Genomic DNA, 113,839 nt, shown 5'->3' on the forward strand with positions numbered 1-113,839 from the left:
CCTTCTAAACGAGCAACCTTATTTTCAAGCAGATGAAAGTTGCGAATGTTAACAGGTTTTCGTTTGTTGTTTTCTTGCTCTTCTCGATATGTTTTTAGCCAACTATAAAAAGTACTTTTTGGGACGCCGGTACTAGCAATGATACTGGCCGCTGTTTCGCCATCTGATATGTACCGCTCGATAATCTTTTGCCTTTCTTCGATGCTATATTTATAATTCATGCTATCAACTCCTTTGGCAATAAGGATAACATATATTTATTCAAGTAGCTTCCGTCATGAACAAGATATGCTGCGTATCTTCGCAGAAGATCTCGACCTTATGGAGTTTTCCGACACCTTGGTATATCGAGTGGTTGAACGAGTCACCGTACGCTCCGAAGAAAAGATCCGTATCCGCTTCGTCGGCGGATTTGAAATTTACCCAGCTCCTTCATTAAGAAGCAGGCACAAAGAAATGCTGGCAGATTGGGCGCTGCCTAGGTCTCTCTGTACCAGCTTTTCTCGTTGAGAAATAGGGAAATTTGTTGTATAATTTTTAAAAACAAGTTGCAAAAATACTTTTTAATTTTATTCGTGCCTCAAAATATAGGGGGTAGAAGATATGAATTTTGAATGTTTAGCACCGTTTCCTGCACCAGAAAAGGTTATCATTAAGGATGCAGAGGGTGACACTCGAGTCCCATATGAACGAGTAAAAAGTTATGACGATAAGGAATTTGAATTGTTTATACGGGAATGGGTTGTATCATTAAAAAACAAATATCAAGTTCGCGGCTTCGGAGGTGCAGGTGATAAGGGTCGCGATGTTGTGGCCAAAGATGAAAATAATCACTACTCATATTATCAATGCAAGCACTATGATCATCCTTTAACTCCTAGTGATATGTTACCGGAGTTTGGCAAGTTGGTTTACTATACATACAATGGTGAAATTCCTCTTCCACACGAATACTACATTTTAGCTCCAATGGATATTGGACCTAAACTAAATGACTTAATTGATAACCCATCTGAGATAAATAGGATAGTCATAGAAAAATGGGATAGTAATTGTCGGACTAGAATTACAAAAGAGCCAATAGCTCTCGATTCTGGGATCAAATCGTATATCGAAAAATTTGACTTTAGTATTATAAAGACAAAGTCTATGCTGGAAGTAATTGAAGAACATAAATCCACCGCATTTTATGCGTTTCGTTTTGGTGGGGGATTAACGATAAAACGAGATAGACATATTATCGTACCTGATGTAGTTCAAAAATACGAAACAGTATATATCCAGAAATACCTTGCCGCAATCTCTGAAAAAGAAAAAGTTTCAATTGATACTATATCAGAGTTGGAACAAAGATTTCCCCAATATATGAAAAATCTGAAGGTTCATCGAGAGCGTTTTTATTCAGCTGAAAACTTAAAGGCCTTTGCATCTAAGCATTTATTAACTAGCGATTATTTCGAAGATTTGGCTGAGGATATTTATTATGGCATATATGATTTTCTTGGGAAATTCTATAGTGATGGATATGAGCGTCTAAATGATGTTATGGCACAAGTCGTTCGAATAGATTTAAATCATAATCTTTTGTCAAAGTATGATTTAGTTCACCCACAAGATAGACAGGGAATATGCCATCAGTTGGCTAACGAAAGAAGAGATATCGTATGGACGAATACAAACTAGAGCATATTTCAGATATTCTTTTTGAGCATATGGTAGTTGGAATGATTTTTTATACTCATCCAAGTGCGCTGTCACTTGATACTATTGAGCAAATTTGTAGACGGGCGAAAATTTCAAAATTGTCGCCACTTGTAGCAATTGCAGATCTAGTATCTCATGGTATTATTTCTGCTGATTTTGATGACAAACAAAAAGTGTGCTACAAGATTACAGAATTCGGACAATACTTTTTCTCAACAGTTTGTCGGACAAATATCAACGCAAAAGAACTGTGTGAGAAAGTACGAGGGTATATACTATGAAAAGAATGATGCTTAAAAAACTTACTCTTTCTGGACATGGAAAAGAAGATGCAGTTTTGACCTTTGAAAGAGGGTTAAATGTAGTTACTGGTGATTCCGACACGGGTAAAACATTTGCATTTCAATGCATCAATTATATACTAGGTGGTGAAAATCCCCCCAAGAGTATCGTTGAAGCCAAAGGTTATAACGAGATTACATTGGAATTCAGCGTCAATGATGATGTATATAGAATTGAGAGAACCATTGGGTCAAGCAAGGTTTGCATCGTGCATAATGATGAACATTTAACTATGCCTTATAAGCATGACCCAGAAAACGCAAAAAATCTTTCTAGATACTTACTGCAATTATTGCAAGGCCACTCTGAGAATGCTTACTTAAAAAAGAATCAAAAAAACCAAAAGCGTACACTTTCGTTTCGTGACTTAGTACATTTAATAACAGTTGACGAAACAGATATTATTGCAGAGGGATCGTCTTTTCAGTCTATTCAGTATACGGAAAAGACTGTTAGAAAATCTGTTCTCAAATATATAATAAGTGGATCAGATGATCAAAACATTGAAGAAATTGATGATATAGAAAATGAAAACATTCGTCGGGCAGGAATCGTGCAGTTTCTTTTAAAGAAAAAAGATATATTAAAAGGAAAAATTACAGCAATTAAAGAAAATCCGAATTATCAACTATATACAAAATCAGAAACCACACAGCTAATGATGGAAGAAATAAGCCAACTGCGAGACTATATATCTTACTTAAATGCACAGATAACTCAAAATCAAGCTAAGATTGATGAATTAAAAAAACTTTGCTTTGAAGATGATGCCAAAATTTCTGAATTTGAAATTTTACATCAGCATTATGCAGAAGAACTAAAACGAAATGGTATGGTCTCAACATATGCTGATTTTCTTGAGCAACTTCCGCATCTGGATTGTCCTGTCTGTCGCCAGCCGATTACATCAAGTGTAATCGATTCAGATAGTAGTGAAACTCTATTTGAGTATTTTAAAAGTCACACCGTTCAACTAAAAAGTAAAATCCAAGATTTGACATATTCAATTAATGATATCAAAGAGCGATTTAACGGTAATAAAGAAGCCATTGGATGTTTATTAAATGAGAACTCTCAACTGTCAGAAATTATTGCAGAAAAACAAGCTTCGTTGTTCACGCTCAGTAAAAATATTGCAATAATTAGGCAATTAGATGCAATGAAAAAATCTCTTGAAATTTACCAGCAAGATTTAGCCTCCGTTGAAATGGATATTATTGCGTACAGTGAAAAAGTTAGAAAATCAAAGCAATCCAAGAGTAAGTCTGTTTCATCTCTTTATAATGATTATTGTAGCGAAATTGCAAGCGTACTAAAGAAGTGGGGATTTCAAGAAAATGTGGATGTGACTTTTGATGATGAAACGCTGGATCTATCCATTGATGGGAAAGCCCGCTCTGACTGGGGAAAAGGCTATAGGGCATTTATTCTATCTGCCATGGTCATAGGATTAATGCGCTATTGCTTTAAAAATAATCGTCTACATCCCGGATTTGTTATACTTGATTCACCGCTTGTCTCTCTAAAAGAACGTAAAAAAGATAAAGATGGTGAGTGGGTTGACGACTATATGGAAAAGAAAATGATTGAAGACATTTTGGAAGAAGATTGTCTTCATCAAGTTATCATCTTTGAGAATAAAGATATTAAATATGGCTATCAGTATAACTATGTCCAATTTAATCACGAAGGCAATGCTCGCAGAGGATTTATTCCTTCATAAGGAGTAAGGCTATGTTTATGTGAATGGTGTCCGTTATTCGAACATTTTATCAAAAGCGGAATTTTTATTTAATGATTAGATAGTAACTGGTCTGGTAAGTGAGCAATATGAAAAAATTTAAAATATTTTACTCTTAGCAATCAGACTTGCCAAGTAGCAAGACTAGAAATTTTATACGGAAATGCATTGATGAAGCAATCGATCTTGCATTAGAATTAGAAATCATAGAAGCAGAAAGAGATCTTTTTGTCAACGCTTCCTAGCAGACAGTGTCAATCCCCTAATATCGCAATTCACTTTGGTGGGCTGCGATTTTTTGCCTGAAGGGAAATATCCATTCCGGCAATATCTGCCACGTCGCATCAAGCGACTTTGACATGACCCCATCGCGAAAGCGATGGGGTCATTATCTTATGCCGCTGGTGCTCCTTTTCCAAGAAAAGTCACGTTTGCTGCGGCTATGCCCTTGTAAACACGGGCATAACGCCTAAACTGTGCCGCCATCTTTTCTCGGCTTTGAAATCGATAGTTTAAATCATATTTTTTTCAAAAACTTATATTTGCCTTATAGTTAGCGGCAGTGGATTTAATTACCCTTTCCTATGTACTGAATTTTCCATCGATCGATAATTATATATTTTCAGAAAGATATGGAAAGCAATTATTGATGAATTTCGGCTGGAAAAAATGTCAAGTATTTGATAAAAAACTGTTGACTTTTTTCACTACTAAATATAATATAATAGTAAATGATATGCGCATATCATTTTGAAAGGAGGCTGCATATGGGCATACAATACAAAAAGGGTGTGCTGGAGCTGTGTGTATTGGCATTGCTGAAAAAGCGGGATTGCTATGGCTATGAAATTTCCGAGTCCCTTTCCCGGCAGATCGACATCGCCGACGGTACGGTATACCCTATCTTACGAAAACTGAAAGCAGATGGTTTATTGACCACTTATTTGCAGGAAGAAAGCGGCGGGCCGCCGCGCAAATATTACTCTTTGACAGAGTTGGGAAAAGAGACCTATGAAAAGGACCGCAACACATATCTGCAGTTTGCCGGAGCCGTAAAGAAAATGTTGGAGGATGATAGCGATGACGAAACAACAATTTATCGAAACTCTTGAAATAGAATTAAAGCGCAGGAATATATCGGAAATCTCCGATATAATCGAAGAATATGAACAGCATTTCGCCTTTAAGCTGGCCGATGGTTATGCAGAAGAGGAAATCGCTGCAAAGCTCGGGGATCCCAAAGGCATTGCGGCACAATACGATGCTTCTCCCGCGGAGGGCAAAGGCGGCAAAAAAGTCATAACACGGATGGGACTGGGTGTGGCCGATTTCTTCTTTGGCATATTTTATATCCTTATGTTCGCTTGGGAAATCGTCATGGCGGCGCTTGCCGCTGCATTTGGAGCCGTATCCATCGGGTTACTTGCAAATATGAGAATTTCTGTATTTGCCTTGCTTCCGGCGATGCCGTATCACTGCGCCTTTCTATTCGGCGTTGCTTTTGCGGCCTTAACCATTCTTTCGGTTGTTGGGAGCATATATTTCTTTGGCTTTATCCGCCAGCTTATGCGCTCCTTCTGCCGCTTCCATAGAAACACACTTGCTTCTGTCTCAGGAGGCGCCGCATTGCCGTCTGTGGCGCCATATCCGCAGTTTTCTGCCAAAATGAAGCGTAATCTGAAAAAGCTCTCTCTGCTGGCAGTGGCCGTGTTTGCCGTGTGCTTTATTGCGGGCTTTATTATCTGCGGCATTTCGGCGGGGAGCGTGCAGTTTTGGCACACTTGGAGGTGGTTTGGCTATGTCGGATAAAACGGTTGTAATTACCGGAGCGACATCGGGCATCGGGTTGGAAACCGCGGCGCTGCTTGCCAAAGAAGGGTTTCGGGTGATCGGCATAGGCCGAAGCGGGGAAAGATGCCATGCGGCCCGCAAATATATTCTGGAAGCCGCACCCGAAGCTGATGTTGCCTATCTCACGGCGGATCTGTATCATCAGCGCGAGGTTCTCCGCGTGGCTCTGGAGATCCATGATATTCTGGCAGAGAAAGGCAATGGGGAGCTGTTTGCGCTGATTAACAACGCCGGCTGCGCCCAGAGCTATTACACCACATCCGAGGATGGAATAGAACGGCAGTTTGCGCTGAATTATCTGGCCGCATTCCTGTTGACGCATAAGCTGCTGCCCGACCTGATAAAGGGCAGGGGCAGAGTGATTATGACCGGGAGCGAATCCCACAAAGGAATCCGGGTTCACTGGGACGATATTATGCTTACCCATAGATATCATCCGCTGACGGCATATAAACAATCCAAGCTCTGCGGCATGCTTCTGGCGAAGGGATTGAATGACCGTTATGCAGGAATGGGGATCCGCGCTTTTGTGGTTGATCCCGGCCTTGTAAAGACGGACATAGGAGACAAAGCGGGGGGCATTGTAAAAATTGTATGGCATTTCCGCAAGCCTTTTGGCATATCTCCCGCAGTGTCGGCCCAAACCTATGGCTGGATATGCCGGCAGGAAACGCATCCTGCGGGACTATACTACTGCAAATGCCAGCCGTGCAAATATAGCCGCGAGGTGACCGGGCAGAATGCAGACCGTTTATTTCAGCTGAGCCACTGCCTCTGCGGGACAGAACAGAACAGCGAGGTAGCGCAATGAATGTAATGATAACGGGCGCCGCCGGAGGACTGGGGCGGGTTATGGCAATCGAATGTGCCAAACGGGGATATAACCTGTTTTTGACGGATAGAAACAAAGCCGGTTTGGAGGCCATCAAAATCGGCCTGGAACGGCAGTATGGCATTATAGCAGCAGCAAAAAAATGCGATTTGACGGACTGCGGGGATGTGGACGCGCTATTCCGCGAGATAGACCGCCACAACATTCGCTTTGATATGTTGCTCAATGTGGCGGGGATTGATTTTGAAGGGGGATTCCAGGACAGGGAGCGGGAAAAAGTGGTAAAAATCGTAAGCCTGAACGACGCGGCTACCCTGCGGATCACGCATGGCGTTTTGCAGCGTCGGAGAGAAAAGAAACCTTTCTATACAGTATTTGTATCCAGCCTTGCTTCGATGTTTCCCATGCCGCTGAAGGCCACTTATGCTGCTTCCAAGCGATTTCTATATGACTTTGCATTGGCGCTCGGGCAGGAGCTGAAGCACGAAAACGCCAATGTGCTGGCGCTCTGCCCGGGAGGTATGGTTACCAATGAAGAGGTGACCGCCGCCATTGAAGCGCAGGGCTTTTTCGGCAGGGTGACAACGGTTCCCATGGAAAAGGTCGCCCGGAAGACGATAGACCGGATGCTTAGAGGAAGCGGCACATATATTCCCGGGGGATTCAACCGATTTCTCTCCGTGCTCGGCAGGATCATACCGCGCCGGACGGTAGCGGCGGCCGTATATTGGCGGTGGAACCATACGCAAAAGAAGTGGATGCAGCTTTGATATCCGCCTGGCTTTTCTTTCCAAAGGCCGGCCTGGATGGATCGTTTTCCTCATTGGGGTGACGGCGCTGGTAAAAAAGCGATTCTTTTGGGAGAGCGGCTCACTTTGCTGGGAGCATTCTATGGAAATAAACCCATTTAGTGCCACCAAACGGAAAAAGGCGGAACCGGGGAGCCAGCGCCGGGGCGCAGAGAATCGGAAGATACGCCGCTTTGGAGATAAAACAGAAAATGTAAAAGGCCTCGCAATTTGCGAGGCCTTTTATGCAGCCCAATCTGCTGCGATATGGTAGCGGTGATGTGACTCGAACACATGACACTCCGGGTATGAACCGAATGCTCTAGCCAACTGAGCTACACCGCCATATTTCTCCTTGGAGCCTGTCCTGCCGCCAACGAAAATCCTTATTCATTATACCATTCCTCCAGGGAAAGTCAATAGGGAAAACGGCAGTTTTTTATTTGGCGGGAGGATTTTTATTTTTGTTTCTGCACTTGTGCAATTCCGGGGTTTATATAAAGGATCGGCCCCCGGTTTTGGCGATATATGCCTGCTATTCCCCAGGCCCCTTGAATAAAGAGGACGGACATGGTATCATTAAAAAATCAATACATGCTTTGTCATGGTTCCATCTTTTCCTTACTGCCGGTGCCCCTGGGCCTGTTTGCCTGCGGGAAAGCGGGACAGTCTGGGCAAAAATATATTCGGAGTGTTGAGCTTTATGGAAAAACGCAGTTCATTTTCGAGCCGCATTGGCTTTGTTTTGGCCGCGGCAGGTTCGGCCGTCGGGTTGGGCAATATCTGGCGGTTTCCCTATCTTGCGGCAAAATATGGCGGTGGGATCTTTCTTCTGGTCTATGTCCTGCTCGTAGTTACTTTTGGTTTTTCTCTGATGGTGGCGGAAATCGCCCTGGGGAGAAAGACCGGGCTTTCGGTGATCGGCGCCTATCGTTCCCTCAACCGCAAATGGGCATTTCTGGGCGTCCTGTCTGCCATCGTTCCCATTATCATTGTTCCTTACTACAGCGTCATTGGCGGGTGGGTGACCAAATACTTTGCCGATTTCGTCACGGGAATGGGCGCGGCCACGGCGGGCGACGCTTATTTTAGTTCCTTCATCAGCAACGACTGGATGCCGCTGATCTGGCTGGCAGTCTTTATCGGCCTCACGTTTGTTACGGTTTTGACCGGCGTGCAGAAGGGCATTGAAAAGGTCAGCAAATTTCTGATGCCCGTGCTGGTTCTTCTGACCATCGCTGTCACGATCTACTCCATTACACTGCCCGGCGCGATGGAGGGCGTCGCCTATTATTTTAAACCCGATTTTTCAAAATTCTCCATCGAAACCGTGCTGGCGGCCATGGGGCAGATGTTCTATTCCATGTCGCTTGCCATGGGAATTATGGTGACGTATGGTTCCTATATGGGAAAAAAGGAAAATCTGGAAAAGTCCGTCAAACAGATCGAGTATTTTGATACCGGCATTGCGCTGCTGGCAGGGCTGATGATTGTTCCGGCGGTATTTGTGTTCTCCGGCGGCGATCAGGCGGCGCTTTCCCAGGGCCCCTCCCTGATGTTCAACACGATGCCCAAGGTCTTTCACAGCATGGGGCCGGCGGGCAATGTCATCGGCGCTCTCTTCTTCCTGCTGGTGCTTTTTGCAGCCCTGACATCGGCGATTTCGCTGATGGAAACGGTAGTTTCGATCTTCTGCGACAAATTTCATATCTCCCGGAAGAAATCCTGTTTTATCACATTGGCGATTATTATTCTTCTGGCCCTGCCATCTTCCTTTGGGTTTGGGATGTGGAGCCATATCCAATGGGATGGAAAGACAATCCTGGATATTTTTGACTTTATCAGCAATTCCGTTTTGATGCCGATTGTGGCGCTGCTGACGTGTATCTTCATTGGATATGTCATCAAGCCCAAAGCTATCACGGACGAGGTGGAGCTTAGCGCAAAGTTCCGGCGGAAAAAGCTCTTTGAGGTGTTTATTAAGTATATCGCCCCTGTGATTGTGGCGGCCATTTTGATCTGTTCTGTATTGCAGGGTGTTGGGCTGTTGGCGGCCTTCTAGGCAATATAACAATACAGATTTGGCAGAAACAGAAAGAGACTGCATAACGCATATCGTTGTGCAGTCTCTTTTTTGCAGGCTGGTGCTGCGGCGATTTGGATACATACAGGAAAGAAAAGATAAACGAAGAAACGGGAATTTTATTTGGAAGTGCCGTGATTTTTTAAAGACGGATTCCCCTGCGTTCCTGTTTTTTGGATCAGAAAAAAGCATGCCTGCCGGGATATTTTTGCTGGCAGGAACCGAAGATTGCGCCGCTGGAGAGGGGCTGAAAAATAGGATATCCTAAGCATCTTTGCCGGAAGCCGCAGGGAAGAAACAAAATTTTATCCGGGCGATACTTCTTATATACGGGTGCTGATACCCTGCAACGGAGGGGGATGCTGCAGATCAGATCTGTTTGTATCTCTGCCGGTCAGCATCTGTGATTTCCCGCAGCACACGGCAGGGATTGCCGGCGGCAATCACATTTTCCGGAACGTCGCGGGTCACGACGCTTCCCGCTCCAATGACAGCGCCGTTGCCGATGGTTATTCCGGGAAGGACCGTAACATTGGCGCCGATCCAGACATGGCTGCCAATGGAAATGGGATGGGCAAATTCCAATCCCTCATCCCGCAGACCTGCATCCAGAGGATGTCCGGCTGTGGAAAAACAACAATTTGGCCCAATAAAAACAAAATCCCCGAAGGTCACCGGCGCACCATCCAGAATGATGCAGTTGTGGTTGGCATAAAAATCGTGGCCTATGAAGATATTTTTTCCATAATCGCACCAGAAAGGAGGGGTGATGACGACACGGTCGCCCATTTCGCCCAGGAGCTTTTTCAGAAGCCTGCGCTGCTCGCCGTCAGCAGAGGGGCGGCATCGGTTATATTGGAAGCACAAATCTTTGCATATAGCCCGTTCTTCCAGCAGCAATGCATCATGGTTGGCGTTATACAAAAGTCCGGCCCTGGCTTTTTCCCATTCTGTCATAGAAAATTCTTCCTTTCTCTTTTTTTGTTTCTCATCTTCTTGCAGTATACCCTAAAAAACACATAAAAGCGAGTGATGGGAAAGAAAAATGCCCTGACGGCACAGGGCCCAGGGCAGGCGAAATAAAATGAATGATAAAACAAGAATTAGGAACGGCCGTTTGCCTCCGCTTCGTTTTGAGATACCGGGTTATCGTCATAGAAATGATCTTTTGCAATATGGCGCAGCTCATGGAGATATGCTGCGCGCTGGGCCGCAGTATTTAAGGCGGAGTTAATATAAATGTTGAAAAAACCATCCTCGCTGGGAATTGTCACGGCGCGCACGGTGACCGGGAGGCGGATATAGCGCACCACTGTATTTTCTATCATTCGCTTTGACGAAGCGCCTCAATGATGCGAACAGCTTTTTCCACATCCTCTTTGGTGGCTCCCTTGGCCAGCTGGAAAAGCATGCGCATCTCCGAGCGGTTTTTCAGTTCCTCGAGATATTCTCCCAGTTCGCTGTCCACTGCCGGGGCAGGGATGGGAGTATCCATGGGGACATCCTTGCCCAAAAGCCAGGCTTCATTGACGCTGAGAACCTGGGCCAAAGAGGCGACATTGGCCTGCTTGGGTTCGTATTTTCCCGATAGATAGGAGCTGATCGCTCCCTTATTGATCCCGGTTTTTTCCGATAATTCAATCTGTTTCATCCCCCGGACGCTTAGGGCTTCCCGGAGACGGCTTGCAATGGTGGCCATGGGCAATCCTCCTTTTATATAAATATAAGGATATCATAGAAATTGGGAAAACGCAACCATAAACTAAAAAAATTTAGAAAACTAAAAAAATATCTTGCATTCTTGCGGAAAACGTGATAAGATACAATTGAATTTAGAAAACTAAACATTACTCTGAATAAGGGAATGTTTTGCAAATAAAGTTTAGAAAACAAAACAAATGAGGAGAAAAAAGATATGTTGGAAATCTGCATCGGAGTTACTGTAATCAGCGCCATTCTCGCTTTGGCTCATATAGCCGCACGTTTCCTGCCGGACAGCCTGATGGATCGGCTGATGAAAATTCTTCGCTAATACAGCGGTGCGCTTCAAACGCGCAGTATCCGCCCATAACTCTGGATTGGCTGTTGGGAAAATGGGAGACATGCATAGTCGTTTTGGTTTGCGGCCGCTGCCAATCCCGGCCGCTTTTTGCTTCCCGGCGGGCAGGAAACGGAGAAGAGCTGCGGCATAGGATTTTTCCATAGAAAAATTGGGAAAAACACTTGACAATGGGCAGGGGATTGTGTATTATATAGCATGTCCGTTATTTGCGGCCCCTTGGTCAAGCGGTCTAAGACACCGCCCTTTCACGGCGGTAACAGGAGTTCGAGTCTCCTAGGGGTCACCATTTTGGGAGCATAGCTCAGCTGGGAGAGCACCTGCCTTACAAGCAGGGGGTCACAGGTTCGAGCCCTGTTGCTCCCACCACGGGCGACGGCCCGGGCGAATATCGCAATTCACAAAAGTGGGTTGCGGTATTTTTATGCCCAAAAGAAATGCCCCATACGGCTGTCTCTGCCATATGGACGCAGGATTTTTATCGTTTGCGGTGTTTTTTTCATAAAAGATGCGGCTGCTCCTCTTCCAAAGAAAATTCCAGATATGCCCGCGGGAAAAATTTTTGTTTGCGCCATATGCGGCCCTTGGCCATTCGTTTTTTTCCATTTCTTGCGGGGCGGGGCCTGCTGCACCGGAGTGGGGGAGCTGTTTCCTGGAGGGTGCGGGCAATTTTGCCGGCAGTTTCTGCTGCGCTATAATAGGGATAAAGAGGATCTTTCTTGCTGCCAGGGCTTCTGTTCTGCAAGGGGCATGCCATCGGGGCGGCCGGGCGGTCTCATTTTTCAGGGGGCGCCTTAGCGTATTTGGGTTATCCGGGATTCCCCATTCCGTGAACAATACGGAAAAATTTTTTCAAACGAGTCTGCGGAAAAGGGGCATAAAGCAGAATCTGCACGGGAAAGCGGGTATTTTGTCCTTTCTTAGAAAAATTTGCAATTTGTTATGACTTTAGGTAAAATGTGTTAGAATACTAGAATATATGTTTTTTCAAAAACGGAGGTGGGATCCAGGTTTTGGAAAGATCAAGGAATTCCATGCGAAATATTGCGTTCGCCCTGGGCGGACAGATTCTGAATATCCTCATGAGTTTTGCCATGCGGACGGTGTTTGTCAACACCCTGGGGGAGGTATACCTGGGCGTAAACGGACTGTTTACCAACATCCTCATGGTGTTCTCTCTGGCGGACCTGGGCGTGGGGACGGCGATTATCTACGCCATGTACAAGCCGGTGGCCGAGCACGACACCCACAAAATCCAGGCGCTGATGAACATGTATGGGCGGGCGTACCGCACCATCGGTATGGTCATCATCGGCATGGGTCTGGCGATGACGCCGTTTATACGGTATCTGGTGAAGACCGACCAGGATATTCCGGATCTGCAGGTGATCTTCCTGCTCTTTGTGGCCAATACGGCATCGACTTACTTCTTTGCCTATAAAGGGACGCTGATCACGGCTCACCAGAAAAATTATATCGTGACTAATGTGGTGTATTCCACCTCCATTCTCTGCTATGGCGTGCAGATTGTGGTCATGTTGCTGACGCATAACTATATCCTGACGCTTTCCATCCAGGTGGGGACGAATATTCTGCAGAATATCATCACCATGCTCATCGCCAACAAGATGTATCCCTATATCAAAAAGCGCAATAACGAATCGCTGCGCCGGCGGGAAAAACGGGGAATTTACCGCAATATGGGGGCACTGGTGTTCTATCGTACCGGGCAGGTGATTATCAACGGGACGGATAATATCGTCATTTCCGCTATGGTTGGCATTGTGGAGAGCGGCATTTACTCTAACTATCTGCTTTTGACGACAACGATTAAAAATCTGCTGCAGCAGGTGTTCCATGCGATTACAGCCAGTGTCGGCAATCTGAATGTGGAAGAGTCGAACGAGACGAAATATAATGTGTATAACGCGATTTATTTCGGGAATTTCTGGCTCTTTGGATTCAGCACGGTCTGCTTCTGGGTGCTGTTTAACCCATTCATTGAGCTGTGGATTGGCTCGGAATGGCTTTTGAGCCTGCCGGTCGTCTTTTGGATCGTGCTGAATTTCTATATGACAGGCATGCGGCAGGTGAATATCACTTTCCGGGATACCATGGGTGTGTTCCGGGAAGGAAAATATGTCCCCATGATGGCGGCAATTATCAATGTGGTCGTCTCCATTTGGCTGGCGCCGACGCTGGGCCTGGAGGGCGTATTCATTGGAACCGCAGTTTCCACGGTCTCCACGCTGCTCTGGCTGGAGCCGCTTATTCTGCACCGCTATGGATTTAAACGCGGCTGCGCCGAATATTTCGTCAAATATGCGGCCTATTTCCTGACGACCGCCCTCTCCTGCTGGGTAACCAAGTTGGCCTGCGACGCGGTGTTCCCGGTGAATACGATTCTCACCTTCATCGGCCGGCTGTTTTTCTGCCTGGTCATTCCCAACGCCATCATGCTGGGAATCTTTTGGAAAACAAAGGACTGCCATATGCTCCGCAACATGGTCATGGGTGTGCTGAAACGGCGGTCCCACAGAAAGAAGAGGAGAGTGACAGCATCGTGATACGGTTTGGTCCGGCAGGAAATTCGGATGCTTTTTATGAAGAGGGCCATAAACATACAGTAGAAGCCATGGAATGGGTGGCCCGGATGGGGCTCAATGCCTATGAGGTTTCCTTTGGCCGCGGTGTGCGTTTAAAAGAGGAGACGGCAGGAAAAATCGGGGAAGAGGCCCGCAGATACGGCGTGGCCCTCAGCGTCCATGCGCCGTATTTTATCAATCTGGCGACAGACGATCCGGAGAAGATCGCCAAGAATACGTCGTATTTTCTGGAGAGCGCCCGGGCGGCCCGATGGCTGGGAGCGGATCGGGTGGTTTTTCATCCGGGATCCTGCGCAAAAATGGACAGAAATCTTGCATTTAACATGACAATCCGCAACTTTTCTGCTATTATGAATAATATGGATGAACAGGGCTTTGGAGACCTGACGTTCTGCCCGGAAACCATGGGAAAGATCAATCAGCTGGGGGATCTTTTTGAGATTATCCAGCTGGCAAAAGTGGATGAGCGGGTGCTGCCCACCATCGATTTTGGGCATCTGCATACCCGGGGCCGGGGAGCCATCCAGACGCAGGAGGATTTTCGCAAAATTCTCGATGCCCTGGAGGACGGCATTGGCCATGAGCGGACAGCGCGCATGCACGTCCATTTTTCCAAAATTGAGTATACGGCTATGGGCGAAAAGCAGCACCGCACCTTCGCAGAGGAGGGCTATGGACCGCACTTTGAGCAGCTGGCGCCGCTCCTTTGGGAAAAAAGGCTGGAGCCGCGGATTATCTGCGAAAGCAAAGGGACAATGGCAATGGACGCCCTGGCCATGAAAAGGATGTTTGAGCAAGCAAAGGCAGGAAGACAGCAATGAACAAATTGGAACAGATCAGAGAATATATGAACAGAAACGATATCGACGGAGTGCTGTTAATCAGCCCGGAGAATGTCCGGTGGCTGTCGGGTTTCAGCGGCGACAGTGCCCAGATTCTGGTGACGCAGAACCACCAGTATTTTATCACGGACTGCCGCTATATTGAGCAGGCGGAACGGGAAATGGGCGATACCTTCCGCTATATCAAGGCGGCCCATGCCGAGCGTCTGCGCCGGATCGACAAGCTCTTAGACAAGCATGGCACCAAATGCCTGGGCATTGAAAAAGAGGTTGTGACCATCAGCCTGATGCAGAAATACCAGGAATCCTGGTTTATGAAATATGCGTATATTGATGAAGAGCTTAAGCGGCTTCGGAGCATCAAGACGCCCGAGGAGCTGGCGCGCATGCGCGAGGGGGCAAAGATCACCCAGGCGGCGTTTGAGCACATTTTAGACTATGTGAAGGAAGGCGTCAGCGAATTTGATCTGCTGGCGGAGCTGCAGTATTTCCTGAATAAGCAGGGAACTGTGCCCTCTTTCCCGCCCATTATTGCCAGCGGGGAGAACGCCGCGCTGCCCCATGCGACGGTGTCTCACCGGAAGCTGCAGGCCGGCGATCTGCTGACTATGGATTTCGGCTGCATCTATCAGGGAATCTGCACGGATTTTACCCGTACAATCGGCATTTCAGGGGTTGAAGAAGAACTGGAAATGATATATAATATTGTTAAATCTGCGAATTTGGCGGGTCTGGAGGCCGTGCGGGCCGGGATCGGCGCCAATGAGGTGGATCAGGTGGTGCGTTCAGTGATCCAAGAAGCCGGTTACGGCGCGTATTTTGAACACGGAACCGGCCATGGCGTAGGGGTCGAGATTCACGAAGCCCCTGCCATCACTGCCTATTCCACGGACGTCCTTAAGGAAAACATGGTGATTACCATTGAGCCGGGGATCTATCTGCCGGGGAAGGGCGGCGTTCGCATTGAAGATATGATCGCTGTTACCGAAGAAGGGTACGAAAACTTCTATACGGCGGCGAAGGATTTAATTATTAAATAATCGGAGGTTTATGCATGGTATCTGCAGGTGAATTTAGAAAAGGAATGACTGTTGAAATTGACGGACAGGTTTGGATGATCGTCGATTTTCAGCATGTAAAACCGGGGAAGGGCGCTGCTTTTGTCCGCACGAAAATTAAAAACGTCATGACGGGGAACGTATTGGAACGCACCTTCAACCCCACGGAGAAATTCCCGCGGGCCATGGTGGAGAAGAAAGAGATGCAGTATCTCTATTCGGATGGGGAACTGTATTATTTCATGGATACGGAAACGTATGACCAGCTGCCGCTGAACCTGGATAAGGTGGAGGAGGCGCTGCCCTATATCAAGGAGAATATGAATGTGACCATCAAGTTCTTCAAGGGCGAGGCGTTTTCCGTGGATCCGCCGAACTTTGTGGAACTTCAGATCACGGAGACCGAGCCGGGCTTCAAAGGCGACACGGCGACGGCGGGCAACAAGCCGGCAATCCTGGAAACCGGGGCCAAGGTTATGGTTCCGCTGTTCATCAATACCGGCGACATGATCCGCATCGATACGCGCACCGGCGAATATATGGAGCGCGTCTAAGAGAAAATGGGAATGCGGGGTTTTGCAGAAAAACCCCGCATTTTTTTGAAAAAAGTGTTGAAAAATTCATGGAAAGGATGTATAATAACATCCGTAGCCAAAATGGGGGTATAGCTCAGCTGGTAGAGCGCTTGCTTCGCATGTAAGAGGCCAGGAGTTCGAATCTCCTTATCTCCACCACGGGCAACTGCCCGAGCGGATATCGCAATTCACTTTAGTGGGTTGCGATATTTTTGTTGCCCGAAAGAAAATATCCATTTCGGCAATATCTGCCACGTCGCGGTGGACTTCGCGATTCATAACCCGCTCGGAAAACCGAGCAGGTTTTTAAATCGCTCCGTCACTGCTCCTTTTCCCCACAAAGACACGTTTTCTTCGGTCACTACCAGCCCCATTTTCCGAGCCGCAAGACTTGCATCTAAAAGGTCAATATTAGGCACAGGCAACGGCCCGGGCGAATATCGTAATTCACATGAGTGGGTTGCGATATTTTTATACTCGAGCCAAAGATTTTGTCAATAATAAACAAAACACGGCAAAAACCCACTGTTAAGCGGGTTTTTGTTTTGCCTTACACGATTTATTTGCGAAAAAGCATTTGTAGGCGATCTTAGGCCGTACTTTAGCGAGCGGCCCTTTATCAAATGGAGAAAAGAGGAAATGCCATGTGTTGAAGAAGAGGATGCATGGCAGCGGGTTAGCATTTATGCAATGGGCAATAAGGAAATAGGGTATTCCCCGGATGGGTTTTTAGTTGGGGAAAACTAAATGCGGCGAAAAGAGCGGGATTGGTTGGGGAGGATAAACTGCTGACGGCGCATATCGCGAATGGAAGAGGCCGGAGGAAAACCCTTTGGGAAATTGTGTGTTCCAATAAAATGCGACTTTATTGGGAATATACGGGGAAAGAATGGAGCGGATATATTCTTCTCGTCCTAGAATACGACGGATTCTGGGGGAGATTTAGAGGCAATACAATAATAAAAAGAACCGGAAAGAGAGCTCTCTTTCCGGTTCTTTGACAGAATAGTAAATCTGATTTTTTATGCCTGGGCCGCTTCGCGTTTTTCGATTTTCCGGTTGCGGAAATAGAGGCAGATATCTGTACAAACCATGATGATATTGGGAATATAGAACCAGAAAGCCAGGTTATACGTCTGGGTCATGATTTTGGAGATGATGCCGCAGACATAGCCAAAAGCGATAAAGCAGCTGAACATCAGGCTCTTGCCCTTGGTGGAGCGGGAGCGATAGGAGCGCACGATGGACATCGGCCAGGAAATTCCGAAGCAGATAATCATCATTGTTTCAAAGATACTTGCAAGTTCCATGGGATAAAATCTCCTTTAAAATAAAATTATTTCATTACATAGGGATGCAGATGCCCGCAGGCGCAGACATCTGCATATAAGCCCTATTTGCATCAATGATTATTTTTTACGGCGATAGTCGGGGAGCAGCTTGGGCGAAACAATATCGCTTTCGATGCCCGCATCCGCCATCTCCTTGGCGAAATTGCTGACGTGCTCCAGGCTCAGCTTGCCGACCTTTACATCTTTGGCCTTGGCCGAAGCATTGCGGCCGGCGTTGCGGCCAAAGACGATGATATCCAGCAGCGAATTGCCCATGAGGCGGTTGCGGCCATGAATTCCTCCCACGGCTTCGCCGGCCACGAACAGGTTCTCGATGTTCGTCGTCTGGCCGTCATCCGTGATATCCAGGCCGCCATTTTGATAGTGCAGCGTGGGATAGACAAGGATGGGTTCCTTGCGGATATCGATATCGTATTTCGCAAACATGCGCATCATGGCGGGGATCCGCTTTTCAATGGTGCCTTCGCCGCCCTTCAGCTCGATCATGGGCGTATCCAGCCAAACGCCCTGGCCCTGGGCTGTATGCACGCCTTTGCCGCGGTCCGAGCATTCCCGGATGATGGAAGCTGCGGCAACGTCACGGGTTTCCAGAGGATGCATGAAAGCAACGCCGTCGACGTTGATGAGCTTTGCGCCGAGGGAGCGGACCTTTTCCGTAACCAACGCGCCGAAGATCTGTTCGGGATATGCGGCGCCGGTGGGATGGTATTGCAAGGTATCGGCATAGAGAAGCTTAGCCCCGGCACGGTATCCCAGAATCAAGCCGTCCGCCGTTGCGCCATAGTGATTGGAGGTGGGGAAGCCCTGATAATGCAGCCGTCCGGCGCCGCCCGTGGCGATGATGACCGTCTTGGCCCGGGCCACGAGGATTTCCTCTGTTTCCATGTTCATGAGAACTGCGCCGGCCGCATGGCCGTTTTCGTCCAAAATCAGCTCAATAGCCGCTGTATAGTCGACGACAGGGATTTCTCTGTTAAGGACTTCATCACGCAGTGTGCGCATGATTTCGGCTCCAGAATAGTCCTTAGCTGCGTGCATCCGCTTGCGGGAGGTGCCGCCGCCGTGGGTAGTGATCATGGTGCCATCCTTATCCTTATCGAATTCCACACCCAGATTGTTGAGCCACTGGATGGCCTCCGGCGCTTCGTTAACCAGCTTATAGAGCAGCTCGGGTTTGGCGGCAAAGTGCCCGCCGCCGAAAGCGTCCAGATAGTGGATGGCGGGGGAATCGTTGGGCTTATCCGCCGCCTGGATGCCGCCCTCTGCCATCATGGTGTTGGCGTCGCCCATACGCAGCTTGGTGGCGATCATAACCTTTGCGCCGTTGTTGTCTGCCTCGATGGCCGCAGACGCGCCCGCGCCGCCGCCGCCGATAATCAAAACATCCACGTCATAATCCGGGGAAGAAAGATCAATTTCTGCCGGATTTACACGGCTGTTCGCCTGCAGAAGGGCGGCCAGCTCGGTGGGCACTTTTTCTCCCTTATTGGGGCCGATCTGCAAAACGGCAAATTCGCCCTTTTTATAGTCCGGGTGATAGGTGGCAAGGAGAGTTTCCTTTTCCTCCGCGGTCATCCGGCGGGGTTCCAGGGCGGCGTTTTCCTTCCGGGCCGCCTCGACTTTTTTCATGGATTCAAGCATTTCGTTGGTATACATATCCATTTTCTCCTTACTGTTCGATTTCCCGGTGGTTATAGAGCTCTTTCATCTCTTCGATGGGCTTCTGCATGAGTCCTTCCAGCAGTTCCTTGAAGTCGCCGTTCTGGATTTCCTTGACCCGGTCCTCGAGATGCTGGGACTTGGGCGCAAGATACTTGCCGTTCAAGCGGCGGGCCAGAAGGGCCACCTGGGGATGCGAGATCCCCGCCGGACAGCGGGACGAGCAGACGCCGCACATGACGCAGTCAAAGGATTCCTCGGCACACTTTTCGTATTCGCCACGCTGGGCATAGGCGATATACTGCATGACGTTCAGGCCCTGGGTGCAGCTCTTGGTGCAGGCGTTGCAGCCAATGCAGCTATAGATTTCGGGATAGAGCTGCATCATAATCTGTTCGGTAGGCTTGATTTTTTCGATATCATAGACTTCTTTGACGATGGGGAAGAAGGGCAGCATGGCGATATACATGTTGTCCTGCACCTGGGTCTGGCAGGCCAGGCAGGCCTTCAGCTCCCGGTCTCCCTTGATGCGGTAAACCGTGGCGCAGGCGCCGCAGAAACCGTTGCGGCAGCCGCATCCGCGGATGAGCTGATAGCCGGCATATTCAATGGCGCCCATGATCGTCAGGCTTGCGGGCACTTCATATTGCTTGCCCATAATATACACATGAACCATATTTTCCATTTTGAAAACCTCTCCTTATCAATATTCGCTGGGAAGCTCATCCAGCTGGTCAAAGCGGAACACGGGGCCGTCTTTGCAGACATATTTATTGCCGATGTTGCAGCGGCCGCATTTGCCGACGCCGCACTTCATGCGAAGCTCCATGGTGGTATATACCTGGGTTTCCTTGAAGCCCAGCTCCTTTAAGCCGGCCAGAGTGAACTTGATCATGATGGGCGGGCCGCACATGAGGACCGTGAGCCCCAGATCCGGATTCAGCTCCTTGACATAGTTGGGAACAAAGCCGACATGGCCATCCCAGCCCTCCTGTTCCCGGTCGATGGTCAGGAACACTTCCACGCCATCGTCCTTCATCCATTCATTGATGATCTCCTGGTAATCCACCAGATCCTCCTTGGAGCGGGAACCATAGACGATCTGCACCTTGCCGTAGTTTTCCCGCTTATCCCGGACATAGTTGATGACCGAGCGCAGAGGCGCCAGCCCGATGCCGCCGGCGATGAACAGGAGGTCTTTGCCCTTCAGCGCGGATTCCACCGGGAAGCCGTTGCCATAGGGCCCGCGGACCGTGACCTGCTGGTCGGGTTCGATCATATGCAGCCAGGAGGTCAGGCAGCCGCATTTTTTGATGCTGAACTCCATATAGGCCTCGTTGGTGGGGGAAGATGTGATGGAGAACATGCCCTCGCCCACGCCCGGCACCGAAACCATGGCGCATTGGCCGGGAATATGCTCGAAGAGTTTTTTTCCATCCAGACCCACCACGCGGAAGGTTTTTACGTCGGGGGTATCCTGCCGGATATCCGTCACAACCCCAACTTGCGGAATTAACGTTTCTCTATCCATTATTTATCCTCCCCCAGCGTTTTGATGACTTTGACAATATTCATGGAAATCGGGCATTTGCTAAGGCAGCGCCCGCATCCCACGCAGCCATATTCGCCGTCGTTATTGGACGGGAAGTAGACCAGCTTATGCATGAACCGCTGGCGGAACCGCTCCAGCTGCGTCAGCCGGGGGTTGCCATGGGCCATGCGCGTGAAATCCGAATACATGCAGCTGTCCCAGCAGCGGAACCGCTGGATGCCGTGCCCGGTGTTGAAATCGCGGATATCATAGCACTGGCAGGTGGGGCACACAAAGGTGCAGGTGCCGCATCCCAGACAGGCTTCGGAAAGCCCGGCCCATTTGGGAGAATCAAACAGCTTTAACAGGTTATCGCCGTTAAATTCCTCCATATCCAGCTTGGAGAAGGGGAGCTTTTCCAGAATCTTTTTGGTGTTCTCTTTTTGTTCTTCCACAGGCGCGGCGTCCGCATCCTCCAGAAGATCCCCCAGCGCCTGGGCCAGAGCTGTGCCCTTTTCGGTAACCGGCTCGAGATAGAGGGCGTCCTCAGTCATCCAGCCGCGCATATCGCCCTCGGGCTCGGTAGCATCGATGCCGAACAGGGGACAGAAGCAGGTTTCCTCCGGCCGTGTGCAGGCCAGGGAAATGATGGTTCCATGCTCCCGGCGGGTCTTATAGTAGGTGTCCACCGGGTCCACTAGGAATACTTTATCCAGAATGGTGAAGCTCCGGGCATCGCAGGCGCGCACGCCGAAAATTACGAAATCTTCGGATTCTTTGCGGGAATCGATGACTTCGATGGCTTTGCCCTGGGTCTTGAACTCCATCAGGTTTTCCGTCTGCGGGAAGAAGAAATCCTTCGCACTGCGCACGGTGTTGAGGGCGCGGGAGAGAGAAACTCCTTCCTTCCATTCCTTATACTGGGCCTGGCCCCCTTCGTTATCTACGGGGAGGTACAGCGTTTCCTTTGCCGCGATGGCGGCGAAGAATTCGTCGAGCTTTGCAATGGGAAGTTTCAGCATCACTTGTTCCCTCCTCTTTCATAGATAACGCTGGGCTCCGCATCCTCCTGGGTGAAGGTGTTGAGCGGCGGCTTGGTATCCGGATCGGCGCCGGCCTGGTACTCTCCATACAGCTCATCGATATCCTTGATGAACTTGCGGTTCAGGAGGTGCAGCGGGATGTTCTGGGGGCAGACCCGGGAACATTCGCCGCAGTCCGTGCAGCGGCCGGCCACATGGAAGGCGCGGATGATATGGAACATGTTTTCCTCAAAGGAATCCACCGCCGCCTTCTGGGCAATGCCGGAAGCGTCGTTATCGAATACGCACTTTTCGCAGGTACATGCCGGGCAGACATTGCGGCAGGCGTTGCAGCGGATGCAGCGGGAAAGCTCGCCCCGCCAGAAAGCAAACCGCTCGTCCGGCGTCATGTTTTCCAGCTTTTCCACCATATCGAAGCGGTGGCTGTCCAGCACGTCGCCCTCTTCGCCCATCAGCTCGTCATAGACCACATGCTTTTTGCTCTTGCAGTTCAGGCAGCGGTCGGCCATGGCCTCGTCTTTTTTGATGGATTCTTCGCCATAGAGGGTTTCCACGCGGACGGTTTCGCCGTCGCAGCGCATGGAGCAGATGCCCGTGATGCCCTTGGACTTCACGGTATCCACATCCACCTTGCCCTCGCAGGGGACGCCGATCACATAGACGTGATCCCGCCAGATGCGGTGTTCCTTCAAAAGCTGACTGAAGCTATAAGTATCGCAGGGCTTCAGAAACGCCAGAATCTTGCCCTCCTTGCGGGACTCTTTGATGAGATATTTGGAGAGGTTTGCCGCGCAGAGGTCGTTATAGAGGAAGCCTGCATCCAGTTCCTCCGCCGTGGTGAAAACGGCGGGCGTGATGTCATAGTCAAACTCGCCGGCCTTCCATCCGATGACACGGTTGACGGTCCCATCGGCCAGAAGCGCCTTGGCGCGCTCGATCATTTCTCTTTGCATCGTAAATCCTCCAATCTCTTATTCTCGCCGAGTTTGGTTACGGTTTCCACAAAGTCGTTCATGGTGGCGGCGAATTTCGCGCCCTCAGCGGCGGAAACCCATTCCACCCGCGTCCGCTCCTTCTCAATGCCCAGATAGTCGAGCATGGAGAACAGCAGCGTCATGCGGCGGCGGGTATAGTAGTTTCCGGTGGTATAGTGGCAGTCGCCCGGATGGCATCCGCAGAGGATCACGCCGTCCGCGCCCCGCTGGAAGGCCCGCAGGATGAACATGGGGTTCACGCGGCAGGAGCAGGGGACGCGGATGATCTTCACATCCGCCGGATAGTTTAAACGGTTGGTGCCCGCCAGGTCGGCCCCGGCATAGGAACACCAGTTGCAGCAAAACGCCACGATTTTCGGTTTAAATTCACTGTTGTTTACTTGCATATCGCGTCTACCTCCGCCATAATCTGGCTGTTGGAGAAGCCCTTCAAATCCATCGCGCCCGAGGGGCAGGCCACCGTGCAGGCGCCGCAGCCCTGGCAGACCGCTTCGTTGACGATTGCCACGCGGCGGATCGCCGTCGTCCGGTCGGGCATGCGGAATTCCTTATCCTCATAGGTGATGGCGCCATAGGGGCAGACCTTTTCGCAGGCCGAGCAGCCGTTGCACATCCACTCATCCGAATGGGCGACGCAGGGGTTGCAGGTCAGCTTATCCTTGCAGAGCAGGCCGATGACCTTGGAGGCCGCCGCGCCCGCCTGGGATACGGTTTCGGGGATATCCTTGGGGCCCTGGCAGGTTCCCGAGAGGAACACGCCGGCCGTCGGGCTTTCCACCGGCCGCAGCTTGGGATGGGCCTCGGTGAAGAAATCGTTGGTATCCATGCTGGCCGTGAGCATGGTGGCCAGAGGCCGCGCGCTCTTATCCGGCTCGATGGCCGCCGCCAGAACGACCAGATCGGCATTGATATGCAGCTGCTTGTTGTCTAAAAGATCCGAAGCCTGCACGGCCAGTGTGCCGTCCGCCTGGGGAACAATCTTGCCCACCATACCCTTGATATAGTGGACGCCGTATTGCTCGACAGCCCGGCGATAGAACTCGTCGAAGCTCTTGCCGGGGGTACGGACGTCGATATAGAAAACGTAAACGTCGGTATCCGGATATTTTTCCCGGGTCAGCATGGCGTGCTTGGCGGTATACATGCAGCAGATCTTGGAGCAGTATTCCTTGCCGCAGCCGGAGGTATCCCGGCTCCCCACGCACTGGACGAACACGATGGTGTGGGGATGCTTGCCGTCCGAGGGACGCAGCAGCGTGCCGCTGGTGGGGCCGGCGGCGTTGGTCAGCCGCTCAAACTCCAGAGAGGTGATGACGTCCTTAGACTGGGAATAGGCAAATTCATCGAATTTATCCAGGTTGATGGGATTATAGCCCGTGGCTACGACGATGGCGCCGTACTGTTCCTCGATGAATTCGTCCTTTTGCTTATAGTCAATGGCTCCCGCCGTGCAGACTTTGGCGCAGAGACCGCATTTGCCCTTTTTGAGCATGTTGCAGTGCTCGGGGTCGATGGTAGCGACCTTGGGAACGGCCTGGGCAAAGGGAATATAGACCGCGGAACGGTTGTTCATGCCCAGGTTGAACTCGTTGGGGACCTTCTTCATGGGACACTTTTCCGTGCAGATGCCGCAGCCTGTGCACTTGGTTTCATCCACATAGCGCGCCTTGCGCTTGATGGTCACCGTGAAGTTGCCCACGAAGCCCTTTACGTCCGTGACTTCGCTGTAGGAATAAATTTTGATATTTTCGTTCTGCGCGCAGTCCACCATTTTGGGCGTCAGAATACATGCGGCGCAGTCCAGCGTCGGGAAAGTTTTGTCCAGCTGGGTCATTTTCCCGCCGATGGTGGGCTTGGTTTCCACGATATCCACCGGGAAGCCCGCGTCCGCGATATCCAAGGCGGTCTGAATGCCGGCGATGCCGCCGCCGATGACCAGCGCCCGCTTGACAACCGGGCTTTCGCCGGCATAGAGGGGAGCGTTCAGATGCACCTTGGCAATGGCGGCTTTCCCGAGGGTAATGGCCTTTTCGGTGGCCTGGGGGATATCCTTATGAATCCAGGAACACTGTTCCCGAATGTTGGCGATCTCCACCATATAGGGGTTGAGGCCGGCCACTGCCGCCGCCTTGCGGAAGGTGGCCTCGTGCATGCGGGGCGAACAGGAACAGATCACGACGCCCGAAAGATGATAATCCCGGATGGCGTCTTTGACGATGTTCTGGCCCGCTTCCGAGCACATATATGGATAATCTGTGGAGAAAACTACGCCCGGCTCATGTTTCAGAGCTTCCGCAACGGCTTTGACATCCACGGTTGCCGCGATGTTCGTGCCGCAATGGCATATAAAAACGCCGATTCTTTGCATTGCTTTTTCTCCTCCTTATTTGCTGTATTTCCGAAATGCGCTGACGATGGCCTGCTGCGGCAGATCCGCATTCAAAACCTCGGGAATGGTCTCGGGCTTCAAATGGTTTTCGCCCTGCTGGCGGATGACAGCCAGGCGGATGGCCTCCACCAGCTTGGCCGGCTCCACATCCCGCGGGCAGCGTTCCACGCAGGCAAAGCACGAAAGGCATTTATAGATGGATTTGGATTTCAGAAGCGGTTCAATCTCGCCGTTTTCCACCATATAGACGAACTGATGGGGATGGTATTCCATCTCGTCATAGGAGGGGCAGGTGCCCGAACATTTGCCACAGCGCATGCATTTGCGGGGATTGACACCACTGATGCGGAGGATGGTTTCCTTGGTCACTTTGTTTTCCATTTCAGTTTCCTCCTTCTTTCAATCCGAGAGCCTCGGCCAGAAGCTCGGTGAAATAAACCACCGGGATATCATAGCCGTCGGGGTTCTGGTTCAGGTTATACAGGCAGAGGGGACATGCCGTCGCGAGCATTTCCACGCCGCTGTCCTTGGCGTTATGCAGGACGGCGCCGCTCTTCTTCCGGGAGATTTCGGGGTCCTCCAGCGTCACATAGCCGCCGCAGCACTCGTTGCGCATGGCATATTTGACGGGGGTCGCGCCGATGGCGCGGATGAAATCCTCGAGAATCGCCGGATTTTCCGGATTGTCCATCTGCATCACCTTGCCGGGGCGCAGGAGCAGGCAGCCATAGTAGGCGCCGATTTTGCGTCCCTTCAAGGGGTTGGTCACTTTTTTGGCAATTTCATCAAAGCCAACCACGTCCCGCAGGACCTCCAGATAGTGAAGAACTCTGGTTTCGCCGTGGTATTCCTCCTCCAGCTGGAGATAGTTGTTGGCCTTGAGGGCGATGTTTTCGTCGTTCTGCATGTCGCTGTTGACCTGCTTAATGACGTTATGGCAGGCCGAGCAGAGCGTCACCAGATCCTGCCCTGCGTCCCTCGCCGAAGCCAGGGCACGGACGGAGGAGAGCTTGGTTGCGATCTCGTCCTTTGCCATGGGATATGTGCCGCCGCAGCACTGCCATTCCGGGAGCTCCTCCAAAGTGAACCCCAGAGCCTCGGCCGAGAGGCGGGCATATCTGTCCAGCTCCTTGGCCTTGGTTTTGAGTGTGCAGCCGGGATAATAACTAAATTTCATAGATGTTTCCCTTTCTTCTTCCCCGGGCAGTGTCAGACCATCTGTTCCGGATGGAAGACCTCGTCGAATTTTTCCTCCGTCAGGAACCCGAGAGCAACGCAGGCTTCCTTTAAGGAGATATTTTCCTTGAATGCCTTCTTGGCGGTCTTGGCGGCGTTTTCATAGCCGATATAGGGATTGAGCGCCGTCACCAGCATGAGGGAGTTATGCAGGTTATGGTGCATTTTCTCTTTATTGGCCGTGATGCCCACCGCGCAGTTGTCGTTGAAGGACACGATGGATTCCGCCAGCAGCCGGGCCGACTGGAGGAAATTATAGATGCACACGGGCATGAATACGTTCAGCTCGAAATTGCCCTGGCTTGCCGCCATGCCCACGGCCACGTCGTTGCCCATGACCTGCACGGCCACCATGGTGACCTGCTCGCATTGGGTGGGGTTGACCTTGCCGGGCATGATGGAGCTTCCGGGCTCGTTTTCGGGGATGTGGATTTCCCCGAGACCGTCCCGGGGGCCGCTGGCCAGCCAGCGGACGTCGTTGGCAATCTTCATCATATCCGCCGCCAGGGCCTTCAGGGCGCCATGGGCGAATACCAGCTCATCCTTGCTTGTGAGGGCATGGAATTTGTTGGGCGCCGTGACGAACTGCTTGCCGGTGATCTGGGAAACGGCCTTGGCCACCTCCACATCAAATCCCTTGGGCGTATTCAGCCCCGTGCCCACGGCGGTTCCGCCAAGGGCCAGCTCCTTTAACTCGGGCAGGGCAATTTCCAGCATCCGTTTGTCCTTTTCCAGGGAAGAACGCCAACCGCTGATCTCCTGGGAGAATTTGATGGGCGTGGCATCCTGGAGATGGGTGCGGCCGCTCTTTACGATGCCTTCGTTTTCGGCTTCCAGCCGCTTGAAGGTGGCGATCAGCAGATCCAGGGCGGGGAAGAGCTTATCCTCGATAGCCAGCACTGCGCAGATATGCATGGCGGTGGGGAAGGTATCGTTGGAGGACTGGCTCATATTGATATCGTCGTTGGGATGCAGCAGCTTCTTGCCGGCGATCTCATTGCCGCGGTTGGCAATGACCTCGTTGGCGTTCATGTTGGACTGGGTGCCGCTGCCCGTCTGCCAGACAACGAGGGGGAAATGCTCGTTGAGCGTTCCGGCCATAACTTCATCGCAGGCCGCCGAAATGGCTTTGAGCTTTTCATCCGTCATTTTTTCCGGCTTGAGCGCATGGTTAGCGATCGCCGCCGCCTTTTTCAAAATGCCGAAGGCATGGGTGATCTCCCGGGGCATGGTTTCGATGCCCACGCCGATTTTGAAGTTTTCGTGGCTGCGCTCGGTCTGCGCGGCCCAATACTTATCGGCAGGCACCTTGACTTCGCCCATCGAATCGTGTTCAATGCGATATTCCATCGAATTGGTTCTCCTTTATCTAAAAAGATTATATATCGAGGTTTTTGATAACGTCCTTCAGGCTGTCGGCACTCTTCTTCAAAAGGGCCTGTTCCTGTTCGTTCAGAGGAGCGACCAGCTTGCCCTTGATGCCTTCCCGGCCGACAACCGTGAGGGTGCTCAGGCAGACGTCCTCAATGCCGTATTCCCCGTGCATCATGGAAGAGACGGTGAGAGTGGTGTCGGTGGCGGAGAAGATGCACTTGCAGATATGCACGACCGAAGCGGCCACGGCATAGAAAGTAGCGCCCTTTCTCTGAATGATTTTGCCGCCGGACTTGCGGATATAGGTTTCCACTTCTTCGTAGACCAGCTCGGGGCTCAAAACTTCCTTATCCTCTTTGAGACATGCACGGTACTGGGTAATCGGAATGTTGGAAATATTGGCCAGGGACCAAGGAACGAAGGAGGTATCTCCATGTTCGCCAAACACATAGGCATGGACGTTCTGCTGGTTGATGTTATAGTATTCCGAAAGACGCGAACGCAGGCGGGCGGTATCCAGAATCGTGCCCGAACCGATGATGTGGTGTTCCGGCAGACCCGAGGTCTTGCAGAACTGATAGGTCAGGATATCCACCGGGTTGGCCACGACGATATAGATGGCGTCCGGCGCATATTTCACCAGCTGGGGGATGATGGTCTTTGTGATATTGACGTTGGTCTGGGCAAGATCCAGACGGGTTTGGCCGGGTTTTCTCGCAACGCCGGAGGTCAGGATGACGATATCCGAATCCTTGGCGTCCTCATAGCTTCCCGCATAGATGGAAACCGGCGCGCAGAAGGGCGTTCCCTGGCGGATATCCAGCGCCTCGCCCAGAGATTTTTCCCCGTTGATATCGATCATGACGATCTCCGAGGCCGTTCCGTTGACAACCATTGTGTAGGCGATGGTGGCGCCGACACTACCTGCTCCGATAATTGTAATCTTGCTCATAAACTCTCTCCCTCTTGTGTATTTTTTATAGAATCCTTATGCATCTGCTCAAACAGATGATTGGACAGCACAGCCAGCGACGCCGCCAGGTTCTCGTTCTGCACGAGAATGCCCTCGGGAACCGTCAGATGTGTGGGGGCGAAATTCAAAATTGCGGAAATCCCGCTTTCCACCATCTGGTCGCAGACCTTCTGCGCCTGATCCGCCGGAACCGTCAGAATGCCGATCCGGATGTTCATCCGCTTGCACAAATCTTCCATTTTAGACAGCCCGAAAATGGGCTTTCCGCCCGCCGTGGTTTCCTCCGAGGCGACCCGGATATCCAGCCCGGCGACGATATGCAGGCCATATTCCGAAAACCCTTCATAGTCGAGAAGCGCCTTTCCCAGCTTTCCCGCACCGACGATGACGGCATTGCTCACGTCGTTGCAGCCCAAAAAGGCCTCCAGATCCTCCACCAGCTCGGAAACGATATAGCCGATGCGGGGCCGCCCCGCCTTGCTCACCGAGGCCAGATCCTTGCGGACCTGAACTTCACCCATATGCAGCGCCGCGGCGATAGCCGTGGCTGAGATATGGACCGGCCCCTGGGGCGGAAGCGATTTGAGATAGGTCAGGTAAATGGGGAGCCGCCGGAGAATGGCCTGCGATATTCCTTTTACTTCCATCTGCACTCACTCCTTTCCCCGAAAAAACGCATGAATACGCCAAATTCCGCATTTTTCTATATACTATCATAAATATATACGGATGACAAATACAAAAAATTATATCGATATAAAAATATCGATATAATTTTTCTTAATTAATAAGGTTTTTAGGCCTGGGGATAGATTTTGAATTCGTTGATTTCCGTCCAGGGGATTTCCGGGGGTGTTCCGTGATTTTCCACCAGCTCAAACCGCACATATTTGGCCTGAACCGGAGCGTCGAGAATGACTTCCTGCCACCCTTCGGCCTTTTCGGTTTCCACAGTCTTGACGAGGGTCCAGGGCACAGAATCGACGGCGTCCTCCGCCGTCCGCAAAGCCTCTGGTTCATCGGTATTGCTCACATAGATGCGGATAGTTTTGGCCAGTTCCTCCAGAACGCTGATATCTACGCCCACATTGCGGAAGATCCGGACTTTGGCGACCGTCTGTTCCTCGCCAAAAAAGCTCAGAACGACGTTGGCAGGCCCCATGGTATTGGCGCCCCATGTGCCGCCGTTGCGCCGGTTATCGTCCCGGATTACGTTTACGACCCAGAGCTTCGGGTCGCTCTCGGTATGGCTGGCCCATTCGATGCGGGTATAGAGAGAACCATCCCGGCGAAGGCCCACGGGCAATAAGGTCTGTTCCATTATATTTCCTCCCTTTTATGATATTGTATACATTATAATATATATTTTACAGCAGACCCCTCCGTTCTGACAAGGAGGGGTCTGCAAAAAAACAGAAATTCTGTCATTTTTTTGACGCATTCTCTTTTCTTGTCTTTAGTATTCCGTAATCCGGTTGATGATGCTGCCGTCCAGAGCGTTGACGGTAAGCTGGCTGTGGCCAAGATATTCCTCTTTTTCTGTTTCTCCGGTATGTGTGTTTTCCACGATGTTGTATCCATAAAAATCCCAAACCGGAATAAGCCGCAGGACATCCTGCCTGTCCTGCCGGGGAACCATCATCCAGCCAAGGCGGACATCGTTGATATGTACCTGCGTAACTCTGGCATCGATAATCTCCATGTTTGCCGCCATAAGAAAATCCCGGCACCTTTGCTTGATTTCCTTAAAATCCAGCAGAGAGGGCTGAAAGGGAAAACTTTTTCTTCAACAGAAGGATATGACGGATAATATTCTGAAAAAACGTTTCTGGCTTTTTTTCATGGCAAAGCCGGGAGAGATATGCTATAGTAAAATGGGGATTTAGGGAAAGGAAGAAGCAATGGATATTCGGCTGATTGTTGTGGATTTGGATGGGACGCTGATGCAGAAGGACGAGACGGTTTCGCCCCGGGCGCAGGCAGCCTTTGCCCGGGCACGGGAGAAGGGAATCCGCGCGGTGGTGGCGACGGGGCGCTCGATGGCGGAGGGACAGCACGGCGCGGAGGCCGTCGGGGCTGACGGATATATGATCACCCTGGCCGGCGCCCAGATTATGGATCGGCAGACCGGGCGGGAAATCTATGTCCGGCATTTGCCGCTGGAGCAGTCCCTGGCTGTGGCGGATATCGTGGATGCCAGCGAACAGACCTATTTTCAGCTGTATTCGGGAACGGATCTGGTCAGTACGCATAAGGCTGTGAAATTGATTCATGACTGCGAACTGCCGGCAGGCTATGCGGAAGCAGCAGTGAAAAAGATGGTTCTTGTGCCCAATCTGCGGGAATATCTGGAAAAGACGGGCAAGCCCGGGGAAAAGTATTTTATTTTGTCCAAAGAGCCGGGAAGAATCGAGGCAATCCGTCAAGAGATGGAAAAAATACCGGATATGTTCGTAGTTAGAGCACATCCCTATGGCATTGAAACTATGCAAAAAAATGTAAATAAAGGGACGGCGCTGCGGATTCTCCGGGAGCATCTGGGATTAAAAAAGGAACAGGTGCTGGTGATGGGCGACAGCGAGAACGACCTGGCCCTGTTTGCCGAGGGAGGTTTCCGAGTGGCCATGGGGAACGCCTATCCCTGCCTGAAGGAACGGGCGGACTATATTGCGCCCCGCTTTGACGAGGATGGGGTGGCCCGGGCTATTGAGGAGCTTTTGCTGCGGGACTGACGGGAGGAAGAAAGAGATGCCGGTTTGGGGATGGATTTGCCTGGGGCTGCTGGGCGGCGGGCTATTAGTGCTGTTCTGCTGGTGGCAGAACAAGGGCCTCACGAAAACATGGATCTGCCTGGATTTTTCCCGGGTGGAAACCCCCTTCCGCCTGATTCACCTTTCGGATCTGCATGCCCGGAGTTTCGGGCGGGGCAATGCCCGGCTGCTGGCCATGATCCGGGAAGAGGCCCCGGACGGGATTGTCATTACGGGGGATCTGGTGGGGCGGTTTTCCCGGCGGACGGATCCCATGTTCTCCCTTTTGGAAAAGCTCTGCCGGATAGCGCCGATATACTATGTGAGCGGCAACCATGAGTATGGGCGGCGGGATCGGGAGGAGATCTTCGCCCGGGCCGCCCAGGCAGGGGCCGTCGTGCTCCGGCATGCGATGCGAAGGGATACAATCGGAGGGCAGGAGCTTTGGATCCTGGGGTTGGACGAGATGGGGTATCACCGGAAAAGCCGCCGGCTTTTGGAGGAATTTTCGCAAAAAGAGGGATTCAAGCTGCTTCTCTCGCACTTTACCGAGCGGTTTGCCGGAGAATACCGAGAGTATGATATTGATCTGATATTGACAGGGCATGCCCATGGCGGGCAGTTCATCCTTCCCTGGATCGGGGGCGTTTATTCCCCGGGACAGGGGCTTTTTCCCAAGTATTACCGCGGTGTATACCGGGAACAGGGAAGCGTCCTGGTGGTGAGCCGGGGGATGGGAAACAGCCGGTTTCCCCTGCGGCTGTTTAACCGGCCGGAGGTCGTGGTTATCGATATCATACCCAAAAGAGCCGAGGAAAAATAAAAAAAGCCCGGGGCATACGCCCGGGCTTTTTGTTAGGTAAAGATATTTTATTCGGAGGCGTCATCCTCAGAGGCAGTATCTTCTCCGGAAACGATGGAGTCATATTCCTCCTGCGTCATGTCGATAAGATCGAGATGAAGCTCGATATTGATATCCTTCTTCCATTCCTCAATCATCTGAATAAATGTGGTTTCCTGCTTGGAAGCCAAAAGCTCTTCGGTGAGCTCAGCCTTGACGGAATCCAGGGGAATTGCGCCGGCGGGAATGATCTCCTCCAGACGGAGAATATGATAGCCATAATCCGTTGGCACCAGGCCGCTGACGTCGCCTACATTTTTTAAATCGAAGGCCGCATCCTTGAAATTGCTTTCATACATGGAATCCTCAGAATCCACGACATAGTAGCCGGCGGTATACTGCTCATAGGAGGTGTCGTCGGAATGCTCCTTCATGAGATCTTCAAAATTCGAGCCGTCGTCGCTGATCTGGCCCAAAACGCTCTCGGCATCTCCCTTGATCTTGGCGAGAGCTTCCTGCAAAAGGGCGTCGGCCTCTTCGGTTTTCCCGTCTGCCGTCAGTTCATCGATTTGGGCCTGATCCTCGTCGGAAATGCCGATGAGGATCTGTTGGACTCGGCGGGCCTCCTGGGGAACGTAATAGATGGTGGAATAGGCCTCGGTTGCCTCGTTTTCATAAGACGCCGGATCGGCATCATATGTCTCTTTGGCAGAGGCTACCTTTTCGTCATATCCCTTTTGCAGCTCGTCATCCGAAATCGAGACCCCCTCGGTTGCGGAAGCATAGATCTTGTTGAGCAGGGCACTCTCCGTCTGGGACTGCCGGATGCTCTCTTCAATATAGCCGTTTTCCGTCATCATGGTAGTAACCAGCAGGTCGATTTCGGACTCCGTGGCATCGGGATTTTCCTCTTTTGCCTGGCTTTCAAAGGTCGTGCGGCCCTCTTCCATGGTCTGCTCCACGTATTCTTCCACTTCCGCCTTTTCTTCGTCCGAAAGGGTGAGGCCCTCTTTTTCCGCCTGTACAATGGCAACCTCATTGTTGATGAGGGAATAGAGCAGGCTGGCCTGAATAAATTTCAGTGTGCTCTGGGTGTCTTCGCTGGTATCGGAAGTATCAATGCCATAGAGGCTCAGATAAAAATCCGAAAACATATTGAAGTCCGAAAGGGAGATCTCTCGGTCGCCGACCTTTGCCAGAATATCGTCATCTCCAGTTGTGGCGCTGCAGGCGCCGAACAGCATGGCGACAGCCAGCAGCAGGGCAATGATGCCCGCGTATTTTTTCATGAATGTTCCTGCCTTTCCAGTTCTAACAAATATTTTTTCCATCATAACATAAAATTATGATAGATTTGTGAACAACATGTGGAGAGGGAAAGAAACATGGCGCTCTCCATGGATCACATATTTATCAGTATACCAGAGTTTATGGAAAAGGCAAAGAGCCGGGATTTACAGAAAGAGGAAAGTGGGGTACAATAAAAACAGGTTAGATAAGCAGCAGTTAGCGGAATCTGGCACACCGCAGTGTGCAAAAAAGGAGAAGCAAAATTTATGAATGAAAAACGTGCGACATATGGAAAAGGCGCTCTGGGGGCGTTTGTAGGTGCGCTGGCCGGATTTGCGGCATGGTGCATTGTGGCCTATTTTGTTGGAGGGAACCTGCATCTGAGCTTTGGTTTTGTGCTGGCGCTTCTCGTCTATTTGGGCTACACGGGAATGAACGGAAAAAACGGCCGGGGAGCCTACCTTATCTATATCGCGTTTGTTTTGGCGGTTGGCTTTGCCGCCTATCTGGTTGCCTCGGGTATGATAGCCGTGAACGAGACGGTTGGCGCAGAAACGATGGCCGCTTATGCAGAGGGGCAGTTTGGAGGAAATGCTTTTGCCGCTTATTTCTCCCTTCTGGGGGATGGAATCCAGGTGGCATGGGAGGGACTGGCTACCGGATGGACGAATTTGGCCATCGCTGTCATCTTTGAGGCGGCAGGCGGCGCTTATTTCCTTTTGAAGCTGCATGATGCCGTGAAGGAACAGGCTGCGGACGCCGGAAAAAAGACGGAGTCGGCGGAGAATCGTGGTTCTGTCCAAGAAGAGGAACCGGAGGAAAACGCCGGAGCAGAGGGCGAACCCGCCCAAGAGGAAGAAGAGGCGGCCGAAGAAGCCGGCGGACAGCCCGAAGAGGGAGAAATATAGGATAGAAAAGAACCCGGCGGCTATAGAAAGCAGACGGGAAAGGACGCGGGGACGGCGGAGCTGTCCCCCGTTTTTTTGTTTTTTTGCGGACAGGTGTTTGAAAATGGGGGGAACTATGGTAAAATAAGAAAAATGGCTGCGGGGGCCTCTTTTAAAAAGAAACCGACGCTTGCGGCAAATCACGAAAGGATAGCAGAAAATGAACAATCGAAAATCCAGTTTGGGAATGAGCTTGAATCTTGTCTATGTGCTGATCTACCTGCTGCCGCTGGCCGGGAGCCTGCTGTTTTTAATTTTTGACTATAAGGACCGGGAGATCCGCCTGCATGCTTTGCAGACGCTCTATGTGGCCATTGCTGTTGTTCTGGTGCATATCATTCTGGGGCTGCTGGCCTCCATACCTTTCATCGGGGCATTTTTCAGCGTGATTATCTGGGTGATGTATATCCTCTATGTGTTCGTCATGCTGGTGGGACTGATCAAGGCCCTGAACGGTTCGATCCTGACCATCCCGTTCTTTTATGAAATGGCCTACAAAGGAAGCTACTAATTATTTTTGCAATAGAAGAGGAAAAGGAATATGGAAAAAATTCAAATGCCCGTGCCTCTCGTGGAGATGGACGGAGACGAAATGACGCGCATTATCTGGCAGGAAATCAAAAAAGAGCTGCTGGAACCCTTTGTCGCGCTGAACACGGAATACTATGACCTGGGCCTGCCCCATCGGGACGCTACCGGCGACCAGGTGACGGTGGACGCAGCCAACGCCATTAAAAAATACGGTGTCGGCGTAAAGTGCGCCACCATCACGCCCAATGCCGACCGGGTGAAGGAATATAACCTGAAAGAAATGTATAAAAGTCCCAACGGCACCATCCGCGCCATGCTGGATGGAACGGTGTTCCGGGCGCCGATTCTGGTCAAGGGAATTCATCCTTCGGTCCGGACCTGGGAAGCCCCCATTACCATTGCCCGTCATGCCTTTGGCGATGTGTATAAGGATACCGAGGCAAAGGTGCCCGGCGGCGCGAAGGTGGAACTGGTGGTGACAGATGAAAACGGCGAGACCCGCCTGCCTGTGTATTCCTATAACGAAAACGGCGGCATTGCCCTTTCCATGTATAACACGGTGGATTCCATTTCCAGCTTTGCCCGCAGCTGCTTCAGCTTTGCCGTGGATACAAAGCAGGATCTGTGGTTCTCCACAAAAGACACGATATCCAAAAAATATGACCATACCTTCAAGGATATCTTTGCGGAGATCTATGAAAACGAGTTTAAGGCCAAATTTGAGGAGCTGGGGATTGAATATTTCTATACCCTCATCGACGACGCTGTGGCGCGGGTCATCCGCTCCAAGGGCGGGTTTATCTGGGCCCTCAAAAACTATGACGGCGACGTTATGAGCGACATGGTGGCGACGGCTTTCGGCAGCCTGGCCATGATGACCTCTGTGCTGGTTTCGCCCTATGGTTATTATGAATATGAAGCCGCCCACGGCACGGTGACCCGGCACTATTACCGGCACCAGAAGGGCGAGGAAACGTCCACCAATTCCATGGCCACCATCTTTGCCTGGAGCGGCGCCCTCCGCAAGCGGGGCGAGATGGACAAAAATGCGGCGCTCATGCAGTTTGCCGACGATTTGGAGGCGGCCAGCATCGCTACCATCGAAGAGGGCGTTATGACCAAAGACCTGGCGCTGCTCACCGAGCTTGACAATGTCAAAGCCGTCAATACAGTGGACTTTATCCGGGAGATCCGGAAGAGATTAGAGAAAAAATATAACTGAAGAGGACAAGAAAAATGAGCTTATATGAACAATGGAAAGATCTCGCCAATATGCAGCAGACCCAGCAGGCGCAGGCCGCTTTCTGGAGCGAATATTTCAATGCGGAAACCGAGAACTATAAAAAGATTCTGGCCAACAAGGACACGGTGTTTTCCGGAAAGCTCTCCGAGCTGGCAAAGGAATTCGGCATGACGGACGTGGTTTTTGCGGGCTTTATGGACGGGATCAACGAGAGCCTCAAAGAGGGCTATGAGCTGGATTCTCTCACCGAGGAGAGCGAGATCTCCCTCAATGTAGATTTTGAAAAGCTGTTCTATAACATGCTGGACGCCAAAGCAAAATGGCTCTATACGCTCCCGGAATGGGCAGATATCCTTTCGGAGGAGACGCGCCGTGAGCTGACCAAAAAATGGCGGCTTTCCGGCCAGGCGGTCAGTGAAAAGACTGTGGGCCGCAACGATCCATGTCCCTGCGGCAGCGGGAAAAAATATAAGAAGTGCTGCGGAGCAAACGCATAAGAGCTTTTTTTGCAGCGCAAGGACAGAGAATGAGATAAAAACAGCGGATGGCAAAGATCCGCTGTTTTTTATAAGGGGAAATGCCGATGGAAGAAACAGGAGGGCGTCTGGCAGATTTCTTGCCATTTATGCGGGATTTTGTTATAATCGCCCGTGGAAAGGATGCCGGCGGGGATGCGGCAGGGTGGCATATGAAAAAACGGATTTTTTTATCGGATATTGATGGAACACTGCTGAAGGGACGCGGAAGCATTCCGGAGGCGGTTGCGGAGGCGGCCCGGAAGTTTGCGGAGACGGGATGGCTCTGCCTGTGCACCGGGCGCTCTCTGGCGTCGGCGGAGGGTATTGCCGGGCTTTTGGGCGTCAATGCGCCTTCCATTCTTTTAACAGGAGCAGAGCTTTACGATTTTCAAAAGAAGCGGGCGGTTTGGACCCAGCCCATGGAGGGGGATATCCGGGAGCGGATTGCCTGGGTCCTGGAGAGATACCCGGGAGCCGGCATGCAGGTCTGCACGGAAACCGAGATCTATCACCTGCGCCTGAATGAGCGGCAGCGGCAGTACGGTGTTGTGGAGGAGGCTATAGGGCGGCCGGAATACCGCCTGGAGGATGTAAAAGGCGAGATATTGAAGCTGGTGATTGCCGGGGACGATATCCGGGAGCTGGAGGCTTTGGGCCGGGAGGTATTTTCCGGCGAGGAATATAAATTTGCCTTTGCCAGCCGCCATTTTACCGAAGTGGTCAGCAGCCGGGCCGGGAAGGATGCCGCCATGAAAAAGCTGGCGGAGATTATGAAAATTCCGGTGGGAGAGTTTTTTGCCGCGGGAGATTCCATGACCGATCTGCCTATGCTGAAGCTGGCGGGAACCTCCTTTGCACCCGAGGACGCCATGGAGGCTGTCAAAGCCTGCTGCGGGCATATTGTCCCTTCGCCGGTTCATGGAGGAATGCAGAGAGCATTTGCCATGGCCATGGGAGAGGAATAAAACAAAAAGAGGCCCCCACGGGCCTTTTATATTGGAAATTAAATGGGCGCGGTTCCTTGTCGTATAGCGGGAGCCGAAGAGAAAATACACGCAGCAAAAATAATCCGGCGGCTGAAAAACGAGAATGCAGCGGCCTGGCCCGATATCTATAGTATCTGCCGGCGATAGACAAGCAGATGGATCAATCCGGCCAGCAGATTTCCCGGCATGGCGTCCGCAGATACTTCCATAAGCCGCATTATTTTGTTTTTCAGAAGAGCCCCCCGTGTTTCTGCGAAATGCACGTTTGCCATGGATTGGCGGAAAATACGCGGGAGAATACAAGAAGTCCTGTGCTGCAAAGATGCGCCCATGGAACTCAGCAGGGCCGAATGATTCTTTCCTTTATTCTGAAAAAAGAAGAGGCAGAAACAATTTCTGCATAGAAACAGTTTATGTGCTTTGGTTATTCTGCGCAAGAAGGGCGTCGTAATAAGCGACCTTTTTTTTGATAGTTTCCAACTGCTGCTGCAGAGCGTCGATTTGGCGGAGAGTGACCTCCTCCTGGCGCTTGATGATCTCGCGGCGGACGGAGAGAGTGGCGTCGCCTTCCTGGCAGAGCGCAAGGTAGTCGTGGATCTGGGCGATGCTCATGCCCGTGCCGCGCAGGCAGACGATGAGCTGGATGTTTTTGATGTCCTCCTCACTATAGGCGCGCACGCCCCGGGAATCCCGGGAAATATGGGAGATCAGTCCCTCCTTTTCATAATACCGCAGGGAATAGGGGGATAAGCCCACCAATTTTGCTGCCTGATGAATGGTATACACGAAAATAAATTCTCCTTTATGGTCTGCAAATTTTATTTTTAATAGTATACCATATTTATGCCGTGATTTATAGAGACAAAATTGCCTCAAAACGATGGAGATGCGCCCATGGCTGTGTGCAGCAAAAAGCTGGCTCCCGCGGGCGGCATTTGTCCTCCGCCCTGGGCCGACCGGAGCGACGAAGCAGGTTAATAAGTATTTTTTACTTGACTTATAGTGACTCGAATGCGTATAGTTATAATTGTCCAAAGAGATTTGAAAAAAAGAAGGAAAGGATGAAGGAAATATGTATAATTTTACGTATGACATCGGGACAAAGGTGCATTTTGGCAAGGGGCAGATTGAGAAGCTGCCGGAGGCGGTGAAGGAATACGGAAACAAGGTTCTGCTGGTCTATGGCCACGGGAGCATCCGGAAAAACGGTCTCTATGACACGATTACAAAGGGTTTCCGCGAAAATGGCATCGAATGGGTGGAGCTTTCGGGTGTGGATCCGAATCCGCGGCATACCAGCGTGGACGAAGGGGCGAAGCTCTGCCGGGAAAACGGCGTGGATGTGATCGTCGCGGTGGGCGGCGGAAGCACCATCGACTGCTCCAAGGTGATTTCCTGTGCGACGTTCTATGACGGCCCCTCCTGGGACCTTCTCATCAAAAAGGCAAAACCTGAAAAATTTTTGCCGGTGATGACAGTTCTGACACTGGCGGCCACGGGATCGGAAATGGACTGCGGCGCGGTGATCTCCAACATGGAGACAAACGACAAGCTGTTCCTGGCCGCTCCCGAGATGCGGCCCAAGGTTTCCATCCTGGACCCCACCTATACTTTCAGCGTGAACAAATACCAGACGGCTTCGGGGACGGCAGATATCATGTCCCATGTGCTGGAGACCTATTTCTCCCCGGAAAAGGATTTCTATATGCTGGACCGCTTCTGCGAAGGGCTTTTGAAAACCTGCATCCATTATGGGACGATTGCCCTGGAACAGCCGGAAAACTATGAGGCCCGGGCCAACCTCATGTGGGCTTCATCCTGGGGAATCAACGATATGATCGGCTATGGCAAGCGCGGCCCGTGGACCGTGCATCCCATGGAACATGAGCTGAGCGCCTTTTTCGATATCACCCATGGCGTGGGCCTGGCGATTCTGACACCCGCCTGGATGGAATATGTTTTGTCTGACAATACGGTGGACAAATTTGCAGAATACGGCGTAAATGTCTTTGGAATCGATGCGGGACTGGAAAAATATGAGATTGCCCGCGCGGCGATCCGGAAGACCCGGGAGGTTTTCCGGAGCTGGGGCATTCCGGAGACGCTGCGGGAAGTGGGGATCACGGAGGATAAGCTGGAGATCATGGCGCAGAAAGCGGCAAAGAGCCTGGGAGGAGATACCGTATATGTGCCCTTGAACGCCGGCGATGTTTTGAAAATTTATAAGGCCTGCTTTTAAAAGAAAGAAACCCGGCACTGTTGTGCCGGGTTTCCTTTTCTAGAAAAAGTGAAAAAGAATTTTGGGAGGCTGAGTTTTTTGCATTCAGCAGTCAGAATGTGCAACAAGCAGGACCCAGCCACCGCATGCGAAAAAAGGGGATGCTGTTATTCAGAATAAAAAAGTAAATCCAGTGGTCCGTGGGAAAAATAAGCACCGCCTGCCGAATGGACCAGAAAAAAGAGACATTCTTTCGGATCAAAGGGGGGGAGCATACATAAAAAAACAGGTATTTAGAGAAAAAATTTCCTGTGCGTCATTTATCTGCTGAAGAACCAGCGACTCGTATATCCGGTATTCTCGGAACACTAACGCAATCCCTTGTTTTTACGCAATTTTAGCTGATACGAAAGAAATGCAAAAAAAGCAGAGTTCCTCTCGCCCCCTGCATATTCGAATCATTCGGAAGCGAAGGAACTCTGTATAAAATTTTTCTGCCTGCTTTTTTAACGGCAGTTTAAAACCCCAGATCCTCATCCACCAGGACGATATGCACTTCCCGGTCGGGCAAGGCATATTCCATACGGGAAGTAATCTTGCACATCCGCGCGGGGAGATCGCAGTTGCCGCATTTTCCGGTCTGGGCGCAGGGAAGCTCGGGATGCTTGTTGCGGACGGCATTTTTGGGACATGCCTCCCGCTTGATCCGGGCGATGGCCTCGCCATAGTTCTTGCAGATCTTGTTGCGGCCAACAACGAGAATGGATTTTTTCGGCCCATAGATGAGCGCCCCCACCCGGTTGCCCACACCATCAATGTTAACGATATCGCCCTGCAGGGTAATAGCGTTGGCCGAGCAGATATAGCAGTCGGCAAACATGGCCTTTTGCAGAGCATCTTCCTTGCTTTCGCCCCGCATGGCGGCCAGCGTCGTGGAATAGAGGGTGATTTCATCCTGGTTCAAAAGGGCGTCCCAGATGCCGGTTTCCTGCAAAGTGACGCTGCCGCCCTTGCCCAGGGTTTTGACGCCCTTCAAAAGCTCATTCATGACAAGATCCCTGGCTTCTGCCGAGGTTTTGACGAAATAGGGGGTATAGCCCTTTTTTCGCAAAGTTTCCATAAAAGCGGTATAATCCATCTTTCCTTCCTCCTGTGCTTGTTGCTGATGCCAACAGTATACAATATTTTACAAAAAAAGAATAGAGCCATCCTTTAAAAATTTAATTAAAAAAACCGAGGGCGGCGCAGAAATTTTTTGCAGAATCATGGAGCGCCTTGCCGGGCCTGGATGAAAAGCAATAGAAAAATGAAAAAGAAAACAAAGGAGAGGGGAGATTGCCGCATATGCGGCAAATCCGGCAGGTCCAAAGAAATGGATTGCTTTTTTATCCGGTTTTGGCTAAACTAATAGACGAAAGATAAGGGAAGAACGGGCGGATTTCCGCCTTTGGAGGAATGGATGGACAGAAAAGAACAAATCCGGAATTTTTGCATCATCGCGCATATCGACCATGGGAAATCCACGCTGGCCGACCGTCTCATCGAGATGACGGGCACGGTTTCCAAGCGGGATATGACCGAGCAGCTTTTAGACCAGATGGATCTGGAACGGGAGCGGGGCATTACCATCAAATCCCAGGCTGTGCGCATGTTTTATGAAAAGGACGGGGAGGAATACACGCTGAACCTGATCGATACTCCCGGGCATGTGGACTTTACCTATGAGGTTTCCCGGTCGCTGGCGGCCTGCGAGGGAGCGATTCTGGTGGTAGACGCCAGCCAGGGCATCGAGGCCCAGACGCTGGCCAATGTATACCTGGCCATGGACAACGATCTGGAGATCCTCCCGGTGATCAACAAGATTGACCTGCCCTCCGCCCGGCCGGACGAGGTCTGTCAGGAAATTGAGGATGTTCTCGGACTGGACTGCAGCATAGCCCCGCGCATCAGCGCCAAGGCCGGGATCGGCATTGAGGCAGTGCTGGATGCGGTGGTGGACTATCTGCCCGCGCCCCAAGGGGACGAATCTGCACCTTTGCGGGCCCTGGTCTTTGACTCATATTATGATAATTATAAGGGTGCTATCAGTTATGTCCGGGTAAAGGAGGGGACCGTAAGGCCCGGGGATACCATCCGGTTTATGGCGACGGGCAAGAACTACGAGGTGACGGAAACCGGCGTGTTTTTGCCGTCCTTCTGCCCGGTGAAGGAACTGAAAGCGGGAGATGTGGGCTATATTGCCGCCAGCATTAAAAACGTGGCGGACACGCGGGTGGGCGATACGGTAACCCTGGCAGGCCGTCCGGCGGCAGAGCCGCTGCCCGGCTATAAAAAGGTCACGCCCATGGTGTTCTGCGGCATCTATCCGGCAGACGGGGCGCAGTATGACGATTTGAAGGATGCGCTGGAAAAGCTCTCCCTGAACGACGCCTCCCTGCTCTTTGAGGCCGAAACATCCGTAGCCCTGGGCTTTGGGTTCCGCTGCGGCTTTTTGGGACTTCTCCATATGGAGATCATTCAGGAGCGGCTGGAGCGGGAATTTGACCTGGATCTGGTGACCACGGCGCCTAGCGTGAGCTATAAGGTGGTTAAGACAAACGGGGAAATGCTGATGGTGGATAATCCCTCCAACCTGCCCGAAGCGGCTCTCATCGAATATATGGAAGAGCCGGTGGCGGACGTTTCGGTTATGACGCCCAACGACTATGTGGGGGCGGTCATGGAAATCTGCCAGGAAAAGCGGGGGAATTTCCGCAACATGGAATATATGGAGGCAAATCGGGTGGTATTGCACTATGACATTCCGCTCAATGAGATCATCTATGATTTCTTCGATCTTCTGAAATCCAAAACCCGGGGCTATGCTTCCATGGACTATGAACTAAAGGGCTATCAGCGAAGCGAACTGGTCAAGCTGGATATCATGCTCAACGGCGATATCTGCGACGCCCTCGCCCTCATAGTCCATAAGGACCGGGCCTATGCCCGGGGCCGCAGCATTGCCGAGAAGCTCAAGGAGGTCATCCCGCGGCAGATGTTTGAGGTGCCCATTCAGGCAGCCATCGGCGGAAAGATCATCGCCCGGGAAACCGTCAAAGCCATGCGCAAGGACGTTCTGGCCAAATGCTATGGCGGCGATATCTCCCGGAAGAAAAAGCTGCTGGAAAAGCAGAAGGAAGGAAAGAAGCGGATGCGCCAGGTGGGGAGCGTAGAGGTGCCCTCCGAAGCCTTTATGAGCGTGCTGAAGCTGGACTAAACCATGATTGGACTCTATATTCACATTCCGTTCTGCGAGAAAAAGTGCGGGTACTGCGATTTTGTATCCTATCCAAACCGGCAGGAACGGATGGGGGATTACATTGACGCGGTCATCCGCGAGGCGGAAAACTATGCGGGCGAGACGGCGGACAGCGTGTTCATCGGCGGCGGAACCCCTTCCTTTCTTCCGGAAGGGGAGATGCGCCGGCTGGTGGAGGGAGTGGCCCGCTCGATTGGGATTGCGCCGGGAGCGGAATTCACCATCGAAGCCAACCCCAATTCCCTGACGCCGCAGAAGGCGCGGGAATATGCCGCCCTGGGCGCAAACCGCCTGAGCCTAGGGCTTCAGGCCGTGCAGCCGGAGCTGCTGGAGCGCATTGGGCGGATTCATACCTATGCCGATTTTCTGAGGGCTCTGGAAGCGGCCCAGGCTGCGGGATTTTCCAATATCAGCGCGGATATCATGTATGCCCTGCCGGGGCAGACGCTCGCCCAGGCGGAGGAAACAGCGCGGACGGTGGCAGCGCTGCCGCTTTCGCATATTTCGGCCTATGCCCTGAAGCTGGAAAAGGGAACCCCGATGTATGGCATGAAGCAGCCGGACGAGGAGCTGGATCGGGCCATGTTCCATGGCATCCGGGCCATTTTGGAGAGGGCCGGCTTTGCCCGCTATGAAATTTCGAATTTTGCCAAACCTGGGCGGGAGTGCGCCCATAACATCAAATACTGGACGCTTAAGGACTATGTCGGCCTGGGTGCAGCGGCCCATTCCTGCTATCAGGGAGCGCGGTTTTCCAATGAGGACCGGCTGGACAGCTATATTGAGGGGATGACCAAAAGGGGAACCGGGCGGATCACCTATGTGAAGCGGAGCGAATACGACCGGATCTTTGAAAAGATCATGCTGGAAACCCGCCTCACCCGAGGAATGGAGCTGGCAGGGCTGCCCCAGGGCAGGAAGTTTATGGACTGCGTCAGCCGGTTGGAGCTAGGCGGCCTGCTCACGCGGCAAGAGGGCCGGATCGTTTTGACAAACCGGGGCTTGGATTTGCAGGACGGCGTGGTTTTGGACCTGGTCGGCAGTATATAATGGCAAAGAAACAGCGCGCCCTTTTGAGGAGGGTCGGGAAACCGGCATTGCTTTCTCGGGGGGGGGGCGCTATTTTTTTGTGGATGCTTTAAAGGAAACGGCGAATAAAAGAGCGGGATATGCACGATGATGAGCAGTATCCGGAAAAATTGCCGGAAACCTGAAGGAAGATTTGGGCGGCTCGTGCTTTGGCCATGAATCATGGCCTTGAACGCTTTGCCGGGAGTGTCTGCATGAAGCGGGAAAGAAATGCGAAGCGGCTGGGGAAGGAATGTGATATCGGGCTGAACGGCGTAATGGCGCATCCCCATCCCAAGGAAAGCTATGATATGGCGAGAGCCCTATTTTGGACAGACGCTTAAACCCGGCGGCAGATACAAAGGCCTCTCGATCTTATATGACAGCACAGATTCAAAAAATGATGGAAAAGACTGCATATAGCGCGGGTAAAACGGAAAATCGCATTTGATGAATTTGCCTGAGGATGAAAAAGCGGGGAAGCCATAGCCATTTTTTGTTTTTCAGCGGTTTTAAACAGCTGTAACCGGGTATAATTAGGATGAGAAAAAGCGAAGGCGCAGCCGCCGAAAAGATATGATAAAGAAAGCGGGAATTCATGCTTTCGTAACAAATAGCCTATTGACTTCCATGGGAAATAGTGCTATTTTTAAGACATGGTGTTAGCACTCAATAAGAAAGAGTGCTAACAAATTTGCGGAAGGAGTTGGGAGAATGAACGTGACGCCGCGGCAGTTATTGATTCTGCATGCGATTATCGACGACTATATTTTGACCGGAATCCCCGTCGGATCGCGGACGCTGGCAAAACGGCCGGACCTCCCCTATAGCTCTGCCACCATCCGCAACGAGATGGCGGACCTGGAGGAAGAGGGATATCTGGAGCAGCCCCATACCTCCGCCGGGCGGCTTCCCTCGGATAAAGCATACCGGCTGTATGTGGATACGCTGATGCGGGTGAGCAGCCTGCAGGATGAGGAGATCCAGCTGATCCGCCAATATTTCAGCTCTCGGATGGGAGAGATCGAGAGCGTCATTGAAACGACCGCCAAGGTACTTTCGGATGTGACGCATATGACGTCCTTAGTGCTGGCGCCGCAGCTTTCCAAAATTGAGCTCAAGCGGATCCAGATCGTCCGTATTTCTGACCAGAAGGCCATCATGCTGTTTGTGTTCAGCACGGGCATGGTGAAGGATGTGATGATCGATATTGCGGAGGATATGGATAACGCCTATCTGGAGATGATCTCCAACCTGCTGACAGATAAAGTGAGCAACCTGCGGCTGTCGGAGGCTGTGGAGGCTGTGCGCAGCACAATTCCGGGAGACATCGAGGGGCACCGCCTCTTTTTGAACAGCATGTTGGATGCCGTCCGCAAAAATATTGCGCCCCGGGCGGGAAAAGAGGTCGTCCTGGGGGGGACCAAGAACATTTTCAATCATCCGGAATACCGGGATGTGAGCAAGGCTCAGAACTTTTTGCAGCTTCTGGAAACCAAGGATCAGTTGTATGACATGCTCACCCGAGCGACGGATATGGAGTTTACCATCAAGATTGGCAAGGAAAACGAAATTGACGAGCTGAAAGATATGAGCGTGGTGACGGCGACATATAAAGTCGGAGATAAAAAGATCGGGTCTTTCGGCGTTATTGGGCCGACCCGCATGAACTATGGCAAAGTGCTCTCCATCATGAGCTGCGTAGGCGCCAGTATGAATGAGATACTGCAATATTGTTTAAATATGGATACAAACAGAAAATAGAGGAGAAGTGAGATGGCAAAAAAGAAAAAGGAAGCAGCAGAAAAAGCAGAGACGATAAAGGAAGAAACCCAGGCAGAGGCGGCACAGGATGCGGAGGCAGAGGCCGGAGCGGGAGAAGAAACGAAGGAAGCGGTTCCACAGGAAGCTGGAAAAGCGGCTGCCGAGAGGGATGAATATTTGAATGCCCTCATCCGGGAGCGGGCGGATTTTGAGAACTATAAGAAGCGCAACGCTGCCGCGGTATCCCGGGCATTTGCGGATGGGCAGATGGAAACCGCCCTGCTGATTCTGCCGGTGCTGGATAACCTGGAGCGCGCATTGCAGGTGGAAGTGAACGAAGAGAGCGCAAAGGCCATTAAAACCGGCGTGGAAATGGTGGAAAAACAGCTGCGCGAGGTTTTAGAGAAGCTGGGAGTGGAGGAAATCGAAGCTCTGGGCAAGGAGTTTGACCCAAACCTGCATAACGCAGTGATGCAGGAGGAGGCCGAGGAAGGCCAGGAAAGCGGCATCGTAAAAGAAGTGCTGATGAAGGGCTATAAGACAAAAGACCGGGTTCTGCGCCACAGCATGGTGAAAGTAACCAACTGAAATTTTAATATTTAAGGATAGAAAACAGGAGGAACAGAGCATGAGCAAAGTAATTGGTATTGACCTTGGAACGACAAACAGCTGCGTAGCCGTTATGGAAGGCGGCGAGCCGGTAGTAATTCCCAACGCAGAGGGCGCCCGGACGACGGCATCGGTCGTGGCATTCTCCAAAAACGGCGAGCGTCTGGTGGGCCAGATCGCAAAACGGCAGCTGGTGACAAACCACGAGCGCACCATCGCTTCCATCAAGCGGGATATGGGCACCGACCGCAAAGTGAAGATCGACGATAAGGAATATACGCCCCAGGAAATTTCCGCCATGATCCTGGCAAAATTGAAGGCAGATGCCGAGAGCTATCTGGGCGAGCCTGTGACCCAGGCGGTCATTACGGTTCCGGCCTACTTCTCGGATTCCCAGCGGCAGGCCACTAAGGATGCCGGCAAGATCGCGGGTCTGGAGGTGCTGCGGATCGTCAACGAGCCGACGGCAGCGGCCCTTTCCTATGGGCTGGATAAGGAAAACAGCCAGAAGATTCTGGTATATGACCTGGGCGGCGGCACCTTCGACGTTTCGCTTCTGGAAATCGGCGACGGCGTCATCGAAGTGCTGGCGACCAACGGCAATAACCGTCTGGGCGGCGACGATTTCGACGACCGCATTGTCAACTGGCTGGTAAGCGAATACAAAAAATCCGACGGTATTGACCTTTCCCAGGATAAGGCGGCGATGCAGCGGCTGAAGGAAGCGGCGGAAAAGGCCAAGATTGAGCTTTCCGGCGTAATGCAGGCCAACATCAATCTGCCCTTCATCACCATGGACGCCTCGGGTCCCAAGCATCTGGATATGAACCTGACCCGGGCGCAGTTTGATCACCTGACCGAAGATCTGGTGAAGATGACCGAAGGCCCGACGACTAAGGCGCTGCAGGATGCGGGCCTGAAGGCCAGCGATATCGACAAGGTAATCCTGGTGGGCGGTTCCTCCCGGATTCCCGCCGTGCAGGAGATGGTAAAGCGCATCACGGGCAAGGAACCCTATAAGGGCATCAACCCGGATGAATGCGTGGCTCTGGGCGCGGCCATTCAGGCAGGCGTTCTGGGCGGTGAAGTCAAGGATGTGCTGCTGTTGGATGTTACGCCTCTGTCTCTTGGCATTGAGACGCTGGGCGGCGTATGCACGCGGCTGATTGAGCGCAATACTACCATCCCCGCGAAAAAGAGCCAGGTATTCTCGACGGCGGCGGATGGGCAGACCAGTGTGGAAATTCATGTGCTCCAGGGCGAACGGGAAATGGCGGCGGACAACAAGACGCTGGGCCGTTTCACGCTGACAGGCATTCCGGCGGCTCCCCGCGGTGTGCCGCAGATTGAAGTTACTTTTGATATCGACGCCAACGGCATCGTGCATGTTTCCGCCAAGGATCTGGGCACGGGCAACGAACAGAATATCACCATTACGGCTTCCACCAACCTTTCGGATGCAGATATCGACAAGGCCGTGAAGGATGCGGAGCGGTATGCAGAAGAGGATAAGAAGCGCAAGGAAGGCATTGAAATTCGCAATAACGCCGACTCCCTGGTATATCAGACTGAAAAGACGGTCAAGGATCTAGGCGACAAGATTTCCGAGGCTGACAAGAAGGCCATCGAGGAAAAGGTGGAGGATCTGAAAAAAGCCCTGGCCGGAGACGATAACGATATGATCAAGAAGGCCACTGAGTCTCTGACTTCGGTTTCCTATGAAGTGTTCGGCAAGGCTTATCAGCAGACGGCAGGCCAGCAGGCCGGCGCGCAGGGTGCACCCGGAGCGGACGCGGGCCAGCAGGCGCCCCATGACGACAACGTGGTGGATGCCGATTATGAAGTCGTGGACGACGATAAGGATAAGAAATAAGGCGAAAATAAAAAGCATAGCACTCGCAGCAAAGAAGGCGGATTTTCTGCCTTCTTTGTTCGGGGTTATGGAGCTTTTTGGGCAGGGGAAAAAAGAAAAAGGCGGTAGAGGCATTTGGCAGAAAAAGACTATTACGCGACGCTGGGCGTAGACAAAAGCGCCAGTAGCGACGAAATAAAAAAAGCATACCGGCAGCTGGCGAAAAAATATCATCCGGATATGAACAAGGATGATGAGAGCGCCGCGCAGAAATTCAAAGAGGTAAACGAAGCATACCAGGTGCTTTCAGACGATAAAAAACGGGCGCAGTATGACCAGTTCGGCTCGGCGGCCTTTGACGGCAGCGCCGGAGGCGCGGGATATGGCGGCGGCTTTGGCGGTTTCGAGGGCTTTGGCGGCTTTGGAGATATTTTCGACAGCTTTTTCGGCGGCGGCCGGACAGCCCAGAGAAACGGCCCCATGCGGGGCGGCGACGTGGATGTGAGCGTCAAGATCTCCTTTGAGGAGGCGGCCTTTGGCGTCAAGCGGGATATCAGCATTTCCCGGCAGGAAAACTGCGAAACCTGCGGCGGCAGCGGCGCAAAGCCGGGAAGCAGCACGAAAACCTGCCCCACCTGCGGCGGCAGCGGCCAGATCCGGCGGCAGCAGCAAAGTCTGTTTGGAAGCGTGATGAACGTCACCACATGTCCCACCTGCCATGGGGAAGGGCATATTGTGGAGGATCCCTGCGATCATTGCCGGGGCACGGGGCGTGTACTGCGAACCCGGACCATCAGCGTCAATATTCCGGCCGGCATCGACGACGGCCAGATCATCACCCTCACCGGCCAGGGCGACGCCGGGCAGAAGGGCGGCCCCAGCGGGGATGTGCATGTATATATTACCGTGAAGCCCCACAAGACATTTAAGCGCGACGGCGTCAATCTCTATATGGATATGCCCATCAGCTTTGGCCAGGCGGCGCTGGGCTGCGAGCTGGAGGTGCCGACACTGGACGGCAAGGTGAAATATACCATTCCCAGCGGAACGCAGCCGGGAACTGTGTTCCGCCTGCGGGACAAGGGCATCAAATACCTGCGGCAGGATCGGCATGGCGATCTCTATGTGAAGATGAACGTGGTGGTGCCGCGCAAGCTCACAGAACGGCAGAAGGAGCTGATTTTGGAGATGGAGGGCATGCCCAACACCCGGGAGCACAAAAAGGGCCGGGGGATTTTCAAAAAATGAGGGAGAAAAGCGGGATAGTATCCCGCTTTTTTTATGAGGGCTGTAAAAAGGAGAAAAAAGCCGTATTAAAAAGCAATAAAAGGAAATATGGCGCATTTTCATTGACACAAGTTCCTGGGAAAATTATAATAAACATGATAGAGTAAGAACGTTGGCCAGGAGGCCTGTCCGTTTTAGAAAGAAAAAAGAGTAGAGGGGAAACAACATGCTATTTGATACCAGTGTGCAGGAACTGAAATATAAGGTCTTAAAAGAGGTTGCAACCTTGGCTTATGAAGACAGGCTGCAGGATGAGATCTATGAGATCCCGGAGCGCATCATGCCGGGGCCGAACGCCACGCTGCGTTGCTGCATCTATAAGGAGCGGGCCATCATCAGCGAGCGGGTGCGCCTGGCGATGGGCGGCGACCGCCGGATCAAAAACGTCATTGAGGTGCTGAAAACCGCCTGCGACGAATGCCCCATTACGCAGATCAGCGTGACCGAGGCATGCCGCGGCTGCGTGGCACACCACTGCATGAACAACTGCCCCAAGGGGGCGATCTCCATCGTCAATCACCGGGCTGTGATCGACCATGATAAATGTGTGCTCTGCGAAAAATGTGTCAAATCCTGCCCATATTCCGCCATCCGCAAATCCCTGCGTCCGTGCGAAAACGCATGTAAGGTCAAGGCGATCTCCATGGATGCGGATAAAAAGGCGAAAATCAACGATGAAAAATGTATCGCCTGCGGGGCGTGCGTATACCAATGCCCCTTTGGCGCGATGATGGATAAATCCTTTATTCTGGATACCATCAAAATCCTCCGGGGTTCGGAAAATAACACAAAATACCAGGTATTTGCCGTAGTAGCCCCCTCGATTTCCGGCCAGTTTAACGTCCCCATGGGGCAGGTGGTTTCGGGCATCAAGAAGCTGGGGTTCTACAGCGTCGTGGAAGCCGCGCTGGGCGCGGATATGGTGGCCTATAAAGAAGCGGCGGAGCTGGCGGAAAAGGGATTTTTGACGAGTTCCTGCTGCCCGGCGTTTGTGCGCTATATTGAAACGCAGTTCCCCAAGCTGGTGGATAAGATCTCCCATAACCTTTCGCCGATGGCGACCATCGGGAAATATATCAAGGAGATGCACCCGGGCTGCAAGATCGTGTTCATTGGGCCCTGCACGGCGAAAAAGGCCGAAATTCAAAAGGACAGCGTGAAGGATTATATCGATAACGTCATTACTTTTGAGGAATTGCAGGCGCTGTTCGACAGCCGGGAAATCCCTCTGGGCGAGCTGCCGGAGGAGGTTTTGGACAACGCGTCGTATTATGGCCGGATCTTTGCCCGGAGCGGCGGCCTGACAGACGCGGTGGCCCAGGCGCTCAAAGAACAGGGCATCACGGAGGAACAGTTCAAGCTGAACGCCGTGTCCTGCAGCGGGATTCAGGAATGCCGCACGGCTCTTTTGAAGGCCAACAAAGGTGTGCTGAAGGAGAATTTCATTGAAGGCATGGCCTGCGTTGACGGCTGCATCGGCGGGGCGGCCTGCCTGACTCACGGCCCCAAGGACCGGGCGGCTGTCGATAAATACGGAAAAGAGGCTATGGAGAAGAACATTACAGACGCAGTGAGCGTCTTGGAAATCTGAAAGGGATAAAAGAAAGAGACGGCCCGGAGGCCGTCTCTTTTTCGTTGAAAAAAGCCCTTTCCGAAAAGGAAAAGGCAAGAAATAAAAAACTGCGTCGTAAACGGGCCAAAGTCATATTTTCTTCTATTTTTCCGTGAGGCCATACCAGAGGGCTTCCCGGCTGGTGGAAATGGCGACGGCGCCGCTTTTCAGGGCCGCCAGGGCCTGGGCGCTTTCCTCAATCATGCCGCCGGCGACGATGGGAACCAAAACACGCTGCCGCAGTTTGGCGATGATGCCGGGCAGCAGACCGGGCATGACTTCAACCAACGCCGGATGACAGGCGGAAATCCCCTGCACGCCAGTGTGAAAGGCACTGGCGTCAATCATAAAGATGCGAAGCACACCCTGCAGGCCGCAGTCGGCCGCCAGCTTGATGGTGGCGGGGCGGGTGGAGATGATGCCATGGGGGCGCACGGTTCTGGACATATAGAGGATCCCCTGTTTATCCGGCTTTAGTCCATCCACGAGATCCACATGGACAAATACCCGCTTGCCGGCCCGCTTGATCTGCTGCACCTTATCCGGCAGATCGATAATGCTGCCGGAGAGCAAGAAAACCACCTTCGCCGGGGAGAGACAGGCCGCCTCTAAGCTGCGGGTGTCCTTTACTGCGGCGATGACCGGGCTGGATTGCAAAATTTCCTTCAAAAAAACCACCTCAAGGGTATTATACCGACTTTGTTGCCTTTACGCAAACCCCGGTTCCGCAGATATTTTCCGCCACGATCGTACCGATGGCGATGGGTGCATGGAGGCAGAGAGCTTTGATGGCCGCGACGCACTCGAAAACCATATCCTTGGGAACGCCGCTCTCGGTTTTGACAGACAAAGGCTCGCTGGCTCCCTGGACTTTCACCGAGCAGGTGACAATGCGCCTGGGGCAGGTTAGTTCCTCCCGGGCATATTCCTCGCCGCGCCGGCAGGTATTGCCGGTGACGAACAGCGTGTCGTCTATCAGCTCTGCCTGCAATTTGCATCCCATGGGGCAGCGGATACATATGAGTTCCTGCATAATCTATTCCTCCACATGAAGGGAGAGGCTTTCTCCCAGACTGTTCAAAAGTTCGGGCTTCAATACCAGCGTCTGCATCTCTCCCGGCGCCATGACCGGGCGTTTGAAGGAGGCGATGGTTTTTCCGCCGCTGGAAAGCACCAGGCGGGCCTGTTTATATACCCGGCGGGTGCGGAAGCGAAGGGTGATATTTTCGCGGAAGGATTCGCCCGTAAGGCGCTGGGGAACCGTGTAGGTAATTCCCTCTCCCGGCTGAATGGGAATTTCCCTGCCGTCTGCCGGGCGCGCCCCCTTGGCATAGGCCGCCGCAAACTGCCCGGCCACCGTGCTTTCCTCCGTGACATAGTCCACCAGGTCATGGACATGCAGCGTATTGCCGCAGATGAACAGGCCGGGGTGGGAGGTGGAGAAATGCTGATCTACCCGAACCTGGCTGCCCGCCAGTTCTGCTCCGGCCTTGGTGGCCAGCTCGACGGTGGGGATCAGGCCCACGGAGAGAAGCAGCGTGTCGCAGGGGATGATCTCCTCGGTTCCTGGAATGGGGGACAGATTATCATCTACTTTTGCGATGGTGACGGCATCCACACGGTTCTTCCCGTGAATTTCCACGACCGTATGGGAGAGCAGCAGGGGGATGCCGAAATCGTCCAGGCATTGCTTGATGTTCCGGGCCAGGCCGCTGCTATAGGGCATAAGCTCGACGACCGCTTTCACTTTGGCCCCCTCTAGCGTCATGCGCCGGGCCATGATGAGGCCGATATCCCCCGAGCCCAGGATAACGCACTCCCGGCCGGGCAGATAGCCGTCGATATTCACATATTTTTGGGCGGCGCCCGCCGTAATGACGCCGGCCGGACGGGTGCCCGGAATGCCGATGGCCCCGCGGGGGCGCTCCCGGCAGCCCGTGGAAAAGACGACAGCGCCGGCTTGAATCTCCAAAAGCCCCCGCTCTTTGCTGACGGCAAGCACCTGGCGGCCGGGGGATACATCCAAAACCAGCGTGTTCAGCAGCACTTCCACCGGGGAATCTTGGATCTGGCGGATGAACCGATGCGCATATTCCGGGCCGGTCAGTTCCTCTTTGAAAATATGCAGCCCAAACCCGTTATGGATACACTGGTTCAAAATGCCCCCCAGCCGGGGCTCGGTTTCCAAAAGCAGGACGGAGGCGCCTTCTTTAGAGGCGGCAAGGGCCGCCGCCATTCCCGAAGGACCGCCGCCAATGACGGCAACATCATAATGCAGCATAGCGTTCTCCTTATCGAATGGGCCCAACGAGAATGTTGGAGCCCGGAGCATCTTTGAGAATTTCCGTGGGATCGCATCCCAGCTCCCGGGCCAGGATTTCTAGAATGACCGGGCCGCAGAAACCGCCCTGGCATTTCCCCATACCGGCACGGGTGCGGCGTTTCACGCCGTCCACCGTTCGCGCTCCCCGGCGGATGGCTTCTAATACTTCGGCCTCGGAAACCTGCTCGCAGCGGCAGATAATATGGCCATAGAGAGGATTCTCCGCAATGGCCTGGCGGCGCTGTTCATTCGTCATGGTGCGGAAGGAACGGATCGCCGGGCGATGAGGCTGAAAATTGTCCTTTTTTTTCGCTCCGCAGTAAGCCGCGATCTGCCGGGAAAGGTCTTCCGCAATGGCGGGCGCGGAGGTCAGGCCGGGGGACTCAATGCCCACGGCGTCAAACAGCCCGGGAACATCCGGCGCCGAGCCGACGATAAAATCGTCTCCTCCCTCAATCAGATGGGCGCGCAGCCCGGTGAAGCCGGTGATAAAGCGGTTTTTGGGGAAATTATCCCAGCTCTCCGCCGCCTTTTTCAAGATAAAAGCCCGGCCTTCGGCAGTGGTAGAGGTATCCTCCTTGTCAGTGCTGTCCAGGGAAGTGGGGCCGAGATAGAGGTTTCCATCCACAGTGGGACTGATGAGCACTCCCTTGCCCATGGGGGTGGGGAGGGTGAAAATTGTCCGGGTGAAAAAAGCCCCGGCGGCATTGTCCATCAGCTGATATTCACCCCGGCGGGGCTGGATGCGGTAAGGAACCCGGCTCAGCAGATTATGAATGGCGTCGGAATACAGTCCGGCGGCGTTAAGGATTGTCCGGGCATGGTATATCTTTTCGCCTGCCGTTATGGCAAAGCCGCCGTCCTCCCGGCGGATCTGGGTGACGGGTGCGTTAAAGATAAATTCCGCGCCGTTTTCCCGGGCATTTTCGCCGCAGGCAATGCAGAACTCATAGGGACAGGTAATGCCGCCGGTTTTGGCATAGAGCGCGCCCCTGCAGGCCGGTGAAAGATTTGGTTCCAGAGAATGAAGAGCATTTTCATCCAAAAGCTCCATGTCCGGGACGCCGTTCTGCACTCCCCGGTCATAGAGAGCCTGAAGGCCGGGAAGATCCCCGTCATCATGGCAGACGATAAGAGAGCCATTTTGGATAAAGGGAAATTCCAGCTCCCTTGCCCAAAGGGGATAGAGGGCATTGCCGCGGACGTTGTATTTTGCTTTGTTTGTTCCCGGCTTCGCGTCATAGCCGGCATGCACAATGCCACTGTTGGCGCGGGTGGCACCGGCGGCAAAGTCGTTTTGCGCTTCCAGGCCCAAAACGCGCAGATGATAGCGGGACAGCTCCCGGGCGCAGGCGGCCCCGGTGATCCCGAGTCCGATGATGGCGACGTCAACCATAAAAACGGCTCCTTTCCTCGCTGGCCCGTCCCGCTGGCCGGACAAACAAAAAACATACATCAACAAAAGCGATGTATGTTTCTCTTTTTCTCTGCCAACATCAGCGGGGACGGATTATGATTGGGATATTTCGTCGAAAATATCCGTATTTTTCTATTATTTATTATGCCCGCAGAAAAAAACTTTGTCAATACTGGATTTTCCCCAAAAAAAGGATATAATAGAGAAGTGTATAGGAAGAATGCCTGGGAATGGAGTGAAGAGAGATATGAAAATGAAGCAAAGAGAGATTTTAAACGCTCTGCCGCTGGATTTCCGGCGGGATTGCCAGACTCAGGAGGAATACCTGGACAAGAAGATAGAGGAAATCAAGGCGGCGATCCGGGAATACCTGAAAAATACAGGGCTTCGGGGATATATGCTGGGATTGTCCGGCGGGATCGACAGCTTCGCTGCGGCGGCCCTGGCGGCGGATGCGGTGAAGGAGATCAGTGGTGTTCTCTATCTGCTGCTGCTTCCCAACGGCGAGCAGGCGGATATGGCGGATTCCATCCAGTGCCGGGATGCGCTTCTGGCCCGGTTTGACAATATCGAGGCGGCCACCGTCTCCATCGAAAACGCCTATGCCGGCGTGCTCGCGGATATCTCCTCCTGCCCCTTTTATGATCCGGAGAACCGCTATGCGCTGGGCAACACCCAGGCACGGCTGCGGATGGTGGAGCAATATGCCCTGGCGAAAAATCTGCTGGTGATAGGCACCGACCATGCCACCGAAAATGTGACGGGGTATTTCACAAAATATGGCGACGGCGGCAGCGATTTCAACCCGCTGGATGGCCTCATCAAGCCGGATATCTATGCCATCGCCGCGCGGTATGGCGCGCCGGAATGCGTCATGAAAAAAGCACCGGCGGCGGGGCTCGGCATTTCCTCTTCGGACGAGGAGGAACTGGGCATCCGCTATGAGGAACTGGCTCTCTATCTGCAGGGTAACCTGATCGATAAGGAGAAGATGCAGCGCATCGTGTCCCTTTATGAGCGCGCGGAGCACAAGCGGCATATGCCCGCCTCCCCCATGAACACCTGGTGGAAGGGTAAAGCCGAGGACACTACCCATGTGGTGGTGGATATGATTCACGCCTTTGTGGACGGAAGCATGGCCTGCCAGGGTGCGGAGGAGGCCGTGGCCTATACCTGCGGCTATATGGACGCCCACCCGGAAATGCGGGTGCTCTATGTGGGCGACTGCCATCCGGCGGAGCACTGCTCTTTCAAGGAAAACGGCGGCGAGTGGTCGGCCCATGCTGTTCAGGGGACAGAGGACAGCACATGGCCGGAGGCGTTTTATCAGATCCATAAAACCATCAACACGCCTCTTGTGCGCTATAATGTCTTTTGCAAGGGAACCGACCCCATGCGGGAGGAATATTCCGGCTTCAACGCCCAAAACGAATTCTATGGCGCGCTGAAATATAACCTGACCCGCCGGGTCGTCGTGAGCGGGATTGCCACGGAATACTGCGTGAAAAATACCGTGATAGATTTATTGAAGAATGGATTTGAAGTGATTTTACTCGAAAAGGGTTTGGCCTATATTGACCGCGATGCCCATGAAAAGACGCTCCTGGAACTTAAAGAGATGGGAGCGAAACTGGTTTAGCCCATGCGGCAAAGAGGGAAAGGGAAGATGGATTCGACGACACAATGCAGGAAAAAAAGGAATCGGAGGAGCCATTGATTTGAGCAGAGGAAATGAGGAAAGCGTATTCGCGGAGGAACGCAAGCATCTGATTGTGGAGCTGGTCAACAAGCAGGTAAAGACCACAGTGGCGCAGCTCTGCGATGAATTTAAAGTATCCCCGGCGACCGTCCGCAACGATTTGCGGGAGCTGGAATTTGCCGGGCTTTTGAAGCGGACCCATGGCGGGGCCATCAGCAACCGAAAGACCAATTATGAACCGACGTTCTATGAAAAGCTGGTGGAGCGCATCGATGAAAAGCGGGCGATTGCCGAGGCGGCGGCGGCCATGGTGCAGGATGGGGACACGGTTGCCATCGACAGCGGCACCACCACCCTGGAGCTGGCCAAGCACCTGACCCATGTGCAGAACCTGACGGTTGTCACCTATGATTTGCAGGTGGCGACTTTTCTGGAACGGAACTCCCAGGCGACCATCATTCTCATGGGCGGCATTCTGCGCCGGGACCTGTTCTATACCTCCGGCCCCATGACCATCACGGCCCTTCAGGGCTTGAACGTAGACCGGGTGTTTCTCTCCACCAACGGTGTCGCAGCGGGAAAGGGAGTCACCTCTCCCAATATGGACCAGGCCAAGCTCAAGGAGGAAATGGTGCATATCGGGGACGACGTGATCCTTCTGGCCGATCATACAAAGCTGGGAAAAGCCGCGTTTATCAAATTTGCGGACTTATCGGAGGTGGACGTTCTGTATACGGACGACCGGGCCGACGAGCGCATTGTGGAGGAGCTGCGGAGCGAGGGATTGGAAATTGAGGTCGTAAGTGTGGAAAAATAGGCAGATAAAAAACAGGAGCTATATAGCTCCTGTTTTTTGCTTGCCCCGAGATCAGGAAAGAGGGGTTATGCCGGAAACCAGGGCCTCAATATCTGCGCTGTTCCCGGGAGTATAGGAGGCCGTCAGACAGGCCATATATGTATCCTTGCTCAGCAGATAGGTTTTCTGTTCAACCGTGTTTCCCTGGGAGACTGCCGTCATGGAATGGCAGAGCCACTCCTGCCCGCCGATGGAAACGCTGGTTTCTTCGCCAAAGGTGACCTGGATGTTTTCCATCTTTTCCAGCTGGAGCTTTACGGCGGAGAGATACTCTTCCTCCGACAGGGAGGAGGAGAGTTTCTCTACATTGAAAGAAATATTGGAGAGCGTTTTTTCGTTATAGACGAAAAATTCATAGGAAACCCGCTGTTTCAGGCTGCTGGCATCTGCGCCTATGCCCTGGGCCACCGTATCCATCGCGACTCCCATGCGTTCCGCCAGCTCCTCATCCGTATCCGCTTTCCAATCCTCCGGCAGCGTCAGCTGGATGCCAAAAAACGTATTTTTATAGACGCCGTTGTTCCAGGTTCCCCGCTCATAAGCAGGGGAAGCGTCATTGGACGGCGCGCATCCCGCCAAAAGGGCGAAGAGCAGGAAGAGAGAGGCCAAACAAGCGATTCTTTTGCAATTTTTTTTCATAGAAAGACTCCTTATACATGCCATCGAGGCAGCGGTTTATACATCATCCTCATGGTATCCGCCCGGATGGCGGCTGTCAAGGATTTATTATAAAATGAATCCGTAGGCTAAAAGAATTCAGATTCCCGCAAAAACCGCGGCAGAGGGAGGAATACAATGGAATCAGGGAAAATGTTTCTTTCTCTATGTGCGGGGCAAAAGTGGCATTTGTTGCAAAATTTTTAGGCGAAATTTATATTTATTTCACACAACACATATTGCATTTTTGCCATATGCTTGTTATAATAAGTCATAAGATTACTAACAACAGATCCATGATATAAAAAAGCAGACGGCAGGAGGGGAAACTGGAATGGCAATGGAAGGCATGGTGCGGACGGTTCTTGGCGATATTGCACCCGCAGATCTGGGATGGTGCCAGTGCCATGAGCATGTGTTTTTGGAAAAGGGAAGATCTTTTGAGCTTCATAAAGCCCTTTTAATGGACGATTATGAAAAATCCCAAGCCGAGCTGTTTCTCTATAAAAACGCCGGGGGAAGTGCCTTGGTGGACGCCCAGCCGGGCGGCGGCGGGCGCATGGCGGAGCGGATGGTTCGTGCGGCAAAGGCGACCGGCCTTCATCTGATTGCCAGCGCCGGTTTTCATAAGACAGTGTTTTATTACGACGACAGCTTTCTGTTCCGGGAAAGTGAGGAGCAGCTGGCGGACCGTTTCATCCGGGAGATCGAAGAGGGAATGCTGAGCTCGCAGATGGATGGTGAGCGACGCCTGCCGGAAAAAGCGGGGATTTTGAAGGTGGCCGTGGATGAGGGCGGCCTGCACAGAGACGCTACCTATGAAAAGTTGTTTCATGCGGCAGCAGCCACGGTCAAGGCCACAGGTGTCAGCATTTTAGCCCATTTTGAAAAAAATTCGGATGCTTTTGAAGTACTTCGATTTTTTGAGGACGCGGGGATTCCCGCCAACCGGCTGCTGGCCTGCCATCTGGATCGGACGCGCCATGACCTGGGATATCATAGGGAACTGGCGGCGGCGGGAGCCTATCTGGAATATGATACGATCAACCGACTGAAATATGTGAGCAATGAGCAGGAAATTGCGCTCATTCAGGGGATGCTGGAGGCTGGGTATCAAGATCAGCTGTTGTTTTCTCTGGACACGACCAACGAGCGCCTGGCCAGCTATGGCGCGCCCATGGGGCTGGATTTTATTTTGAAGCATTTTTCCGGGATGCTGGAGCAGGCCGGTGTTGGAAAAGAAATTTTGCGGCATGTGATGGTGGAAAACGCCGCCCGTGCCATTGCGATACAAGCGGTTTAAAAATAGAAAGTAAAGGAGAAAAGGACTATGTTCAATTTTGAAAAGGCAACACAGCCGACGATCTATTTTATCGGCGTTACCACGGGAAGTTCCTCCATCATGAAGGTGTTCCCCGAATGGGCAAAGGCAATGGGAATTCCGGATGCCGTGATCAAGGGCATCGATATTGAGATCCACGCGGAGCCGGAAGTTTACCGCAAGGTCGTCGACTTTATCAAGCATGACGAGCTTTCCTATGGCGCTCTTGTCACCACCCATAAGCTCGACCTCTATAAGGCATGCAGCGATATGTTCGAGTATCTCGATCCCTATGCCCTGATGTTTGGCGAGCTGTCCTCGATTTCCAAAAAGGACGGCAAGCTCTGCGGCCATGCCAAGGACCCGATTTCCAGCGGCTATGCCTTAAACGACTTTGTCCCCAAGAACTGGTGGAAGGATCACGGCGGCGATTTCTATGTGATCGGCGCGGGCGGCAGCGCCATTTCCATGGGCGCGTTCCTCATGCGCGAGGAATTTGCGGGCAACTATCCGGGGCGGATCATCTGTTCCAACCGTTCCCAGCCGCGGCTCACGGAGATGGAGAAAATCTTTTCCAAGCTGAAGCCGGAGGGCGTGGAGCTGCAATACCACCTCTGCCCGGAATATGAGCAGAACGACGCGGTTTTGAAAACTATCAAGCCCTATTCGGTCATCGTCAACGCTACTGGTCTGGGCAAGGACCGCCCGGGTTCCCCGCTGACGGACGCCTGCGAGTTCCCGGAAAACAGCCTGGTCTGGGAAATTAACTACCGCGGAGAGCGGCGGTTCATGTATCAGGCGCTGGAACAGAAGGAAGCAAAGAACCTGCATGTGGAGGATGGCTGGCGCTACTTCATCTATGGCTGGACTCAGGTTATCAGCGAGGTGTTCCATATTCCGATCGAAGGGGAGCTTCTCGACAAGCTGGATGATATCGCCTCGGGATTCCGCAAATAAAGCCTGAAAAGAGGGGCGGCATCCCGCCGCTCTCTCATGCAGATAGAAATGAAAAAAGGAGAAAAAAGAAATGGGCAATAAAAATTCGGAAATTTTTGATTATGTACGGGGATTTACCTGCGATTTTGACTCGGTGACCGGCGTTTCCAAGACGGCGGTTCCCACGTCCCGCAAGCTTTCCCAGATGAAGGGCATGTTCGCAGACGACGCGGCTTATGCGGCGGCGCTGGAGAAAGAGGACACGGTGGTCTATGATTTCTATGAAATGGGCGCTCCCGAGAGCGAGGGCGAAATCGCCATGGGTACTTCCATCCTGCATCCCGGAAAGATAGGCGACGAATATTATTTCACCAAGGGCCATTATCACAGCAAGCTGGATACCGCCGAAGCATACTACTGCATGAGCGGCGAGGGCTTCATGCTCATCGAGAATCCGGAAGGCGACTGGCGCGCGATCCCCATGAAGGGCGGCGAGGCGGTCTATGTTCCCAAACGCTATGCCCACCGCACGGTCAACACCGGCAAAACCGACCTGGTGACCTTCTTTGCTTTCGGCGGCGAAGCCGGCCATGACTATGGCACCATTGAAACAAAGGGATACCGCAAGCTGATCGTGGAGCGGGACGGCAAGCCGGAGATCATCGACAATCCCAAGTGGAAATAAGGGGAGGATGCGGCAATGAAAATTTTAGTGACGCCGACTTCCTTTGGAAAGCCGGAAAATGCGAAATCCCGGGAGCTTCTGGAGAGCTTTGCGGACGAAGTTGTCTATAACGATCTGGGGCGTCCGCTCCAGCCCGAAGAGATCCTCGAGCGCCTGGACGGCGTGGACGGATACCTGGCGGGCGTAGATTATATCACGGCGGAGGTCATTGAGAAGGCCCCGGCTTCCCTGAAGGTGATTTCCCGCTATGGCGCGGGGGTAGACCGGGTGGATATCCCGGCAGCTACCAAGAAGGGAATCAAGGTGACCTTCACGCCCGGAACCAACTCGATTGCCGTCTGCGAGCTGGCCTTTTCCCTCATGCTGGCTTCGGCCCGGAGCATTCCGCGCCTGAATGATGCCGTGCATAAGGGCGAATGGCCCCGCAACCAGGGCATTGAGCTTTATGGAAAAACGCTGGGCATTGTGGGACTGGGCCATATTGGCAAAAACCTGGCGCTGCGCGCCCAGGCCTTTGGCATGAAGGTTGTGGCCTATGACCCATATCTGGATGAAAGCTTTGTGAAGGAAAACGGAATGGAAGCGGGCGATCTGGAATTTGTCGTGAAGCAGGCCAATTTCCTCTCCCTGCATGTTCCCTTCACGCCCGAAACCAAGCATATGATCGATGCGGAGATGATCGCAAAAATGCCCGACCGCGCCGTTATTATCAACACGGCCCGGGGCGGCATCATCGATGAAGAAGCTCTGGCGGCGGCGCTGGAATCCGGGAAGATCGCTGCGGCGGCTCTCGATGCCTTTGAGCAGGAGCCGGTGGTGGATTCCCCGCTTCTCAAATTTGATAATGTCATCATGACGCCTCACACCGGCGCGCATACCAGCGAAGCTGTGAAGGCCATGGGCGCTCTGGCAGCGCAGAACGTCATCGATGTGCTGACGGGAAAAGAATGCAAATACATCCTGAATAAATAAAAAAAGGAGATAGATGAACATGGATAAGAACAAAATTTTGCAGATGCTGCAGGACTGCGGCGTTGTGGCGGTTGTCCGTGCGGACAGCGAGGATATGGCCTTCAAAATTGCGGATGCCTGCATTGCCGGCGGCGTAAAAGGCATTGAAATCACCTTCACGGTTCCCGGCGCGGCGGATATCATCAAGGCTCTGACCCAGAAATATACCCCCGAGGAAATGATCGTCGGCGCGGGCACGGTTCTCGATCCCGAAACGGCGCGGGCAGCCATTCTGGCAGGCGCTAACTATGTGGTTTCCCCCTGCCTGAACGTGGATACCGTGAAGCTCTGCAACCGCTATCAGATCGCCTGCATGGCGGGCGCTATGACCATCAAAGAGGCTGTGGAGTGCATGGAAGCCGGCTCGGATATCGTAAAGATCTTCCCCGGAAACCTGTTTGGGCCCAAGATCATCAAGGCTATCAAGGGACCCATCCCGCAGATGAAGATGATGCCCACGGGCGGCGTAAATGCGGACAACGCGGCGGAATGGATCAAGGCCGGCGCTGTTGCCGTTGGCGCTGGCGGCGACCTGACGGCGGGCGCCAAGACCGGCGACTATGCTCAGGTGACCGAGGTTGCCAAGAAGATGGTGGCGGCGGTAGCCCAGGCGCGTGCGGAAATGAAGAAATAAGCAGAACAGCGAAAAACGCGGGAATTTTCCCGCGTTTTTTTGTTGGCCTGGAAACCACTTGCAGAGGCGGCTGGATATCCGGATCATGGGAAAAAGCTTTATAAGCAAGAATTAAATGAAAAGGTAAATTTCCCTTTCAAAGGCAGGGGAAGCAGGCGTTGGAGAAGATGGCTTTGCCGCTGCCATACCCATTTAGAACTCTATGCGAGCGGCTTAGCCAAAGACTCTTAAAAGTTGCATTATATAAAAAATCACAGAGAGAATATAGAAGAAATGGGAAATTTCGGGATGAGGACGATGCCTGTTCCGATAAAGAAGAGGTCAGAAGAAAAAATATATGCAGCGGAAAACAAAACGATATGGCGGGGATGGACTACGGCGGACGGCCAGCACAAAGGAAATACCCAGTTTCAGAAAGATGATGCTGTTTTCTGCGGTTATGATGCACCTTTTTGGCCGGGGGCCTTCGCTCTGAGGGAATCCCAGGGGCGAAGGAGGAACCCTCAGCTGGGCGCAAAGAGGATGTCTGCCTGGCGGAAAGGCGATAAAACGGGGGTTTTGTCGGATAGCGGAAGAAAGCTTTGCATCCCTCTGCTTTTTTGTTATACTGTCTCTGACAGAATACCGCCCGGTTTGCAAAAATGAAGGCCGGGGGCCGGCGCCTTCTGCGCGGCGAATGCAGATGCGTTCCGGGGGTTCTGTCTCCGGAGAAATATGGCTGTAATAAACGACAAAAAGGGCGATTGAAAAGGAGATAAGCGGATGACGCTGGTAATCACCGATCTGGAGAGGCAATGGATTCCATTTGAGGGGGAGATCGAGGTCATTGGACCGGACAGCTCTATTCTTCCCTGCATCGGCTGCTTTGGCTGCTGGACCAAAACGCCGGGGAAATGTATATTGAAGGACGCATTCTGCGAAACGGGACAGAAAATCGGCCGCTGCGACAGGCTGGTGATCGTCAGCGAATGTGTCTATGGGGGCTATAGTCCGTTTGTCAAAAATGTGCTGGATCGGGCCATCTCCTATATTCATCCCTATTTTTGCATACGCGGAGGGCAGATGCACCATCGGCCGCGGTATGCCAATGCGATGGATTTTCAGGTATATTTTTATGGGGATACCACGCCGCAGGAGCGGGAAACGGCCCGGAAGCTGGCGGCGGCCAACGCCCTCAACTATGACGCCAAATCTCACGCGGTCACTTTCCTGGAAGGCCGGAATCCGCAGGCGGAGGCAAGCCTATGAAAATTCTTCTGATCAATGGAAGCCCCAAAACGAAGCAAAGCGCCAGCGCAGCGCTGCTGGACGATTGCAAAGCGTGTTTTTCCCGGGAAACGGAATGGAGGGAGCGCCATGCTGCCAGGCCGGTCTTTTCCCCGGAGGATGCCGCCGCTCTATCCTGGGCAGACGGCGTGGTATTTGTCTTTCCCCTCTATGTGGACGGTATTCCCTCGCATCTTCTCTCCTGGCTGCGCCAGGCTGAGCGGTCGGGGAGTATACGCCCGCAGACGCGGATATATGGGATGGTCAATTCGGGATTTTTTGAGGGAGAGCAGAATGCTTTGGCCCTTGCCATGCTCAAAAGCTGGAGCCGGCACGCCGGGGCTGTTTGGGGCCAGGGCCTGGGAATCGGCGGAGGCGGCGCATTGACGGCCATAGCAAGCGTGCCCTTGGGAAAAGGGCCCAAGCGGGATCTGGGGCGGGCCCTGGGGGACTTGGTGCGGCATATCGAGACGGGTGCATCGGCAGAGGAGCGATATGTTCATGTGAACTTTCCGCGGTTTCTCTATATCTGGAGCGCCCAGATGGGCTGGCGGAGCCAGGCCAAAAAGAACGGCCTTACCCGGCGGGATCTGGACCGGCGGCAGTAGGTTCGCCGCGGAAAAAACACAAAAAAGCGGTTTTTTTCTTTGTTTTGTTAATAAATAGTAACCTTTGCCGCCGGGGCATTTACAATGCGGCGCAAAAGAGGCTATAATGGATCATAGTGAAATAATGGCAGGGGCAAAGACGTGAATTTAGAAATTTTTCAACATATTGACGACGTCGTTGAGCTTTTTGAGGGGAAACGCGATGTCTATAAGCTGATTGCAGAGGAAATCAAGGAATATTTTGACGACCATGTGTTCGATCAGAGCAAATATACCCTAAATCTGATTTACCGGATCAAGACCGTAGAGAGCATCCGGGAAAAGCTCCTTCGCAACAGCTATATCAGCAAATATAAGACGGATGAAGAGGTGCTGGCGAATTTTCAGGACCTCATTGGCTTCCGCATCGAATGCAAATTCATCGACGACGAAAAATATGTCTATGAGCTTTTGAAAGAGGTCTTTACCGAGACAGAGGATGGGCTGTATTTCTGGGAGCCGACCATGCCAAAAATCAAGCTCAAGCTGGGGGAGGAACAGCCCCAGAAGCAGAAAAACGGCTTTGATATCTATAAGATTGACGGCCTTTTCATGCTGGGCAAGGACCACGTCCGGTTTGAGCTGCAGATTAAAGCCCTGGTCAACACCTTCTGGGGCGAGATCGAGCATAAGATCATCTATAAAAACAATTCCTATCTGCTGGCGGATAATTTTGTGGTGGACCTGATGACATCCATCAAAAAGAGCTTAAACATGATCGACAGCCAGCTCTATGTCCTCTATAAGCGGTTTCGGCGGGCCGAGGGCGTGGAATTTGAAAAAAACAATGCCCGGGCCATCGAACGGTTTATCTCCAAAATGGTCTATGACACCTTTGCCGCACTGATGCGGGATCAGATTGGCTTTGCCATCGATTTCAAGAGTAGCTGTGATGCGGTGGTGCGTTATCTGATGGAGGTGAATAACGCCGAGGATATGGAGGATTACGGCCGCGTCATGCTGAATATTTTCTATATTCTCAACGGCCTGCAGGACGATGCCATCCGTGTGGACGACCAGCTGGAGTTTGAGCGGGCACTTTACTATGAAGATACCTTTTCGGCCAATATTCTGGAGACAGTGTTGCGGCTGGTGAACATCAACTATAAATGGCATTTGTTCTTTCTCGTGCTTTTCAGCATCGAGCGGGGAGACAATGTGGAGGATCTCGAGTCCTTTATTTCCTATTACCGCAATGTGATTCTCTCCAACCGATCCTTCGTGATGCTGGATGAAGCGGCGCCCAAGGACGCCGTGCGCATCCGGTTCGATATGCTGAACGCGATTTCGGAAGTGTTCAGCGAGAAGCAGAATATCGAATATCTCTGCGAAAGCGGAATGGCAACTATCCATCGCGCCCTTAACTACGTCATTCCCCAGGTAGTGGCAGATATTCAAAACAACAAGTCCTGGGATGATATCCAAAGCGCCTATACCAATGTGCTGAAAAGCAGGCTGGCGCTGTGAAGATGAAAAGAAAAAAGCAGCCTTTGGAGAGGCTGCTTTTTTGTGCTTTTTCGCCGCTCATTTGTGCAGAAGCGGGGAAATCCGTTGATAGAGAAGAAAGGTAACGGCGCTGTTGATGCCGGCTTTCAATAAGTTAAACCCAAGGATCACGGGCATAAGGCTCCAGACGACTTCCCGGGAAACCCCCATAAACAGAGGAGTGACGAGCAAATTCGCTCCCAGCATGACGGGAACGAGAGCCGCTATCCCCAGAAACAGGCCCCGCAGGGCAGCCGGCTTTGTCCGACGCCGGCGATAGCAGAGGCCGGCTGCGAGAACCAGGGTTCCCGTGGAGAGAATGTGCATGAGAATGCCATAGACACCGCTGTGGGCGCTTACGGTCAGCCCCTGCAAGAGGGATGTGGCCAGCGTGAGAAGGATCCCAGCCAAAGGGCCATAGGCAAAGGCACCAATGAGAATGGGAATGTTGGCGGGATCGTATTCCAAAAAGGGAGCCGCAGGGAAAATGGGGAAATGAAAAAGCCAGACAAGGACGATGGAAATCGCCGCCAGCATGGCTGTTTTGGCGATGGGCCAATTTTGGATTTTGCCTGCGCCAGTGGGGTTGTGTGTCATTGCAATTCCTCCGCATGTATAGATTTTTTAAAAATCCGACAGGAAAGAAAAAACCCTGAAATCAAAGGATTCCAAGGCAAAACACAAAAAATAAATATTTTTGTTTCTTTTATCCGGACTATACCGTTGGTATGGGATTTGAAAACCCATTCTGCCTGTGCCTCCGGCGCAGGCTCGCGGACTCGCAGCCTTTGCTTTTCACCGCCAGTGGGGAATTTCACCCCGCCCTGAAACAGATTTTTATATGTTTATGACAGCACCCACGACAATGGCCTGTCAATCGTGGTAACCATTTCTTTGGCTAAAATTGGCGAAATAGTTTGACGGGGGAATTGGCAGAATATTTGGGTAAACCTTTCAATGGCTTTTGCATATTTTATTATATGGCGCAGCAAAGGGGGGCATTGGGCATTGGAATACACTGTGGGCGTATCCAATATGGATATTGAATTGCGTCCGTTAATCGAAAACCGGCTGTCCGCCGCAAATAAGCGGAGCGGGCAGATTCAAATAAAAGAAGACCACAAAAATTACGTTGCTTTGGACTTTGCCGGCCGGGAGCAGCTCTTTGAGCTGGCCGATATTCTGGCGGATATTGTGATCGAAAACCTGCAGATTCGTTTTATTATGCGCGAAATCGCTCATGATTATGATTTTGTGGCAGAGAAGGATCAGTGCGAGATTTTGATTAACACGTTAAAGCGGCTCTGGTATCATGGCGAAAAAGGGGATCTGGAGCATCTTAAGCAGGATATCAGCAGTCGGATCGCCGTCTGCATGCTGGAAGGGCAGGAGCATGTGCTCTGGCTGGACGGCGTCCTGCGGTTCCGCATGCGGGATTTTGTGGAACAATGGAAGGATACACTGGAGGACTGCGTGGACGACTATCTGCTGGAGAGCGAAAAGCACGAGTTTATCAAGCTCCTTCGGTATTTTGTCAGCATGCGGGACCCGATCCTGCCCTATGTGATTATCCGGCCGGGCGAAGAAGAGTATCAGATTTTTGACGGCAACAGCGCAAAGGTCAGCGTGATCCTGCCGGGCAGTGAACACGGGGGCACGCGGGAGGTGAGCAAGGAGGATCTGCTTCTCTCCCAGCTCATCAACCTGGCGCCCGAAAACATCAACATTTCGGAGATTCAGGATGAGGATCTAAAAACACTTCTGCACCAGGTTTTTATTGGGAGAATCCGCTCGTAATGGTTGACAGAACGGCGGGGAGGAGTATAATAAAGGCAGAAACATAAAAACGTTTCGCAGAGAACCGGATAGTAGCAGGCGAAGGAAGGCTTTTCAAGAGAGGCTGCCCCAAAGGCTGAAAGGGGGCCGGGCGGTTTGCCATGTGAAGACCAGCCGGGGAGCGAGGCGCGTCCGGGCGGCGATATACGCCCGAAAGAGCGGGTTCTTGGCGTGAAAACCGGCATGGACTCATCAGGGTGGAACCACGGAGATTTTTCGTCCCTCAATTTTGTATTGAGGGGCTTTTTTTGTAAACTAAGAAAAGGAGATAGAGAAATGAACATCACGTTAAAAGACGGAAGCGTTTTGGCCATGGAAGGGGGAGCGACCCCGCTGGACGTGGCGGAGAAGCTCTCCTCTAAGTTGAAAAAGGCGGCGTTGGCGGCCAAGGTGAATGGGGAGCTTTGGGACTTGACCCGGGATCTGCCGGGGGACTGCACGCTGGAGATCCTGACCTTTGCGGACGAAGGCGGGCGCTGGACGCTGCGGCATACGGCTTCCCATGTTCTGGCCCAGGCCGTGAAGGCGCTGTATCCGGATGCAAAGCTGGCCATCGGTCCGGCCATTGACAATGGGTTCTACTATGATTTTGACGTGGAGGTTCCTTTCACGGCGGCAGATCTTTTGAAGATCGAAAAGGAAATGAAAAAGCTCATTCAGCAGAACGAAAGCCTGGAGCGGTTTGAGCTGCCCCGGGCGGAGGCCATCGCTTTCATGAAGGAAAAGGGCGAGGATTACAAGGTGGAGCTGATTGAGGATCTGCCGGAGGACGCCGTGATCTCCTTCTATAAGCAGGGGGACTTTGTGGATCTCTGCGCGGGGCCGCACCTGCCCTCCACCGGGCGCATCAAGGCCGTGAAGCTGATGAGCACGGCGGGAGCCTATTGGCGGGGCGACGAACACAACAAGATGCTCAAGCGCATCTATGGGACAGCCTTTGAGAAGCAGGCTGAGCTGGACGAATATGTGAAGCAGCAGGAGGAAATGCTGGCCCGCGACCACAATAAGCTGGGCCGGGAGCTGAAATTCTTCACCACCTGCCCGGAGGTGGGCCAGGGATTGCCGCTTCTGATGCCCAAGGGGGCCAAAACCATCCAGATTCTCCAGCGGTTTGTGGAGGACGAGGAGGAGCGCCGGGGCTATCAGCTCACAAAAACGCCTCTTATGGCGAAAAGCGAGCTCTATAAAATCTCCGGGCACTGGGATCACTATAAAGAGGGGATGTTCGTCCTGGGGGACGAGGAAAAGGACGACGAGGTTTTCGCTCTGCGGCCCATGACCTGTCCCTTCCAGTATATGATCTATAAATCTGCGCAGCGCAGTTACCGCGACCTGCCCATCCGCTATAACGAAACATCCACGCTGTTCCGCAACGAGTCCTCCGGCGAAATGCACGGACTCATCCGCGTGCGGCAGTTTACGTTGGCAGACGCCCATATCATGTGCACGCCCGAGCAGGTGGAGAGCGAGTTCCGGAATGTTCTGGATCTGGTGCAGTATATGGCAAAATGCCTGGGGATCGACAAGGACATCACCTATCGTTTCTCCAAATGGGATCCCAACAACAAGAAAAAATATATCGACATGCCCGAAGCCTGGGAGCAGACCGAGGCGGCCATGAAGACCATCTTAGACCACATCGGCCTCAACTACACCGAGGAAAAGGACGAGGCGGCTTTCTATGGCCCCAAGCTGGATATCCAGTTCAAAAATGTGTTCGGCAAGGAGGATACGCTGTTTACCATCCAGATCGACTTTGCTCTGGCCGAGCGGTTTGATATGGTGTATATCGACAAGGATAACCAGAAGAAGCGGCCCTTTATCATTCACCGTTCCTCCATTGGATGCTATGAGCGGACGCTGGCCATGCTCATCGAAAAATACGCCGGCGCGCTGCCTCTCTGGATCGCGCCTGAGCAGGTACGGGTTATGACGGTAACCGAAAAGTCCAACGAATATGCCAGGGAGCAGGCGGAAAAACTCAAGCGCCTGGGTATCCGCGCCACTGTAGACGAGCGGCAGGAGAAGATCGGCTATAAGATCCGCGAGGCCCGCAATGAGAGAATCCCCTATATGCTGGTGGTGGGGGAAAAGGAAGTGGAAGGAAACTCCTTTGCTGTACGCCGCCGGGGCGAAGGGGAAATTGGCAGTATGTCCGTTGAGGACTTTACGGCAATGGTTTTGAAGGAAAATGCCGAAAAGGTAATTTTTTAAGTCCGGAATGGATAGGATAGGCAGGGGAGCGTTCCCCTGCCTTTTTGCATGCGGAAAAACCGAACCATTCGGATCGAGAGGGAAGAGGCGGACAAAAGAAGGAAGGCACGAACAAAAGAGCCGTGACTTCCGGGAATTTGGGCAAGCTGATGCGTCGTGCGTGGGATAAAAGAGCTGTCTGCGTTTCCCCATAATCAAGGGAATCCCCGGGAAAGTTATGTTCGGTTTTTGGGGATAGAGGTCTATCCGGCGGAGAAAGGCTGACAGAGGCTGGCGCGGGAGGAAAGCAGCAAACGAACGCCAGGAATGAGCGGCAAAATCCCAGAGGCCAAAAATGGGAAGGTAACAAAAGGAAAATCCTTCGCAGAAGGGATGGCCCGCGATGTCCCGGCATGGCGAAAAATGGGAGTTTGCCTTGCAATGGAAAGGGCAATCTGCTACAATAAAAAAGTACGGTTTGTGCGGAAAATTGCGGCTGCTGCGGACGGAACCGGCCGCGGACGCCAAACGGGAAATTTTGGAGCAGAAGCCTTCCGGCGCGGGCTGGAGGGATTTTTTTAAGAAAGTTTTGCGACGGGAGGAACTATGTCACTGGAACATCTGATATTGCCGGAGAATTACCGATCGAGCTTGTCGGTCCGGGAAACCGAACACGCCATCAAGCTCATCAAAGACCGCTTCCAGATGGAGCTGGCGGCCGAATTGAATTTATACCGCATATCGGCGCCGCTGTATCTGCGCCCGGAAAGCGGACTGAACGACGATTTAAACGGCGTGGAACGGCCGGTTTCCTTTGATATCCGGGAAATGGGGGCGACGGTGGAAATCGTCCATTCCCTGGCGAAATGGAAGCGGGTAGCCCTCAAGAAATACGGCTTTGAGCCGGGGGAGGGGATCTATACCGACATGAACGCCATCCGGCGGGACGAGGATATGGATAACCTGCATTCCACCTATGTAGACCAATGGGACTGGGAAATGATTATCACCAAAGAGGGGCGCAATCTGGAAACCCTGAAGAGCATCGTCCGGGGAATCTATTCGGCCATGAAAAAGACCGAAAAATACCTGCTCAGCCAGTATCCCCGCCTCAGACAGAACCTGCCCGAGCGCATTCATTTCATGACGACCCAGGAGCTGGAGGACCGCTATCCGGATCTATCCCCTAAGGAGCAGGAGGACGCCATTACCCGGGAGCTGGGGGCGGTGTTTCTGATGCAGATCGGCGGCGTTTTGAAATCCGGCCAGAAGCACGACGGCCGGGCGCCGGATTACGACGACTGGTCGCTGAATGGAGATATTTTGCTGTATTATCCCGTGCTGGACCGGGCCTTTGAGGTTTCCTCCATGGGAATCCGGGTAGACGCGCCCACGCTAAAAAAACAGCTGGCTCTTGCCGGCTGCCAGGAGCGGGAAAAGCTGGAGTTCCATCAGGCGCTTCTGAAGGGGGAACTGCCTTTGACAGCGGGCGGCGGAATCGGGCAGTCCCGGCTCTGCATGTATCTGCTGGGCAAGGCGCACATCGGCGAGGTGCAGGCTTCGGTTTGGCCGGAGGAGATGCTGCGCGTCTGCCACGAGCACCATATTGATCTGTTGTAACCAGACGGCGCGGGTTCTCCGCGTTTGCGCTGCCGCGAAATGGTTGTTTCGAGATGTAATTCCGCGGCAAATGAAAAATCGAGAATATGCCGGTTATCTTATGCGGACCGGCCTGTTATAAAAAAGGAGTTTGGGATATGTTGGATATCAGGGAATTGTTCCGCCATGCGGAAAAATATGCGGATCAGACCGTGGAAATCGGCGGATGGGTGCGTACCATCCGGGATACCAAGGCCTTTGGGTTTATTGAGTGCAACGACGGCACGTTTTTCAAAAATGTGCAGATTGTCTTTGCGGCGGATACCATCACCAATTATAAGGAAGTCGCCAAGCTGGGCGTGGGGACTGCCATTGCCTGCAAAGGGCGGCTGGTGCTGACGCCTGAGGCCCGGCAGCCCTTTGAGATCAAGGCGGAGGAAATTTCGGAGGTAGGATCCTGCCCCAGCGATTATCCGCTGCAAAAAAAGCGGCACAGCCTGGAATTTCTGCGGACAATATCCCATCTGCGGCCCCGGACGAACACCTATTCCGCGGTGTTCCGGGTACGCTCGGCGGTGGCCTATGCCATCCATAAATATTTCAATGAGCGGGGCTTTGTCTATGTGCATACGCCGCTCATCACGGCCAGCGACTGTGAAGGCGCCGGAGAGATGTTCCAGGTGACAACGCTGGATATGGATAACCCGCCCCGCACTCCGGAGGGGGCCATTGACTATTCCAAAGACTTTTTCGGCAAAGAAGCCAACCTGACGGTATCCGGCCAGCTGGAGGCAGAATGCTATGCCTTGGCCTTCAAAAAGGTCTATACCTTTGGGCCAACCTTCCGGGCGGAAAACAGCAACACGGCGCGCCATGCTTCGGAATTTTGGATGATCGAGCCGGAAATCGCCTTTGCGGATATCAACGATGATATGGATCTGGCAGAGGATATGGTGAAATATATCATTCAATATGTGCTGGAAACGCTGCCGGAGGAGATGGAGTTTTTCAACAGCTTTATCGATAAGGGGCTGCTGGCGCGGCTGGATAACATTGTCAATTCGGATTTTGCCCGCATCACCTATACGGAGGCGGTGGATATCCTGAAAAAATCCGGGCAGAAGTTTGAATATCCCGTGGAATGGGGTATCGATCTGCAAAGCGAGCATGAACGGTATATCACCGAGAAGGTGTTTGGAAAGCCCGTGTTCGTGACGGCCTATCCCAAGGAGATCAAGGCGTTCTATATGCGCATGAATGACGATGGGAAGACCGTTGCCGCCATGGACCTGCTGGCCCCGGGCGTGGGCGAAATCATCGGCGGGAGCCAGAGAGAGGAGCGCCATGATGAGCTGGTAGCCCGGATTCGGGAGCTGGGTATGGATCCCAAGGATTATTGGTGGTATCTGGATCTGCGGAAATTCGGCGGTGTATCCCATGCGGGCTATGGCCTGGGCTTTGAACGCATGATTATGTATCTGACCGGGATGAGCAATATCCGGGACGTTTTGCCCTTCCCCCGGGTTCCCAAGTGGGCGGAATTTTAACACCTCGGCGGTGGGCCATGACTCGGTGACAGTTCAGTGGGAAAAGCAAGCACGGTACACGAGCTGAGAACGCGGCAGGAAAGGAATTGCGGTTTCCCCGGCGGCAGGCCGTGACTCGATGACAGTTCAGCGGGAAAGGCGGACACGGCGCAAGAATAGGTAAATAGGCGGGGAAGCATTTATATCCCGGCAAGGGAATGCATTTCGGCAGATATCCGGAAGGCAGTTGTCTGTCTCATCCGCTATGGGACGGCGGCAGAAAATTTTCAAAAATAAACAGATCAAATCGGGTTTCATCCATCTCGCTGGGCTGGCGTACCGTCCAGGCTGCACAGAAAGCATGAAATATTCGCCGGGCGAAAACCAGGCTGAGATTATTTTTATAAATGTGTTCATAGGCGATGAAATGCGGCCGCCCGAGGAAGTTCAGCCAGAGGCTGCGCAGGGCAAAGCGCAGAGGCGCGGGGAATCCGTCAGCGGGCTTTAGGTGTGTAGCCAAAATGCCGCGGACGACTTGGGGATGATGCCGTTTAAACCAGGTAAGAATGCGGGGATCAAAGGATTCCACGACAAAGGAGCCCGGATAGCCCTTTAAAAGCTCCCATGCCTTTTCGCAAAGCTCCCGGTTTCGTTTGCTGGTTTTGAACTCGATGATGAGGGGGACCTTGCCCTGCACCAGGGCAAGGACATCCCGAAAAAGTGGAATATGCTCCTGGGTTCCCGATAGGGAAAAGCGGCAAAGCTCCGGATAGGAATAGGAGGAGGCCAGCCCCTCCGCATGGCATACGCGGTTTAAATAGTCGTCATGAAAGACGAAAACCTGCCCGTCCTTGGAAAGCTGCAGGTCCAGCTCGATGCCATAGCCATGGGCGATAGCCTGGCGGAAAGCGGAAAGGGAATTTTCCGGCGTATCCGGAGAGAGGGAATGCAGGCCGCGATGGGCGAAATGCCAGCCCGCATAGGCAGTTAGGTCCTGGGAGTGGGACGGGGCGATGGCAAAGAGATAGAACACCCCCAAAACCAATATTCCCACGAGAATATATAGCAAAATCATAATAACCTCTTCATTTCAGCAAGTTTGTATCCAAAAGATACTTCTATAATAAATATACACGAGGAAACAGAGGAAAAACAAGGGAGAGCCTGGTTTTTCCGGGAAAGAGAAATGGGAAAGAATCCTTTGATCCTGACATTCGACTGCGGAACGCAGAGTGTCCGGGCGCTGCTGTTTGACAAAAAAGGGAATCTGCTATTTAAGGAACAAATCGCATATGAGCCATATGAGTCTCCCGAGCCGGGCTGGGCTGAACGGGAGCCGGATTTCTATTGGGAAAAGCTGGGGGAAGCCTCCCGGCGCCTGAAGAAAAAGGCGGGGGACGTTTTTTCGGATATTATCGCCGTGACGCTCACAACTATGCGGGATACCGGCGTAAACCTGGATGCAGATCTGCGGGTGCTGCGCCCCTCGATTTTGTGGGTGGACGAGCGGTCTGTGCAATGCCGGGCGCCGATGCCCGCCATCAACCGGGTGCTGTTCGCCCTGGTGGGCATGCTGGATGCGGCAACGGCCAACCGGGCCAACACCAAATCCAACTGGATCCGGGAAAATCAGCCGGAGATCTGGGAAAAAACCGAGAAATATGTGCTGCTCTCCTGTTATCTGACCTATAAATTCACGGGGAATCTTGTGGATTCCGTGGCTTCGCAGGTGGGGCATATTCCCTTTGACTATCGCCATAAGCGGTGGATGAAAACCAGCCAGCTGAAATTTCCGGTGTTTAATGTGGAGCCGGAAAAACTGCCGAAGCTGGTGGAGCCGGGAGAATGCCTGGGGAAAATCACATCGGAGGCGGCCGCCTGGACTGGGATTCCCGCGGGACTGCCTCTCATTGCCTCCGGTTCGGACAAGGGATGTGAGACGCTGGGCAGCGGATGCGTAGATGCGGCGGTGGCCAGCCTCAGCTTTGGAACTACCTCAACCGTGCAGCTCACGATTCCCAAATATGTGGAGCCGCAGCAGTACCTACCCGCTTATCCGGCGGTGATGCCGGGGATGTATAACCCGGAAATCGAGATATACCGGGGATATTGGATGATCTCCTGGTTTAAGAATGAATTTGCCGAGGAGGAGCGTCGCACGGCCCAGGAGGAGGGCATCAGTGTGGAAGAGGTCCTGAACCGGCGGCTTTTGGAAGTCCCGCCGGGTTCCCATGGCCTCATGCTTCAGCCCTATTGGGGGCCGGGCATTAAAAACCCCGAGGCCCGCGGCGCTATTGTTGGGTTTTCGGACGTGCATACCAAGGCCCACTTATACCGCGCCATTGTGGAGGGCCTCAACTATGCCCTGCGGGAAGGGCTGGAAACGCTCTGCCGCCGGGCCAAGTGCCAGGTAGACTATTTGACGGTTTCGGGCGGCGGCGCCGTGAACGATCTCATCTGCCAGATCACGGCGGATATGTTTGGCAAAACCATCAAGCGCGCCCAAACCCATGAAACGGCAGGGCTGGGCTCCTCTATAGCCGGTTTTGTCGGCATGGGCGAATTTTCCTCCTTCCCTGAAGCCGTTGGAGAAATGGTGCGGCATACCAGCGTGTTTCAGCCAACGCTGGAGGGCTTTCAGATTTATGATGAGCTATACCGGGAGGTTTACCGGGGAATCTATCCCAAAATGCGGCCTCTATATCAGAAAATTCGCGAGATTTACCGGAAATATGGCAAATAAGAAAAGGCCCCATCCGACAGGGAGGATGGGGCCTTTTTGACAAACGGTCGATAGAAAATGTACTGTCGGCAGCAGGGAAACAGTTGTAAAGAAAATTTAAATTTTTTTTGGTGAAAATATTGACAGAAGCAAAGCCATTTGGTATGCTATACATAGGTTAGCAAGTGCTAACCTATGATTTGGACAAAAGGTTAGTAAAGGCGAACAAACTAAGAACAAAGGAGGCAGAATGATGCCGTTGATTTTGGCAAAAGCCGGGCAGACAAACACAATTGTGAAGATCGGCGGAAAAGAGAAAACCCGGAAGTTTTTGGAGAGCCTGGGCTTTGTTGCGGGCAGTGAAGTGACGGTGATTTCAGAAATTGCGGGGAATGTCATTGTCAATGTAAAGGATACTCGGATTGCCATCAATAAAGAGATGGCAAAGCGCATCATGGTGTGACGGAAAAAGGATAATGCCGCCGTTTTGGCGTGCCCATAGAATTTTTTTGAAGGAGGTTGGCAATGAACACATTGCGGGAAGCAAAGGTCGGGCAGAATTTGCGCGTTGTGAAAATTCATGGCGATGGCGCGGTAAAACGCCGCATCATGGACATGGGCATCACAAAGGGCATTGAGCTGCATGTGCGCAAAGTGGCGCCGCTGGGCGATCCGGTGGAAGTGACAGTGCGTAACTATGAGCTTACCATCCGCCGGTCGGATGCCGAAATCATTCAGACAGAAGTCGTATAAGCATGATACCCCAGGCGTTCACGCGCCCATTTTTTTGCACAAAGGTTAGATTAGGGTAACTGAAGGAGGAAAACAGATGCGGATCAAAATCGCCCTGGCGGGAAACCCCAACAGCGGAAAAACGACCCTTTTCAATGCCCTGACTGGTTCCAATCAGTTTGTTGGAAACTGGCCGGGGGTTACGGTTGAGAAAAAGGAAGGTGGTCTGAAAGGTCATAAGGATGTGACCCTGACGGACCTGCCCGGTATTTATTCGCTTTCTCCCTATACACTGGAGGAAGTTGTCGCACGGAATTATTTATTAAAGGAAAAACCGGATGCCATCTTGAATATCGTGGATGGAACCAACCTGGAGAGAAACCTGTACTTAACGACGCAGCTCCTGGAGCTGGGGATTCCGGTTGTTGTGGCTGTCAACATGATGGATGTTGTCAACAAAAACGGCGACAAAATTCATGTGAAAAAGCTGGCAGAGGAGTTAGGCTGCGAGGTTGTGGAGATTTCGGCCCTGAAAGGAACAGGAATCAAGGAAGCGGCCAACCGGGCTGTGGCACTGGCGGAGCAGAAAAAAGCGATGAAGTCCGTGCACACCTTCTCCAGCCGGATCGAAGAGGCATTGAATGCCATCGAAGCAAAGCTGCCGGATTCGGTTCCCGAAGAGCAGCGCCGTTTCTTTGCCATCAAGCTGTTTGAACGCGATGACAAGGTAAAGGAGCAGCTGAAGCCGGTTCCGGATGTGGAAGATATCGTTACGGCGGCGGAAGAGGAATTGGATGACGACAGCGAAAGCATCATCACCAATGAACGCTATACTTTCATCTCCTCGATCATCACGGACTGCTATACGAAAAAGAGCAAGAATAAGCAGACGATTTCGGATAAGATCGACCGGATCGTTACCAACCGCTGGCTGGCGCTTCCCATTTTCGCCGTCGTTATGTTCGTTGTCTATTTCGTGTCTGTAACTACCGTGGGTACGATTTTGACTGACTGGACCAACGATGGACTGTTTGGTGACGGCTGGCATCTGCTGGACATCGGTGCGGCGGAATATGCCGATGCATCGGATGCCTATTCGCTGGAACGCACCAAGATTGACGCATATCTGGCGGCAGCGGAAGAGAGCGGCATTGATGTGGAAGCTGTGACAGAGGCGCTGGATCCTGAGACAGAGAACCCGGATGCGTCGGCGGTAACTGCTTTTGAAGAGGAAGCGGCAGCGGCGGGCATTGAAGGAACCGCGGAGATCTATAACGACGAAGGGGAAATTGAAGAGACTTTCCCGGTCTCCCTGGAAGATTTCCAGACAGCAGCGCAGGCAGAAGAACCGGATCCGGCGAATTACGGCGTTTGGGTGCCGGGCCTTCCGGGACTCATCAAGAGCGGTCTGGAATCCATTAACTGCGCTCCCTGGCTGGAGGGCTTGATTCTGGATGGTATTGTGGCCGGCGTCGGCGCGGTTCTGGGCTTTGTTCCCCAGATGCTCGTGCTGTTTATCTTCCTGGCCTTCCTGGAATCCTGCGGCTATATGGCGCGTATCGCGTTTATTATGGACCGGATTTTCCGCAAGTTTGGCCTCTCGGGCAAATCCTTTATCCCGATGCTGATTGGAACGGGCTGCGGCATCCCGGGCGTTATGGCCTCACGAACAATAGAAAACGAACGCGACCGCAGAATGACCATTATGACGACAACATTCATTCCCTGCGGCGCCAAGCTGCCCATCATTGCCCTGATTGCAGGCGCACTGTTCCATAACGCGTGGTGGGTTGCGCCCAGCGCTTACTTTGTAGGAATTGCGGCAATCGTTGTTTCCGGCATTATCTTGAAGAAAACCAAGATGTTCTCCGGAGAGCCGGCTCCCTTCGTTATGGAGCTTCCGGCATATCACTGGCCGACGGTGGGCAATGTGCTCCGCAGCATGTGGGAGCGCGGCTGGTCCTTCATCAAGAAGGCCGGAACGGTCATCCTGCTGTCTACCATCTTCATCTGGTTTGTCTCCAACTTCGGTGTAGTTGACGGACAGTTCCAGATGGTGGAAGATTTGAGCGACGGTCTGTTGGCAGTTATCGGCCGGTTTATTGCCCCGATCTTCTCTCCCCTGGGCTGGGGCGAGTGGAGAGCCTCTGTGGCGGCGATCACGGGCCTTGTGGCAAAAGAAAACGTCGTTGGTACCTTCGGTATCCTCTATGGATTCGCCGAGGTGGCAGAAAACGGCTGGGAAATCTGGGGAACACTCTCCAGCAGCTTCACGGGACTTTCGGCGTACTCCTTCCTGGTATTCAACCTGCTCTGCGCGCCGTGCTTCGCGGCTATGGGCGCCATCAAGCGGGAGATGAACAGCGCCAAGTGGTTCTGGTTCGCCATCGGATATCAAACCATCTTCGCTTATCTCGTGTCGATGTGTGTATACCAGATCGGCATGCTGGTGACGGCAGGAAGCTTTGGTGTGGCGACAGTGATATCGCTTATTGTCCTGGTAGCGTTCTTCTACTTGCTGTTCCGGCCCTATAAAGAGAGCCAGCGGCTTGAAAAAGAGGTGCGGGTATAGTGATGGAATTTTTGGCAAATAATTGGGGAAGCCTCCTTGTGGGAGCGATCCTGCTGGTGGTGGTAGGCAGTATTGTGCTGCGGCAGATCAAAAATCATAAGCAGGGCAAAAGCTCCTGCGGCCGCGGCTGCAGCAACTGCCCCATGGAAGGAAAGTGCCATAAATAATCCAAAATAAAAAGGGAAACGCACAAGCGTTTCCCTTTTTTATTCTGTCAATTCTTGATGTTCTTAAAAAAATCCGTAAAGTCGAAAGTGGCAAAATAGTCGGCGGGTGTTTCAGCCCGGCGGATAAGCTGGAAGCTGCCGTCCTCTTTCAAAAGAATCTCCGCAGAGCGCAGTTTCCCATTGTAGTTATATCCCATGGAGAAGCCATGAGCGCCCGTGTCGTGGATAAAAATTCGGTCTCCCAGCTGAATTTCCGGAAGCTCCCGGTCCACGGCGAACTTATCGTTATTTTCGCAGAGGCCGCCAGTGATGTCATATACATGGTCGGCGGGGGCGTTTTCCTTTCCCAGTACCGTGATATGGTGATAGGCGCCATACATGGCGGGACGCATGAGATTGGCCGCGCAGGCGTCCAGGCCGATATAATCCTTATAGATCTTTTTCTCGTGGATGGCCGTGGCCACAAGGCCGCCGTAAGGGCCGGTCATGAAACGGCCCAGCTCCGTGTAGATAGCGACATCGCCCATGCCGGCGGGGACGAGAATTTCCTCGAAAGCCTTGCGGACGCCCTCTCCAATGGCGAAGATATCGTTTTTCTGCTGGTCGGGCTTATAGGGGATTCCCACGCCGCCGGACAGGTTGATAAACGCGATATGGGCGCCGGTCTCCTGATGCAGCTCGACAGCCGTCTGGAAGAGGATTTTTGCCAGCGTGGGATAATATTCGTTGGCAATGGTGTTGCTGGCCAGGAAGGCGTGGAGGCCGAAATGCTTGGCTCCTTTTTCCATGAGGAGCTTATACCCCGCCGTCAGCTGTTTGCGGGTGAAGCCATATTTGGCGTTTGCGGGAAAGTCCATGATGGAGTTTCCGATGGTGAAGGAGCCGCCGGGATTATAGCGGCAGCTGATAGTTTCGGGAATCCCGGCCAGCCTGTCCAGCGTTTCGATATCCGAAAAGTCGTCCAGATTGATGGTGGCATGGATTTTATGAGCCAAAAGGAAATCCTTTTCCGGTGTGGCGTTGGAAGAAAACATGATGTTTTCCCCGGAAAAACCGAGCGCGTCTGCCATCAGAAGCTCGGTATAGGAAGAACAGTCCACACCGCAGCCTTCTTCCTGAAAGATTTTCAGCAAAAACGGATTGGGAGTGGCCTTGACGGCGAAATATTCTCTATAGCCTTTGTTCCAGGAAAAGGCTTTTTTCAGCGCCCGGGCGTTTTCCCGGATTCCCTTTTCGTCATAGATATGAAAAGGGGTGGGATACTGCCTGCAAATTTCGTTGACCTGCTGCAACGTGACGAATGGGGTCTTTTTCATATATTGTGTTCCTTTCCATCAACCAATATTTATGCCAGTCCATCCTTTTGAATGAGCCGGATTTCGTTTGATAAAGATTCTTTGATGAGCTCCACCAGATTTTTCTGACAGGAATAGACGCAGCTGCTGGCCTCATCCCTGGCATCGCCCGCCAGGGCTCTGGAGGAATCCACGATCAGGCGCACCTGTCCATCAGGAATGGGGGCGGAATAGAGATACGCACCCTCTATGGAAAACTCCGGCGAGGTGATGAGCGTGACCTTCCGCCCCGCGTCCATTGCCTCCTGAAGGGCGGGAGACAATTCCTCTAAAACCCCGGGAGAGGCAGAGAGATAGAGCCGCTTTTGCGCGGCGCGGATCATACTGCGCATCCGGTCTAAAATATGGCGGCTTCCACGAATGGTTAAATAGCCGTCCTCCACAGCCGCTTGCCGGGGCATCTGCGCAATGAGCTGTTCCCGGGTTTTTTCGAGATTGTGGAGATAGTTCTCGGAAAATTCTTCCACGGGAACCGGGGTATAGTGGGAAGCGGCCTCTTCTCGCAGATAGGCGGCTCCCTTTTCCACCAGGCCGGCTAAGGCCGTATAGGTGCCGGAACGGGAGATGCCGGTGAGCTTGGCCGCCTCATAGCCGGTGAGATCGCCCCGGCGGCAGAGAAGGATATAGAGATTCGCCTCCTGCCGGGTGAGGCCAAAGCGGGTGAGAAGCTGAACCGTATCCATATTCCCATAAACCCTCCCATTGTTCCAATATAAGAACACTATACTACGGTATATGAGGAGTGTCAATAAAAACCGCATAAAGATATAATCCGCGCGATTCTGAAAAAATTCGGTATTATTCGGCAAAGGATGATTTTGGAATGGAGAAAGACTTATGGAGAAATGAGAGAAATAGAGAGTATAGCACCAAAGCGTGTTCAGAAACATAATGGTCTATGTATTGATTCGTGCGGCTGGATTTTGCAGAGATTTTGAGGTATCGTCGGGAAAATGATTCTGGCAATGACTAAAAAAACGTCAGAAACATGATTGCCTATAAGAAAAGGATGGGAGAAACAATCTTGCGCGAACTGACCTGGGGAACAGAGATGCAGGAGTTAGAAAAGAATACAGGCAGGAAAAGATCATCGTGAGCATCAACTTTCAAAAAGTGCCGGAATTGTAATTTTTAGGGAAAAATTTACGTTCATATAAAAAAGCAGCATAGCCATTTTGCCATGACCATGCTGCTTTTTAGCACAGTTTTCTTCTATTTATTATATATGCCAGGAGACCCCGATGGAACCGACCCCCAGATGGATGCCCAAAACTGGGCCGATGGGACGGATAAGAACCGTGGAATGGCGTTTTTTCAACTGCATAGCCAGCTTTTCCGCCTCGGAATCGTTCTTGAGATGGTTGACGATTACCTCCCTGGCTTCCGCTGGCACCAGCTTTTCCAGTGCCCGGAGTTTTTCATGATTGCCGCGCACCGTACCTGTGGCGACGACGCAGCCGTTTTTGATGGCCAGAAGGGGACGGATATTCAGAATCGTCCCGACGGACTGCCGGACGACTCCCAGGCGGCCGCTGCGCCGCAGGGGAGCCATATCCTTCACGGTAAAATGTGTCTCCATCTGGGAACGGATATCGTGAACATAGGCCGCCGCTTCCTCCAGCGTCGCACCGTCCTGGATTTTCCGCTTGGCCTCTCGGGCCAGGAGAAAGAGCCCGCCGGAAGTCGTCCGCGAATCCACAACGCGGATATGTGCCTTTTCCTCATCCAGATTGCGGGCTGCAACGCAGGCGTTGTTATAGGTTCCGCTGAGACGGGAAGAAATGCTCAAACAGAGGATGTCGTAACCTTTTCCCAAAAGATAGCGGAAAATATGGGTAAACGCCCGGATGGAGGATTGAGAAGTACGCAGCTCGCCATCGTCCTGCTCGATCAAATCTTCATAGTTCCGGTTTTTGCCGATATAATCCTCAAAAAACTGCTTTTCATCGGCTGTATAGGTCATGGGAACGATGGAAATGCCCCATTCCTTTGCATCTTCCCGGCTGATGCCGGCCGAACTGTCTGTCACAATGGCGATCATACTTGCCTCCCTATCTTTCGGAATTTTTCATATCGGGTTTTCAAAAGCGTTTTGGATGAAAGCGTGCTTTCCTGCTCCAGGGTCTGCACCAGCGCCTGGCGAAGTTCCTCATAGAGAGGGGAGAAATCCCCGCCCTCCGGCTCCGCAAAGATGCGCTCAATGATCCCAAAGGACAGGAGATCCTGCGCAGTGAATTTCAGGGATTCGCTGGCCTCTTCCACCTTGGAGGCATCTTTCCAGATGATGCTGGCCGCGCCCTCCGGCGAGAGGACAGAATATACCGAATTTTCCAGCATCCAGACCTGGTCGGCCACGGCCAGAGCGAGAGCCCCGCCGCTTTCACCTTCGCCGATGAGGATGGATATAATTGGAGTTTTTAAAGACATCATTGCCATAAGATTTTCGGCAATGGCCTGCCCCTGGCCGCGCTCTTCCGCGCCAATCCCGCAATAGGCGCCGGAGGTATCGATTAAACAGATTACCGGACGGTGAAATTTTTCTGCCTGCCGCATGAGGCGCAGGGCCTTTCGATAGCCTTCCGGGTGGGCGGAACCGAAATTCCGGGCGATCCGATCCTTGGTATCCGCCCCTCGCTCCAGGGCGATGACCGTTACCGGCCGGCCGGAAAGCGTGGCCAGCCCGCCGATTACGGCGCTGTCATCGGCATAGCGGCGGTCGCCATGCAGCTCAAAAAAGCCTTCAAAGATGTTCTCTATATATTTTGTAGCAGTGGGACGGTCTTTGTCCCGGGCTGCGCAGATTTTTTCATAGGCTGTCATGCGTTGCCACCTCCTTCATGCAGGGCCAGCAGATGAGCCAGTGTTTTTTTCTGTTCCCGCCGGTCTACAATATGGTCAACAAAGCCGGTATCCAGCAGGAACTCCGCCCGCTGGAATCCCTGGGGCAGCTTTTGCCGCATGGTCTGCTCAATGACCCGGGGGCCAGCAAAGCCAATGAGCGCTTCGGGTTCGGCGAGGATAATATCTCCTTCCATACCGAAACTGGCAGTGACGCCGCCGGTGGTGGGATTGGTGAGAATGGTGATATAGAGAAGGCCGGCATCGCTATGCCATTTCACGGCCCCGCTGGTTTTGGCCATCTGCATGAGAGAGAACATCCCCTCCTGCACCCGGGCGCCGCCGGAAACCGTATAACCGATGACCGGGAGCTTTCTCTCAGTGGCCTCTTCAAACAGGCGGGTGATCTTTTCGCCCACGATGGTTCCCATGGAACCCATCATGAAATAAGGCTCCATGACGAAGAAGCCGCAGGCATAGCCGGAAATCTTGGCAAAGCCCGTGACCACCGCATCCTTTTCCGCACTTTCCAGCTGGGCCGCTTTGAGCTTGGCGGCATAGCCGGGGAAGCCCAGGCGGTCTTCCGAGGAGAAATCGGCATCCTTTTCCTGGAAGGAATCCTCATCGCAGATAAAGGCAATGCGCTGCCGGGCGTTGACGCGGAAATGATGGCCGCAGCCCGGGCAGACATATTTGTGTTCCCAAAGGTCGTTGGAGAACAGCATGGTCTTGCAGCTGGGGCAGGAGACGCACATCTCGTCCGGAACGCTGGGGGATGAGGTCTGCTGGAGCTTGTCATAGCCCTCCAATTCTATTTTGGGTTTGCGAAACATACTCTTTTTTAACATCATCGTTTCACTCCCTGTTCTCTAAAAAACTCGTGGTATAGCTGCCGTCAATAAAGGCCGGCTCATTCATCAGGTCAATCTGGAGCGAACCGTTATGGTCGATTCCCTCCACCACCATCTCGCATAGGGCAGCCTGCATCTTGCGGATGGCCTCCGCCCGGGTTTTGGCATGCACAATAAGCTTGGCGATCATGGAATCATAATAGGGCGGGATGAAATAGTCCTGATAAAGCGCCGTGTCAAAACGGACCCAGGGGCCGCCCGGGACATGCAGAAGCGTGACCCGACCGCAGCTGGGGCGGAAACCGTTATCCGGATCCTCAGCATTGATGCGGCATTCGATGGCATGGCCGCCAAGAGTAATGTCCTCCTGGGAAAAATCCAGGGGAGCGCCCGCCGCAACGCGGATCTGCCATTTCACCAGATCGATGCCCGTGACCATCTCGGTGACCGGATGCTCAACCTGCAGGCGGGTGTTCATCTCCATGAAATAGAATTGATGATCCTGAGTCAAAAGAAATTCAATGGTCCCCAGGCCCACATAGTTGGCCGCTTTGGCCGCTTTTGTGGAAACTTCGATCATCTGGCGGCGCATCTCCTCAGAAACGGCCGGAGAAGGGCTTTCCTCAATGAGCTTCTGCTTTTTGCGCTGCATGGAGCATTCCCGCTCACCCAGGCAGACGACATTTCCCTGCTGATCTGCCAGCACCTGCATTTCGATATGCTTGACGGGGAAAAGATATTTCTCCATATAGCAGGCGCCGTCGCCAAAGGCGCTCTCTGCCTCGGAAGAAGCCGAGAGAAAGGCGTTTTCCAACTCGTCCTCGCTGTTTACCAGCCGAATGCCCCGACCGCCGCCGCCGGCGCGGGCCTTGATGAGCAGGGGAAAGCCGATTTTCCGGGCAGCCACTTTGGCCGCATCCACATCGGCGAGAATATCGCTTCCGGGGATGACAGGGACACCGGCCGCTTTCATGGTCCGGCGGGCTTCGTCCTTATCGCCCATCTTCTGGATTACCGCCGAAGGCGCGCCAATAAAGCCCAGATGGCATTGCTCGCAGAGAGAGGCAAACTTGGGATTTTCCGAGAGAAGGCCATAGCCGGGATGAATGGCCTCGGCCTTGCTCAATATGGCGGCGGACAGAATGGAACCCATATTGAGATAGCTTTTCTGCACAGCCGCCGGGCCGATGCAGTAGCTTTCATCCGCCAGGCTCACATGCAGGGCGTCGCGGTCGGCCTCGGAATAGACGGCGACCGTGGAAATGCCCATTTCCTTGCAGGCCCGGATGATGCGCACGGCAATTTCCCCACGGTTGGCAATCAAAATTTTTGCAAACAATCCGGTCCCTCCTTATTTGCCGCTGTTTTCAATGAGCGCAAAGGAGAATTTGCCGGTGACGCAGAGCTTGCCGCCCACCCGAAGCTCCCCATGGGTGAAGTAAAACACGCCCTTTTGTTTTTCAATATAGGCCGTGATCTCCGCCGTGTCGCCGGGAACCACCTGATGCTTGAATTTTACCTTGTCGATGCCCGTATAGAAAGGGGTTTTGCCCTTGAGGGCATCGCCCAGAAGCAGGGCGCAGGACTGGGCAATGATCTCGCAGAGGATGACGCCGGGAACCACGGGCTGGCCGGGGAAATGCCCCTGAAGGAAGAATTCGTCGCCGCGGACATGATAAATGCCGTGTGCCACGTTGTTTTCATCCATTGTGATTTCATCCACCAGGAGCATAGGTTCCCGGTGAGGAAGATATTCCTTCAATTCTTCGCGTGTCATAGCAGGTTTCCTCCTAATTAGCAGATTTTAAACAGCGGCTGTCCATATTCCACAACATCGCCGTCCATGGCGCAGATATCCACAATTTCGCCGTCAAAATCCGAAGTAATCTCGTTCATGAGCTTCATGGCCTCGATGATACAGAGGACATCGCCCTTTTTCACCTTGCTCCCAATGGAAACATAGGGTGTGGCGCCCGGGCTGGGGGCAGAATAGAATACGCCCACCATGGGGGCCTTGATATCCTTGGCGTCGTTGAAATCCAGCTCAGAGGAACGGTCCTCGGGAAGCAGGGATTCCGCCGGAGCTGTTTCCGTCAGGCCGGCTGCCGGAGCAGCAGGAGCGACGGCAGCGGGAGCCGCGGCTGTTCCGCGCTCCAGGTGAATATGCAGCTCGCCTTCGGAAATATCCAGAACGCTCAGGTCACTTTCTTTCAAAATATCCGCAAGGGATTTGATCTGTTTGATATTCATGGGTGGTTATGCCTCCTCGCAAACTTTTCTGAGGGCAATGCAGCCGTTATGCCCGCCAAAGCCCAGGGAACTGGAAAGGGCGACGGTGACATCGCATTCCCGCGCCTTCAGGGGGACGTAGTCCAAATCGCATTCCGGGTCCGGCTGGGTGAGCCCAGCGGTGGGGGGGATGATGCCGTTCTTCAGGGTCAATGCCGAAACAATGGCCTCGATGGCCCCCGCAGCTCCCAGCATATGCCCGGTGACGGACTTGGTGGAGCTGATCTGCGCCCGGCGGGCCATATTCTCGCCCAGAGCCTTTTTGATGGCCAGCGTCTCCGCCTTATCATTCAAGGGGGTGCCTGTGCCGTGAGCATTGATATAGAGAGTATCCTTTTCCGTCAGGCCGGCTTCCTTCGCCGCGAGAGCGATGGCGCGGGAGCTGGGTTCTGCCTCCGGGCTGGGAGCGGTGATGTGATAGGCGTCGCAGGTGTTTCCATAGCCGCAGATTTCGGCATAGATTTTCGCGCCGCGCTTCTTGGCGTGCTCATATTCCTCCAGAACGAGGACGCCCGAACCCTCGCCCATGACAAACCCGGCCCGCCGCTGATCAAAGGGAAGGGAAGCCGCCGCCGGGTCTTCGGAAAGGCTTAGTGCCATGCAGTTTATAAACCCGGCGACCGCCAGAGGCTCAATCGTCGCCTCTGCACCGCCGGCAATGATGGCGTCGGCATAGCCGTGGCGGATGGCATGAAAAGCCTCGCCCACGGCATGGGTGGAGGTGGCGCAGGCGGTCACCACCGGGAGGCAGGGCCCCTGAGCGTTAAAATGAATGGCGATATTCCCGGCGGCAATGTTGCCGATCATCATGGGAATAAAGAGGGGGGAAACCCGCTTCGGCCCCTTGGTCAGGAGCTTTTCCGTCTCCGTGACAAAGGTATGCATGCCGCCGATGCCGGAACCCACATAGACGCCCAGCCGTTCCGGCTCGATGTGCCCCGCAAGGGCGCTGTCCTCCATAGCCTGAATAGCCGCCGCCATGGCATATTGGGAATAGATATCCATGCGCCGGGCTGTATTTTTCTCAATTCCAAAGGCGATGGGGTCAAAATCCTTGACCTCCGCCGCCACCTTTGCCTTGTAATCCGTCGTGTCAAACCGGGTAATCGGTCCGATGCCTATTTCTCCATGAACAATATGATTCCAAAATTCCGGCACGCTGTTCCCAACGGGAGAGATCGTGCCCAGTCCAGTAATAACAACTCGATTCATAGGTACCTCCGCTTACATATTCAAGCCGCCGTCCACCTGAAGGACGGCTCCGGTGATATAGGAAGCCGCATCCGAAACCAAAAAGGCAGCAACATCGGCAATTTCCTCCGGGGTTCCCATCCGCCGCATGGGGATGGTGGCAAGGGCGCCCTCCTTTACCTTTTCAGGCAAGGCATCGGTCATATCCGTGGCGATGAAGCCGGGAGCGATGGCGTTGCAGGTGATGCCCCGTGAGGCCACCTCTTTGGCAATGCTTTTGGTGAGGCCGATCATGCCCGCCTTGGCGGCGGAATAGTTGGCCTGGCCCGCGTTGCCGCAGACGCCCGCCACGGAAGAGATATTGAGAATCCGTCCGCTGCGCCTGCGAACCATCAGAGGATAGACCTGCCGGATGGTGTTGAAAGCGCCTTTTAAATTGGTGGCGATGACGTCGTCAAAATCCGCTTCCTTCATCTGCATGGCCAGCTTATCCCGGTTGATCCCGGCGTTGTTCACGAGAATATCGATGCCGCCAAATTCTTCCTTTACCGTGGCGACCAGCTGGGCCACCTTGTCAAAATCCGATACATCGCAGCAATAGCATTCGGCTTTCACGCCGTTTTCCAGAGCCAGAGCCTTGGTTTCCTCTGCGGCGGCCTGGTTTCCGGCATAGACGATGGCGACGTTTGCTCCTTCGCTGGCCAGCTTTAGGGCGATGGCGCGGCCGATGCCCCGGGATGCGCCGGTGACGAGAGCGGTTTTTCCTGTCAGCATGCTGAGTCCTCCTTTAATGCTTCCAATGTAGCCTGTAAAGTGGCGCAGTCGGTCACGTTGCAGATCCGCTTTGCGCCGCCGATTTTTTTGATGAGTCCGGCGAGGGTCTTGCCCGCGCCCACTTCTATAAACGTATCATACCCGTCCGCCAGCATATTTTCAACTGTCTTTTGCCACTGCACCGGGCTTTTCACCTGCCGGGACAGCAGCTCCGCCGGGTTTTCCCCATAGGGAAGGGCTGTAGCGTTGGCATAGAGGGGCAGAGCGGGAGGAGAGAGGGGCAGAGAGTTTAAAAGACCATGCAGCTTTTCTGAAGCCTCCTCCATGAAGGGGGAATGAAACGCGCCGCTGACCGCCAGCGGGATGGCCCGCCCGCCTGCCGCCGCTGCTTTTTCCATGAAAGAGGGCATTTCCTCCCGGGCGCCCGCGACCACTGTCTGGCCCGGGCTGTTATAGTTCACGGAATAGACCTGGGAAAACTCCCGGCAAAGAGCTTCCACCTGCTCCGCCGTCAGTTTGACGATGGCGGCCATGGAGCCGGGATGGGCCTGGGCGCAGGCATCCATCCATTCCCCCCGCTTGCAGACGGCCTGAAAGGCGTCCGCTGCCGGCATCATCCCGCAAAAGGCTGCCGCCGCCACCTCTCCCAAAGAGAAGCCCGCCGCCGCCTCTGCCTTCACGCCCGCTTCGGCCAACGCCGCCGCACAGGCCAGATCCATGGCAAAGAGGCAGGGCTGGGTGTTGATGGTTTGGGAAAGCTCCTCCTTTGTTCCCGAGAAGCACTGGGAGAGCGTCCCCGGGCGGAGGGATTCCGCCAGATCGAAGATTTCCCGGGCAGCGGGAGAAGCCTCATAAAGATCCCTGCCCATGCCGGGATACTGCGCTCCCTGGCCGGAAAATACGAAAGCTATTCTACCCATCTGCCCGCTCCCTTCAAAACCTCATCCGCCTCGCGGAACATGCGCTCTATGATGTGCGCTGCGGTATCCGGCTGATTGACCATGGCGGCAATCTGCCCGGCGGGGAAACAGCCGTTTTGGACGTCGCCTTCCCGGGCCGCCTTGCGCAGTGCGCCGACGCCCAGCTGTTCCAGCTCGTCGTCCGAGCAGGCCGGGTCATATTCCCGCTTCATATAATTGCGGGAAAAAGGATTTTTCAGCGAACGGACGGGATGCCCCAGGCGCTTGCCCGTGACGATGGTATCCGTATCCTTGGCCTTTAATACCTTTTCCTTGTAATTCTCATGCACTGTGCATTCCTCGGCCACCAGGAAGCAGGTGCCGCACTGTACGCCTTCTGCACCCAGCATAAAGGAGGCCGCGATGCCGCGCCCGTCTGCAATGCCGCCGGCGGCGATGACCGGAATGTCTACAGCGTCGCAGACCTGGGGCACCAGAGTCATGGTCGTCAGATCGCCCACATGCCCGCCGGATTCTCCGCCCTCAGCGACGACGGCAGAAGCGCCCATCCGGGCGACGCGTTTGGCGATGGCCGTGGAAGGGACGACGGGAATGACCTTGATGCCGGCATTGACCCAATCCCCAATATATTTGGAGGGAAGCCCGGCGCCGGTTGTTACGACGCTCACATGTTCTTCCATGACGATTTTCGCCACGTCATCCACATGGGGACTCATGAGCATGATGTTGACACCGAAGGGTTTATCCGTGATCTTTCGGCAGTTGCGGATCTGCTCCACAAGATAGTCCGCATCTGCGTTCATGGCGGAGATAATGCCCAACCCGCCCGCATTGCTGACGGCTCCGGCCAGAGAGGCGTCGGAGATCCAGGCCATGCCGCCCTGGAAAATGGGATATTCGATTCCCAGCATGTCACAAACTCTTGTCTTTTTCATAAAACCTCACCTTACAATAAAAAATAGAATATGATTTCAAAAACCGGAGATCCGGTTATTTGCCCCAACGGAGAACGCAGGAGCCGGTGGTCAGCCCGGCGCCAAAGGCACTGATGGCCAAAAGATCGCCCTCTTCCAGTTGGCCCGTCCGGTTTAGCTCATCCAGAAGCAGAGGGACGCTGGCCGAAGACGTGTTGCCGCAGCGGTGGATGTTGGAGGGGAATTTTTCCTCCGGCTGCTTTAAGCGCTTGCGGACGGCATCCAGGATGCGGTGATTGGCCTGGTGCAGAACAAAATATTTGATATCGTCGAGAGAAACCCCTGCATCTGCGGCGACGATCCGGAGATCCTCCGCAGAGGTAGAAACGGCAAAGCGGTAGACCTCCTGCCCGGCCATATGGAGATAGGGGGCGGAGGGCTTGTGTTCGGTATAGGGGCAGTTGCCGCCAAAAGAGGGTGCATAGAGAACCGGGGTATTGCTGGTGGTTGTGAGCCGGGAGGAAAGATAGTTTTCCCCGGCGGCAGCGACGACAGCGCCCGCTCCATCCCCGAACAGAACACAGCTGGCCCGATCCGACCAGTCGGCGATCCGGGTCACAGCCTCTGCGCCGACGATGAGGATATGCTTCGCATGCCCGGCCCGCAGGTACATTTCGGCGATATCCATGGCAAAGACGAAGCCCGCGCAGGCAGCATTGATATCAAAAGCAGGGCATTTTGCTCGGATTCCGCCGGCGATGATGCAGGCAGTGGCAGGAGTGATATGGTCGCCCTGGACGGTGGAACATACGATTAGATCCAGCTGCTCCGGGGAAATGCCCGCGTCCTCAAGGGCGCGCTGGGAGGCGGAAATGGCCAGCGCATCGAGAGTTTCCGTGGAAATGACCTGCCGGGTCTTGATGCCGGTGCGGGTGGAGATCCATTCGTCGCTGGTATCTAAAAAGGTAGATAAATCGTCGTTTGAAATTGTCATGGCAGGCTGCATGCTGCCGGTTCCCAAGATTTTCAAGATGTTCACTCCTTGCTTCGTCTGCTGGCAGACGCTGATAAATTTTCAATGGTATGCTGAATAAAGGCATTTAATTTCTGCATGGCGCGAAAAAGCTGCTGTTTTTCGCCTTCCTCCATGGAAGAGAGAAGGGCGCAGACAAGCTGGCGGTGAAAATAGCGGTGCATAGCCTCCATTTTTCGGCCGCGCCGGGTCAGGATCACATGGACGCGCCGGGCGTCGCTGTCGCTGCGGATTTTCTGGGCGTAACCCTTCTTTTCCAGTTTTTTTATGGCGACGGTTACCGACGGCAGGGTAATTCCCATATCCTGGGCCAGCTGGCCGATGGTATAGCCCTCCGCATTGCCTTTTCCAATAGCCTCCAAAAGGTGAAGCTCGCTGATGCTCAGATCCACGGACTTGACGCTTTTTAAGGATAATTCTTCCAGTTTTCCGATGGAATGATAGGCGCCAACCAACAGGTCGTTGAGCTGGGCAGAAAAATTGTCCATGGAACGCTTCCTCCCAATTACTTAGATAAACAAACTAATTATAAAACCCGTCCTTTTCTTTGTCAATAAAATGGAAAAGCAAGGAAGGCATTCTTCATAGAAAATTCACAAGCGGCGGGAAAAAGGAGGGCGAGGGAACCAGACACCAATTTTTGGGGGCGGACATAGTATATAGTGTTAATTTACATTAAAAAAAGGAGGCAAATGCCGATATGAAATGTAACAGTCAGGCTCCTTACTTCTATAGTGCATATACTAAGGCGCCCACCTGCGCCCAGGAAGCACAGAAGTGTAAAGTGGCAAACTTTTTTGCCGATGCAGGCAGCGCAATGAATCCCTATGCGCGGGCATATGTGGTATCCCAGACATATACCAACTGTGCCGCGCCGGAATGCGCCCTGCATAACGGGACATTCTTCAACGATTTGTATATGCCCTATACAAATATCTCGAAATAGGGAAAGGAGGGAAACAAAATATGATGCCGTGCAATATGAATAACAACCGGGCAGGGCGCTCCTGCTCCTGCGGCCGTCCGGCGCCGCAGCCCCGCAGCTGTGGCTGCTCCAACGGTACGGATTTCCGTTCGCGGGGAAACTGCGAAAACCTGCGTGGCGGCCGTCCGGCTTGCCCGGAAAACCAGGCGAGACTGATGGAACAGATCCAGCAGTGCGAATTTATCTGCGTTGATATCAATCTGTATCTGGACACTCATCCCGATGATAAGCGGGCGCTTTCGGATTACAACTGCTATGCCGAGCAGCTGCGGGCCCTGAAAGATATGTATGTGAAAAATTATGGCCCCTTGCAGAACTTTGGAAACTCGACCAGCGAAGGGGAATGGAAATGGGTTTCTCAGCCCTTCCCCTGGAGCCAGAATTGCGGTTGCGGAATGGAGGACAAATAAACTATGTGGATCTATGAGAAAAAATTGATTTATCCTGTAAAAAATCTCAGACCCAATGCGCGGATGGCAAAGCTCATCGCCATGCTGCTGGGCGGGCCGAATGGAGAGATGACCGCCAGCACCACATATTTGAACCAGCGGTACTGCATGCCGGTGGGATGTGTGCAGGCGACATTGACGGACATCGGAACCGAGGAACTGAGCCATGTGGAAATGCTGAGTGTAATGCTGAAAATGCTCTTAAACGGCTGCTCAAAAGATGAGCTGCGTGCGGCGGGCATGGATGGCTGGGCGGCGGAATTTGGCGATTGCCCCTTCCCGGCGAACTGGAACCGCGAGAGCTGGACCGCGGCCTATGTGGGGACGACGGGCGATCCTATTGCGAATATTGCCAACGATATGGCAGCAGAGGAAAAGGCCCGCGCTGGATATGAAGGCGTCATCCGCATGTGTGACGACCCGGATACCATTGGAGCGCTGCAGTTCCTGAGGGAACGGGAAATTGTCCATTATCAACGGTTCGGAGAAGCGCTGCAAATCCTGTATAATTACTACGATTCCAAAAAGTGCTTCTAAAGGCAGCGACGACCGCCGGATTTCCGGCGGTCTTTTTGGTATAGGAAAGTTATAAAACCTCCACGATAAAAATGATAGGGCGTTATTTAAACTCTGGCGCTGTAAAAATCTGTAATAGACTTTTTAAAGTCTATATTATATTCCATTTTTTCCTAAAATTGGAAACAAATACGGACTATAAAAAGTCGATGATCGAGGAGGTATTTTTATGAAACTGGAAGATGTTCTCAAAGAAAGAATCGAGGAATTGTTGCTGAAGGAAGGGATTTCCGTCAACGCCTTGGCTACCCGGATGGGAGTGAACTGCACGACCATCAAGAATATCCTATATGGGAAAAGCTGCAATCCAACGATCCGCACTATTTTTCTGCTCAGTTCTGCCTTTGAATTGACGCTATCCAAATTCTTTGAGACAGAAGAATTTGAAAATCCGGAATTGGAAGCAGGTGAACGCAAGCCGCGCCGGGACAGGAAAGACGGAGAACTGCCGAAGGAATAAGAAAGTTACAATTCTGTTAAAAAAAGATAGGGAGGTGGGGAGAAAGATTGGCATTGCGCTGCCGGAATGGTATAATGAATGCACGGCCCTCGCCGGACAGGCACGGCTGGATCAGCAATGCGAGTTATCCAGAAAGGGATAGGCGGGAGACTACCCGTTGCCCAAGGAATAGGGAGTCTCGTTGCCCTCGCCAAACAGGTATGACCGGCAAGGCAAGTCCCGTTATCCGGAGGGATGTGGACGGGAAATGCTCGGGTGGTTTTGGATTGGGCGGCGCATGTGATATAATTATATATAATATGTAAGAAAGACGGCAAAACAGCCCGCAGCAGGGGGAAAGCGTTTGTTTGGATACATCAGCATAGACAAGCCGGAGATGAAAGTCCGGGATTTTGAAACCTTTCGGGCATATTACTGCGGCCTATGCCGCCAGATTCGCCGGGACTATGGACAGCTTCCCCGGCTTGTGCTGAGCTACGACTGCACCTTCCTCTATATCCTGGGAGCGGCGCTGGAGGACAGCATCCCAGAATATGCAAAGAAGCGGTGCCCTGTGAGTCCTATCCGAAAGCGCGGCTTTGCCCGGGACCATGGCGCGGAATATGCGGCGGCTGTCAACGTTCTGCTCGCTGCGGACAACTTGAGGGATAAGGTGAAGGATGATAAAAACCTGGGGGCCGGGGCTATGCTGCTGGCTTACCGGGGCGTATACCGCAAGGCGGGCCGGAAATACCCCCGGGCGGCGGCATCCATTGGAGAGGCACTGGAGCGGCTTTCCCAAATGGAGAGGGAGAAAGAGTCCAATCTGGATAAGGTGGCCGATGCCTTTGCGGGCATGCTGCGCGATATTTTTGCCGGGCTGGGGAAACATAAGGACGAAGAGAAGGTGCTGGGGCATCTGGGATATAACCTGGGCCGCTGGATCTATCTGGCCGACGCATATCATGACCGGCAGCGGGATGCCAGGAAAGGCGCCTATAATCCGTTTCTCTGCCGGTATGGAAAAGATGCGGCGGAACAGTCCGGCGGGGAGATGAAGGAAACGGCGGCTTTCAGCCTGAACAGTTCGCTCCATGCAGCCTGCGCGGCCTATGACCTTCTGGAGATCAAAAAGCACAAGGAAATTCTCGATAATATTCTCTACAGCGGGTTATATAAAAAGACAGAACAAATTCTAAAGGAAAGCGGAAAGGAAACGTGAATGGATCCATACAGTGTGCTGGGCGTGAGCCGGTCAGCGTCGGATGAGGAAATCAAAAAGGCATATCGGGAGCTGGTGAAAAAATACCATCCCGATAAATATAAGGACAGCGATCTGAAGGATATGGCCTCGGAAAAGCTCAAGGAAGTCAACGCGGCCTATGACGAAATTCAGCGCATGCGGCAGAATAAGTCCTCGGCCAGCTATGAGAGCGCCAACGGGAGCCGCTATCAGTCCTCTTATGGAAACGCGGGCTACCGCAGCTCCTATAGCAGCTATAGCAGCAACCCCAAATACAATACCGTCCGCTCGAAAATCCAAATGAACGATATCGGCGGTGCGGAAGCTATTTTAAATTCCATGACGGATCACGATGCTGAATGGTATTATCTCATGGGGGTGGTGTGTCTGCGTAAAGGCTGGTATGACGGTGCCCGGCAGCATTTCACCCAGGCCTATAACATGAATCCCTCCAACCCGGAATATGCCCAGGCATATCAGTCCGTCAACCATATGGGCCAGGGATTTGGAGGCTTTTATGGCAACGGGACCAATGTGGGCGGATGCAGCATGTGCGATATTTGCACAGGGCTAATGTGCGCGGATTTGTGCTGCGGCGGCGGACGCTGCTGCTAAGGAGGGAAAGGAATGCGCAAGGATTACACGGTCAAGACCCACCGGATCAGCCTGGCGGCCATGTTTGCGGCCATGACGCTGATCGTTCTCTATCTGGCGGCGATCCTGCCCAGCGGCCGGCTGTCTCTGTATTTTTTGAGCTCGATTTTCATTGCCGGCCTGTTGGTGGAGGATGAGCCGGTGACGGCGCTCATGACGTTTGCCGTGGTGTCGGGGCTGGGGCTTCTCATCGTTCCCAATCTGCTGACCGTGCTGCCCTATGTCCTCCTGTTTGGACACTATGGAATCGGGAAATACTTTATTGAGAAGATCCGCGACAAGGTGACGGCCTTTATTTTGAAGCTGCTCTATTTTGACGTATGTCTGGCCGCCATCTATTTTCTGGCATATGGGGTATTTGCCCCGGGATTGCTGGAGGCGCTGCCCCTCTGGGCGCTGATCACCATTGCCCAGGTCGTGTTTGTCGTCTATGATTTTCTGTATTCCAAGCTCACCTTATTCTATGTGCGGGTGATCCGCAGCAAGCTCATCCGGGGATAGGGCAAAAAGGAAAGGGGATAAAACGGCTATGTCCAGCGAGATTTATCAAACCGTAGCCTTTGGAATGCGCTATTGGTTTATTCTGATTATCGGCCTGATGCTGCTGACGCTGATCCTGGTTTCCCGTTCGGAATACCGGGAACGCAAAGCGGTCATGGGCGAAGTAGGCCAGTATATCGGCTATTTGGAGATCATCGGCGGCGCGGACGACGTGCTGGGCGAGCGCATCGGGATCATGAAGGAAAACCTGGTGGGAAATTCGCGGAGCGCGGATATCGTCATTGCCGACCCCAGCGTTCATAAAAATCATGCCATGATTAACCGAAAAAAGGGGCGGGTGATGCTCATTCCCCTAAACGGCAGCGACACGAAGATCAACGGGCGCAAGGCGACCCATCCCCATGAAATTTTTACGGGCGATACCGTGAGCTTCGGGGAAATTGAGGCGTCGGTATATATCAAACCCCAGGAGGAGGAAGAACCGCATGACGATCAAGCGTAAAGGCGCGACCTCCATCCTGTTTCTGCAGCTTCTGTTCATTCTTCCGGCGTTTGGCCTGCTTTCGCTGCGGGATGGAAAATTCGATATCATGACGCTGGTAGCCGGCGGCGTCCTCGTGTTTTATAATTTGTTTCAATATAACATGATGAAGGTTTCCTTCAAACATATCGATCGCTTTGTTCTGCTGGCGGCGCAGTTTTTGTGGTCCCTTGGCCTGGTGGTGTTATACCGGCTGGACCCGGAGCTGGCCCTCAAGCAGTTTGTCTGCCTTCTGATCGGAACCCTGGCTATGATCGTCATGATGGTGCTCATCCGGCGCAGCCGGGACTTTGGCCGCTTAAACTGGGTGTTCATGGGCCTGACGCTGCTGCTTCTTGCCAGCACGCTGGTGCTGGGGCGGACGACAGGCGGCGCAAAGAACTGGATCGATTTGGGATTCATCTCGGTCCAGCCCAGTGAGTTTGCGAAGATTCTGTTTATTGTGGTTTCCGCCTATTTCCTGACGACCCGGGATAAGCTGGTTTCCTTTATTCCGTATATGTTTTTTACCGCCGTCTGCGTCATGCTGCTGGTGGTGGAAAAGGACCTGGGGGCGGCGCTGCTCATCAGCGGCACTTTCCTCATTATGTTTTATGCGGCCACTGGGCGCACCTGGCTCACGCTGCTGGGCGTGGGGATTTTGGGCGGCGGCGCTTTTGCCAGCTATAAGCTCTTCAGCCATGTGCGGACGCGGGTGGAGGTCTGGCAGGACCCCTGGAGCGTCTATCAGGACGGCGGCTATCAGATTGTCCAGGGCCTGATGGCGCTGGCCAGCGGCGGCCTTCTGGGCGTGGGCCTGGGGCGCGGGATGCCGGAGGTGATTCCTGTTCGCTCCAGCGACTATATTTTTGCCGTGATCGGCGAGGAATTTGGGATTATCATCGGGATCTTCGTCATCATCTTCTATCTCGTGTTTATTGTCCGGGGAATTTTGATTGCTCTGGATGCCCGAAGCACCTATGACGCCCTTCTGGTGTTTGGCTGCACGGCCATGCTTTCGCTTCAGAGTTTTATCATCATCGGCGGCGTTATCAAGCTCATTCCTCTGACGGGGATCACCATGCCCTTTGTCAGCTATGGAGGCAGCTCAATTCTCGCCTCCATGATTCAGCTGGGGATCATCGAAGGTGTGGCAGTGAAAAACGGGAAGGCGGATGAAGCGGCGCTGGAAATGATGGGTGGTGAGATGCGATGAAGGATACGCAGAAATTTAAGCGCCATGTGCGGGTATGTATGGGGATATTCATTACCCTGTTTGCTGTGCTCATCGTATATCTGGGCTACTCTGTCCTCATGTATGGGGAAAAATGGTTCGCTACGCCCTATAACCCGCGGCTGCACAGCGCCGCCGAGTCCATCATTGCCGGATCGATCTATGACCGGAACGGCAACCGGATGGTATGGACAGAGGATGGCTCCCGCCAATATGCCGGGAATGCAGATACCCGGCGGGCCCTGTCCCATGTTTTGGGTGACGCCTATGGGAAATCTGTGGGAGCGGAGACAATTTTCGCCAAGTATCTCTATGGCATGGATAAGGATATTCTCGAGCGCATCAAGGATATCGGAACCGGGCAGGATAAAAACGGAAACGATATTTCCCTGACCATTGATTCCGAGCTTTGCGAATATATCTATGACCAGATGGGCGGAAAAAAAGGCTCTGTCGTGCTTTTGAACTATAAGACGGGGGAAATTCTGGCCAGCGTTTCCCTGCCGGCCTTTGACCCGCAGACTGTGGGGAAGGATACGCCGGAGGATACCAGCCTGGTTGACCGGGCCACCATGGGCCGCTATCCGCCGGGATCTGTCATGAAGATCATGACGGCCGCCGCCGCTGTGGAAGAAGGCATCGATATCAAATATACCTGCACAGGCGAGGATATTATTGAGGGGCAGAAGGTCACCTGCGCCGGAGGTACGGCACATGGAGAGCTGACGCTGGAAAGCGCCTTTACCAAATCCTGCAACACCTATTTTGCTAATCTTGCCGTCAAGATCGGCGGACAGCGGCTTTTGCAGGAGGCGTCCAAGTTCGGCTTCAATAAGGAATGGAATTTCTCGGATATCAACCTGTACCGCAGCAATTTTGAAGTTTCGGAGGAAGAAGGCGACGTGGCCTGGGCCGGCATCGGGCAGTATAACGATCTGATTACCCCTATGCATGCGGCCATGATCGCTGGCGCGATTGCCAACGATGGCGTGATGATGGAACCCAAACTGCTCAAGAGTGTGGATTTCAATGGATACACCCAGTTTAACTATACGCCGGCAAAGGCCGGCCAGGTGACGGATGCCGCCACTGCCCGGACCATCAAGAAATATATGATGGAGGTGGTGAAATCCGGAACCGGAACTTCCGCCGCCGTCAAGGGCACAACCATGTATGGCAAGACGGGTACGGCGGAATTTGTGGAGGACGGCGAAGTGAAAAACCATTCCTGGTTCGTGGGTTTTATTGAGGATTCCGCACATCCCTATGCCATTGCCGTCATCTTTGAAGGAGCGGGCTACGGCTCGCGGTATGCCGCGCCCATGGCGGGCAAAGTTATGGCAAGGGCCATCCGCTGAAAACAGAAATGGAACGACTTTTAAATAAAGAGCTGGAGGAGAAAATCCGCACGCTGCCCAAGGATCCCGGGGTCTATCTCATGAAGGACCGGGAGGGCAACGTGATCTATGTGGGCAAGGCGCGCAACCTTTCCAACCGGGTGCGCCAGTATTTTGGCGCCCTTTCGGGAAAGCAGGCGAAGGTAGCGGCCATGGTGCAGCATATCCATACCTTTGACTATATCATTGCGGACAGCGAAAAAGAGGCGCTGATCCTGGAATGCAATCTCATCAAAAAATACCAGCCCTATTATAATATCCTCCTGCGGGACGACAAGCATTTCCCCTATGTCCGCATCGATCTGAAGCAGGATTATCCCCGCATTGAGATCGTCCGGAAAGTGGAGCGGGACGGCGCAAAATATTTTGGCCCCTATCTGGCGGCCCATTCCATCCGGGATCTGATGGATGCGGTCTATAAGCTGTTCCCCCTGCGGAGCTGCAAAAAGGATATTCAGCTGCCGCCGAGGAAAAACGCCCGCCCCTGCCTGAACTATCAGATGGGCCGGTGCGCCGGGCCTTGCTGCGGGCTGGTGAGCAAAGAGGAATATGCAAAGACCGTCAAGGAGGTGATCGACCTTCTTTCCGGGAAGTATAAGGCGTTGGAAGCTGAGCTGAAAAAGCAGATGGAGGAAGCCGCGGAAAAGCTGGATTTTGAGCGGGCGGCTTCGCTTCGGGATAAAATCGTGATTTTGAAAAAGGTGGCCGAGCGGCAGAAGGCCGGATTCCCCGATCTCAACGATAAAGACCTGTTCGCCGCGGCCATGGGGGAGCGGGAAGCAATCGTCCAGGCGTTTTTTGTCCGGAAGGGAAAGCTGTCTGAAGCTCAGCGGTTCACCATGAGCGATGGAAGCAGCGAGGCTGAGGTGCTGGACAGCTTTTTGAAGCTCTACTATATGGATAAAACTGCCATTCCTAAAAAGATCTATGTGGGGGCGGAGCTGGAGGATACGGCGCTGTTGGAGGAATGGCTCTCGGATATCCGCGGGTCGAAAGTGGAGATCGTCCGTCCCCAGCGGGGCGACAACAAAAAACTGGTGGATATGGCTCGGAGAAACGCCCTGGAGGCCCTCAAGCGAAAGGAACAGAGCGCCAAGCGGGATTATGAGCGGACGGTTGGCGCAGCCAAAGGATTGGGCGATATTTTGGGAACCGGCTATATCCGCCGCATGGAATGCTATGATATCTCCAATACCCAGGGGACGGATTCCGTGGCCAGCATGGTGGTGTTTACCGATGGCAAGCCGGATAAAAAGGAATACCGCCGTTTCAGGATCAAAACTGTGGAGGGAGCCAATGACTTCGCCTCCATGGCGGAGGTGCTGACCCGCCGCCTGCTGCGTGGCTTTGCGGCCACGGATAAGGAACATGGGTTTGGCGCAGTGCCCGATCTCATCATCGTGGACGGCGGCAAGGGCCAGCTCAGCAGTGCGGTTTCCGTGCTGGAATCCCTGGGGCTGGAGGATATGAACATCGTCGGCCTGGCCAAGCGCGAGGAGGAGATTTTTCTTCCTGGCGAGAGTGAGCCGATTGTCCTGGCGAAGAACGCCCCCGAGCTTCGCCTGATTACGGCCATCCGCGATGAAGCCCACCGCTTTGCCATCACCTATCACCGCGCCCTGCGGCAGAACCGGACGCTGGCCTCGGAGCTGGACCGGATTGCCGGCGTGGGGAATAAGCGGAAGCTCCTGCTTTTGGAGGCGTTTGGCGACTTAGAGGGAATCCGGGGGGCATCGGTGGAAGAGCTTTCTGCCGTAAAGGGCGTGGATATTCGAACTGCCCGGGCCGTCTATCAGTATTTTCACGAATAATGGACAGAAGATGCAAAAAAGCATTTTGCTGTTCGTAAATACCTTGACAATCCTGTATTTTTTGTCATATACTTAAGGTAATCGAAATAAGTGGTGGAGTCTGTCATAAGGTCCTTTTACGGTGCTTTATTTATTTTGATTCATGAGGTAAAAAAGAACAGTGTTGTCGCATTGACAAACAATGTTAGCCATTTTTACAAATTGGAGGACAGAACCATAGCCTGTATGTTTTGTCCTCCATTTTATTTTGGCGCATGAATTCTGCCCCGAAGCCCCCTGTGCAAAACCGCCTGCTTATTTCCGAAATTTTTGGAGGGTAGGTGGTTTTTTATGGAGTCACAGTTGTCACTGTTCTATGGACTCTCGTTTCTGACGGCAGCCCTGGCGTTCGCCTTCGCCGTATACCTGTATTTATGGGTTAAGAAACGTCGGATCGAGAACAAAAAGATCTTGGAAGTATCCGCACTCATCAAAGAAGGTGCGAATACGTTCATGCGCAGAGAGTACAAAATTCTGGCGATTTTTGCCGGCGTTGCTGCTGTCGTCATTTTTGTGCTGCTGCCTTCGCCGGTTTGGAAGGGGGACATTGTCCAGAATATTTCCATGACAGTGGCCTACATACTGGGAACGGCGCTGTCTGCGGTGGCAGGAAAAATCGGCATCCTTGTGGCGACGCTGTCCAATGGACGGGCGGCAGAGGGCGCGCAGAAGGGAATTAAACCGGCCTTTTTGATCGGGTTCCGCGGCGGTGCCGTGATGGGGCTGCTGGTAGTGGGATGTTCGCTGCTGGGTGTGGCGGCGGTTCTGCTCATTGCCGGCGATGCGACGATTCTGCTGGGCTTCTCCTTTGGCGCCAGCTCGCTGGCTCTGTTTGCCAAGGCCGGCGGCGGAATTTTCACGAAAACGGCAGACGTTTCTGCCGACCTGACAGGCAAGGTCGAATTGGGAATCCCCGAGGACGATCCCAGAAACCCGGCGGTTATTGCCGACAATGTGGGCGATAACGTAGGCGATGTGGCCGGTATGGGCGCAGACCTCTTTGATTCCAACGTTGCGGCTATGGCGTCGGCTCTGGTCATTGCCCAGTCTCTTACGGGCGGATTTGCGAATATTTCCATGGTGTTCTGCTATGCAATTCTGGGCCTGCTGGCATCCATCATCGGCATTGCCACGGCGCGGGTCGGCAAGCACGGCAATCCGACGCGGGCGCTGAACTCTTCCACATATGTGACAACGGCGGTATACCTGGTGCTTACAGCGCTGGCAACCGTTATATTTGAGGGCTTCTCCTGGCGGATCTGGGGCGCCTCCGCGATTGGGCTGCTGGTCGGTGTGATCATCGGCATCACGACGGATTATTTCACAGACGATTCCAAGCCCATCGTCCGCAAAGTAGCACACGCTTCCGGCTCCGGCCCGGCTTTCACCGTGCTGTCCGGCGTTTCCTATGGATTTATCTCCGCTCTGCCGGCCATGGTGGGCATTGCGGTTTCCGCACTGGTTGCGTATAAGCTTTGTGAGCCCATGGGAGCAGGCTATGCCATCTTTGGAATTTCCATGGCGGCAGTCGGCATGCTCTCCATTGTGGGAATGATCATTTCCAATGATGCGTATGGGCCGATTGTAGATAATGCCCGCGGACTGGCCGAAATGGGTGGTCTGGGCGAAGAAACCATCCGCACGGCGGATGAGCTGGACAGCGCAGGCAACACGGTCAAAGCTGTGACCAAGGGCTTTTCCATCAGCGCCGCCGGCCTGACGGTTATCTCCCTTCTGGGAGCGTTCATGTCGGAGGCGAACGCTGCGCTGGCGGCAGCAGGCAAGCCCCTCATTACCGGATTTGATATCATGTCCCCCACGGTATTTTTCGGAATCCTGGTGGGCGCGGTAATCCCCGCGGTGTTCTCGGCGATGCTGATTCTGGGCGTGGATAAAAATGCACAGCGCATGGTTTCCGAGATTCACCGGCAGTTCAACACCATTAAAGGACTGCGGGAAGGCACCGCCAAGCCGGAATATGGAAAGTGCATCGATATTGCAACCTCAGGCGCGCTCCGGGAACTCATCCCGGCCGGCCTGATGACGATCATCGCAACGCTGGTTGTTGGATTCATTGGCGGCCCCATGGCCATAGGCGGATTCCTTCTGGGCAATATCGTCAGCGGCCTGCTGCTTGCATTGTTCATGTCCAATTCGGGCGGCTTGTGGGATAACTCCAAGAAATATGTGGAGGCCGGAAACGAAGGCGGAAAGGGCAGCGAGGCCCATAAGGCTGCGGTAATCGGCGACACGGTGGGCGACCCCTTTAAGGATACGGCAGGGCCTTCCATCAATACACAGATCACTGTGGTATCTCTGGTGTCCTCTCTGGTATCTTCGCTGTTTGTGGCGTTCTCCCTGTTTGGCTGATCTCATGGGGAAGAAATAGAAGGATTGAACAGCGGCGGCGATCCGGCTGCCGCTGTTTTTGTATGCAAAAATACAGAGATGCCCGCATAGGTGGCGGAAGGGAATGAAATCCAAAAGACGTATGCAGCGGAATTGTCAGGGGGACAGCGACGAGAACAATCCGAAGGAAAGCTCGAAAGGCCAGGAAAAAGCGATAGAGTGAAATGAGAAAATGAAACCGGGAGCCATGCATTCTATAGGCAACTGAATCCGAAAACGAAGAATATGAGAAAATTGGTTCGATAATTGCAGCGGAATACAGAATAGAGAAGAGGATAGAGGAGAAGAAGTGCCATTTGGCGTGAGGGTGATTCACTTGCCGAAAGGCGGGAAGAAAGGCAAAAGACGGGAGCTGCCAGCGCAAAGGGCAAGAATGTAACCCACGATTTCGTTAAAGTTTCCCAATCTCTCTTTGCGGTATAAAAAATCCCTTTGTTAAGGTTTTTTTGGCTGAGGGACAGGGATTTGAACCTTGGGAACAATTTCAACACAAACACGATTTCCAGTCGTGCGCCTTTAACCACTTCCTTTTTTGCATTTATTTTTGACTTTGGTTTTAAAGCCTGCCGCGGCTTCCCGGTTTTAGGTGCGGATGACAAAGACGGTTTTGATGCCAAAGCAAAGCCGGAGGCAGAGAAAGACGGCAGGAAACGGCTGCTCCGTCGGATAACCAGAAATATAGAAAAAACAGCTTTTTCAGGGAATAAAAAAACCGGGGGCAGATGAGGCTGCCTCCGGTTCTTTTTATCAGAATCAGACGTAGAACATGAGCTGAGAATATGTGGGGAAGGGCCAGAGATTTTCCGGCGCAATGGTTTCCAGCTCGTCGCAGCTTTCCCGCAGCTCCTGCATGGCGGCGAACACATGGTCGTGATAGCAGCGCGCCGCCGCAGCCACATCCTCGATCCCCCGGGCCTGGATTACTTTGGCTTCCAGCGCCTGGATCTTTTGAGCAATGGAGGCGCTCAGATAGCTGACCTTTTTCAGTAGTCCTTCCTCTGCTTCCAGGGAAAGGTCCAGACCGCACTGCTTCTTTGCCATATAGGCGTCGGTGAGATGCTTCCCGAAGGCAATGGCGCAGGGGAGAATCTGTTTTTTCGCCATATCCAGCATGGTGAGGGCTTCGATATTGATGGCCTTGTTGTAATTTTCCGTCAGAATTTCCTGGCGGCTCACCACCTCGGTTTCGGAAAAGACATGATGCTTGCGGAACAGCTCCAGATTCCGCGCATCCGAGAAATGGGGAAGGGCATCCGGCGTGGAGGGATAGTTATGAAGTCCGCGCTTTTCAGCTTCCCTGACCCATTCCGCCGCATAGTTGTTGCCGGAGAAGATGACGCGCTTGTGTTCCCGATAGGTCTTTGCCAGCAGGTCGTGGAGGGTGTCGTTGAAGTCGTCGGCCTTTTCCAGAATGTTGGCAAATTCGCAAAGCTCCTCCGCCATGATGGTGTTGAGCATGATATTCGGTTCAGCGACAGAAGCACTGGCGCTCAGCATGCGGAACTCGAATTTATTGCCCGTGAAAGCAAAGGGCGAGGTCCGGTTCCGGTCCGTGGAGTCCATGGGCAGCTTGGGAAGGGAGGAAACGCCGATTTCCAGAACCTTGCCCGGCGAACTCTTGAGGGAGCGGCCGTCTGCCAGGGCTTCCAGAATGTCCATGAGATCGTCTCCCAGAAAGATGGAGATGATGGAGGGCGGCGCCTCGTTGGCTCCCAGGCGATGGTCGTTGTCCGCCGTGGCCGTGGAAATGCGGAGCAGATCGGCATATTCGTCCACGCCCTTGATAACGGCGCAGAGGAACAGCAGGAACTGGGCGTTGCGCCCCGGGGAGGAGCCGGGCTCAAACAGGTTTTCCCCGGTATCCGTGCAGAGGGACCAGTTGTTGTGCTTACCCGAGCCGTTGACTCCGGCGAAGGGCTTGGCGTGCAAAAGACATGCCAGTCCGTGATGATCCGCAATCTTTTTCATCAGCTCCATGGTGAGCTGGTTATGGTCGCAGGCGATGTTGGAGGTGTTATAGATAGGCGCCAACTCATGCTGGGCCGGGGCGGCCTCATTATGCTCAGTTTTGGCAGAAATGCCCAGCTTCCAAAGCTCGATATCCAGCTCCCGCATAAAGCCGGCCACCTGCTCCTTGATATTTCCGAAATAGTGATCCTCCAGCTCCTGGCCCTTGGGCGGCTTGGCGCCAAAAAGCGTCCGCCCCGTGAAAATCAGGTCCTTGCGCTGGCGGTAGAGGTCTTTAGGGACGAGAAAATACTCCTGCTCGGAACCCACGGTTGTGATGACCCGACGGGCTGTGGTGTTTCCAAAGAGGCGGAGCACCCGGAGCGCCTGAAAGCTGACGGCTTCCATCGAGCGGATCAGCGGTGTTTTTTTATCCAGGATCTCGCCGCCATAGGAGCAGAACACCGTGGGGATATAGAGCGTATAGTCCTTGACAAACGCATAGGAAGTGGGGTCCCATGCTGTGTAGCCCCGGGCCTCAAAGGTGGCCCGCAGGCCGCCGGAGGGGAAGCTGGAGGCGTCTGGTTCGCCCCGCACCAACTCTTTTCCGGAAAATTCCATGATGGCTTTTCCGTCGGCGATGGGGGAAATGAAGGAGTCGTGCTTCTCCGCGGTGATGCCGGTCATGGGCTGGAACCAATGGGTATAATGTGTGGCGCCCTTTTCAATGGCCCAGTCCTTCATGGTGCTGGCAACGACCTCTGCCAAACTTTCTTCCAGCCGGCTGCCCTGTTCAATCGTCTTTTTCAGGGATGTGTAGATATGGCGGGGCAGGCGCTCGCGCATGACGCTGTCATTGAATACCATGGACCCGAACAGTGCGGATACGTTCACAGGCTCTTCATATTCACAATGCATAAAATTCCTCCTTTGTGGCAAATCAGCAAACAATAAAAAAGGCGACAGAAATACAAATGAATTCTGCAGCGCCTTTGCTACCCTAAAACGTTATAAAGCATATCATAAATCCGCCGCTTTTGCAAGTTTTTTTGCCGGAACCCATGCATTTTTTGCAGCAGTTGACAAACCGGGTTTTCATACAGTACTATCAATATACATAGAGATAAAGGAGCGCAGACCACGAAAAGAGGATGGACGAATGAAACGGGCGCTGATTATTGCGGCATCGGACGAATTATATAGGGCGATCAGCGAAGTGCTGGCCGAATCCGAATTTGAAGAGATTTTGTGCGCCCGGGGCATCTCCCAGGCGGAGGATATGATTTCCGCTGCCCCGGTAGATCTGGTGTTCATCTATTCGTCCTGCCCGGAGGACGCGGAGACAGCCTTTGCGAAAAAAATTTCCGCCCGGCCGGATATGGCATTGGTGTTCATGGTGCGGGAGGCGCAGCGGGAAGAAACCGAGCAGGCCCTGCTCCGGACCAAGGCTCTGGTGCTGGGAACGCCCATCTCCCGGCAGGGGTTGCTGCAAAGCATCAAAATTGCCCGGTCCCTCACGGGAAAATTTGCGGAAATGCAGCGAGAAAACGAAGCGCTCAAGCAAAAAATTGAGGAACTCAAGGTGGTAGACCGGGCCAAATGCTGCCTGATCTCCTTTCTGCGGATGGATGAAGCCCAGGCCCACCGCTATATTCAAAAACGGGCCATGGATATGCGGGTGACGCAGCGGGAGGTTGCCGAAGATATTTTAAAGACATATGAATATTAAGCAAAGAAAAAGCAGAGGAATTTGCCTCTGCTTTTTTTGCCGCATTGTTATTTTTGTTTATTCGGTCTTTTCCGCCAGCTCTTCCAGGGCGTCCAGGGCCTCTTTTTCGTCCTTGCCGTTGGCCAGGACATAGATGGATTCGCCGCAGCGGATTTTCAGAGAGAGCACGCCCATGATGCTTTTGGCATTGACCTTTTTATTTTCGCTTTCAATGAGGATCTGCGATTCATAACAGCCGGCCGTCTGCACAAACAAGGCTGCCGTGCGGGATTTCAATCCATCGGGATGTTTGATGACAAGTTCTTTATAAAGCATTCGGATTCCTCCTTTAAAGATGCAAATCGCGGCGGCGGAACGCCGCCTATGTTGTGTATATGAAAGTCCTTGAATACTATTTATAAATATTCCATAAGTATAGGGGAAAATCCTCTAAAAAACACGGGATTTTTCCAAATTATTTTCGATAGGCCAGCTCTTTGGCAACCTTTGCCACCAGGGAATAGTTGGGGTCCACCATATTTCCCACATAGAGGGAACTGTCCATGGTGATGGCTTGATAGGCGTCCATAGCGTCCCAGCCCAGCTCTATCATCCATTGCACCAGCTCATAACAGGCGATGCGGGCGGCATCCTCCATGGGCCGCGCGCTTCCAATGCACATAAGCTCGGTGGGGCTTTCAATGCGGGGCTGGCGCAGGGTCAGGCCGGGGACGACTTCCAACTTCAGCGTTACCCGGGCCGCAATCTCCAACGCCGCGCCGCAGGCTTCTCCCTGCCCCTGGCGGGCGTGGCAGTCGCCCAGATAGAGATAGGCGCCCTCCTTCTGGATGGGGAGATAGAGAATATTTCCGGGCTTCACATCCGGGACATCCATGTTGCCGCCCTGCTCAAAGGGGGTGTTGGAGGAAGGGGCCTGGATTTCCGGCGCGGTAGCGATGGTGCCGATGAAGGGATCGGGGGAGAAGGAGAGGCGGTTTCCGTGGGAATAGACTCCATCCTTATAATGATAGAGATAGACCTTGAGGGGAAGGGGATCGTTTAAAAATTTGACGCGCCGGTTATACTGCAATGCGCCGAACTCCCGGTGAATACAGCTCACGGCTATGTCCCGTGTGGGCGTGATATCCAGAATGGAAATTTTGAGGGCATCTCCCGGATGCGCCCCCTCCACATAGACCGGGCCCACCAGAGGATTGGAATATGTATTGAGCTGTTTGGGGTCCAGATCCTCGGAAGTGAGATCGCCCCAAAAGGCATCTTCGGTATAAAACACGGCGGTTTCCCCATCCCGGACGTGGGCTACCGGCGCCGCATAGGGGCTGATGACACATTGGTATTGGCTGCGTTCCAGGCGAATTTCCTGCATGATGATTTTCCTCACATGATAAGATTACAAGCATATATAGGTTTTATGTGTTTTCTCAAAAAGAGAAAGGATTTCACCCCTCTGCGCAAAAGTGAAATGAAAAAACGGCTGAAGATCCTATGTTTTTCTGCAAAAACAGATAAAAAGCGGTATTTTTCCGCTGGAAAACGATGGTATTGTCTGCTGGAGGATAGAAGCTCATATATTATTTTCTTCCCGGAGAGTGCGGGCGATTTCATTGAGCTTGCGCAGCCGGTGATTGATCCCTGAGCGGGAGGCTCCCGGGCAGAGAGCTGCCAGCTCGCTCAGGGAGGCTTCCGGATAAGAAAGGCGAAGCTCCGCCGCTTCCCGCAGGGCCGGGGAAAGCCATTCCAGGCCCCGGGTCTGCTCGATAAACCGGATATTTTCGGCCTGCTGGACGGCGGAGCGAACCGTGCGGTCGATATTGGCGCTTTCACAGTTGATCTGCCGATTGACGTTGTTGCGGATATCCTTGAAAATGCGGATATTTTCCAACTCCATCACGCTGGAATGGGCGCCGATACGCGTCAACAGGCCGATGATATCCTCAATTCCCTTGATATAGACGACGCTTGTTTCCTTGCGCTGCGTTTGGCGGGCATTGAGGGAAAACCCTTGCAGAAGGGCGCAGAGCGGCTCGGCAAGGGAGGGCATGGAGACGACAAACTCCAGGTGGTATTCCTTTTGGGGGTCGCTGATGCTGCCACCGCCCAGAAAGGCGCCGCGCAGAAAGGCTGCCCGGCAGCATTCCCGCTGGGTCAAAGCCGAAAAGGCCTCGGGCTGCAGACGAATCCCCAGGGAAACGGCAATGCCCAGATCATCCAAAATTGAAAGCACCTGCTCCCGGCCGCTGATGCGCACCGAATAGACCTCGTTCTTTTTGAGGGGGCCGGTTTTGGAGAGAAGCTCGCATTCCAGGCCATAGACCCGTTTCACCAGGGAAAAAATCCGAGTGACAACGCCGCGGCTTTCCGTGTTTAGAAGTAAACTCAGGCCGCCCGAGCCCAGGGAGATGGTGCCGCTTAAAAGCACAAGGCCGGCCAGCTCTGCCCGCAGGCAATGCAGATGCTTCCCATGCACTTCACAGCATTCGGTTTTTACATCAGCGGAAAAAGACAAAAAAACCTCTCCTTTGAAAATGAGATGGAACATCCGCTCTCCGGGAGAACCGGAAAGCGGAGCAGCTGCGGCATGTCGTGGAAGTTCCCTGGGGGATATGGATATTCTTCCAGCGATTCAAGAGGATACCGTTAAGCTCTTTTTGCATCTTGGGTGTTTCATACATCCGCAATGCTCTGGAATAAAACCGGATTGGGATAGGACAGATCAGCCACCGGCCCAAACCAAGCCGTTTTCTTCGTCCGGGAGAAAATGATATGCCGTGTCCCTCCGAATCTATCCGTCAATTATGGGTGGGGAAACGGCTCACGATGGAAGCCTGCTCCAAATTCAAATCCCGATGCTCAATGGTGACGCGGTTGCCCTTCTTTTGCAGACGGGCATAAAGCTCCTCGCCGATAACCACGCTGCGGTGCATGCCGCCCGTGCAGCCGATGGCGATGACCAGCTGCTTTTTATCCTGTTCCAGATAACAGGGGCAGAGATAGGTGACGAAATTGGTCACCTGGGTGAGAAAATACTGCGCCGCGTCAAAGCTCAAAACATAGTCCCGTACCTTTTCCGTCAGGCCGGAATTGGTCTTGAGATCGTCCAGATAAAAGGGGTTGGGCAGGAAGCGCATGTCAAAGACCAGGTCGGCGTCAATGGGAATGCCGCGCTTATAGCCAAAGGTGATGACGGAAATCAGAAGCCGTTTGTCCCTCTCCTGGCTATAGCGGCGCTCAAGAACCGAAGAGAGAGCGCGGACAGTATAGGTGCTGGTGTCGATTACTGTGTTGGCCATCTCCTTGATGCGCTGAAGCTTTTCCCGCTCGGTCAGAATGCCCGAGAGGATATTGCCGCTCCCGGAGACCGGATGCCGCCGCCGGGTCTGGGTGAACCGACTGACGATGGCCTTATCCGAGGCGTCCAGAAACAGGATATCCAGGTTCAAGTTCATCTGCTTTAGCTGATCGATGGCTTCATAAACCGAATCAAACATATCGCCCATTCGCATATCCGCCACAACCGCCACATTTTCCAGCGGCACCGCCCGGTTTTGACAGAGACGGGCGAAATCCGGAATGAGCTGCGGGGGAATATTGTCTGCGCAGAAATACCCGAGATCCTCCATGATTTTCAGGGCGGAGGAGCGCCCGGCGCCGGAAAGCCCGGTGATAATGGTAAAATTCATGCTGCTGTACCTCCTTGGATGCGGCGATGGCTGGGCAAATCCCGAAGAAAACCCAGGGGCTGGATAAGATGGAAAGCCGGGACACGGCGCGAGGGCATGTCCGGCAAAGAAAACTATTGAAAATTCTCCGCTCCCTCGCCGATAATGCGGACCTCCCGCTCCAGTCGGACACCGGAGGCGGCATAGACCCGTTCCTGAACGGCGGCGATCACCTGCAAAAGCTGGGCGGAGGTGGCGCTGCCGCGGTTGATGACAAACCCGGCATGCTTCTGGGAAACCTGGGCGTCCCCCACGGAAAAGCCCTTGAGGCCGGCTGCCTGGATGAGCGCTCCGGCATACTGCCCCGGAGGACGCTTGAACGTGCTTCCTGCGCTGGCAAATTCCAGAGGCTGCTTGGCCTTGCGCCGGGCGTTATATTCCTGCATCTGCCTGCGGGCGGCATCCGTATCTCCCCGGGAAAGGGAAAAATGCGCCTCCAGAATGATATAGGGCTGTTCCATAAAGATGCTGTGGCGATAGGAAAACTGCATCTGTTTCCGGGTGAGGGTGCAGAGCTGAAAGTTTTCATCGAGGCAGAGCGTGCTCTCCAAATGGGGCGCCAGCTCGCCGCCATAGGCTCCGGCGTTCATATAGACGCCGCCGCCCACGGTTCCCGGAATCCCTCCGGCGAACTCCAGGCCGACATATCCCCGGTTGAGGGAGAAAATTACAAGAGAGGACAGGCGCGCCCCGGCCTGGGAGACGATTTTGCCTTCCCGTTCCTCCAATTTGGCAAAAGCACCGCCCAAATGGATCACGGCACCCCGGATGCCCGCATCCGTGACAAGAACATTGGACCCATTCCCTAAAAGGACAAAAGGGAGTTGCTCCCGGGAAAACAGACGCAGGACAAAAATAAGCTGTTCGATGCTTTGGGGCTCCACAAGAAGATCGGCAGGGCCGCCGGTTTTGAAGGTGGTATATTCCCGCATGGGAGCGTGAAGGCGCGGGGAAATATGCTGTTCATAAAGCGCCTCGAGAATTTTCTGCATGCTGCCGCCCCCTTTGCTGTTGCTTTCTTATGTTTTATTGTACACGAAGGCGGGCATTTATTCAACACGCCCAAACAGGAGATTTCGTGACTTTTCTTTGAAATTTTTGTCACCGGCGAGGGCAGTGTCCAATGCGGCGTCCACCTCTTTTTGATTTGCGGCCAGAAGGAAGTTATTGGGAATATTGCCATCGGCGCCAAGAGCCGCATACTCCTCCAGATACAGCGTTTGGCCTTCATATACCCCTTCCTGAGATGTAACCGGCAGCATTTTCATGCCTTCCACGGCCTTTTGGGCCTTTTCCGAGAGAAGCTGCTGGGCAAAATCCAGGCCCGCCGTATATTTGGCGGAATCCTCCGTGGCCATCAGGCCGATCATCTGCACCATATCCGAATAGCTGGAAATAGAATAATTGGAGAGGCTCAGGGAATTGGCCCGCTGGTCGGAAAAAAGCTGTTCATATTCTGCGGCGGGGCAGAGATGCATGGCGGATTTTCCCGAAAGAAACATTTCCCGGCCACCGTCCTCCGCGATGGGAAAAGCGCCGAGAGGCGTATCCAGGGGAAGGTCGCCTTCCAGCCAATCCTCCCCGGAAGCGGCTGTTTTGAGCCAGAGAAGCGCGGCTTTGGGATGCAACCCGGAAGTGACCGTGAGAGAAAGGGGGAGAATCTGCTGGTCGTCCACCGTAAAAGAGAGGCGGGAGAGGGCGGCGATGAAGTTTTCATAGGAAATTCCGCTGTCCAATGGCGTGGGGACATCCTGGGCCGCAAACAGATCCTGGTTGCAGGCAAGGGTATAGAAATCCGCCATATAGGGATAGGCATAGCAATCGTTATCCTGGCTGCCGCAATCGGCATAGGCAGGGAGAAGGCTCTCCGCGGCGGGAAGCCGGGAAAAAT

111 protein-coding genes, 4 tRNA genes and 1 riboswitch (1 of these 116 cut by a window edge) are annotated in these 113,839 nt (G+C 53.1%); of the genes, 64 read left to right on the top strand and 51 right to left on the bottom strand.

Annotated elements, in window-relative coordinates; all coding sequences use genetic code 11:
* Positions 1-221, bottom strand: a 221-nt coding sequence (locus H8693_RS08220; RefSeq protein ID WP_249280567.1) for a helix-turn-helix domain-containing protein, incomplete at its 3' end; no start/stop codon positions are given.
* Between the two features lie 382 nt (positions 222-603).
* On the opposite strand from H8693_RS08220, the gene H8693_RS08225 reads away from it, so the two are divergent.
* From H8693_RS08225 to H8693_RS08255, 7 genes are all read left to right on the top strand, one after another.
* Positions 604-1,683 carry an ABC-three component system protein gene (locus H8693_RS08225; protein WP_249280568.1) on the top strand — a complete coding sequence of 360 codons (1,080 nt, stop codon included), beginning with the start codon at positions 604-606 and terminating at the stop codon, positions 1,681-1,683.
* Positions 1,665-1,985 carry a hypothetical protein gene (locus H8693_RS08230; RefSeq protein WP_249280569.1) on the top strand — a complete coding sequence of 107 codons (321 nt, stop codon included), beginning with the start codon at positions 1,665-1,667 and terminating at the stop codon, positions 1,983-1,985. Before H8693_RS08225 ends, H8693_RS08230 begins: the two co-directional genes overlap by 19 nt.
* Entirely contained in the window at positions 1,982-3,769 is a 1,788-nt protein-coding gene (locus H8693_RS08235; RefSeq protein WP_249280570.1) for an AAA family ATPase, read from the top strand. The genes H8693_RS08230 and H8693_RS08235 overlap by 4 nt, the downstream gene beginning before the upstream one ends.
* A 785-nt stretch (positions 3,770-4,554) precedes the next feature.
* Entirely contained in the window at positions 4,555-4,899 is a 345-nt protein-coding gene (locus H8693_RS08240) for a PadR family transcriptional regulator (protein WP_249280571.1), read from the top strand.
* A complete protein-coding gene (locus tag H8693_RS08245) occupies positions 4,868-5,596 on the top strand; it encodes a DUF1700 domain-containing protein (protein WP_249280572.1) in 729 nt (242 codons plus the stop codon). The genes H8693_RS08240 and H8693_RS08245 overlap by 32 nt, the downstream gene beginning before the upstream one ends.
* Positions 5,586-6,449, top strand: a complete 864-nt coding sequence (locus H8693_RS08250; RefSeq protein WP_249280573.1) for an SDR family NAD(P)-dependent oxidoreductase — start codon at positions 5,586-5,588, stop codon at positions 6,447-6,449. Before H8693_RS08245 ends, H8693_RS08250 begins: the two co-directional genes overlap by 11 nt.
* Complete coding sequence (locus tag H8693_RS08255; protein WP_249280574.1) at positions 6,446-7,240, top strand: SDR family NAD(P)-dependent oxidoreductase; 795 nt, start codon at positions 6,446-6,448, stop codon at positions 7,238-7,240. Before H8693_RS08250 ends, H8693_RS08255 begins: the two co-directional genes overlap by 4 nt.
* 286 nt (positions 7,241-7,526) lie before the next feature.
* Here the strand turns inward: H8693_RS08255 and H8693_RS08260 are convergent.
* Positions 7,527-7,603 (bottom strand) — tRNA-Met (locus H8693_RS08260).
* Between the two features lie 358 nt (positions 7,604-7,961).
* Here H8693_RS08260 and H8693_RS08265 point away from each other — a divergent pair.
* Positions 7,962-9,320 (top strand): sodium-dependent transporter, encoded by a 1,359-nt coding sequence (locus H8693_RS08265; protein WP_249280575.1) that lies wholly within the window; start codon positions 7,962-7,964, stop codon positions 9,318-9,320.
* Between the two features lie 390 nt (positions 9,321-9,710).
* On the opposite strand, the gene H8693_RS10805 is transcribed toward H8693_RS08265, so the two are convergent.
* From H8693_RS10805 to H8693_RS08280, 3 genes are all read right to left on the bottom strand, one after another.
* Positions 9,711-10,298, bottom strand: a complete 588-nt coding sequence (locus H8693_RS10805; protein WP_249280576.1) for a sugar O-acetyltransferase — start codon at positions 10,296-10,298, stop codon at positions 9,711-9,713.
* Positions 10,299-10,444: 146 nt separating this feature from the next.
* A complete protein-coding gene (locus tag H8693_RS08275; protein WP_249280577.1) occupies positions 10,445-10,669 on the bottom strand; it encodes a hypothetical protein in 225 nt (74 codons plus the stop codon).
* Entirely contained in the window at positions 10,666-11,040 is a 375-nt protein-coding gene (locus tag H8693_RS08280) for a helix-turn-helix domain-containing protein (RefSeq protein ID WP_249280578.1), read from the bottom strand. Before H8693_RS08280 ends, H8693_RS08275 begins: the two co-directional genes overlap by 4 nt.
* 573 nt (positions 11,041-11,613) lie before the next feature.
* Here H8693_RS08280 and H8693_RS08285 point away from each other — a divergent pair.
* The 7 genes from H8693_RS08285 to H8693_RS08315 all read left to right on the top strand — a co-directional run bounded on the left by H8693_RS08285 (position 11,614) and on the right by H8693_RS08315 (position 16,640).
* Positions 11,614-11,689: transfer RNA gene (locus tag H8693_RS08285), tRNA-Glu, on the top strand.
* A 4-nt stretch (positions 11,690-11,693) separates the two neighbouring features.
* Positions 11,694-11,769, top strand: a tRNA-Val gene (locus H8693_RS08290).
* A 665-nt stretch (positions 11,770-12,434) separates the two neighbouring features.
* Positions 12,435-13,967, top strand: a complete 1,533-nt coding sequence (locus H8693_RS08295) for a lipopolysaccharide biosynthesis protein (RefSeq protein ID WP_249280579.1) — start codon at positions 12,435-12,437, stop codon at positions 13,965-13,967.
* Positions 13,964-14,827, top strand: coding sequence for a TIM barrel protein (locus H8693_RS08300; protein ID WP_249280580.1), 864 nt, complete (start codon positions 13,964-13,966; stop codon positions 14,825-14,827). The genes H8693_RS08295 and H8693_RS08300 overlap by 4 nt, the downstream gene beginning before the upstream one ends.
* Complete coding sequence (locus H8693_RS08305; protein ID WP_249280581.1) at positions 14,824-15,888, top strand: M24 family metallopeptidase; 1,065 nt, start codon at positions 14,824-14,826, stop codon at positions 15,886-15,888. The genes H8693_RS08300 and H8693_RS08305 overlap by 4 nt, the downstream gene beginning before the upstream one ends.
* Positions 15,889-15,902: 14 nt before the next feature.
* Positions 15,903-16,460 carry an elongation factor P gene (efp, locus tag H8693_RS08310; protein ID WP_178621695.1) on the top strand — a complete coding sequence of 186 codons (558 nt, stop codon included), beginning with the start codon at positions 15,903-15,905 and terminating at the stop codon, positions 16,458-16,460.
* Positions 16,461-16,564: 104 nt separating this feature from the next.
* Positions 16,565-16,640, top strand: a tRNA-Ala gene (locus tag H8693_RS08315).
* A gap of 863 nt (positions 16,641-17,503) precedes the next feature.
* On the opposite strand, the gene H8693_RS08320 is transcribed toward H8693_RS08315, so the two are convergent.
* From H8693_RS08320 to H8693_RS08390, 15 genes are all read right to left on the bottom strand, one after another.
* Complete coding sequence (locus H8693_RS08320; RefSeq protein ID WP_178621697.1) at positions 17,504-17,791, bottom strand: hypothetical protein; 288 nt, start codon at positions 17,789-17,791, stop codon at positions 17,504-17,506.
* Positions 17,792-17,890: 99 nt separating this feature from the next.
* The gene (locus H8693_RS08325) at positions 17,891-19,489 is read right to left on the bottom strand and encodes an FAD-dependent oxidoreductase (protein ID WP_178621698.1); all 1,599 of its coding nucleotides are present in this window, start codon (positions 19,487-19,489) and stop codon (positions 17,891-17,893) included.
* Between the two features lie 13 nt (positions 19,490-19,502).
* Positions 19,503-20,177 carry a 4Fe-4S dicluster domain-containing protein gene (locus H8693_RS08330; protein WP_178621700.1) on the bottom strand — a complete coding sequence of 225 codons (675 nt, stop codon included), beginning with the start codon at positions 20,175-20,177 and terminating at the stop codon, positions 19,503-19,505.
* Positions 20,178-20,195: 18 nt separating this feature from the next.
* The gene (locus tag H8693_RS08335) at positions 20,196-21,023 is read right to left on the bottom strand and encodes an FAD/NAD(P)-binding protein (RefSeq protein WP_249280582.1); all 828 of its coding nucleotides are present in this window, start codon (positions 21,021-21,023) and stop codon (positions 20,196-20,198) included.
* Entirely contained in the window at positions 21,023-22,045 is a 1,023-nt protein-coding gene (locus H8693_RS08340; protein ID WP_249280583.1) for a 4Fe-4S dicluster domain-containing protein, read from the bottom strand. Before H8693_RS08340 ends, H8693_RS08335 begins: the two co-directional genes overlap by 1 nt.
* On the bottom strand, positions 22,045-23,019 hold the full coding sequence (locus H8693_RS08345) for a 4Fe-4S dicluster domain-containing protein (protein WP_178621704.1): 975 nt from the start codon (positions 23,017-23,019) through the stop codon (positions 22,045-22,047). Before H8693_RS08345 ends, H8693_RS08340 begins: the two co-directional genes overlap by 1 nt.
* Positions 23,004-23,447, bottom strand: coding sequence for a hydrogenase iron-sulfur subunit (locus tag H8693_RS08350; RefSeq protein ID WP_178621706.1), 444 nt, complete (start codon positions 23,445-23,447; stop codon positions 23,004-23,006). The genes H8693_RS08345 and H8693_RS08350 overlap by 16 nt, the downstream gene beginning before the upstream one ends.
* Positions 23,438-25,429 carry a CoB--CoM heterodisulfide reductase iron-sulfur subunit A family protein gene (locus tag H8693_RS08355; protein WP_249280584.1) on the bottom strand — a complete coding sequence of 664 codons (1,992 nt, stop codon included), beginning with the start codon at positions 25,427-25,429 and terminating at the stop codon, positions 23,438-23,440. The genes H8693_RS08350 and H8693_RS08355 overlap by 10 nt, the downstream gene beginning before the upstream one ends.
* A 15-nt stretch (positions 25,430-25,444) precedes the next feature.
* The gene (locus H8693_RS08360; protein WP_178621710.1) at positions 25,445-25,831 is read right to left on the bottom strand and encodes a 4Fe-4S dicluster domain-containing protein; all 387 of its coding nucleotides are present in this window, start codon (positions 25,829-25,831) and stop codon (positions 25,445-25,447) included.
* A gap of 1 nt (position 25,832) precedes the next feature.
* Positions 25,833-26,627: a CoB--CoM heterodisulfide reductase iron-sulfur subunit B family protein gene (locus H8693_RS08365; RefSeq protein ID WP_249280585.1), complete on the bottom strand. Its 795-nt coding sequence runs from the start codon at positions 26,625-26,627 to the stop codon at positions 25,833-25,835.
* Between the two features lie 32 nt (positions 26,628-26,659).
* The gene (gene fumC, locus H8693_RS08370) at positions 26,660-28,036 is read right to left on the bottom strand and encodes a class II fumarate hydratase (RefSeq protein WP_178621714.1); all 1,377 of its coding nucleotides are present in this window, start codon (positions 28,034-28,036) and stop codon (positions 26,660-26,662) included.
* A 28-nt stretch (positions 28,037-28,064) separates the two neighbouring features.
* The gene (locus H8693_RS08375; RefSeq protein WP_249280586.1) at positions 28,065-29,012 is read right to left on the bottom strand and encodes an L-lactate dehydrogenase; all 948 of its coding nucleotides are present in this window, start codon (positions 29,010-29,012) and stop codon (positions 28,065-28,067) included.
* Positions 29,009-29,680: a redox-sensing transcriptional repressor Rex gene (locus H8693_RS08380; RefSeq protein WP_249280587.1), complete on the bottom strand. Its 672-nt coding sequence runs from the start codon at positions 29,678-29,680 to the stop codon at positions 29,009-29,011. The genes H8693_RS08375 and H8693_RS08380 overlap by 4 nt, the downstream gene beginning before the upstream one ends.
* A gap of 149 nt (positions 29,681-29,829) precedes the next feature.
* On the bottom strand, positions 29,830-30,354 hold the full coding sequence (locus H8693_RS08385; protein WP_249280588.1) for a discoidin domain-containing protein: 525 nt from the start codon (positions 30,352-30,354) through the stop codon (positions 29,830-29,832).
* A 135-nt stretch (positions 30,355-30,489) separates the two neighbouring features.
* Entirely contained in the window at positions 30,490-30,792 is a 303-nt protein-coding gene (locus H8693_RS08390; RefSeq protein WP_330605749.1) for a DUF6034 family protein, read from the bottom strand.
* A 142-nt stretch (positions 30,793-30,934) separates the two neighbouring features.
* Here H8693_RS08390 and H8693_RS08395 point away from each other — a divergent pair, with 142 nt between their 5' ends.
* Positions 30,935-31,765, top strand: coding sequence for an HAD family hydrolase (locus H8693_RS08395; protein ID WP_249280590.1), 831 nt, complete (start codon positions 30,935-30,937; stop codon positions 31,763-31,765).
* A 16-nt stretch (positions 31,766-31,781) separates the two neighbouring features.
* Positions 31,782-32,606, top strand: coding sequence for a metallophosphoesterase (locus H8693_RS08400; protein WP_249280591.1), 825 nt, complete (start codon positions 31,782-31,784; stop codon positions 32,604-32,606).
* Positions 32,607-32,653: 47 nt separating this feature from the next.
* On the opposite strand, the gene H8693_RS08405 is transcribed toward H8693_RS08400, so the two are convergent.
* Positions 32,654-33,958 carry a peptidylprolyl isomerase gene (locus tag H8693_RS08405; protein ID WP_330605744.1) on the bottom strand — a complete coding sequence of 435 codons (1,305 nt, stop codon included), beginning with the start codon at positions 33,956-33,958 and terminating at the stop codon, positions 32,654-32,656.
* Positions 33,959-34,180: 222 nt separating this feature from the next.
* Between H8693_RS08405 and H8693_RS08410 the strand changes: the two genes are divergently transcribed.
* From H8693_RS08410 to H8693_RS08430, 5 genes are all read left to right on the top strand, one after another.
* Positions 34,181-34,822, top strand: coding sequence for a hypothetical protein (locus tag H8693_RS08410; RefSeq protein ID WP_249280593.1), 642 nt, complete (start codon positions 34,181-34,183; stop codon positions 34,820-34,822).
* Positions 34,823-35,021: 199 nt separating this feature from the next.
* The gene (locus tag H8693_RS08415) at positions 35,022-35,372 is read left to right on the top strand and encodes a DUF4870 domain-containing protein (protein ID WP_249280594.1); all 351 of its coding nucleotides are present in this window, start codon (positions 35,022-35,024) and stop codon (positions 35,370-35,372) included.
* Between the two features lie 30 nt (positions 35,373-35,402).
* Positions 35,403-36,614 carry an NADP-dependent isocitrate dehydrogenase gene (locus H8693_RS08420; RefSeq protein WP_249280595.1) on the top strand — a complete coding sequence of 404 codons (1,212 nt, stop codon included), beginning with the start codon at positions 35,403-35,405 and terminating at the stop codon, positions 36,612-36,614.
* A gap of 14 nt (positions 36,615-36,628) precedes the next feature.
* Positions 36,629-37,132, top strand: a complete 504-nt coding sequence (locus H8693_RS08425) for an SEC-C metal-binding domain-containing protein (protein ID WP_249280596.1) — start codon at positions 36,629-36,631, stop codon at positions 37,130-37,132.
* Between the two features lie 191 nt (positions 37,133-37,323).
* Complete coding sequence (locus H8693_RS08430) at positions 37,324-38,118, top strand: HAD hydrolase family protein (protein WP_249280597.1); 795 nt, start codon at positions 37,324-37,326, stop codon at positions 38,116-38,118.
* Positions 38,119-38,550: 432 nt separating this feature from the next.
* On the opposite strand, the gene H8693_RS10750 is transcribed toward H8693_RS08430, so the two are convergent.
* Complete coding sequence (locus H8693_RS10750) at positions 38,551-38,925, bottom strand: MerR family transcriptional regulator (RefSeq protein ID WP_178620960.1); 375 nt, start codon at positions 38,923-38,925, stop codon at positions 38,551-38,553.
* Between the two features lie 286 nt (positions 38,926-39,211).
* Between H8693_RS10750 and H8693_RS08440 the strand changes: the two genes are divergently transcribed.
* A complete protein-coding gene (locus tag H8693_RS08440; protein WP_249280598.1) occupies positions 39,212-40,378 on the top strand; it encodes an iron-containing alcohol dehydrogenase in 1,167 nt (388 codons plus the stop codon).
* Positions 40,379-40,874: 496 nt separating this feature from the next.
* Here the strand turns inward: H8693_RS08440 and H8693_RS08445 are convergent, their stop codons facing one another.
* Complete coding sequence (locus H8693_RS08445; RefSeq protein WP_249280599.1) at positions 40,875-41,495, bottom strand: lactate utilization protein; 621 nt, start codon at positions 41,493-41,495, stop codon at positions 40,875-40,877.
* Positions 41,496-41,816: 321 nt separating this feature from the next.
* On the opposite strand from H8693_RS08445, the gene lepA reads away from it, so the two are divergent.
* The 8 genes from lepA (at position 41,817) to H8693_RS08480 (ending at position 51,826) form a co-directional block, all read left to right on the top strand.
* Complete coding sequence (gene lepA / locus H8693_RS08450) at positions 41,817-43,613, top strand: translation elongation factor 4 (RefSeq protein WP_249280600.1); 1,797 nt, start codon at positions 41,817-41,819, stop codon at positions 43,611-43,613.
* A gap of 3 nt (positions 43,614-43,616) precedes the next feature.
* Positions 43,617-44,705: a radical SAM family heme chaperone HemW gene (gene hemW, locus H8693_RS08455; protein ID WP_249280601.1), complete on the top strand. Its 1,089-nt coding sequence runs from the start codon at positions 43,617-43,619 to the stop codon at positions 44,703-44,705.
* Between the two features lie 233 nt (positions 44,706-44,938).
* Positions 44,939-45,067, top strand: coding sequence for a hypothetical protein (locus H8693_RS10680; RefSeq protein ID WP_283243777.1), 129 nt, complete (start codon positions 44,939-44,941; stop codon positions 45,065-45,067).
* A gap of 370 nt (positions 45,068-45,437) precedes the next feature.
* Positions 45,438-46,487, top strand: a complete 1,050-nt coding sequence (gene hrcA / locus H8693_RS08460) for a heat-inducible transcriptional repressor HrcA (RefSeq protein ID WP_249280602.1) — start codon at positions 45,438-45,440, stop codon at positions 46,485-46,487.
* A gap of 12 nt (positions 46,488-46,499) precedes the next feature.
* A complete protein-coding gene (gene grpE / locus H8693_RS08465) occupies positions 46,500-47,075 on the top strand; it encodes a nucleotide exchange factor GrpE (RefSeq protein WP_249280603.1) in 576 nt (191 codons plus the stop codon).
* Positions 47,076-47,115: 40 nt separating this feature from the next.
* Positions 47,116-48,969 carry a molecular chaperone DnaK gene (dnaK, locus tag H8693_RS08470; RefSeq protein ID WP_178620970.1) on the top strand — a complete coding sequence of 618 codons (1,854 nt, stop codon included), beginning with the start codon at positions 47,116-47,118 and terminating at the stop codon, positions 48,967-48,969.
* Positions 48,970-49,083: 114 nt separating this feature from the next.
* Entirely contained in the window at positions 49,084-50,196 is a 1,113-nt protein-coding gene (gene dnaJ / locus H8693_RS08475) for a molecular chaperone DnaJ (RefSeq protein WP_249280604.1), read from the top strand.
* A gap of 205 nt (positions 50,197-50,401) precedes the next feature.
* Entirely contained in the window at positions 50,402-51,826 is a 1,425-nt protein-coding gene (locus H8693_RS08480; RefSeq protein ID WP_249280605.1) for a 4Fe-4S dicluster domain-containing protein, read from the top strand.
* A gap of 123 nt (positions 51,827-51,949) precedes the next feature.
* On the opposite strand, the gene H8693_RS08485 is transcribed toward H8693_RS08480, so the two are convergent.
* The 4 genes from H8693_RS08485 to H8693_RS08500 are packed head-to-tail and all read right to left on the bottom strand — an operon-like array spanning position 51,950 to position 55,566.
* On the bottom strand, positions 51,950-52,516 hold the full coding sequence (locus tag H8693_RS08485; protein WP_249280606.1) for a glycerol-3-phosphate responsive antiterminator: 567 nt from the start codon (positions 52,514-52,516) through the stop codon (positions 51,950-51,952).
* A gap of 19 nt (positions 52,517-52,535) precedes the next feature.
* Entirely contained in the window at positions 52,536-52,880 is a 345-nt protein-coding gene (locus H8693_RS08490) for a DUF1667 domain-containing protein (protein ID WP_249280607.1), read from the bottom strand.
* A 3-nt stretch (positions 52,881-52,883) separates the two neighbouring features.
* Entirely contained in the window at positions 52,884-54,128 is a 1,245-nt protein-coding gene (locus H8693_RS08495; protein ID WP_249280608.1) for an NAD(P)/FAD-dependent oxidoreductase, read from the bottom strand.
* Positions 54,129-54,138: 10 nt separating this feature from the next.
* Positions 54,139-55,566: an NAD(P)/FAD-dependent oxidoreductase gene (locus H8693_RS08500; protein ID WP_249280609.1), complete on the bottom strand. Its 1,428-nt coding sequence runs from the start codon at positions 55,564-55,566 to the stop codon at positions 54,139-54,141.
* A gap of 268 nt (positions 55,567-55,834) precedes the next feature.
* Here H8693_RS08500 and nadE point away from each other — a divergent pair, with 268 nt between their 5' ends.
* Both nadE and H8693_RS08510 read left to right on the top strand, forming a co-directional pair.
* Positions 55,835-57,226 (top strand): NAD(+) synthase, encoded by a 1,392-nt coding sequence (gene nadE / locus H8693_RS08505; RefSeq protein ID WP_249280610.1) that lies wholly within the window; start codon positions 55,835-55,837, stop codon positions 57,224-57,226.
* Between the two features lie 79 nt (positions 57,227-57,305).
* Positions 57,306-58,103 (top strand): DeoR/GlpR family DNA-binding transcription regulator, encoded by a 798-nt coding sequence (locus H8693_RS08510; protein ID WP_249280611.1) that lies wholly within the window; start codon positions 57,306-57,308, stop codon positions 58,101-58,103.
* A 51-nt stretch (positions 58,104-58,154) separates the two neighbouring features.
* Here H8693_RS08510 and H8693_RS08515 read toward each other — a convergent pair whose 3' ends face one another.
* Positions 58,155-58,781 carry a hypothetical protein gene (locus H8693_RS08515; RefSeq protein WP_249280612.1) on the bottom strand — a complete coding sequence of 209 codons (627 nt, stop codon included), beginning with the start codon at positions 58,779-58,781 and terminating at the stop codon, positions 58,155-58,157.
* A 352-nt stretch (positions 58,782-59,133) separates the two neighbouring features.
* Here H8693_RS08515 and H8693_RS08520 point away from each other — a divergent pair, with 352 nt between their 5' ends.
* The 8 genes from H8693_RS08520 (at position 59,134) to H8693_RS08555 (ending at position 66,766) form a co-directional block, all read left to right on the top strand.
* Positions 59,134-60,102, top strand: a complete 969-nt coding sequence (locus H8693_RS08520) for a phosphotriesterase family protein (protein ID WP_249280613.1) — start codon at positions 59,134-59,136, stop codon at positions 60,100-60,102.
* A 27-nt stretch (positions 60,103-60,129) separates the two neighbouring features.
* Positions 60,130-61,077, top strand: coding sequence for a shikimate dehydrogenase family protein (locus H8693_RS08525; RefSeq protein ID WP_249280614.1), 948 nt, complete (start codon positions 60,130-60,132; stop codon positions 61,075-61,077).
* 70 nt (positions 61,078-61,147) lie between these two features.
* Positions 61,148-61,741, top strand: coding sequence for a glucose-6-phosphate isomerase family protein (locus H8693_RS08530; protein WP_249280615.1), 594 nt, complete (start codon positions 61,148-61,150; stop codon positions 61,739-61,741).
* A gap of 15 nt (positions 61,742-61,756) precedes the next feature.
* A complete protein-coding gene (locus H8693_RS08535; RefSeq protein ID WP_249280616.1) occupies positions 61,757-62,713 on the top strand; it encodes a phosphoglycerate dehydrogenase in 957 nt (318 codons plus the stop codon).
* A 19-nt stretch (positions 62,714-62,732) separates the two neighbouring features.
* The gene (locus H8693_RS08540; protein WP_249280617.1) at positions 62,733-63,386 is read left to right on the top strand and encodes a bifunctional 2-keto-4-hydroxyglutarate aldolase/2-keto-3-deoxy-6-phosphogluconate aldolase; all 654 of its coding nucleotides are present in this window, start codon (positions 62,733-62,735) and stop codon (positions 63,384-63,386) included.
* A 762-nt stretch (positions 63,387-64,148) separates the two neighbouring features.
* On the top strand, positions 64,149-64,634 hold the full coding sequence (locus H8693_RS08545) for an NAD(P)H-dependent oxidoreductase (protein WP_249280618.1): 486 nt from the start codon (positions 64,149-64,151) through the stop codon (positions 64,632-64,634).
* The gene (locus H8693_RS08550; RefSeq protein WP_249280619.1) at positions 64,631-65,260 is read left to right on the top strand and encodes an NAD(P)H-dependent oxidoreductase; all 630 of its coding nucleotides are present in this window, start codon (positions 64,631-64,633) and stop codon (positions 65,258-65,260) included. Before H8693_RS08545 ends, H8693_RS08550 begins: the two co-directional genes overlap by 4 nt.
* Positions 65,261-65,401: 141 nt before the next feature.
* Positions 65,402-66,766 (top strand): GTP pyrophosphokinase, encoded by a 1,365-nt coding sequence (locus tag H8693_RS08555; protein WP_249280620.1) that lies wholly within the window; start codon positions 65,402-65,404, stop codon positions 66,764-66,766.
* A 57-nt stretch (positions 66,767-66,823) separates the two neighbouring features.
* Here H8693_RS08555 and H8693_RS08560 read toward each other — a convergent pair whose 3' ends face one another.
* Positions 66,824-67,381, bottom strand: a complete 558-nt coding sequence (locus tag H8693_RS08560) for an ECF transporter S component (protein ID WP_249280621.1) — start codon at positions 67,379-67,381, stop codon at positions 66,824-66,826.
* Between the two features lie 97 nt (positions 67,382-67,478).
* A riboswitch (FMN riboswitch) is annotated at positions 67,479-67,620 on the bottom strand.
* Between the two features lie 172 nt (positions 67,621-67,792).
* On the opposite strand from H8693_RS08560, the gene ytxC reads away from it, so the two are divergent.
* The 4 genes from ytxC (at position 67,793) to asnS (ending at position 73,959) form a co-directional block, all read left to right on the top strand.
* The gene (gene ytxC / locus H8693_RS08565; protein WP_249280622.1) at positions 67,793-68,581 is read left to right on the top strand and encodes a putative sporulation protein YtxC; all 789 of its coding nucleotides are present in this window, start codon (positions 67,793-67,795) and stop codon (positions 68,579-68,581) included.
* 315 nt (positions 68,582-68,896) lie between these two features.
* Positions 68,897-70,834, top strand: coding sequence for a threonine--tRNA ligase (gene thrS, locus H8693_RS08570; protein WP_249280623.1), 1,938 nt, complete (start codon positions 68,897-68,899; stop codon positions 70,832-70,834).
* A gap of 585 nt (positions 70,835-71,419) precedes the next feature.
* Positions 71,420-72,433 carry an aspartate--ammonia ligase gene (asnA, locus tag H8693_RS08575; protein WP_178619900.1) on the top strand — a complete coding sequence of 338 codons (1,014 nt, stop codon included), beginning with the start codon at positions 71,420-71,422 and terminating at the stop codon, positions 72,431-72,433.
* A 137-nt stretch (positions 72,434-72,570) separates the two neighbouring features.
* A complete protein-coding gene (gene asnS / locus H8693_RS08580) occupies positions 72,571-73,959 on the top strand; it encodes an asparagine--tRNA ligase (protein ID WP_249280624.1) in 1,389 nt (462 codons plus the stop codon).
* A 235-nt stretch (positions 73,960-74,194) separates the two neighbouring features.
* Here the strand turns inward: asnS and H8693_RS08585 are convergent, their stop codons facing one another.
* The gene (locus tag H8693_RS08585) at positions 74,195-75,013 is read right to left on the bottom strand and encodes a glycerophosphodiester phosphodiesterase family protein (RefSeq protein WP_249280625.1); all 819 of its coding nucleotides are present in this window, start codon (positions 75,011-75,013) and stop codon (positions 74,195-74,197) included.
* A gap of 111 nt (positions 75,014-75,124) precedes the next feature.
* On the opposite strand from H8693_RS08585, the gene H8693_RS08590 reads away from it, so the two are divergent.
* From H8693_RS08590 to H8693_RS08610, 5 genes are all read left to right on the top strand, one after another.
* Positions 75,125-76,681: an FGGY-family carbohydrate kinase gene (locus H8693_RS08590; protein ID WP_249280626.1), complete on the top strand. Its 1,557-nt coding sequence runs from the start codon at positions 75,125-75,127 to the stop codon at positions 76,679-76,681.
* Positions 76,682-76,910: 229 nt separating this feature from the next.
* Positions 76,911-77,123 carry a FeoA family protein gene (locus H8693_RS08595; protein ID WP_249280627.1) on the top strand — a complete coding sequence of 71 codons (213 nt, stop codon included), beginning with the start codon at positions 76,911-76,913 and terminating at the stop codon, positions 77,121-77,123.
* A 62-nt stretch (positions 77,124-77,185) separates the two neighbouring features.
* Entirely contained in the window at positions 77,186-77,413 is a 228-nt protein-coding gene (locus tag H8693_RS08600) for a FeoA family protein (RefSeq protein WP_178619885.1), read from the top strand.
* Positions 77,414-77,489: 76 nt separating this feature from the next.
* A complete protein-coding gene (gene feoB, locus H8693_RS08605) occupies positions 77,490-79,964 on the top strand; it encodes a ferrous iron transport protein B (protein WP_249280628.1) in 2,475 nt (824 codons plus the stop codon).
* Positions 79,965-79,966: 2 nt separating this feature from the next.
* Complete coding sequence (locus H8693_RS08610) at positions 79,967-80,131, top strand: FeoB-associated Cys-rich membrane protein (RefSeq protein ID WP_249280629.1); 165 nt, start codon at positions 79,967-79,969, stop codon at positions 80,129-80,131.
* 47 nt (positions 80,132-80,178) lie between these two features.
* Here the strand turns inward: H8693_RS08610 and H8693_RS08615 are convergent, their stop codons facing one another.
* The 14 genes from H8693_RS08615 to H8693_RS08680 form a co-directional block, all read right to left on the bottom strand.
* Positions 80,179-81,447, bottom strand: a complete 1,269-nt coding sequence (locus H8693_RS08615) for a diaminopimelate decarboxylase (RefSeq protein WP_249280630.1) — start codon at positions 81,445-81,447, stop codon at positions 80,179-80,181.
* Between the two features lie 29 nt (positions 81,448-81,476).
* Complete coding sequence (locus H8693_RS08620) at positions 81,477-82,169, bottom strand: TrmB family transcriptional regulator (RefSeq protein WP_249280631.1); 693 nt, start codon at positions 82,167-82,169, stop codon at positions 81,477-81,479.
* Positions 82,170-82,705: 536 nt separating this feature from the next.
* Complete coding sequence (locus tag H8693_RS08625; protein ID WP_249280632.1) at positions 82,706-83,527, bottom strand: DegV family protein; 822 nt, start codon at positions 83,525-83,527, stop codon at positions 82,706-82,708.
* Positions 83,524-84,306 carry an acetyl-CoA carboxylase carboxyltransferase subunit alpha gene (locus tag H8693_RS08630; protein WP_178621570.1) on the bottom strand — a complete coding sequence of 261 codons (783 nt, stop codon included), beginning with the start codon at positions 84,304-84,306 and terminating at the stop codon, positions 83,524-83,526. Before H8693_RS08630 ends, H8693_RS08625 begins: the two co-directional genes overlap by 4 nt.
* Positions 84,303-85,172 (bottom strand): acetyl-CoA carboxylase, carboxyltransferase subunit beta, encoded by an 870-nt coding sequence (gene accD / locus H8693_RS08635; protein WP_178621588.1) that lies wholly within the window; start codon positions 85,170-85,172, stop codon positions 84,303-84,305. Before accD ends, H8693_RS08630 begins: the two co-directional genes overlap by 4 nt.
* Positions 85,173-85,179: 7 nt before the next feature.
* The gene (accC, locus tag H8693_RS08640; RefSeq protein ID WP_249280633.1) at positions 85,180-86,514 is read right to left on the bottom strand and encodes an acetyl-CoA carboxylase biotin carboxylase subunit; all 1,335 of its coding nucleotides are present in this window, start codon (positions 86,512-86,514) and stop codon (positions 85,180-85,182) included.
* Between the two features lie 12 nt (positions 86,515-86,526).
* Positions 86,527-86,952, bottom strand: a complete 426-nt coding sequence (gene fabZ / locus H8693_RS08645) for a 3-hydroxyacyl-ACP dehydratase FabZ (RefSeq protein WP_249280634.1) — start codon at positions 86,950-86,952, stop codon at positions 86,527-86,529.
* A 17-nt stretch (positions 86,953-86,969) separates the two neighbouring features.
* On the bottom strand, positions 86,970-87,425 hold the full coding sequence (gene accB, locus H8693_RS08650) for an acetyl-CoA carboxylase biotin carboxyl carrier protein (protein WP_249280635.1): 456 nt from the start codon (positions 87,423-87,425) through the stop codon (positions 86,970-86,972).
* Between the two features lie 6 nt (positions 87,426-87,431).
* Entirely contained in the window at positions 87,432-88,676 is a 1,245-nt protein-coding gene (gene fabF / locus H8693_RS08655) for a beta-ketoacyl-ACP synthase II (protein ID WP_249280636.1), read from the bottom strand.
* 12 nt (positions 88,677-88,688) lie between these two features.
* Positions 88,689-89,429 (bottom strand): 3-oxoacyl-[acyl-carrier-protein] reductase, encoded by a 741-nt coding sequence (fabG, locus tag H8693_RS08660; protein WP_249280637.1) that lies wholly within the window; start codon positions 89,427-89,429, stop codon positions 88,689-88,691.
* On the bottom strand, positions 89,423-90,349 hold the full coding sequence (locus H8693_RS08665) for an ACP S-malonyltransferase (RefSeq protein ID WP_249280638.1): 927 nt from the start codon (positions 90,347-90,349) through the stop codon (positions 89,423-89,425). Before H8693_RS08665 ends, fabG begins: the two co-directional genes overlap by 7 nt.
* Positions 90,337-91,284 (bottom strand): enoyl-[acyl-carrier-protein] reductase FabK, encoded by a 948-nt coding sequence (gene fabK, locus H8693_RS08670; RefSeq protein WP_249280639.1) that lies wholly within the window; start codon positions 91,282-91,284, stop codon positions 90,337-90,339. Before fabK ends, H8693_RS08665 begins: the two co-directional genes overlap by 13 nt.
* Before the next feature lie 55 nt (positions 91,285-91,339).
* Complete coding sequence (locus H8693_RS08675; protein WP_249280640.1) at positions 91,340-92,293, bottom strand: beta-ketoacyl-ACP synthase III; 954 nt, start codon at positions 92,291-92,293, stop codon at positions 91,340-91,342.
* 5 nt (positions 92,294-92,298) lie between these two features.
* Positions 92,299-92,784, bottom strand: a complete 486-nt coding sequence (locus H8693_RS08680) for a MarR family winged helix-turn-helix transcriptional regulator (protein ID WP_249280641.1) — start codon at positions 92,782-92,784, stop codon at positions 92,299-92,301.
* 212 nt (positions 92,785-92,996) lie between these two features.
* On the opposite strand from H8693_RS08680, the gene H8693_RS08685 reads away from it, so the two are divergent.
* The 13 genes from H8693_RS08685 (at position 92,997) to H8693_RS08750 (ending at position 105,279) form a co-directional block, all read left to right on the top strand.
* The gene (locus tag H8693_RS08685; RefSeq protein ID WP_249280642.1) at positions 92,997-93,242 is read left to right on the top strand and encodes a spore coat associated protein CotJA; all 246 of its coding nucleotides are present in this window, start codon (positions 92,997-92,999) and stop codon (positions 93,240-93,242) included.
* 20 nt (positions 93,243-93,262) lie between these two features.
* The gene (locus tag H8693_RS08690; RefSeq protein WP_249280643.1) at positions 93,263-93,691 is read left to right on the top strand and encodes a spore coat protein CotJB; all 429 of its coding nucleotides are present in this window, start codon (positions 93,263-93,265) and stop codon (positions 93,689-93,691) included.
* A 3-nt stretch (positions 93,692-93,694) separates the two neighbouring features.
* Entirely contained in the window at positions 93,695-94,267 is a 573-nt protein-coding gene (locus tag H8693_RS08695; RefSeq protein WP_249280644.1) for a manganese catalase family protein, read from the top strand.
* Positions 94,268-94,475: 208 nt separating this feature from the next.
* Positions 94,476-94,766, top strand: a complete 291-nt coding sequence (locus tag H8693_RS08700) for a helix-turn-helix transcriptional regulator (RefSeq protein WP_249280645.1) — start codon at positions 94,476-94,478, stop codon at positions 94,764-94,766.
* Between the two features lie 343 nt (positions 94,767-95,109).
* Positions 95,110-95,967: a DUF5685 family protein gene (locus H8693_RS08705; RefSeq protein ID WP_249280646.1), complete on the top strand. Its 858-nt coding sequence runs from the start codon at positions 95,110-95,112 to the stop codon at positions 95,965-95,967.
* Entirely contained in the window at positions 95,968-96,603 is a 636-nt protein-coding gene (locus H8693_RS10685) for a J domain-containing protein (RefSeq protein ID WP_283243778.1), read from the top strand.
* 12 nt (positions 96,604-96,615) lie between these two features.
* Positions 96,616-97,143: a hypothetical protein gene (locus H8693_RS08720; RefSeq protein ID WP_249280647.1), complete on the top strand. Its 528-nt coding sequence runs from the start codon at positions 96,616-96,618 to the stop codon at positions 97,141-97,143.
* A gap of 28 nt (positions 97,144-97,171) precedes the next feature.
* Positions 97,172-97,645, top strand: coding sequence for an FHA domain-containing protein (locus tag H8693_RS08725; protein ID WP_178618848.1), 474 nt, complete (start codon positions 97,172-97,174; stop codon positions 97,643-97,645).
* Positions 97,629-98,879, top strand: a complete 1,251-nt coding sequence (locus tag H8693_RS08730) for an FtsW/RodA/SpoVE family cell cycle protein (protein ID WP_249280648.1) — start codon at positions 97,629-97,631, stop codon at positions 98,877-98,879. Before H8693_RS08725 ends, H8693_RS08730 begins: the two co-directional genes overlap by 17 nt.
* A complete protein-coding gene (locus tag H8693_RS08735) occupies positions 98,876-100,255 on the top strand; it encodes a peptidoglycan D,D-transpeptidase FtsI family protein (protein WP_178618854.1) in 1,380 nt (459 codons plus the stop codon). Before H8693_RS08730 ends, H8693_RS08735 begins: the two co-directional genes overlap by 4 nt.
* A gap of 8 nt (positions 100,256-100,263) precedes the next feature.
* A complete protein-coding gene (uvrC, locus tag H8693_RS08740) occupies positions 100,264-102,105 on the top strand; it encodes an excinuclease ABC subunit UvrC (RefSeq protein ID WP_249280649.1) in 1,842 nt (613 codons plus the stop codon).
* A gap of 330 nt (positions 102,106-102,435) precedes the next feature.
* Positions 102,436-104,514: a sodium-translocating pyrophosphatase gene (locus H8693_RS08745; RefSeq protein ID WP_178618860.1), complete on the top strand. Its 2,079-nt coding sequence runs from the start codon at positions 102,436-102,438 to the stop codon at positions 104,512-104,514.
* A gap of 504 nt (positions 104,515-105,018) precedes the next feature.
* Positions 105,019-105,279 (top strand): hypothetical protein, encoded by a 261-nt coding sequence (locus H8693_RS08750; RefSeq protein ID WP_249280650.1) that lies wholly within the window; start codon positions 105,019-105,021, stop codon positions 105,277-105,279.
* 27 nt (positions 105,280-105,306) lie between these two features.
* On the opposite strand, the gene H8693_RS08755 is transcribed toward H8693_RS08750, so the two are convergent.
* Positions 105,307-107,418, bottom strand: a complete 2,112-nt coding sequence (locus H8693_RS08755) for a glutamine synthetase III family protein (protein WP_249280651.1) — start codon at positions 107,416-107,418, stop codon at positions 105,307-105,309.
* 241 nt (positions 107,419-107,659) lie between these two features.
* On the opposite strand from H8693_RS08755, the gene H8693_RS08760 reads away from it, so the two are divergent.
* On the top strand, positions 107,660-108,229 hold the full coding sequence (locus H8693_RS08760) for an ANTAR domain-containing response regulator (protein WP_249280652.1): 570 nt from the start codon (positions 107,660-107,662) through the stop codon (positions 108,227-108,229).
* A gap of 57 nt (positions 108,230-108,286) precedes the next feature.
* Here H8693_RS08760 and H8693_RS08765 read toward each other — a convergent pair whose 3' ends face one another.
* From H8693_RS08765 to H8693_RS08790, 6 genes are all read right to left on the bottom strand, one after another.
* Positions 108,287-108,544 (bottom strand): HPr family phosphocarrier protein, encoded by a 258-nt coding sequence (locus H8693_RS08765; protein ID WP_249280653.1) that lies wholly within the window; start codon positions 108,542-108,544, stop codon positions 108,287-108,289.
* Between the two features lie 139 nt (positions 108,545-108,683).
* Positions 108,684-109,595 carry an acetamidase/formamidase family protein gene (locus tag H8693_RS08770; RefSeq protein ID WP_249280654.1) on the bottom strand — a complete coding sequence of 304 codons (912 nt, stop codon included), beginning with the start codon at positions 109,593-109,595 and terminating at the stop codon, positions 108,684-108,686.
* Between the two features lie 198 nt (positions 109,596-109,793).
* Positions 109,794-110,735, bottom strand: coding sequence for a DNA-binding protein WhiA (gene whiA, locus H8693_RS08775; RefSeq protein ID WP_249280655.1), 942 nt, complete (start codon positions 110,733-110,735; stop codon positions 109,794-109,796).
* A gap of 283 nt (positions 110,736-111,018) precedes the next feature.
* Positions 111,019-111,909, bottom strand: a complete 891-nt coding sequence (gene rapZ / locus H8693_RS08780) for an RNase adapter RapZ (protein ID WP_249280656.1) — start codon at positions 111,907-111,909, stop codon at positions 111,019-111,021.
* Positions 111,910-112,022: 113 nt separating this feature from the next.
* Positions 112,023-112,940, bottom strand: a complete 918-nt coding sequence (gene murB, locus H8693_RS08785; RefSeq protein ID WP_249280657.1) for a UDP-N-acetylmuramate dehydrogenase — start codon at positions 112,938-112,940, stop codon at positions 112,023-112,025.
* A gap of 57 nt (positions 112,941-112,997) precedes the next feature.
* On the bottom strand, positions 112,998-113,839 hold the 3' portion of the coding sequence (locus H8693_RS08790) for a hypothetical protein (RefSeq protein ID WP_249280658.1). It continues 352 nt past the right edge of the window; the window shows 842 of its 1,194 coding nt (coding positions 353-1,194); its start codon lies off the right edge, out of view; its stop codon occupies positions 112,998-113,000.

It is taken from the genome of Guopingia tenuis (genome assembly GCF_014384805.1).
Taxonomy (GTDB): Bacteria; Bacillota; Clostridia; order Christensenellales; family Christensenellaceae; genus Guopingia; species Guopingia tenuis.

Excerpts from the sequence above, each read along its gene's own strand:
- H8693_RS08245 (WP_249280572.1), top strand. The coding sequence starts at position 4,868 with ATGACGAAACAACAATTTATCGAAACTCTTGAAATAGAATTAAAGCGC.
- H8693_RS08250 (WP_249280573.1), top strand. The coding sequence starts at position 5,586 with ATGTCGGATAAAACGGTTGTAATTACCGGAGCGACATCGGGCATCGGG.
- H8693_RS08625 (WP_249280632.1), bottom strand. The coding sequence starts at position 83,527 with ATGATCGCCATTGTGACAGACAGTTCGGCCGGCATCAGCCGGGAAGAT.
- H8693_RS08540 (WP_249280617.1), top strand. The coding sequence starts at position 62,733 with ATGGATAAGAACAAAATTTTGCAGATGCTGCAGGACTGCGGCGTTGTG.
- H8693_RS08500 (WP_249280609.1), bottom strand. The coding sequence starts at position 55,566 with ATGGTTGACGTCGCCATCATCGGACTCGGGATCACCGGGGCCGCCTGC.
- asnS (WP_249280624.1), top strand. The coding sequence starts at position 72,571 with ATGTTGGATATCAGGGAATTGTTCCGCCATGCGGAAAAATATGCGGAT.
- H8693_RS08445 (WP_249280599.1), bottom strand. The coding sequence starts at position 41,495 with ATGGATTATACCGCTTTTATGGAAACTTTGCGAAAAAAGGGCTATACC.
- H8693_RS08365 (WP_249280585.1), bottom strand. The coding sequence starts at position 26,627 with ATGAAATTTAGTTATTATCCCGGCTGCACACTCAAAACCAAGGCCAAG.
- H8693_RS08745 (WP_178618860.1), top strand. The coding sequence starts at position 102,436 with ATGGAGTCACAGTTGTCACTGTTCTATGGACTCTCGTTTCTGACGGCA.
- H8693_RS08755 (WP_249280651.1), bottom strand. The coding sequence starts at position 107,418 with ATGCATTGTGAATATGAAGAGCCTGTGAACGTATCCGCACTGTTCGGG.
- thrS (WP_249280623.1), top strand. The coding sequence starts at position 68,897 with ATGAACATCACGTTAAAAGACGGAAGCGTTTTGGCCATGGAAGGGGGA.
- H8693_RS08690 (WP_249280643.1), top strand. The coding sequence starts at position 93,263 with ATGATGCCGTGCAATATGAATAACAACCGGGCAGGGCGCTCCTGCTCC.
- H8693_RS08600 (WP_178619885.1), top strand. The coding sequence starts at position 77,186 with ATGAACACATTGCGGGAAGCAAAGGTCGGGCAGAATTTGCGCGTTGTG.
- H8693_RS08295 (WP_249280579.1), top strand. The coding sequence starts at position 12,435 with ATGCGAAATATTGCGTTCGCCCTGGGCGGACAGATTCTGAATATCCTC.
- H8693_RS08550 (WP_249280619.1), top strand. The coding sequence starts at position 64,631 with ATGAAAATTCTTCTGATCAATGGAAGCCCCAAAACGAAGCAAAGCGCC.
- H8693_RS08380 (WP_249280587.1), bottom strand. The coding sequence starts at position 29,680 with ATGGAAGTAAAAGGAATATCGCAGGCCATTCTCCGGCGGCTCCCCATT.
- hrcA (WP_249280602.1), top strand. The coding sequence starts at position 45,438 with ATGAACGTGACGCCGCGGCAGTTATTGATTCTGCATGCGATTATCGAC.
- H8693_RS08545 (WP_249280618.1), top strand. The coding sequence starts at position 64,149 with ATGACGCTGGTAATCACCGATCTGGAGAGGCAATGGATTCCATTTGAG.
- H8693_RS08240 (WP_249280571.1), top strand. The coding sequence starts at position 4,555 with ATGGGCATACAATACAAAAAGGGTGTGCTGGAGCTGTGTGTATTGGCA.
- H8693_RS08490 (WP_249280607.1), bottom strand. The coding sequence starts at position 52,880 with ATGCAGGAACTCATATGTATCCGCTGCCCCATGGGATGCAAATTGCAG.
- H8693_RS08265 (WP_249280575.1), top strand. The coding sequence starts at position 7,962 with ATGGAAAAACGCAGTTCATTTTCGAGCCGCATTGGCTTTGTTTTGGCC.
- H8693_RS08630 (WP_178621570.1), bottom strand. The coding sequence starts at position 84,306 with ATGACAGCCTATGAAAAAATCTGCGCAGCCCGGGACAAAGACCGTCCC.
- nadE (WP_249280610.1), top strand. The coding sequence starts at position 55,835 with ATGAAAATGAAGCAAAGAGAGATTTTAAACGCTCTGCCGCTGGATTTC.
- H8693_RS08495 (WP_249280608.1), bottom strand. The coding sequence starts at position 54,128 with ATGCTGCATTATGATGTTGCCGTCATTGGCGGCGGTCCTTCGGGAATG.
- H8693_RS08590 (WP_249280626.1), top strand. The coding sequence starts at position 75,125 with ATGGGAAAGAATCCTTTGATCCTGACATTCGACTGCGGAACGCAGAGT.
- H8693_RS08320 (WP_178621697.1), bottom strand. The coding sequence starts at position 17,791 with ATGGAACTTGCAAGTATCTTTGAAACAATGATGATTATCTGCTTCGGA.
- H8693_RS08330 (WP_178621700.1), bottom strand. The coding sequence starts at position 20,177 with ATGGAAAATATGGTTCATGTGTATATTATGGGCAAGCAATATGAAGTG.
- H8693_RS08760 (WP_249280652.1), top strand. The coding sequence starts at position 107,660 with ATGAAACGGGCGCTGATTATTGCGGCATCGGACGAATTATATAGGGCG.
- uvrC (WP_249280649.1), top strand. The coding sequence starts at position 100,264 with ATGGAACGACTTTTAAATAAAGAGCTGGAGGAGAAAATCCGCACGCTG.
- accB (WP_249280635.1), bottom strand. The coding sequence starts at position 87,425 with ATGAATATCAAACAGATCAAATCCCTTGCGGATATTTTGAAAGAAAGT.
- H8693_RS08560 (WP_249280621.1), bottom strand. The coding sequence starts at position 67,381 with ATGACACACAACCCCACTGGCGCAGGCAAAATCCAAAATTGGCCCATC.
- H8693_RS10685 (WP_283243778.1), top strand. The coding sequence starts at position 95,968 with ATGGATCCATACAGTGTGCTGGGCGTGAGCCGGTCAGCGTCGGATGAG.
- H8693_RS08730 (WP_249280648.1), top strand. The coding sequence starts at position 97,629 with ATGACGATCAAGCGTAAAGGCGCGACCTCCATCCTGTTTCTGCAGCTT.
- H8693_RS08595 (WP_249280627.1), top strand. The coding sequence starts at position 76,911 with ATGATGCCGTTGATTTTGGCAAAAGCCGGGCAGACAAACACAATTGTG.
- fabF (WP_249280636.1), bottom strand. The coding sequence starts at position 88,676 with ATGAATCGAGTTGTTATTACTGGACTGGGCACGATCTCTCCCGTTGGG.
- H8693_RS08535 (WP_249280616.1), top strand. The coding sequence starts at position 61,757 with ATGAAAATTTTAGTGACGCCGACTTCCTTTGGAAAGCCGGAAAATGCG.
- H8693_RS08325 (WP_178621698.1), bottom strand. The coding sequence starts at position 19,489 with ATGTATACCAACGAAATGCTTGAATCCATGAAAAAAGTCGAGGCGGCC.
- fumC (WP_178621714.1), bottom strand. The coding sequence starts at position 28,036 with ATGGAATATCGCATTGAACACGATTCGATGGGCGAAGTCAAGGTGCCT.
- fabK (WP_249280639.1), bottom strand. The coding sequence starts at position 91,284 with ATGAAAAAGACAAGAGTTTGTGACATGCTGGGAATCGAATATCCCATT.
- H8693_RS08335 (WP_249280582.1), bottom strand. The coding sequence starts at position 21,023 with ATGGATAGAGAAACGTTAATTCCGCAAGTTGGGGTTGTGACGGATATC.
- H8693_RS08725 (WP_178618848.1), top strand. The coding sequence starts at position 97,172 with ATGTCCAGCGAGATTTATCAAACCGTAGCCTTTGGAATGCGCTATTGG.
- murB (WP_249280657.1), bottom strand. The coding sequence starts at position 112,940 with ATGCAGAAAATTCTCGAGGCGCTTTATGAACAGCATATTTCCCCGCGC.
- hemW (WP_249280601.1), top strand. The coding sequence starts at position 43,617 with ATGATTGGACTCTATATTCACATTCCGTTCTGCGAGAAAAAGTGCGGG.
- H8693_RS08720 (WP_249280647.1), top strand. The coding sequence starts at position 96,616 with ATGCGCAAGGATTACACGGTCAAGACCCACCGGATCAGCCTGGCGGCC.
- H8693_RS08615 (WP_249280630.1), bottom strand. The coding sequence starts at position 81,447 with ATGAAAAAGACCCCATTCGTCACGTTGCAGCAGGTCAACGAAATTTGC.
- H8693_RS08700 (WP_249280645.1), top strand. The coding sequence starts at position 94,476 with ATGAAACTGGAAGATGTTCTCAAAGAAAGAATCGAGGAATTGTTGCTG.
- H8693_RS10805 (WP_249280576.1), bottom strand. The coding sequence starts at position 10,298 with ATGACAGAATGGGAAAAAGCCAGGGCCGGACTTTTGTATAACGCCAAC.
- accD (WP_178621588.1), bottom strand. The coding sequence starts at position 85,172 with ATGTTAAAAAAGAGTATGTTTCGCAAACCCAAAATAGAATTGGAGGGC.
- H8693_RS08360 (WP_178621710.1), bottom strand. The coding sequence starts at position 25,831 with ATGGAAAACAAAGTGACCAAGGAAACCATCCTCCGCATCAGTGGTGTC.
- H8693_RS08340 (WP_249280583.1), bottom strand. The coding sequence starts at position 22,045 with ATGCTGAAACTTCCCATTGCAAAGCTCGACGAATTCTTCGCCGCCATC.
- H8693_RS08610 (WP_249280629.1), top strand. The coding sequence starts at position 79,967 with ATGGAATTTTTGGCAAATAATTGGGGAAGCCTCCTTGTGGGAGCGATC.
- H8693_RS08480 (WP_249280605.1), top strand. The coding sequence starts at position 50,402 with ATGCTATTTGATACCAGTGTGCAGGAACTGAAATATAAGGTCTTAAAA.
- H8693_RS08620 (WP_249280631.1), bottom strand. The coding sequence starts at position 82,169 with ATGGATACGGTTCAGCTTCTCACCCGCTTTGGCCTCACCCGGCAGGAG.
- H8693_RS08400 (WP_249280591.1), top strand. The coding sequence starts at position 31,782 with ATGCCGGTTTGGGGATGGATTTGCCTGGGGCTGCTGGGCGGCGGGCTA.
- H8693_RS08520 (WP_249280613.1), top strand. The coding sequence starts at position 59,134 with ATGGCAATGGAAGGCATGGTGCGGACGGTTCTTGGCGATATTGCACCC.
- H8693_RS08395 (WP_249280590.1), top strand. The coding sequence starts at position 30,935 with ATGGATATTCGGCTGATTGTTGTGGATTTGGATGGGACGCTGATGCAG.
- asnA (WP_178619900.1), top strand. The coding sequence starts at position 71,420 with ATGTCACTGGAACATCTGATATTGCCGGAGAATTACCGATCGAGCTTG.
- H8693_RS08685 (WP_249280642.1), top strand. The coding sequence starts at position 92,997 with ATGAAATGTAACAGTCAGGCTCCTTACTTCTATAGTGCATATACTAAG.
- H8693_RS08355 (WP_249280584.1), bottom strand. The coding sequence starts at position 25,429 with ATGCAAAGAATCGGCGTTTTTATATGCCATTGCGGCACGAACATCGCG.
- H8693_RS08305 (WP_249280581.1), top strand. The coding sequence starts at position 14,824 with ATGAACAAATTGGAACAGATCAGAGAATATATGAACAGAAACGATATC.
- lepA (WP_249280600.1), top strand. The coding sequence starts at position 41,817 with ATGGACAGAAAAGAACAAATCCGGAATTTTTGCATCATCGCGCATATC.
- fabZ (WP_249280634.1), bottom strand. The coding sequence starts at position 86,952 with ATGACACGCGAAGAATTGAAGGAATATCTTCCTCACCGGGAACCTATG.
- H8693_RS08410 (WP_249280593.1), top strand. The coding sequence starts at position 34,181 with ATGAATGAAAAACGTGCGACATATGGAAAAGGCGCTCTGGGGGCGTTT.
- efp (WP_178621695.1), top strand. The coding sequence starts at position 15,903 with ATGGTATCTGCAGGTGAATTTAGAAAAGGAATGACTGTTGAAATTGAC.
- H8693_RS08770 (WP_249280654.1), bottom strand. The coding sequence starts at position 109,595 with ATGCAGGAAATTCGCCTGGAACGCAGCCAATACCAATGTGTCATCAGC.
- H8693_RS08345 (WP_178621704.1), bottom strand. The coding sequence starts at position 23,019 with ATGCAAAGAGAAATGATCGAGCGCGCCAAGGCGCTTCTGGCCGATGGG.
- H8693_RS08680 (WP_249280641.1), bottom strand. The coding sequence starts at position 92,784 with ATGGACAATTTTTCTGCCCAGCTCAACGACCTGTTGGTTGGCGCCTAT.
- H8693_RS08275 (WP_249280577.1), bottom strand. The coding sequence starts at position 10,669 with ATGATAGAAAATACAGTGGTGCGCTATATCCGCCTCCCGGTCACCGTG.
- H8693_RS08765 (WP_249280653.1), bottom strand. The coding sequence starts at position 108,544 with ATGCTTTATAAAGAACTTGTCATCAAACATCCCGATGGATTGAAATCC.
- H8693_RS08415 (WP_249280594.1), top strand. The coding sequence starts at position 35,022 with ATGAACAATCGAAAATCCAGTTTGGGAATGAGCTTGAATCTTGTCTAT.
- H8693_RS08280 (WP_249280578.1), bottom strand. The coding sequence starts at position 11,040 with ATGGCCACCATTGCAAGCCGTCTCCGGGAAGCCCTAAGCGTCCGGGGG.
- grpE (WP_249280603.1), top strand. The coding sequence starts at position 46,500 with ATGGCAAAAAAGAAAAAGGAAGCAGCAGAAAAAGCAGAGACGATAAAG.
- H8693_RS08375 (WP_249280586.1), bottom strand. The coding sequence starts at position 29,012 with ATGAGCAAGATTACAATTATCGGAGCAGGTAGTGTCGGCGCCACCATC.
- H8693_RS08440 (WP_249280598.1), top strand. The coding sequence starts at position 39,212 with ATGTATAATTTTACGTATGACATCGGGACAAAGGTGCATTTTGGCAAG.
- H8693_RS08695 (WP_249280644.1), top strand. The coding sequence starts at position 93,695 with ATGTGGATCTATGAGAAAAAATTGATTTATCCTGTAAAAAATCTCAGA.
- dnaK (WP_178620970.1), top strand. The coding sequence starts at position 47,116 with ATGAGCAAAGTAATTGGTATTGACCTTGGAACGACAAACAGCTGCGTA.
- H8693_RS08735 (WP_178618854.1), top strand. The coding sequence starts at position 98,876 with ATGAAGGATACGCAGAAATTTAAGCGCCATGTGCGGGTATGTATGGGG.
- H8693_RS08525 (WP_249280614.1), top strand. The coding sequence starts at position 60,130 with ATGTTCAATTTTGAAAAGGCAACACAGCCGACGATCTATTTTATCGGC.
- H8693_RS08405 (WP_330605744.1), bottom strand. The coding sequence starts at position 33,958 with ATGATGGAAAAAATATTTGTTAGAACTGGAAAGGCAGGAACATTCATG.
- H8693_RS08665 (WP_249280638.1), bottom strand. The coding sequence starts at position 90,349 with ATGGGTAGAATAGCTTTCGTATTTTCCGGCCAGGGAGCGCAGTATCCC.
- H8693_RS08530 (WP_249280615.1), top strand. The coding sequence starts at position 61,148 with ATGGGCAATAAAAATTCGGAAATTTTTGATTATGTACGGGGATTTACC.
- H8693_RS08230 (WP_249280569.1), top strand. The coding sequence starts at position 1,665 with ATGGACGAATACAAACTAGAGCATATTTCAGATATTCTTTTTGAGCAT.
- fabG (WP_249280637.1), bottom strand. The coding sequence starts at position 89,429 with ATGCTGACAGGAAAAACCGCTCTCGTCACCGGCGCATCCCGGGGCATC.
- H8693_RS08430 (WP_249280597.1), top strand. The coding sequence starts at position 37,324 with ATGAAAAAACGGATTTTTTTATCGGATATTGATGGAACACTGCTGAAG.
- H8693_RS08235 (WP_249280570.1), top strand. The coding sequence starts at position 1,982 with ATGAAAAGAATGATGCTTAAAAAACTTACTCTTTCTGGACATGGAAAA.
- H8693_RS08385 (WP_249280588.1), bottom strand. The coding sequence starts at position 30,354 with ATGGAACAGACCTTATTGCCCGTGGGCCTTCGCCGGGATGGTTCTCTC.
- H8693_RS08425 (WP_249280596.1), top strand. The coding sequence starts at position 36,629 with ATGAGCTTATATGAACAATGGAAAGATCTCGCCAATATGCAGCAGACC.
- H8693_RS08515 (WP_249280612.1), bottom strand. The coding sequence starts at position 58,781 with ATGAAAAAAAATTGCAAAAGAATCGCTTGTTTGGCCTCTCTCTTCCTG.
- rapZ (WP_249280656.1), bottom strand. The coding sequence starts at position 111,909 with ATGAATTTTACCATTATCACCGGGCTTTCCGGCGCCGGGCGCTCCTCC.
- feoB (WP_249280628.1), top strand. The coding sequence starts at position 77,490 with ATGCGGATCAAAATCGCCCTGGCGGGAAACCCCAACAGCGGAAAAACG.
- H8693_RS08225 (WP_249280568.1), top strand. The coding sequence starts at position 604 with ATGAATTTTGAATGTTTAGCACCGTTTCCTGCACCAGAAAAGGTTATC.
- H8693_RS08255 (WP_249280574.1), top strand. The coding sequence starts at position 6,446 with ATGAATGTAATGATAACGGGCGCCGCCGGAGGACTGGGGCGGGTTATG.
- H8693_RS08585 (WP_249280625.1), bottom strand. The coding sequence starts at position 75,013 with ATGATTTTGCTATATATTCTCGTGGGAATATTGGTTTTGGGGGTGTTC.
- H8693_RS10680 (WP_283243777.1), top strand. The coding sequence starts at position 44,939 with ATGAAGCGGGAAAGAAATGCGAAGCGGCTGGGGAAGGAATGTGATATC.
- H8693_RS08420 (WP_249280595.1), top strand. The coding sequence starts at position 35,403 with ATGGAAAAAATTCAAATGCCCGTGCCTCTCGTGGAGATGGACGGAGAC.
- H8693_RS08350 (WP_178621706.1), bottom strand. The coding sequence starts at position 23,447 with ATGCAAGTAAACAACAGTGAATTTAAACCGAAAATCGTGGCGTTTTGC.